This is a genomic window from Streptomyces sp. NPDC052107 (assembly GCF_040680215.1).
Classification (GTDB): Bacteria; Actinomycetota; Actinomycetes; order Streptomycetales; family Streptomycetaceae; genus Streptomyces.
Window position 1 is genome coordinate 57672 of record NZ_JBFAWG010000006.1, and the last position, 113946, is coordinate 171617.

General features: G+C 71.0%; 101 protein-coding genes, 3 tRNA genes, 1 other RNA gene and 3 pseudogenes (2 of these 108 running past the window's edge). 72 read left to right on the forward strand and 36 right to left on the reverse strand.

The window, feature by feature from the left end; translation table 11 throughout:
• Positions 1 to 2725 carry the 5' portion of an FHA domain-containing protein gene (locus AB0M27_RS08460; RefSeq protein WP_365719307.1) on the reverse strand. 806 nt of this gene lie to the left of the window's left edge, so 2725 of the gene's 3531 nt are visible here — the first part of the coding sequence; the start codon lies at positions 2723 to 2725; the stop codon falls past the left edge of the window.
• 337 nt (positions 2726 to 3062) lie between these two features.
• Here AB0M27_RS08460 and AB0M27_RS08465 point away from each other — a divergent pair, with 337 nt between their 5' ends.
• The 4 genes from AB0M27_RS08465 (at position 3063) to AB0M27_RS08480 (ending at position 9083) form a co-directional block, all read left to right on the forward strand.
• Positions 3063 to 4703, forward strand: a complete 1641-nt coding sequence (locus AB0M27_RS08465; RefSeq protein ID WP_365719309.1) for a protein kinase — start codon at positions 3063 to 3065, stop codon at positions 4701 to 4703.
• Between the two features lie 158 nt (positions 4704 to 4861).
• Positions 4862 to 6085 carry a serine/threonine-protein kinase gene (locus tag AB0M27_RS08470; protein ID WP_365719311.1) on the forward strand — a complete coding sequence of 408 codons (1224 nt, stop codon included), beginning with the start codon at positions 4862 to 4864 and terminating at the stop codon, positions 6083 to 6085.
• A 691-nt stretch (positions 6086 to 6776) separates the two neighbouring features.
• Positions 6777 to 7883, forward strand: coding sequence for a peptide chain release factor 2 (gene prfB, locus AB0M27_RS08475; RefSeq protein ID WP_365719313.1), 1107 nt, complete (start codon positions 6777 to 6779; stop codon positions 7881 to 7883).
• A 297-nt stretch (positions 7884 to 8180) separates the two neighbouring features.
• A complete protein-coding gene (locus AB0M27_RS08480; RefSeq protein WP_365719315.1) occupies positions 8181 to 9083 on the forward strand; it encodes a hypothetical protein in 903 nt (300 codons plus the stop codon).
• Between the two features lie 173 nt (positions 9084 to 9256).
• On the opposite strand, the gene AB0M27_RS08485 is transcribed toward AB0M27_RS08480, so the two are convergent.
• A complete protein-coding gene (locus AB0M27_RS08485) occupies positions 9257 to 9448 on the reverse strand; it encodes a hypothetical protein (protein ID WP_023550109.1) in 192 nt (63 codons plus the stop codon).
• A gap of 236 nt (positions 9449 to 9684) precedes the next feature.
• Between AB0M27_RS08485 and ftsE the strand changes: the two genes are divergently transcribed.
• The 6 genes from ftsE (at position 9685) to AB0M27_RS08515 (ending at position 14916) form a co-directional block, all read left to right on the forward strand.
• The gene (gene ftsE / locus AB0M27_RS08490) at positions 9685 to 10374 is read left to right on the forward strand and encodes a cell division ATP-binding protein FtsE (RefSeq protein ID WP_031159396.1); all 690 of its coding nucleotides are present in this window, start codon (positions 9685 to 9687) and stop codon (positions 10372 to 10374) included.
• A gap of 34 nt (positions 10375 to 10408) precedes the next feature.
• The gene (ftsX, locus tag AB0M27_RS08495; RefSeq protein ID WP_365719317.1) at positions 10409 to 11326 is read left to right on the forward strand and encodes a permease-like cell division protein FtsX; all 918 of its coding nucleotides are present in this window, start codon (positions 10409 to 10411) and stop codon (positions 11324 to 11326) included.
• 67 nt (positions 11327 to 11393) lie between these two features.
• Positions 11394 to 12569 carry a S41 family peptidase gene (locus AB0M27_RS08500; RefSeq protein ID WP_365719319.1) on the forward strand — a complete coding sequence of 392 codons (1176 nt, stop codon included), beginning with the start codon at positions 11394 to 11396 and terminating at the stop codon, positions 12567 to 12569.
• Between the two features lie 56 nt (positions 12570 to 12625).
• Positions 12626 to 13105 carry an SsrA-binding protein SmpB gene (smpB, locus tag AB0M27_RS08505; RefSeq protein WP_365719321.1) on the forward strand — a complete coding sequence of 160 codons (480 nt, stop codon included), beginning with the start codon at positions 12626 to 12628 and terminating at the stop codon, positions 13103 to 13105.
• Positions 13106 to 13264: 159 nt separating this feature from the next.
• Positions 13265 to 13633, forward strand: a transfer-messenger RNA (tmRNA) gene (gene ssrA / locus AB0M27_RS08510).
• A 188-nt stretch (positions 13634 to 13821) separates the two neighbouring features.
• Entirely contained in the window at positions 13822 to 14916 is a 1095-nt protein-coding gene (locus AB0M27_RS08515) for a hypothetical protein (protein WP_365719323.1), read from the forward strand.
• Here the strand turns inward: AB0M27_RS08515 and AB0M27_RS08520 are convergent.
• On the reverse strand, positions 14902 to 16194 hold the full coding sequence (locus AB0M27_RS08520; protein ID WP_365719325.1) for an MFS transporter: 1293 nt from the start codon (positions 16192 to 16194) through the stop codon (positions 14902 to 14904). The two genes, AB0M27_RS08515 and AB0M27_RS08520, sit on opposite strands and share 15 nt — an antisense overlap.
• A 75-nt stretch (positions 16195 to 16269) precedes the next feature.
• Here AB0M27_RS08520 and AB0M27_RS08525 point away from each other — a divergent pair, with 75 nt between their 5' ends.
• The 11 genes and pseudogenes from AB0M27_RS08525 to AB0M27_RS08575 all read left to right on the forward strand — a co-directional run bounded on the left by AB0M27_RS08525 (position 16270) and on the right by AB0M27_RS08575 (position 28551).
• Positions 16270 to 17244: a LysR family transcriptional regulator gene (locus tag AB0M27_RS08525; RefSeq protein WP_365719327.1), complete on the forward strand. Its 975-nt coding sequence runs from the start codon at positions 16270 to 16272 to the stop codon at positions 17242 to 17244.
• A gap of 194 nt (positions 17245 to 17438) precedes the next feature.
• A pseudogene (locus AB0M27_RS08530) lies at positions 17439 to 17633 on the forward strand (acyltransferase); the annotation flags it as partial.
• A 124-nt stretch (positions 17634 to 17757) separates the two neighbouring features.
• A complete protein-coding gene (locus tag AB0M27_RS08535) occupies positions 17758 to 19137 on the forward strand; it encodes a nitrate/nitrite transporter (RefSeq protein WP_365719329.1) in 1380 nt (459 codons plus the stop codon).
• 86 nt (positions 19138 to 19223) lie between these two features.
• A complete protein-coding gene (locus AB0M27_RS08540) occupies positions 19224 to 20384 on the forward strand; it encodes a uroporphyrinogen-III synthase (protein WP_365719331.1) in 1161 nt (386 codons plus the stop codon).
• Positions 20385 to 20432: 48 nt separating this feature from the next.
• Positions 20433 to 21175 (forward strand): annotated as a pseudogene (locus tag AB0M27_RS08545) (class I SAM-dependent methyltransferase).
• 105 nt (positions 21176 to 21280) lie between these two features.
• Positions 21281 to 21874 (forward strand): ABATE domain-containing protein, encoded by a 594-nt coding sequence (locus AB0M27_RS08550; protein WP_365719333.1) that lies wholly within the window; start codon positions 21281 to 21283, stop codon positions 21872 to 21874.
• Positions 21875 to 22091: 217 nt separating this feature from the next.
• Complete coding sequence (locus tag AB0M27_RS08555; RefSeq protein WP_030167252.1) at positions 22092 to 22676, forward strand: sigma-70 family RNA polymerase sigma factor; 585 nt, start codon at positions 22092 to 22094, stop codon at positions 22674 to 22676.
• A 62-nt stretch (positions 22677 to 22738) separates the two neighbouring features.
• Positions 22739 to 23506: a zf-HC2 domain-containing protein gene (locus tag AB0M27_RS08560; RefSeq protein WP_365719335.1), complete on the forward strand. Its 768-nt coding sequence runs from the start codon at positions 22739 to 22741 to the stop codon at positions 23504 to 23506.
• Between the two features lie 236 nt (positions 23507 to 23742).
• On the forward strand, positions 23743 to 26118 hold the full coding sequence (locus AB0M27_RS08565; protein WP_365719337.1) for a UvrD-helicase domain-containing protein: 2376 nt from the start codon (positions 23743 to 23745) through the stop codon (positions 26116 to 26118).
• Between the two features lie 389 nt (positions 26119 to 26507).
• Complete coding sequence (locus AB0M27_RS08570) at positions 26508 to 27923, forward strand: NAD-dependent malic enzyme (RefSeq protein ID WP_365719339.1); 1416 nt, start codon at positions 26508 to 26510, stop codon at positions 27921 to 27923.
• A 346-nt stretch (positions 27924 to 28269) separates the two neighbouring features.
• The gene (locus AB0M27_RS08575; RefSeq protein WP_023550134.1) at positions 28270 to 28551 is read left to right on the forward strand and encodes an HU family DNA-binding protein; all 282 of its coding nucleotides are present in this window, start codon (positions 28270 to 28272) and stop codon (positions 28549 to 28551) included.
• A gap of 135 nt (positions 28552 to 28686) precedes the next feature.
• Here the strand turns inward: AB0M27_RS08575 and murA are convergent, their stop codons facing one another.
• The gene (gene murA / locus AB0M27_RS08580; protein WP_365719341.1) at positions 28687 to 30027 is read right to left on the reverse strand and encodes a UDP-N-acetylglucosamine 1-carboxyvinyltransferase; all 1341 of its coding nucleotides are present in this window, start codon (positions 30025 to 30027) and stop codon (positions 28687 to 28689) included.
• Positions 30028 to 30358: 331 nt separating this feature from the next.
• On the opposite strand from murA, the gene AB0M27_RS08585 reads away from it, so the two are divergent.
• The 7 genes from AB0M27_RS08585 (at position 30359) to AB0M27_RS08615 (ending at position 39842) form a co-directional block, all read left to right on the forward strand.
• Positions 30359 to 30931: a YqgE/AlgH family protein gene (locus AB0M27_RS08585; protein ID WP_365719343.1), complete on the forward strand. Its 573-nt coding sequence runs from the start codon at positions 30359 to 30361 to the stop codon at positions 30929 to 30931.
• 29 nt (positions 30932 to 30960) lie between these two features.
• On the forward strand, positions 30961 to 31239 hold the full coding sequence (locus AB0M27_RS08590) for a DUF3039 domain-containing protein (protein ID WP_143638399.1): 279 nt from the start codon (positions 30961 to 30963) through the stop codon (positions 31237 to 31239).
• 171 nt (positions 31240 to 31410) lie between these two features.
• Positions 31411 to 33078, forward strand: a complete 1668-nt coding sequence (locus AB0M27_RS08595) for a beta-N-acetylhexosaminidase (RefSeq protein WP_365719345.1) — start codon at positions 31411 to 31413, stop codon at positions 33076 to 33078.
• A gap of 258 nt (positions 33079 to 33336) precedes the next feature.
• Positions 33337 to 34230, forward strand: a complete 894-nt coding sequence (locus AB0M27_RS08600; RefSeq protein ID WP_365719347.1) for an FAD binding domain-containing protein — start codon at positions 33337 to 33339, stop codon at positions 34228 to 34230.
• Positions 34227 to 36197: a 2Fe-2S iron-sulfur cluster-binding protein gene (locus AB0M27_RS08605; RefSeq protein ID WP_365719349.1), complete on the forward strand. Its 1971-nt coding sequence runs from the start codon at positions 34227 to 34229 to the stop codon at positions 36195 to 36197. Before AB0M27_RS08600 ends, AB0M27_RS08605 begins: the two co-directional genes overlap by 4 nt.
• The gene (locus tag AB0M27_RS08610) at positions 36194 to 38503 is read left to right on the forward strand and encodes a molybdopterin cofactor-binding domain-containing protein (protein WP_365719351.1); all 2310 of its coding nucleotides are present in this window, start codon (positions 36194 to 36196) and stop codon (positions 38501 to 38503) included. The genes AB0M27_RS08605 and AB0M27_RS08610 overlap by 4 nt, the downstream gene beginning before the upstream one ends.
• A 178-nt stretch (positions 38504 to 38681) precedes the next feature.
• Complete coding sequence (locus AB0M27_RS08615) at positions 38682 to 39842, forward strand: SUKH-4 family immunity protein (RefSeq protein WP_365719353.1); 1161 nt, start codon at positions 38682 to 38684, stop codon at positions 39840 to 39842.
• A gap of 25 nt (positions 39843 to 39867) precedes the next feature.
• On the opposite strand, the gene AB0M27_RS08620 is transcribed toward AB0M27_RS08615, so the two are convergent.
• From AB0M27_RS08620 to AB0M27_RS08630, 3 genes are all read right to left on the reverse strand, one after another.
• Positions 39868 to 41994, reverse strand: a complete 2127-nt coding sequence (locus AB0M27_RS08620; protein WP_365719355.1) for a VCBS repeat-containing protein — start codon at positions 41992 to 41994, stop codon at positions 39868 to 39870.
• 282 nt (positions 41995 to 42276) lie between these two features.
• Positions 42277 to 42348: transfer RNA gene (locus AB0M27_RS08625), tRNA-Cys, on the reverse strand.
• A 17-nt stretch (positions 42349 to 42365) separates the two neighbouring features.
• Positions 42366 to 42463 (reverse strand) — tRNA-OTHER (locus AB0M27_RS08630).
• 178 nt (positions 42464 to 42641) lie between these two features.
• On the opposite strand from AB0M27_RS08630, the gene AB0M27_RS08635 reads away from it, so the two are divergent.
• The 7 genes from AB0M27_RS08635 (at position 42642) to dapE (ending at position 50532) form a co-directional block, all read left to right on the forward strand.
• Entirely contained in the window at positions 42642 to 44075 is a 1434-nt protein-coding gene (locus tag AB0M27_RS08635) for an MFS transporter (protein ID WP_365719357.1), read from the forward strand.
• 74 nt (positions 44076 to 44149) lie between these two features.
• Entirely contained in the window at positions 44150 to 44350 is a 201-nt protein-coding gene (locus AB0M27_RS08640) for a hypothetical protein (protein WP_365719359.1), read from the forward strand.
• Positions 44347 to 44721 carry a type II toxin-antitoxin system death-on-curing family toxin gene (locus tag AB0M27_RS08645; protein ID WP_365719361.1) on the forward strand — a complete coding sequence of 125 codons (375 nt, stop codon included), beginning with the start codon at positions 44347 to 44349 and terminating at the stop codon, positions 44719 to 44721. The genes AB0M27_RS08640 and AB0M27_RS08645 overlap by 4 nt, the downstream gene beginning before the upstream one ends.
• Positions 44722 to 44953: 232 nt before the next feature.
• Positions 44954 to 46744, forward strand: a complete 1791-nt coding sequence (locus AB0M27_RS08650; RefSeq protein WP_365719680.1) for a DEAD/DEAH box helicase — start codon at positions 44954 to 44956, stop codon at positions 46742 to 46744.
• 419 nt (positions 46745 to 47163) lie between these two features.
• Positions 47164 to 47805 carry a helix-turn-helix domain-containing protein gene (locus AB0M27_RS08655; RefSeq protein WP_365719363.1) on the forward strand — a complete coding sequence of 214 codons (642 nt, stop codon included), beginning with the start codon at positions 47164 to 47166 and terminating at the stop codon, positions 47803 to 47805.
• Between the two features lie 217 nt (positions 47806 to 48022).
• Positions 48023 to 49480: an amino acid permease gene (locus AB0M27_RS08660; RefSeq protein WP_365719682.1), complete on the forward strand. Its 1458-nt coding sequence runs from the start codon at positions 48023 to 48025 to the stop codon at positions 49478 to 49480.
• On the forward strand, positions 49477 to 50532 hold the full coding sequence (dapE, locus tag AB0M27_RS08665) for a succinyl-diaminopimelate desuccinylase (protein WP_365719365.1): 1056 nt from the start codon (positions 49477 to 49479) through the stop codon (positions 50530 to 50532). The genes AB0M27_RS08660 and dapE overlap by 4 nt, the downstream gene beginning before the upstream one ends.
• On the opposite strand, the gene AB0M27_RS08670 is transcribed toward dapE, so the two are convergent.
• On the reverse strand, positions 50513 to 52063 hold the full coding sequence (locus AB0M27_RS08670; protein ID WP_365719367.1) for a helix-turn-helix domain-containing protein: 1551 nt from the start codon (positions 52061 to 52063) through the stop codon (positions 50513 to 50515). The genes dapE and AB0M27_RS08670 overlap by 20 nt on opposite strands.
• A gap of 101 nt (positions 52064 to 52164) precedes the next feature.
• On the opposite strand from AB0M27_RS08670, the gene AB0M27_RS08675 reads away from it, so the two are divergent.
• From AB0M27_RS08675 to AB0M27_RS08685, 3 genes are read left to right on the forward strand one after another with little or no spacing between them, the layout of a single operon-like run.
• Complete coding sequence (locus AB0M27_RS08675) at positions 52165 to 52914, forward strand: chorismate synthase (RefSeq protein ID WP_365719369.1); 750 nt, start codon at positions 52165 to 52167, stop codon at positions 52912 to 52914.
• Positions 52911 to 54086, forward strand: coding sequence for an o-succinylbenzoate synthase (gene menC / locus AB0M27_RS08680; RefSeq protein ID WP_365719371.1), 1176 nt, complete (start codon positions 52911 to 52913; stop codon positions 54084 to 54086). The genes AB0M27_RS08675 and menC overlap by 4 nt, the downstream gene beginning before the upstream one ends.
• Positions 54053 to 54844, forward strand: coding sequence for a S16 family serine protease (locus tag AB0M27_RS08685; protein WP_365719373.1), 792 nt, complete (start codon positions 54053 to 54055; stop codon positions 54842 to 54844). Before menC ends, AB0M27_RS08685 begins: the two co-directional genes overlap by 34 nt.
• Positions 54845 to 54847: 3 nt before the next feature.
• On the opposite strand, the gene AB0M27_RS08690 is transcribed toward AB0M27_RS08685, so the two are convergent.
• Entirely contained in the window at positions 54848 to 55321 is a 474-nt protein-coding gene (locus tag AB0M27_RS08690; protein ID WP_365719375.1) for an Lrp/AsnC family transcriptional regulator, read from the reverse strand.
• A gap of 122 nt (positions 55322 to 55443) precedes the next feature.
• Between AB0M27_RS08690 and hppD the strand changes: the two genes are divergently transcribed.
• Together hppD and AB0M27_RS08700 are read left to right on the forward strand one after the other, a co-directional pair.
• On the forward strand, positions 55444 to 56589 hold the full coding sequence (gene hppD, locus AB0M27_RS08695) for a 4-hydroxyphenylpyruvate dioxygenase (protein WP_365719377.1): 1146 nt from the start codon (positions 55444 to 55446) through the stop codon (positions 56587 to 56589).
• A gap of 275 nt (positions 56590 to 56864) precedes the next feature.
• Positions 56865 to 58274, forward strand: a complete 1410-nt coding sequence (locus tag AB0M27_RS08700; RefSeq protein WP_365719379.1) for an FAD-linked oxidase C-terminal domain-containing protein — start codon at positions 56865 to 56867, stop codon at positions 58272 to 58274.
• Positions 58275 to 58291: 17 nt separating this feature from the next.
• Here the strand turns inward: AB0M27_RS08700 and AB0M27_RS08705 are convergent, their stop codons facing one another.
• Positions 58292 to 58705, reverse strand: coding sequence for an SsgA family sporulation/cell division regulator (locus AB0M27_RS08705; protein WP_365719381.1), 414 nt, complete (start codon positions 58703 to 58705; stop codon positions 58292 to 58294).
• A 235-nt stretch (positions 58706 to 58940) separates the two neighbouring features.
• Between AB0M27_RS08705 and AB0M27_RS08710 the strand changes: the two genes are divergently transcribed.
• A complete protein-coding gene (locus tag AB0M27_RS08710; protein WP_365719383.1) occupies positions 58941 to 60599 on the forward strand; it encodes an RDD family protein in 1659 nt (552 codons plus the stop codon).
• 74 nt (positions 60600 to 60673) lie between these two features.
• Positions 60674 to 61456 carry an RDD family protein gene (locus tag AB0M27_RS08715; protein WP_365719385.1) on the forward strand — a complete coding sequence of 261 codons (783 nt, stop codon included), beginning with the start codon at positions 60674 to 60676 and terminating at the stop codon, positions 61454 to 61456.
• Positions 61457 to 61533: 77 nt separating this feature from the next.
• Here AB0M27_RS08715 and AB0M27_RS08720 read toward each other — a convergent pair whose 3' ends face one another.
• On the reverse strand, positions 61534 to 61791 hold the full coding sequence (locus AB0M27_RS08720) for a hypothetical protein (protein ID WP_365719387.1): 258 nt from the start codon (positions 61789 to 61791) through the stop codon (positions 61534 to 61536).
• Positions 61792 to 62096: 305 nt separating this feature from the next.
• Between AB0M27_RS08720 and AB0M27_RS08725 the strand changes: the two genes are divergently transcribed.
• Both AB0M27_RS08725 and AB0M27_RS08730 read left to right on the forward strand, forming a co-directional pair.
• Positions 62097 to 64457: an immune inhibitor A domain-containing protein gene (locus AB0M27_RS08725; protein WP_365719389.1), complete on the forward strand. Its 2361-nt coding sequence runs from the start codon at positions 62097 to 62099 to the stop codon at positions 64455 to 64457.
• Positions 64458 to 64578: 121 nt separating this feature from the next.
• Complete coding sequence (locus AB0M27_RS08730; protein WP_365719391.1) at positions 64579 to 64899, forward strand: hypothetical protein; 321 nt, start codon at positions 64579 to 64581, stop codon at positions 64897 to 64899.
• Positions 64900 to 65009: 110 nt separating this feature from the next.
• Here the strand turns inward: AB0M27_RS08730 and AB0M27_RS08735 are convergent, their stop codons facing one another.
• Entirely contained in the window at positions 65010 to 65603 is a 594-nt protein-coding gene (locus AB0M27_RS08735; protein WP_365719393.1) for a nicotinamidase, read from the reverse strand.
• 96 nt (positions 65604 to 65699) lie between these two features.
• On the reverse strand, positions 65700 to 67046 hold the full coding sequence (locus AB0M27_RS08740) for a nicotinate phosphoribosyltransferase (RefSeq protein WP_365719395.1): 1347 nt from the start codon (positions 67044 to 67046) through the stop codon (positions 65700 to 65702).
• Positions 67047 to 67102: 56 nt separating this feature from the next.
• Here AB0M27_RS08740 and clpS point away from each other — a divergent pair, with 56 nt between their 5' ends.
• The 9 genes from clpS (at position 67103) to AB0M27_RS08785 (ending at position 74860) form a co-directional block, all read left to right on the forward strand.
• Positions 67103 to 67420 carry an ATP-dependent Clp protease adapter ClpS gene (gene clpS, locus AB0M27_RS08745; protein ID WP_351809912.1) on the forward strand — a complete coding sequence of 106 codons (318 nt, stop codon included), beginning with the start codon at positions 67103 to 67105 and terminating at the stop codon, positions 67418 to 67420.
• A 13-nt stretch (positions 67421 to 67433) separates the two neighbouring features.
• Positions 67434 to 68039 carry a DUF2017 domain-containing protein gene (locus tag AB0M27_RS08750; RefSeq protein ID WP_365719397.1) on the forward strand — a complete coding sequence of 202 codons (606 nt, stop codon included), beginning with the start codon at positions 67434 to 67436 and terminating at the stop codon, positions 68037 to 68039.
• Between the two features lie 339 nt (positions 68040 to 68378).
• A complete protein-coding gene (locus AB0M27_RS08755; protein WP_365719399.1) occupies positions 68379 to 69812 on the forward strand; it encodes an amino acid permease in 1434 nt (477 codons plus the stop codon).
• A gap of 140 nt (positions 69813 to 69952) precedes the next feature.
• Positions 69953 to 70375, forward strand: coding sequence for a M67 family metallopeptidase (locus tag AB0M27_RS08760; RefSeq protein WP_365719401.1), 423 nt, complete (start codon positions 69953 to 69955; stop codon positions 70373 to 70375).
• Positions 70376 to 70464: 89 nt separating this feature from the next.
• Positions 70465 to 70572 (forward strand): putative leader peptide, encoded by a 108-nt coding sequence (locus AB0M27_RS08765; protein ID WP_365719403.1) that lies wholly within the window; start codon positions 70465 to 70467, stop codon positions 70570 to 70572.
• Positions 70573 to 70700: 128 nt separating this feature from the next.
• Positions 70701 to 70979, forward strand: coding sequence for a MoaD/ThiS family protein (locus AB0M27_RS08770; protein WP_055708394.1), 279 nt, complete (start codon positions 70701 to 70703; stop codon positions 70977 to 70979).
• Positions 70980 to 70996: 17 nt separating this feature from the next.
• Positions 70997 to 71947: a cysteine synthase gene (locus AB0M27_RS08775; protein WP_365719405.1), complete on the forward strand. Its 951-nt coding sequence runs from the start codon at positions 70997 to 70999 to the stop codon at positions 71945 to 71947.
• Positions 71948 to 72218: 271 nt separating this feature from the next.
• Positions 72219 to 74282, forward strand: a complete 2064-nt coding sequence (locus AB0M27_RS08780; protein WP_365719407.1) for a putative Ig domain-containing protein — start codon at positions 72219 to 72221, stop codon at positions 74280 to 74282.
• A 128-nt stretch (positions 74283 to 74410) separates the two neighbouring features.
• Complete coding sequence (locus AB0M27_RS08785) at positions 74411 to 74860, forward strand: hypothetical protein (protein ID WP_365719409.1); 450 nt, start codon at positions 74411 to 74413, stop codon at positions 74858 to 74860.
• Here the strand turns inward: AB0M27_RS08785 and AB0M27_RS08790 are convergent, their stop codons facing one another.
• Positions 74861 to 75319 carry a type II toxin-antitoxin system PemK/MazF family toxin gene (locus AB0M27_RS08790; RefSeq protein ID WP_365719411.1) on the reverse strand — a complete coding sequence of 153 codons (459 nt, stop codon included), beginning with the start codon at positions 75317 to 75319 and terminating at the stop codon, positions 74861 to 74863.
• A 214-nt stretch (positions 75320 to 75533) separates the two neighbouring features.
• On the opposite strand from AB0M27_RS08790, the gene AB0M27_RS08795 reads away from it, so the two are divergent.
• Complete coding sequence (locus AB0M27_RS08795; RefSeq protein WP_351809884.1) at positions 75534 to 76286, forward strand: MBL fold metallo-hydrolase; 753 nt, start codon at positions 75534 to 75536, stop codon at positions 76284 to 76286.
• 71 nt (positions 76287 to 76357) lie between these two features.
• Here the strand turns inward: AB0M27_RS08795 and AB0M27_RS08800 are convergent, their stop codons facing one another.
• Together AB0M27_RS08800 and AB0M27_RS08805 are read right to left on the reverse strand one after the other, a co-directional pair.
• Positions 76358 to 77605: a PTS transporter subunit EIIC gene (locus AB0M27_RS08800; RefSeq protein ID WP_365719413.1), complete on the reverse strand. Its 1248-nt coding sequence runs from the start codon at positions 77603 to 77605 to the stop codon at positions 76358 to 76360.
• A 147-nt stretch (positions 77606 to 77752) separates the two neighbouring features.
• The gene (locus AB0M27_RS08805; RefSeq protein WP_365719415.1) at positions 77753 to 79069 is read right to left on the reverse strand and encodes a PTS transporter subunit EIIC; all 1317 of its coding nucleotides are present in this window, start codon (positions 79067 to 79069) and stop codon (positions 77753 to 77755) included.
• 184 nt (positions 79070 to 79253) lie between these two features.
• Between AB0M27_RS08805 and AB0M27_RS08810 the strand changes: the two genes are divergently transcribed.
• From AB0M27_RS08810 to AB0M27_RS08820, 3 genes are all read left to right on the forward strand, one after another.
• On the forward strand, positions 79254 to 79487 hold the full coding sequence (locus AB0M27_RS08810; RefSeq protein WP_030782705.1) for a glucose PTS transporter subunit EIIB: 234 nt from the start codon (positions 79254 to 79256) through the stop codon (positions 79485 to 79487).
• Positions 79488 to 79566: 79 nt separating this feature from the next.
• Positions 79567 to 80304, forward strand: a complete 738-nt coding sequence (gene rph, locus AB0M27_RS08815) for a ribonuclease PH (protein WP_365719417.1) — start codon at positions 79567 to 79569, stop codon at positions 80302 to 80304.
• Between the two features lie 134 nt (positions 80305 to 80438).
• A complete protein-coding gene (locus AB0M27_RS08820) occupies positions 80439 to 80831 on the forward strand; it encodes a hypothetical protein (RefSeq protein ID WP_365719419.1) in 393 nt (130 codons plus the stop codon).
• A 21-nt stretch (positions 80832 to 80852) separates the two neighbouring features.
• Here the strand turns inward: AB0M27_RS08820 and AB0M27_RS08825 are convergent, their stop codons facing one another.
• Genes AB0M27_RS08825 through AB0M27_RS08840 form a run of 4 tightly spaced genes read right to left on the reverse strand, consistent with a single transcriptional unit; the run spans position 80853 to position 84145 of the window.
• The gene (locus tag AB0M27_RS08825) at positions 80853 to 81542 is read right to left on the reverse strand and encodes a DUF1707 domain-containing protein (RefSeq protein WP_365719421.1); all 690 of its coding nucleotides are present in this window, start codon (positions 81540 to 81542) and stop codon (positions 80853 to 80855) included.
• 9 nt (positions 81543 to 81551) lie between these two features.
• Positions 81552 to 82520, reverse strand: coding sequence for an ABC transporter ATP-binding protein (locus AB0M27_RS08830; RefSeq protein WP_365719423.1), 969 nt, complete (start codon positions 82518 to 82520; stop codon positions 81552 to 81554).
• Positions 82521 to 82524: 4 nt separating this feature from the next.
• The gene (locus tag AB0M27_RS08835) at positions 82525 to 83301 is read right to left on the reverse strand and encodes an ABC transporter permease (RefSeq protein ID WP_365719684.1); all 777 of its coding nucleotides are present in this window, start codon (positions 83299 to 83301) and stop codon (positions 82525 to 82527) included.
• Between the two features lie 43 nt (positions 83302 to 83344).
• Positions 83345 to 84145, reverse strand: coding sequence for an ABC-2 family transporter protein (locus AB0M27_RS08840; RefSeq protein ID WP_365719425.1), 801 nt, complete (start codon positions 84143 to 84145; stop codon positions 83345 to 83347).
• A 1254-nt stretch (positions 84146 to 85399) separates the two neighbouring features.
• On the opposite strand from AB0M27_RS08840, the gene AB0M27_RS08845 reads away from it, so the two are divergent.
• The gene (locus AB0M27_RS08845) at positions 85400 to 88237 is read left to right on the forward strand and encodes a transglycosylase domain-containing protein (RefSeq protein ID WP_365719427.1); all 2838 of its coding nucleotides are present in this window, start codon (positions 85400 to 85402) and stop codon (positions 88235 to 88237) included.
• Positions 88238 to 88263: 26 nt separating this feature from the next.
• Here the strand turns inward: AB0M27_RS08845 and AB0M27_RS08850 are convergent, their stop codons facing one another.
• From AB0M27_RS08850 to AB0M27_RS08860, 3 genes are all read right to left on the reverse strand, one after another.
• A complete protein-coding gene (locus AB0M27_RS08850) occupies positions 88264 to 88584 on the reverse strand; it encodes a multidrug efflux SMR transporter (RefSeq protein ID WP_365719429.1) in 321 nt (106 codons plus the stop codon).
• A gap of 180 nt (positions 88585 to 88764) precedes the next feature.
• Positions 88765 to 89124, reverse strand: coding sequence for a co-chaperone GroES (locus AB0M27_RS08855; RefSeq protein WP_031159553.1), 360 nt, complete (start codon positions 89122 to 89124; stop codon positions 88765 to 88767).
• Positions 89125 to 89167: 43 nt separating this feature from the next.
• Positions 89168 to 89497, reverse strand: coding sequence for a DUF3618 domain-containing protein (locus tag AB0M27_RS08860; RefSeq protein ID WP_365719431.1), 330 nt, complete (start codon positions 89495 to 89497; stop codon positions 89168 to 89170).
• Between the two features lie 92 nt (positions 89498 to 89589).
• Between AB0M27_RS08860 and bcp the strand changes: the two genes are divergently transcribed.
• From bcp to AB0M27_RS08875, 3 genes are all read left to right on the forward strand, one after another.
• Positions 89590 to 90057 carry a thioredoxin-dependent thiol peroxidase gene (bcp, locus tag AB0M27_RS08865; RefSeq protein ID WP_365719433.1) on the forward strand — a complete coding sequence of 156 codons (468 nt, stop codon included), beginning with the start codon at positions 89590 to 89592 and terminating at the stop codon, positions 90055 to 90057.
• Between the two features lie 139 nt (positions 90058 to 90196).
• On the forward strand, positions 90197 to 90853 hold the full coding sequence (locus AB0M27_RS08870) for an HNH endonuclease (protein ID WP_365719434.1): 657 nt from the start codon (positions 90197 to 90199) through the stop codon (positions 90851 to 90853).
• A gap of 14 nt (positions 90854 to 90867) precedes the next feature.
• Positions 90868 to 90952, forward strand: a tRNA-Leu gene (locus AB0M27_RS08875).
• A gap of 41 nt (positions 90953 to 90993) precedes the next feature.
• Here the strand turns inward: AB0M27_RS08875 and rdgB are convergent.
• Together rdgB and AB0M27_RS08885 are read right to left on the reverse strand one after the other, a co-directional pair.
• A complete protein-coding gene (gene rdgB, locus AB0M27_RS08880; RefSeq protein ID WP_365719436.1) occupies positions 90994 to 91596 on the reverse strand; it encodes an RdgB/HAM1 family non-canonical purine NTP pyrophosphatase in 603 nt (200 codons plus the stop codon).
• 37 nt (positions 91597 to 91633) lie between these two features.
• Complete coding sequence (locus AB0M27_RS08885; protein WP_365719438.1) at positions 91634 to 92968, reverse strand: SGNH/GDSL hydrolase family protein; 1335 nt, start codon at positions 92966 to 92968, stop codon at positions 91634 to 91636.
• A 209-nt stretch (positions 92969 to 93177) separates the two neighbouring features.
• Here AB0M27_RS08885 and AB0M27_RS08890 point away from each other — a divergent pair, with 209 nt between their 5' ends.
• Both AB0M27_RS08890 and AB0M27_RS08895 read left to right on the forward strand, forming a co-directional pair.
• On the forward strand, positions 93178 to 94494 hold the full coding sequence (locus AB0M27_RS08890; RefSeq protein WP_365719440.1) for a DUF445 domain-containing protein: 1317 nt from the start codon (positions 93178 to 93180) through the stop codon (positions 94492 to 94494).
• Between the two features lie 73 nt (positions 94495 to 94567).
• Positions 94568 to 96145: an MFS transporter gene (locus tag AB0M27_RS08895; RefSeq protein WP_365719442.1), complete on the forward strand. Its 1578-nt coding sequence runs from the start codon at positions 94568 to 94570 to the stop codon at positions 96143 to 96145.
• A 13-nt stretch (positions 96146 to 96158) separates the two neighbouring features.
• Here the strand turns inward: AB0M27_RS08895 and AB0M27_RS08900 are convergent, their stop codons facing one another.
• A complete protein-coding gene (locus AB0M27_RS08900) occupies positions 96159 to 96602 on the reverse strand; it encodes a hypothetical protein (protein ID WP_365719444.1) in 444 nt (147 codons plus the stop codon).
• A gap of 164 nt (positions 96603 to 96766) precedes the next feature.
• Here AB0M27_RS08900 and AB0M27_RS08905 point away from each other — a divergent pair, with 164 nt between their 5' ends.
• Positions 96767 to 97729: a helix-turn-helix domain-containing protein gene (locus AB0M27_RS08905; protein ID WP_365719446.1), complete on the forward strand. Its 963-nt coding sequence runs from the start codon at positions 96767 to 96769 to the stop codon at positions 97727 to 97729.
• Positions 97730 to 97918: 189 nt separating this feature from the next.
• Here AB0M27_RS08905 and AB0M27_RS08910 read toward each other — a convergent pair whose 3' ends face one another.
• Entirely contained in the window at positions 97919 to 98221 is a 303-nt protein-coding gene (locus AB0M27_RS08910) for a hypothetical protein (RefSeq protein ID WP_365719448.1), read from the reverse strand.
• 167 nt (positions 98222 to 98388) lie between these two features.
• On the opposite strand from AB0M27_RS08910, the gene AB0M27_RS08915 reads away from it, so the two are divergent.
• Positions 98389 to 98814: an Hsp20/alpha crystallin family protein gene (locus tag AB0M27_RS08915; protein ID WP_365719450.1), complete on the forward strand. Its 426-nt coding sequence runs from the start codon at positions 98389 to 98391 to the stop codon at positions 98812 to 98814.
• Between the two features lie 170 nt (positions 98815 to 98984).
• On the forward strand, positions 98985 to 99464 hold the full coding sequence (locus AB0M27_RS08920) for a DUF2267 domain-containing protein (RefSeq protein WP_365719452.1): 480 nt from the start codon (positions 98985 to 98987) through the stop codon (positions 99462 to 99464).
• Between the two features lie 163 nt (positions 99465 to 99627).
• On the opposite strand, the gene AB0M27_RS08925 is transcribed toward AB0M27_RS08920, so the two are convergent.
• Positions 99628 to 99825 carry a DUF397 domain-containing protein gene (locus tag AB0M27_RS08925; protein WP_365719454.1) on the reverse strand — a complete coding sequence of 66 codons (198 nt, stop codon included), beginning with the start codon at positions 99823 to 99825 and terminating at the stop codon, positions 99628 to 99630.
• Positions 99825 to 100670 carry a helix-turn-helix transcriptional regulator gene (locus tag AB0M27_RS08930; protein WP_365719456.1) on the reverse strand — a complete coding sequence of 282 codons (846 nt, stop codon included), beginning with the start codon at positions 100668 to 100670 and terminating at the stop codon, positions 99825 to 99827. Before AB0M27_RS08930 ends, AB0M27_RS08925 begins: the two co-directional genes overlap by 1 nt.
• 386 nt (positions 100671 to 101056) lie before the next feature.
• On the opposite strand from AB0M27_RS08930, the gene AB0M27_RS08935 reads away from it, so the two are divergent.
• Positions 101057 to 101530, forward strand: coding sequence for an ATP-binding protein (locus AB0M27_RS08935; protein WP_365719458.1), 474 nt, complete (start codon positions 101057 to 101059; stop codon positions 101528 to 101530).
• A gap of 13 nt (positions 101531 to 101543) precedes the next feature.
• Here the strand turns inward: AB0M27_RS08935 and AB0M27_RS08940 are convergent, their stop codons facing one another.
• The 3 genes and pseudogenes from AB0M27_RS08940 to AB0M27_RS08950 all read right to left on the reverse strand — a co-directional run.
• Positions 101544 to 104699: a DUF3427 domain-containing protein gene (locus AB0M27_RS08940; RefSeq protein ID WP_365719460.1), complete on the reverse strand. Its 3156-nt coding sequence runs from the start codon at positions 104697 to 104699 to the stop codon at positions 101544 to 101546.
• Between the two features lie 418 nt (positions 104700 to 105117).
• Positions 105118 to 106134: a hypothetical protein gene (locus AB0M27_RS08945; RefSeq protein ID WP_365719462.1), complete on the reverse strand. Its 1017-nt coding sequence runs from the start codon at positions 106132 to 106134 to the stop codon at positions 105118 to 105120.
• A gap of 69 nt (positions 106135 to 106203) precedes the next feature.
• A pseudogene (locus AB0M27_RS08950) lies at positions 106204 to 106515 on the reverse strand (beta-1,6-galactanase); the annotation flags it as partial.
• 122 nt (positions 106516 to 106637) lie between these two features.
• On the opposite strand from AB0M27_RS08950, the gene AB0M27_RS08955 reads away from it, so the two are divergent.
• The gene (locus AB0M27_RS08955) at positions 106638 to 107453 is read left to right on the forward strand and encodes a class E sortase (RefSeq protein WP_365719464.1); all 816 of its coding nucleotides are present in this window, start codon (positions 106638 to 106640) and stop codon (positions 107451 to 107453) included.
• Positions 107454 to 107460: 7 nt separating this feature from the next.
• On the opposite strand, the gene AB0M27_RS08960 is transcribed toward AB0M27_RS08955, so the two are convergent.
• Positions 107461 to 108858 carry an MFS transporter gene (locus AB0M27_RS08960; RefSeq protein ID WP_365719466.1) on the reverse strand — a complete coding sequence of 466 codons (1398 nt, stop codon included), beginning with the start codon at positions 108856 to 108858 and terminating at the stop codon, positions 107461 to 107463.
• A 155-nt stretch (positions 108859 to 109013) separates the two neighbouring features.
• Here AB0M27_RS08960 and AB0M27_RS08965 point away from each other — a divergent pair, with 155 nt between their 5' ends.
• Positions 109014 to 109541, forward strand: a complete 528-nt coding sequence (locus tag AB0M27_RS08965) for a helix-turn-helix domain-containing protein (RefSeq protein ID WP_365719468.1) — start codon at positions 109014 to 109016, stop codon at positions 109539 to 109541.
• Between the two features lie 24 nt (positions 109542 to 109565).
• Here AB0M27_RS08965 and AB0M27_RS08970 read toward each other — a convergent pair whose 3' ends face one another.
• Positions 109566 to 110402, reverse strand: a complete 837-nt coding sequence (locus tag AB0M27_RS08970; RefSeq protein WP_365719470.1) for a serine hydrolase domain-containing protein — start codon at positions 110400 to 110402, stop codon at positions 109566 to 109568.
• Positions 110403 to 110460: 58 nt separating this feature from the next.
• Here AB0M27_RS08970 and AB0M27_RS08975 point away from each other — a divergent pair, with 58 nt between their 5' ends.
• The 3 genes from AB0M27_RS08975 (at position 110461) to AB0M27_RS08985 (ending at position 112614) form a co-directional block, all read left to right on the forward strand.
• On the forward strand, positions 110461 to 110805 hold the full coding sequence (locus tag AB0M27_RS08975; protein ID WP_365719472.1) for a DUF6412 domain-containing protein: 345 nt from the start codon (positions 110461 to 110463) through the stop codon (positions 110803 to 110805).
• Positions 110806 to 110901: 96 nt separating this feature from the next.
• Positions 110902 to 111627 (forward strand): YidC/Oxa1 family membrane protein insertase, encoded by a 726-nt coding sequence (locus tag AB0M27_RS08980; RefSeq protein WP_365719473.1) that lies wholly within the window; start codon positions 110902 to 110904, stop codon positions 111625 to 111627.
• Positions 111628 to 111756: 129 nt separating this feature from the next.
• Complete coding sequence (locus tag AB0M27_RS08985) at positions 111757 to 112614, forward strand: fumarylacetoacetate hydrolase family protein (RefSeq protein ID WP_365719475.1); 858 nt, start codon at positions 111757 to 111759, stop codon at positions 112612 to 112614.
• Positions 112615 to 112715: 101 nt separating this feature from the next.
• Here AB0M27_RS08985 and AB0M27_RS08990 read toward each other — a convergent pair whose 3' ends face one another.
• Together AB0M27_RS08990 and AB0M27_RS08995 are read right to left on the reverse strand one after the other, a co-directional pair.
• Entirely contained in the window at positions 112716 to 113588 is an 873-nt protein-coding gene (locus AB0M27_RS08990) for an LLM class F420-dependent oxidoreductase (RefSeq protein WP_365719477.1), read from the reverse strand.
• Between the two features lie 86 nt (positions 113589 to 113674).
• On the reverse strand, positions 113675 to 113946 hold the 3' portion of the coding sequence (locus AB0M27_RS08995; protein WP_365719479.1) for a heme-degrading domain-containing protein. 241 nt of this gene lie beyond the right edge of the window; the window shows 272 of its 513 coding nt (coding positions 242-513); the start codon falls outside the window, past its right edge; it ends in the stop codon at positions 113675 to 113677.

Here is a 113946-nt window from a genome sequence, read left to right on the forward strand (position 1 = left end):
CGTGCGCGGCGCCGGCCCCGACCCCGTCCCGGCCGTCGATCAGCACGATGCCCAGCCGGTCCGGCCGCTCGGCGGCGGCCAGCGAGGCCACCACGGCCCGCAGCGACTCCGTACGACCGCTGCCGGCCGGTCCCTCGATCAGCAGATGAGGTCCGTCGGCCACCAGGTCGGCGGTGAGCGGCCCGCGCGGCCCGGCACCGAGCACCGCCCGCGCCCGGCCGCCCAGCGCTTGGGGGTCGTCGGCCGCGTCGGCCCAGCGCGCCATCAGCGACGCCGGGGTGGCCCGGGCCAGCCCCAACTCGTCCAGCAACCGCGCCGACTGCGGCAACGGCGCCGCCACGCGCGTGTCCCGCTCGCCGGCCGGGCCGTCCGGCCGCAGTGGCGCCAGCGCCCGGGCGAACCGCTCCGCCCAGGCGGGGGACACGGCGTCCACGGCGGCGAGCGTTCCCGGTCCGACGGGTCCGCCCGGCGCCACCCGCAGCAGATGCAGCGCCGTCGCGACATCCCCGCTGAGCATCGCCACGGCACCGCAGTGCCGGAACGTCGGCGTCACCGCGCACGCGGCCTCGTATGTCCGCGCCACGGGGGACGCGGGCGAGGCGGGCTCGGTCTCGGCGAGACAGACCACATGAATCCCGGCCCGCGGCCCGGCCACGGCCAGCCGTGCGACCGCCTCCCGCAGCGCGCCGCCACCGGGGTCTCCGTCCACGACGACGACGGTGTAGGGACCGGCGAAACCACTGCCCCCGCCGACCTCGACGTCATCCCTGGCCCAGGAGGGGCGGCGGGTGGGGGCCGAGAGGGCGGCCGACGGGTGGGTGCCGCTGCGGGCCGGGACGCCGGAGGCGTGTGCGGTGGTGCCGGACCCGGGTGCGGGGGTGCCGGGGTGGTTGGGAAAGTCCAGCGGGCTGGAGGTGCTGTCCGGGACCGCGCCTTGGGTTCGGGTGCCCTCGGCGGGCGTGCCCGTGGGGGAGCCGGGCGTGGCCGTCCCGGTCGGGTCGCCGTGCGCGGGGGCGCCCTTCGGGGTGCCGGGTGCCGGAACTCGGGCGGGGGCGGGGCGGGCCGCGGTTCGGCCGGTCGCCTCTTGGTCGTCGACCCGGCGCAGGAGTTCCTCCGTGCGGGCCGCCGCCTGCTCGCGGTCGTAGGCCAGCAGCAGCCGGCAGTCCTGGCCATGACCCGGCCGGACATGCGGGAGCCAGCCCAGCCAGGACCACTCGGCCGTGCGCTCCTCCACCGGGCGGGAGCGGTCGGCGCTGATCAGCACGATCTCCAGCAGGTCGGGGGAGTGCAGCGTGGCCAGCTGGGCCAGCACCGCGCGGGTCAGCCCGGACAGCCGGGGGCGCGGGCCGGCCAGTCCCAGCGCGCCCGCCTCGCGCAGCGCCGCCGTCACGGGCACCGCGGGCACCAGGCCGGAGCCGTCCGGCGTGCTCCGGTCCGCCGTACCGAGCCGCACGGTCAGCGTCTCCGGATGCCTGGCTCCGCGCTCCCACAGCCGGGGCCCGGGGCCGAGTGCCGTCAGCAGCAGTGCGGCGGGATCCGGCCAGGTCTCGGGCTGCTGCGGCGCGGTGGCCGCCGGGCCGGTGCCGACACGGGCGCCGGTGCCGCCGTACGTCTCGGGACCGGCGGACTGTTCGCCACGCCCACCGGCCAGCCGGCGCGCCCAGGCACCGAGCCCACGCCGCCGTGCGCCCTGCGGGGCGTCGATGCCCCGGACGGGAGTGTCCTTGCGGCCACTGCCCAGTGGCGCCTCGTCCGTCCCGCCGACCCCGAAGTGCTCCGCGTGCGTGTCCCCGCGGGAAGCGGCACCGGACGCGTTCTCGATCCGGGGCGCCCTGCCCTGTCCGGGCACCACGGCCGACCCCCGTTGATGCTCCTGCCCCCCACTGCCGGAGGTCCCCCAGCCATCGGAGCCGTAGCTGTGCTGCCCGATCTCGGAGGCGCCTTTGGCACCTACGGACGTCGGTCCGCTCGAACCGCTGTCACCCGCAGCCGCCGACGGCGATGGCTGTACGGGTGGTGCGGGTGGGAAACCGGACCCGGCCGAAGGCCGGTCCGTGGAGCCGCCCCCCAGGGCGACCCGAAGGCACCCCTCCCCGTCGGAGACGGTCCGCGCTCTCGGCCCCCCGGACGGAGCAACCCGAAGCGCCGATTCCCCGATCCGCAGCAAGCCCCCGGCACGGACCCGCACCGGGCGCTCGCCCACCCGGACCCCGTCCAGCGCCGTACCGTTCGTGGAGCCGAGGTCGGCGACGGACACCTGCCCGTCCGCCCCGACGGTGACCACGCAGTGCAGCCGGGACACGTCGGGGTCGTCCAGCGGCACGTCCGCGTCGGCCGAGCGGCCCACGGTGATCCGGCCGCCGTGCAGCAGATGGACCCCGCCCGCGTCCGGGCCCGCGACGACATGCAGCTGGGTCGGCGCGTCGTCCAGCTCGGGATGCGGCTCGGGGGCCGCCGGGGCGCCCAGGGACAGCACCGCGCCGTCGACCAGCGGAGGCTCGCCGAGGGCGCAGCGGCGTGCGTCCAGCCGCTCGGTGCCGGCGTAGAGCACGACGGGGGAGTTGGCGGCGTCGCGGCCCTCCCCGGTGACCGCCCCGGCCAGCGCCGACGCGACCGCGGCCAGGTCCGTGCCGGTGGGCGCCGTGACCAGCACGTCGCGGCTCGCGGCGCGGCCCCGCTGCGGGGACGGGCCCAGCGGGTCTACGACGGTCAGCCGGATCTGCATCCCCACCCCACACGAGCACGTCGGCAAGTACTGCAAGGCATCCTCGCACCTGCCACTGACAACGCGCCCGGGACCCGGCATCAAGTGATCTTGATTGGTCGGCTCTGCCCTCAAAAGTGCCTGACCAGTGCCCCACAAACGATCACTTGAGATCGGTCACGTCCGGCCTCCGGCAACCAGTGGACCTACGGGAGCGTCTTTCCGTCGAACACATCGAACATGCTCGGGAACGCTTACGTAGTGCCTTCGGGGGCGGCACTACAGTGGACCGGAACAACCGGGACGACAACCGGAATGCAGACAAGCAAGCATCAGCAAGCAGCAGGGAGCGCGTGACGTGCGGCCAGTCGGCAGCAAGTACCTGCTTGAGGAGCCGCTCGGACGCGGCGCCACAGGCACCGTCTGGCGTGCCCGCCAGCGCGAGACCGCGGGCGCCGAGGCGGCCGTACCCGGGCAGCCCGGCGAGACGGTCGCGATCAAGGTCCTCAAGGAGGAACTGGCGAGCGACCCGGACATCGTGATGCGCTTCCTGCGCGAGCGCTCCGTCCTGCTCCGCCTCACCCACCCGAACGTCGTCCGGGTCCGCGACCTGGTCGTCGAGGGCGATCTGCTGGCGCTGGTCATGGACCTCGTCGACGGCCCCGACCTGCACCGCTACCTGCGCGAGAGCGGCCCTCTCACGCCGGTCGCCGCCGCGCTGATGACCGCGCAGATCGCCGACGCGCTCGCCGCGAGCCACGCCGACGGCGTCGTCCACCGCGACCTGAAGCCCGCCAACGTGCTGCTCATGCAGGCCGACGGCCAGATGCACCCGATGCTGACCGACTTCGGCATCGCCCGCCTAGCCGACTCCCCGGGCCTGACCCGCACACAGGAGTTCGTCGGCACGCCCGCGTACGTGGCACCGGAGTCCGCCGAGGGCCGCCCGCAGACCTCCGCCGTGGACATCTACGGCGCCGGCATCCTGCTGTACGAACTGGTCACCGGCCGCCCGCCGTTCGCCGGCAGCACCGCGCTGGAGGTGCTGCACCAGCACCTGAGCGCCGAGCCGCGCCGCCCGTCCACCGTCCCGGACCCGCTGTGGACGGTCATAGAGCGCTGTCTGCGCAAGAACCCCGACGAACGGCCCAGCGCCGAGAACCTGGCGCGCGGCCTCCGGGTCGTCGCCGAGGGCATCGGGGTGCACGCGAACGCCGCGCAGATCGCCGCCGCCGAGGGCGTGGGCGCGCTGCTGGCCCCCGACCCGGCCCCGACCGCCGTCCCGGGCGTGCCCGGTGCCGCCGACCCCACCCAGGTCCTCCCGCAGGGCTCGGCGGGGTCGTACGACCCGAACGCCGCGACCAGCGTGCTGCCGCACACCGGCGGCCCCGTCGGCGCCGCCGACCCCACCGCCGTACTGCCGAACACGGGCGCGGCCGACCCGACGGCGGTACTGCCGAACACCGGTCCGCAGGGGCAGCAGCCCGAGCAGCCGCACCCCTGGCAGACCCAGCTGCGCGCCGCCCGCGACCGCAACGAGCAGACGCAGATCCAGTACCTGTCCCCGGAGGACGACCCGCTGCACCACCGGCCCCAGCGGCAGGTGGCCCGTCCGCAGCAGCCGCAGCCGCGCGGCCGGCAGCAGGCGTACCAGCAGGGGTACGGCTATGGGGCCCAGCAGCCCCAGCAGTACGCCCCGCAGCAGCAGCCGCAGCGGTACGCGCCGTCCGCGCCGGAGCCGCAGCGGCCCGCCCGCGAGCCCCGGGCACCTCGGCAGCGCAGCGCCAACCCGATGAAGATCCCGGGGCTCGGCTGCCTGAAGGGCTGCCTTTTCACGATCGTCATCCTGGTCGTGGCGAGCTGGCTGATCTACGAGCTGACCCCGGTGCACACCTGGATCGGGCAGGGCCGCAGCTACTGGCACGAGGTGAGCCACTGGGCCGGCCAGGTGAGCAAGTGGATGAAGCAACTGGGCGGCTCCTCCGGCAGCGGCAACTGAGCGCACGACCCCGGGTCACGCCGGGGCGCGAACTCGCGGTAACCGGCCGCGAGTTTGCTGATTTGTCGACACCTGGCGGGTGATTTCCGCCTCCACGGTGAAGGTTGGCTCGCCGGACGCGTAGTTTTATCGGCAACACGCGTCTGGTAGGAGCAGTCTTGGCACGGAAGATCGGCAGCCGGTACACCGCGAACCAGATCCTGGGGCGGGGCAGCGCCGGCACGGTGTGGCTGGGCGAGGGACCGGAGGGTCCCGTCGCCGTCAAGCTGCTGCGCGAGGACCTCGCCTCCGACCAGGAGCTCGTCGGGCGCTTCGTGCAGGAGCGCACCGCGCTGCTCGGCCTGGAGCATCCGCACATCGTCACCGTGCGCGACCTGGTGGTCGACGGCAACGACCTGGCCCTGGTCATGGACCTCGTACGCGGCACCGACCTGCGCACCCGGCTGGAGCGCGAGCGGCGGCTCGCCCCCGAGGCGGCCGTCGCGATCGTCGCCGACATCGCCGACGCGCTGGCCGCGGCCCACGCGGCCGGGGTCGTCCACCGGGACGTCAAGCCAGAGAACGTGCTCCTCGACATGCAGGGCCCGCTGGGACCCGGCGGCGCCCACCCCGCCCTGCTCACCGACTTCGGCGTGGCCAAGCTGATCGACACGCCGAAGCGGACACGGGCGACGAAGATCATCGGTACGCCGGACTACCTCGCCCCCGAGATCGTCGAGGGCCTGCCGCCGCGCGCGTCCGTGGACATCTACGCCCTGGCGACGGTCCTGTACGAGCTGCTGGCGGGCTTCACCCCGTTCGGCGGGGGGCACGCCGGTGCGGTCCTGCGCCGGCATGTCACCGAGACCGTCGTCCCCCTGCCCGGTATCCCGGAGGAGCTGTGGCAGCTGATCGTGCAGTGCCTGGCCAAGGCGCCCGCCTCCCGGCTGCGCGCCTCCGAGCTGGCGGCGCGGCTGCGGGAGCAGCTGCCGACGCTGGCCGGGATGCCGCCGCTGGACGTGGACGAGCCGGAGCTCTCCGAGGGCCCGGCGGAGGAGGAGCCGGGGGCGGCGGCTCCGCCGGGTGAGCCGGTACGACGGCGGGGCGCGGTGTCACTGGTGCCGGACGCCAAGCCGGACTCCAACCGGGACACACACACCTCGATGCGGGTGCCGGGGCCGGACGAGCTGGCGGGCGGCGCACACGGCACGGCCCGCGCTCCTCGCGCCACCGGTGCGCGCCGGCCGGGGTCGGCCCGGCACAAGGCCGCGGTGCGGCGGCGCCGGGTGACTCTGGGAGTGGCCGGGGTCGTCCTGGCCGCTGTCCTGGGCGTCGGCGCCTGGTTCGCCTCTTCCGGCGGAGACGACCACCCGACGCCGACCACCCACACCACGTCCCCCTGACCGACCCAGGGGGCCCTGCCCCCTGGACCCCCGCTTTCCACCCACCCACCCGACTCGGTCGGCTGGAAGGTGACCCAGCCCACCCCGACTCGGCCGACCGACGGGCGTTTCGTGGCTTTGGGGAGGGGTGGGGGTCTCGGCCGGCTGGGGGGTGGCCTGGTTCGTCGCGGTTTGGTTGGTCGGCGGGTTTTCTTCGGCTGCTGGGCAGGGGTGGGGGCCTCGGTCGGCTGAGGGGCGGCCTGGTTCGTCGTCGTTTGGGTGGTCGGCCGGCTTCGGTGGAAGGGGCTGGGTGGTCGCGGTCGGCTGGCGTCGGTTTGTTGCGGTTGGTCGGTTGGTGGGGCTCCTCCGGCTCCCGAGGGAAGTGGAGGGCGTCGTCCCGGTCGGCCGGGAGGCGCCCAGATCACCGCGGAGCCGGCAACCGGGAGGCGTTCACAGGCTCCCGGGCAGGGGAGGGGGTGCCTCGGTCGGCCGAGAGTTCCCCGGATCGCCGCGGGCCCGGTGGGCGGCAGGCTCCCCTCAGGCTGCCGGGCGAGGGGGGTACGGGCCCAGGTTCCTTCCGGGCGCGGGCGGCCGGGGCTCGTGACGCGGTACCCAGCCGACCGAGGCGGGTGGGGCGGTGGGTAAAGGCCAGGGTCGGGGGCCGGGGCCCCGGCAGGGTCTCGGTGCTCGGCGGAGCCGTTACGCTGGATGCGTGGCAGTCGTCGATGTATCCGAAGAGCTGAAGTCCCTCTCCTCGACCATGGAGTCGATCGAGGCCGTCCTGGACCTCGACAAGCTGAGGGCAGACGTCGCCGTGCTCGAGGAGCAGGCGGCCGCGCCGTCCCTCTGGGACAACCCGGACGAGGCGCAGAAGATCACCAGCAAGCTCTCCCACCTCCAGGCCGAGGTCAGGAAGGCGGAGGCGCTGCGCGGCCGGATCGACGATCTCGCCGTCCTCTTCGAGATGGCCGAGGAGGAGGACGACCCGGACACCCGTGCCGAGGCCGAGTCTGAGCTGGCCGCGGTGAGGAAGGCGCTGGACGAGATGGAGGTCCGGACGCTGCTCAGCGGTGAGTACGACTCCCGTGAGGCGCTCGTCAACATCCGTGCCGAGGCCGGTGGCGTCGACGCCGCCGACTTCGCCGAGCGGCTCCAGCGCATGTACCTGCGCTGGGCCGAGCAGCGCGGCTACAAGACCGAGCTCATCGAGACGTCGTACGCCGAAGAGGCCGGCATCAAGTCGACCACCTTCGCCGTCCAGGCGCCGTACGCCTACGGCACCCTCTCCGTCGAGCAGGGAACGCACCGCCTCGTGCGCATCTCGCCCTTCGACAACCAGGGCCGTCGGCAGACGTCCTTCGCCGGTGTGGAGGTGCTGCCCGTCGTCGAGCAGTCCGACCACGTCGAGATCGACGAGAGCGACCTGCGCATCGACGTCTACCGGTCCTCCGGGCCCGGTGGTCAGGGTGTCAACACGACCGACTCCGCGGTCCGCATCACCCACCTCCCCACCGGCATCGTCGTCTCCTGCCAGAACGAGCGGTCGCAGATCCAGAACAAGGCCACCGCGATGAACGTCCTCCAGGCCAAGCTGCTGGAGCGGCGCCGGCAGGAGGAGCAGGCCAAGATGGACGCCCTCAAGGGCGACGGCGGCAACTCCTGGGGCAACCAGATGCGTTCGTACGTGCTGCACCCGTACCAGATGGTCAAGGACCTGCGCACCGAGTACGAGGTCGGCAACCCCGAGGCCGTGTTCAACGGCGAGATCGACGGCTTCCTGGAGGCCGGCATTCGCTGGCGCAAGCAGCAGGAGAAGTAATTTTGTCGACATGACAACTGCCGCCCGAGAGGCGGCAGTTGTCTTTTGTCTGGGTTTTACATCACACTCACAGGCTTCAACTCGCCTCAAACGCCCCCCGATAGGACATTGCGCCCGCAACGGCCTTGACGTTGCTTTGAAAAATCGGAAGGGTGAAGTGCGGCATGCGTACTTCAGGGGCGCATGTGAACCGGGGGAATGAGTTGACGCGACTTCGTCACCGGCTGCCTCCCGTCGATCACGGCAACGCCCCATGCGCCGCCTCATTGACGATCAGCTACTGGGGGTAGCAACCATATGACGAAGAAGACGCGGATCCGGGTCGCGCGGATAGCCGCCGGCGCCGTGATCGCGGCCGGTGCGTCACTGACCGCGGCCGGCGCGGCCTCCGCCCTGGATCTCGGTGTCCAGGCGGGCCCGATCAGCCTGGGCGCGCACGCGAACGGCGAGGGCGACGACGGCGGCACCGACGGCGGTGACGGCGGCTGCGACCTCGGCATCTGCACCACCGGCGGGACCACGACCGGCGGTGACACCACGACCGGCGGTGACACCACGACCGGCGGTGACACCACGACCGGCGGCGACGCCACGACCGGCGGCGACGCCACGACCGGCGGCGACACCACGACCGGCGGCGACACCACGACCGGCGGTGACACCACCACTGGCGGTGACGTCACCATCGGCGGCGTCATCGGCGGCGGCGACACCACGACCGGTGGCGACAACGGCACGGGCGGTGACAACGGCACCGGCGGTGGCAACGGAAACGGCGGTGACAACGGCACCGGCGGCGGCAACGGCACGGGTGGCACCACCACCGGCGGCGGCAACGGCACGGGTGGCACCACCACCGGCGGCGGCAACGGCGCCGGAGGTTCCGACACCACGGGCGGCGGCAACTCCGGCGGCTCCTCCAGCACCGGTGGCAGCAGCACCGGTGGCTCCACCACCGGCGGCAACAACGACACCCCGCAGGGCGGCGGCAACGACAACGCCTCGCAGGAGGAGGGTTCCTCGACCCTCACCGACACCGGCTCCGACACCCAGGCCCAGGGCGGCGACAAGCAGCTTGCCGAGACCGGTGCCGGCCAGACCGCGTTCCTGCTCATCGGCGCCGCGACGATGATCGCCGGCGGCATCGGCTTCCGCGTCCTGCCGCGTCTGGTCAACGGCCGGGGCGGCGCGGCCGCGTAACCGTACGGCCATCGCATGACCATACGGCCATGGCGCAGCCGCACGGCTGTTGTGTAGTCATACGGTCACGCAGCGCGTCAACCGCGCATACGGAAGGGCCCGGAGCTCGACGCTCCGGGCCCTGACGGGTTTCCGGCACCTGTTTTTGCGACTTTTCTTACACGCGCCGGTTCTTACGCGGTCTGGTGCGCCAGCAGCGCCACAGCGGCGATCAGTACCGCCAGCAGGGCGATCAGCGCCATCGGGTTCACCCCGCCCAGGAAACCCTCTTGCTGCAGTCGCTCGCGGTTGGCACGGCACACCGGGCACCGGCCCTCACTCACGGGCGCCGCGCAGTTCGCGCACACCAACCGGTCGTACGTCATGCGCCCGCCCTCCTTGCACCGGCCATCACTCGTACAACGCTCACGGGAACGAGAACGTTCCCCCTCCACTGTGCCAGGTTCCCGCGGAGCTTGCGCGGGGCCTTGGAGAGCGGGAAGAGAACAGCGTTGGGTACAAAAACGTACAAGCCTTACCCAACCTCGACCTGCGACTGCACTTGCACACCCGGGTCGCGTATGGTCACGCTCATCTACCCCCGGCGACCCGTGGTGCATCCGTGATCCGATTCGACAACGTCTCCAAGGTCTACCCCAAGCAGACCCGCCCCGCACTCAGGGATGTCTCCCTGGAAGTGGAGAAGGGCGAGTTCGTGTTCCTCGTGGGGTCCTCCGGCTCCGGAAAGTCCACCTTCCTGCGGCTGGTCCTCCGCGAGGAGCGGTGCAGCCACGGCCAGGTGCACGTGCTGGGCAAGGACCTCGCACGCCTCTCCAACTGGAAGGTGCCGCAGATGCGCCGCCAGCTGGGGACGGTGTTCCAGGACTTCCGGCTCCTGCCGAACAAGACCGTCGCGGAGAACGTGGCCTTCGCCCAGGAGGTCATCGGCAAGTCCCGCGGCGAGATCCGCAAGTCCGTGCCGCAGGTGCTCGATCTCGTCGGGCTCGGCGGCAAGGAGGACCGGATGCCCGGTGAGCTCTCCGGTGGTGAACAGCAGCGCGTGGCCATCGCGCGGGCCTTCGTCAACCGGCCCAAGCTGCTGATCGCCGACGAGCCCACCGGCAACCTCGACCCGCAGACCTCCGTCGGCATCATGAAGCTGCTCGACCGCATCAACCGGACGGGCACCACGGTCATCATGGCGACTCACGATCAGAACATCGTGGACCAGATGCGCAAGCGCGTCATCGAGCTGGAGAAGGGCCGCCTCGTCCGCGACCAGGCCCGCGGCGTCTACGGCTACCAGCACTAAGCAAGTTCACGACGGAAAGGCTCGACAAGACGCCATGCGCGCCCAGTTCGTCCTGTCGGAGATCGGTGTCGGTCTCCGCCGCAATCTGACGATGACCTTCGCCGTCATCGTCTCCGTCGCCCTGTCCCTGGCGCTCTTCGGCGGCTCGCTGCTGATGAGCGACCAGGTGAGCACCATGAAGGGCTACTGGTACGACAAGGTCAACGTCTCGATCTTCCTGTGCAACAAGCACGACGCCGAATCGGACGTCAACTGCGCCAAGGGCGCGGTCACCGAGGACCAGAAGAAGCAGATCCTCTCGGACCTGCACAAGATGACGGTCGTCGAGAAGGTCACCTACGAGTCGCAGGACGAGGCGTACAAGCACTACAAGGAGCAGTTCGGCAACTCCCCGCTGGCCAGCTCGCTCACGCCGGACCAGATGCAGGAGTCGTACCGGATCAAGCTCAAGGACCCGCAGAAGTACCAGGTCATCGCGTCGGCCTTCAACGGGCGCGCCGGTGTGCAGTCCGTGCAGGACCAGAAGGGCATCCTGGACAACCTCTTCCAGCTGCTGAACCTGATGAACCGGGGCGCGCTCGGCGTGATGGCGATGATGCTGATCGTCGCGCTGCTGCTGATCGTCAACACCGTGCGTGTATCGGCGTTCAGCCGCCGGCGTGAAACCGGGATCATGCGCCTGGTCGGTGCCTCGGGCTTCTACATCCAGGCGCCGTTCATCGCCGAGGCCGCGGTCGCCGGACTCATCGGCGGCGGACTCGCGTGCGTGGGCCTGGTGGTCGGCCGGTACTTCACCATCGACCACGGCATGGACCTCTCCCACAAGCTCACGCTCATCAATTTCGTCGGCTGGGACGCGGTGTTGGCCAAGCTGCCGCTGATCCTCGCAACGAGCGTTCTGATGCCGTCACTTGCGGCGTTCTTCGCGCTGCGCAAGTACCTGAAGGTGTGACACATGCCAAGAGGGCCGTACGGGCATCCGCCCGTACGGCCCTTCGCGTTGTCCTAGACTCACCGCCATGTCAGGCCGCGACCTGTTCTGTCCGCCCCGCCGCTTCCGCCGCGGGGCCGCCCTGACATTGGTCTTCGCCGGCGTCCTGGTAACCGGCGCCGCCACCGGCTCCTTCCCGGAACCCGACGCACCCGTGTCCGCGCGGAAGGCCGTCGCCGGTCCGTCGCCCACGGCGAGCGGGCACGAGGACGTGCAGAAGGCCGCCGCCGAGGCGATGGCCGACGGCAAGTCCCCGATGGAGGCCGCCGAGCGGGCCGTCAGCCGCAGCGGGGACCGCTGGGGCGCGGTGTACTCGGAGGACGAGTACCAGGAGTTCCAGGAGGCCCTCGGCGGCCGCTACACCGGCGTCGGCCTGTGGGCGCGGCGCGAGCGGGACGGCCGGATCGTGGTGACCCGGGTGCAGCCGGGCTCGCCGGCCGCCGACGCCGGAATCCGCAAGGGCGACCGGCTGCTCAGCGTCGACGGCAGCAAGGTCGACGGGCGGCCGGTCACCGAGGTGGTCTCCTTACTGCGCGGCGACGCCGACGACGCGGCCGCGGGCACGCCCGTCACCCTGGGCCTTCAGCGCGGCGCGCGCGCGTGGACCGAGACATTGCACCGGGCCAGCCTGTCCACCGACTCCGTGACCGTGCGCCGGCTGCCGGGCGGGGTCACCGTCATCGGGATCGCCGCGTTCACCAAGGGCTCCGCAGCCGCCGTACGCGCCGCTCTGCGGCACGCCCCGGCCGACGACGGGATCGTCCTCGACCTGCGCGGCAACTCCGGCGGCCTGGTCACCGAGGCGGTGGACACCGCCTCCGCCTTCCTCGACGGCGGCCTGGTCGCCACCTACGACGTCAAGGGCGCCCAGCGCTCCCTGCACGCCGACCCCGGCGGCGACACCAGCCGGCCCCTGGTCACCCTGGTCGACGGCGGCACCATGAGCGCGGCCGAGATGCTCACTGGAGCCCTGCAGGACCGGGGCCGCGCGGTGGTGATCGGCTCGCGCACCTTCGGCAAGGGCTCCATCCAGATGCCGACCGAGCTGCCCGACGGCTCGGTGGCCGAGCTGACCGTCGGCCACTACCGCACCCCCTCGGGCCACGCGGTCGACGGCCGGGGCATCACCCCCGACCTGGAGGCGGGCCCGCAGGCCCTGACCCGGGCCGAGACGGTCCTCACCGGCCTGGGTGATCCCTCGTAGCCACGCGTAATCCGCTGTACTCGCACCCCCTGAGTGGTGCCAAAATGGGCGGCACTATGGCTAAGGAAAAAGGGCGCAAGCTGATCGCGCAGAACAAGAAGGCGCGGCACGACTACCACATCCTCGACACCTACGAGGCCGGTCTGGTCCTCATGGGCACCGAGGTGAAGTCGCTGCGCCAGGGCCGGGCCTCGCTGGTCGACGGCTTCGTGCAACTGGACGGTCACGAGGCTTGGCTGCACAACGTGCACGTCCCCGAGTACAGCCAGGGCACCTGGACCAACCACAGCGCGCGCCGCAAGCGCAAGCTGCTGCTGCACCGCGCGGAGATCGACAAGCTGGAGTCGAAGTCCCAGGAGACGGGGCACACTATCGTGCCCCTCGCCCTGTACTTCAAGGACGGCCGCGCCAAGATCGAGATCGCGCTGGCGAGGGGCAAGAAGGAGTACGACAAGCGCCAGACCCTGCGCGAGAAGCAGGACCGGCGCGAGACGGACCGGGCGATGGCGTCGGCGCGGCGCAGGCAGCGCGGCTAGCCGGGAATGTACCGACCCCCGGTCGCGTTGAACCGGATACGACGGCCGGGTGACCGGCGGGAATACGGTGGCATGGGCGGGCGTTGTTCCCGTACGATGGCATCTGCACCTCACAGCGGGTGCGTGTGACCCTCCTCGGAGGGTTTGAAAAATCAACATGGGGATGATCGGTTTCGACAGCGGCTGTCGAAGCAGGGGAAGCGTGTCGAGGAAGCGGCCATGATCTCGTAAACCACAGGCCGAAAAAAATAATCGCCAACACCAAGCGCGATTCCTTCGCCCTCGCTGCCTAAGTAGCGACTTGCGAAGTGTCAGCCCGGGGCTGTTCCCGACCCGGATCCTGGCATCAGCTAGGGAACTAAACCTTGATCCCGGTCACGGGGTGAAGAGGGAAACCAAACAGTGACTGAGCCCGTCGGCGACTTGTTCGCGTGATCGCCGGGGCCGAGAAAAGCGAAGCGAACTGCACACGGAGAAGCCCTGGTTCCGCACCGTTGGACGCGGGTTCGATTCCCGCCATCTCCACAACGCCCCTCCGGGGGCACCCCATGTGGGCAACGGCCCCGTCGCTTTCGAGCGGCGGGGCCTTCGTCATGCTCGGAAACGTCATGCCGGGAACCGCGCACGCCCGCCCCCTTGCAGGATTGGTCTGGACCTGCCACGCTGCCCGCGCCACCTCCCGCGTCCCCCAGGCCGCACCCCTCCCGGAGGTTCGTATGCGCACCCGGTTCCGCCGCAGACTGCTGCTCGCCCTCGTGCTGCTCGGCGCCCTGGCCGTCCCGCAGGCCCCTGCCGCCTCGGCCGCGGCCACCACCCCGGTGCAGATCTATGGCGCCTGGCACTGCTCGAACGACGCCTGCGTCTGGGGCACCGTTCGCACGGTGAGCGAGTTCGACAGCCAGAACCACTGGCTGATCGACCGCGGCGACGGCCGGCCCTCGGTCAACCTCGTCGTCCTCAGTTTCGTCGAACCCCTCAAACTGCTGCACGGCACCACCGACGCCACCACGCTGAACGGCGTGCCCCGCGGCATGACGAAGGACATCGTCCAGTACTTCACCGCCCACGGGATCCGGGTGATGCTCTCCATCGGCGGAATCACCTACACCGACTCCTGGGACAGCGCGCTCGCCGAGAACCCGGCCCTCCTCGGACAGCGGGCCGCCGCCCTGGCGAGCGACCTCGGCGTCGGCATCGAGATCGACTACGAGCAGAACACCGGCCCCGACCTCACGGGCCTGCAGTCCTTCATCGACGCCTACCGGTCCGTCCACCCGTACGACGCCTCCGGTGCCGACCCCGCAGCCCGCCTCACCATCGACCTGGCGGCCGGCGACCGCTGGCTGATCGACCTCGACCGCAAGGCGACCCGCGACTGGCTGCGCACCGACACGCCGGTCCTCGACTACGCCAACGCGATGGTGCCCGCCCGGCAGCCCTCCACCAGCTCGGCCATCGCCAACTGGCAGGAACATGTGGATGGCAAGCCGACCTACTCACCCCCGATCCCGCCGCTCGCACCCGCCAAGTTCACCGGCGCCGTCTACATCAGCGACCAGAACAAGTCCCTGCCCGAGTGCACGGACTTCGTGAACTCCCTGGAGAACTCGACCGGTTCGTTCGTCCAGTCGGTCGCCCCGAACGGCGCCGGCAGCACCTCCGGCATGCTCGGCCACATGTTCTGGGCCGCCGAACGTCCCTCCACCCGGGGCACCGGCACCACCCCGCCGAACACCTGTGAGGGCGGCGTGGGCGCGGGCGCGACCGCTTACGGCATCCCGCTGCCCATGCCCGCACTACGACAGAACTGACCCGCGCGCCACCTCTCGGCGGAGCGAACCGGCCGCCCGCGCGCCCGAGTCGACGAGCAGGGCGAGGGCGGCCGCGGCGGCCGGTACCGCGAAGGCCGCGACGGGGGAGAGGTGCTCGGTCGCCCAGCCGCCCGTCGCCGAGCCGCAGGCGATGCCGGTGAGCAGCCCGGTCACCACCAGGCTCATGCCCTCGTTGAGGCGGTCGGCGGGGGTACGCCGCTGCACCAGGCTCATCGCCGTCACCATGGTCGGCGCGGTCGCCATGCCCGCCACCAGCAGCGCACCCGCCAGCATCGGCAGGCCACCGGCGGTCGCCGCCGCCACCCACGGCAGGGTCATCAGCCCGGCCATCGCGCCCAGGCAACGGGAGAGCCCGCGCCCGGCGGACGGGGGCGCCCCACAGGAACCTCCCGGGTCCGTCGCCCCGTGGGCGTGGGCCGGTGTGTGCTTCGGCTCGAGCGTCCCGAAGACCAGGCCCGCCACGCACGAGCCCGCCGCCTGAAGGGCGAGGATGACACCCGCCGCCGCGCGATGTCCCTGGGCGTCGGCGTAGGCGATCGTCACGACCTCCATCGAGCCGAACACCGCCCCGGTCGCGATGAAACAGGCCAGCAGCGGCGGGACGCCCGGGCTGCGCAGTGGCGACGGGGCCCGTGACCGGGCCCGCGACGGTGGCTCGGTGGCGCGCTGGGATGTGAACAGCAGCATGCCGGCAAGCAGCAGCACCACACCCACGAGTGTGCCCGCCTCCGGGAAGAACGTGCCCGTCAAGAAGGACGCGAGGACCGGGCCGAGCATGAAACACAGCTCGTCGGCGGCCTGCTCGAAGGAGTTCGCGCTGTGCAGCGCGCCGGGGTCGTCGCGCAGCAGATGGGCCCAGCGGGCGCGGGACAGGCCGCCGATGTTGGGGGTGGCCGCGGTGAGGGCGTAGGCGGCGAACAGGGTCCAGTCCGGGGCGCCGTAGCGGACGCAGAGCAGCAGGGCCAGGCTGCCGAGGGCGGAGACGAGCGTGGCCGGTACGGCTGTCCGGGCCTGCCCGTGCCGGTCCACGAGCCGGGCGATCCACGGCCCGGCCAGCGCGGTCGCCGCGAGACCGGCCGCGGTGACGGCGCCGGCCAGGGCGTAGGAGCCCCGCGAGCCGGCGATCATCACGACGGCGCTCACGCTGAACATGCCCATGGGCAGGCGGGCGAGGAGGTTGCCGGTGGTGAAGGCACGGGTGCCGGGGAGGGAGAAGAGACGGCGGTAGGCGCGGGTCGCGGATATGAGCGGGGGCATGGATCCACCCTCGCCCGGAGTGGATCAAGGGGTCCAACACCTTCCCGGCGCCGATTCACGCACCCGTGTTGTAAGTTGCCTGCCGTGCCCGACCCTGTGGATCCCCGTCTCCTGCGTGCCTTCGTCGTCGTGGCCGAGGAACTGCACTTCACCCGGGCGGCCGCCCGTCTGTACGTCGCCCAGCAGGCCCTCAGCCGTGACGTACGGCGGCTGGAGCGGGAGTTGGGCGCCGAGCTGTTCGTACGGACCACCCGGCAGGTGACGCTGACCGCCGACGGCGTTCGGCTGCTGCCGTACGCGCGCCGGGTCCTGGCGGCGCAGGAGGAGTTGCTGGCGGCCTTCGGACAGGCCCGCCCGCTGCTGGTGGACCTCAACTCACCGGGCCTGGTCACCGGGCGTCGTGTGCTGCACAGGGCCCGTGAACTCGCCCCGGACTGCGAGCTGATGGCCCGCTACGAGAGCGGCCTGACCGGGGCCGCCGCCGAACTGCTGGCCGGCCGGCTGGACGCCTCCTTCGGCCGTTTCGCCGGCCTGGACCCGGCGCTGCGGTCCGGCCTCGAACAGCAGCCCGTCCGCTACGAGCCGATGGCCGTCGTCCTGCCCGAGGACCATCCGCTGGCCACCCTCGCCGAGGTGCCGCTGGCCGCGCTGACCGGCGAGACCATGTACGCCGGCGCCGGGAACCCACGCACCCTGGAGTGGACCGACCTGGCGAGCCGGCTCTTCGAGGAGCGCGGCATCCGGCTCGCCGCACCCCTGCCACTGGCCGTCGGGGACGAGGAGTTCGAGCGGATCATGGCCAAGAACCGGCATCCGGTCCTGGCCGTCGTGGACTTCCCGGCGCTGCCCCGCACGGTGCGCCGGCCGCTCGTCGATCCCGTTCCGCTGTCGCCGGTCTCCCTGGTGTGGTGGAAGGGGCTGGTCCATCCCGGACTGGACGCGCTGCGCCGGGCGACGGCCGAACTCGCGGCGGCGGAAGGGTGGCTGCGGCGGCCGGCCGAGGGATGGATTCCAGCCATCGACGCCGGTGTGATGGCTGCCCACAGGTGATCGACAGGTGATCCACAACTGATCCACGAGTGGTATCCGGCCACCACGAATTCTCCGAGTAAGGGGGCGTTCGGGCCAGGTGGGGGCCAGGTCCGGCCGACGCGGGCCCGGAGTCGTAGGCGCACGGCCTGCTGGGTCCTGGGCCTCGCCCGCCACGAGGGCCTGCTGGCCCGCATCCCCCGCCACCCGGCCGTCTCCAGAGCGACAGCGCGGTGGCGGCGCCGGACTCCCCCTACACGCCGTGGATGTTCCCGCTGGTGTGGCCGCTGATCGGGCTGACTTTCCCGGCCTTCGGCTGGATCGAGGACCTCGCGGCGAGGCGGGGTCCGCGGCTGTGGCCGAACGGGGCCGGGCGAGCGGCCCTCACCGGGCGGCCCCGTCGCGAGTGAGAGCAACGTTCCCTTCCGGTCACTCACAGCCACAGGCAGGAAACGCGCCCTCCCTACCTTCGGGCTGAGTCAGTCGATGGCAGGTCGACGGCAGACCGAGCAGCCGGAGCCCCGTGGAGGCGTGATGACAGCCCCAGCCCCAACAGCCCCAACCCGTCGCAGTGGCCGCTGGATCGAGCGCTGGGACCCGGAGGACGAGGGATTCTGGAAGGCGACCGGGGAGCGGATCGCCAACCGGAACCTCTGGTTCTCCGTCCTCTCGGAGCACATCGGCTTCTCGATCTGGACCCTGTGGTCCGTCCTCGTCCTGTTCATGGGCCCGGAATACGGACTCACGCCCGCCGACAAGTTCCTGCTGACCTCGATGGTCACCCTCGTCGGCGCGGTCGTGCGCGTCCCCTACACCTTCGCCGTGGCCGTCTTCGGCGGCCGCAACTGGACGATCATCTCGGCGAGCCTGCTGCTGATCCCGACCATCGCGGCCTTCGCGGTCATGGAACCGGGCACGTCCTTCACCACGTTCCTCGTCGTCGGCCTGCTGGCCGGCATCGGCGGCGGCAACTTCGCCTCCTCGATGACCAACATCAACGCCTTCTTCCCGATGAGGAAGAAGGGCTGGGCGCTCGGTCTGAACGCGGGCGGCGGCAACATCGGCGTGCCCGTCATCCAGCTCGTCGCCCTCGCGGTCATCGGCGCGAGCGGCGGCCCGCGCGTCCTGCTGGGCATCTACATCCCGCTGATCGTCGTGGCCGCGGTGCTGGCCGCCCTCTTCATGGACAACCTGGCTTCCGTGAAGAACGACACCGGCGCGGCCAAGGACGCCGCGAAGGACGCCCACACCTGGATCATGTCGTTCCTCTACGTCGGCACCTTCGGCTCCTTCATCGGCTACAGCTTCGCCTTCGGCCAGGTCCTGACGATCCAGTTCGGCCGCACCCCGCTCCAGGCGGCCTACCTCACCTTCATCGGCCCGCTGCTCGGTTCCCTGATTCGCCCGCTCGGCGGCCGGCTCGCCGACCGTTTCGGCGGCGCCCGCATCACCCTGTGGAACTACGTCGCCATGGCCGCCGCCACGGCCGTGCTGATCGCCGCGAGCCAGGCGAAGTCGTTGCCGCTGTTCGTGTCCGTCTTCGTCGTCCTGTTCGTGCTCAGCGGGCTCGGCAACGGCTCGACGTACAAGATGATCCCCGGCATCTTCCAGGCGAAGGCCCTGGCCAAGGGCCTGGAGGGGGAGGCCGCGGCGGCTTACGGCCGCCGGCTGTCCGGCGCCTCCATGGGCCTCATCGGCGCGGTCGGCGCGCTCGGCGGAGTCGGCATCAACCTCGCCTTCCGCCAGTCCTTCCTGTCCTACGGCAGCGGCACCGGAGCGTTCGTCGCCTTCCTCGGCTTCTACGGGCTCTGCTTCGCCGTGACGTGGGCCGTATACCTTCGCCGCCCGGCGCGACAGGCCGTGACAGTGGCAGCTTCGGGGGCAAAGGCACAGCTCAGCTACGCCGAAGTGTGACGTAACACCGGCGCAATCAAGCCGAACCGAGCCTGTCACGCACCGTTGACAGCCTCGATTCGCGCGCCGGCCAGCTAGGAGAGCCCATGTACGACGAAGAGCAGCAACGCGGAGCCGTCGAGCACGGTCCGCTCGCGGGATTCACCGTGGGCGTCACCGCCGCGCGCCGGGCCGACGAGCTGGGCGCCCTGCTCCAGCGGCGCGGTGCCGCCGTCCTGCACGCACCGGCCCTGCGCATCGTGCCGCTGGCCGACGACGGCGAGCTCCTCGCCGCGACGAAGGAGATCATCGACCAGGTGCCCGACGTGGTCGTGGCCACCACGGCGATCGGCTTCCGGGGGTGGGTGGAGGCCGCCGACGGCTGGGGCCTCGGCGAGCAGCTGCTCGGCCGGCTGCGCGGCGCCGAACTCCTGGCCAGGGGCCCGAAGGTCAAGGGCGCGATCCGCGCGGCAGGCCTGACGGAGGAGTGGTCCCCGTCCTCGGAATCCCTGGCCGAAGTCCTGGACCGCTTGCTGGAGGAGGGGGTCGACGGCCGGCGTATCGCCGTACAGCTGCACGGCGAACCGCTCCCGGGCTTCGTCGAAGCCCTGCGGGCCGGGGGAGCGGAGGTGGTCCCGGTCCCGGTGTACCGCTGGATGCCCCCGGAGGACATCACCCCGCTGGACCGCCTCCTGGACGCGACGGTCTCCCGCTCCCTGGACGCCCTCACCTTCACCAGCGCCCCCGCGGCCGCCTCACTGCTCTCCCGGGCGGAGGACCGGGGCCTGCTCACCGACCTGCTGTCAGCCCTCGCCCACGACGTCCTCCCGGCCTGCGTGGGCCCGGTCACGGCGCTCCCTCTCCAGGCCCAGGGCGTGGACACGATCCAGCCGGAACGCTTCCGCCTCGGCCCCCTGGTCCAACTCCTCTGCCAGGAACTCCCGGCCCGCGCCCGCGCGTTGCCGATCGCCGGCCACCGTGTGGAGATCCGCGGCCACGCGGTCCTCGTCGACGGCGCCCTCAAGCCGGTCCCCCCGGCCGGCATGTCCCTGCTCCGGGCCCTGTCCCGCCGCCCCGGCTGGGTCGTGCCCCGCGCCGACCTCCTCCGCGCCCTGCCGGGCGCGGGCCGCGACGAACACGCCGTGGAGACGGCGATGGCCAGACTCCGCACGGCCCTCGGCGCCCCCAAGCTGATCCAGACGGTGGTCAAGCGCGGCTACCGGCTGGCCCTGGACCCGGCGACGGACGCGAAGTACGCGGACGCGTAGGCGCCGTAAACGGGTGCGCGTCACCTCGGCCGTTGGCACGCTGCACCGGTGAACCGTGAACAGATGTCCCGGATCGCTCATCGCGGACACCCGATCAAGTCCCCGCTCGACGACGACTCGGTGCGGCGGCTGCTGGAGCGCGGCCTCCCCGGGGGCGACGAGCGGGTGCTCGACCTCGGCTGCGGCCCGGGGGAATGGCTTCTGCGGGCCCTGGCCCTGCGACCGGGTGTGCGTGCCGAGGGCGTGGACATCTCCGAGGACGCTCTGGCCCAGGCATCCGCCGCGGCGCGTGACCTCGGCGTCCGGGACCGTCTCGTCCTGCACCACCGAAAGGCCGAGGAGTTCGTGTCGGCGGAGCCGTTCGACGTGATCCTCAGCTTCGGGGCCGCGCACGCCTTCGGCGGTCTGCTCCCCACGCTGCCGCGGCCGGCAGCCACCTGGCTCCCGGCGGCCGCGTCCTGATCGGCGACGGGTTCTGGGAACGGCCCCCGTCGCGGGAGGTCATCGAGATGCTGGGGGACTTCACCGACCTGGCGACCACCGTGGACCGTGTCGTCGCCGACGGCTGGACTCCTGTCGACGGTCACATCGGTACGCGCCAGGAGCTGGACGACTACGAATGGGCCTGCTGGGGTTCGCTGGCCGGATGGGCCCTGGACCACCCGGACGATCCGGACGGCGCGCAGGCGCTCGCGACCGCCACGGCCCGCCGCACCGAGCGGCTGCGCGTCTACCGGGACTCCTTCGGCTTCCTGTCCCTGGTCCTGCGCCGGACCCCCGGCTCCTCCTGAACCAGCGGTACGAGGGGTTCCAGCCGGGCGTTCGGGCAGGCACTGTGAGGGAAGAGCCCCACAGAGAAGAGCCCCCACGCTTCCTGCCTAGGCGGTGACAGGCGCATGGTACTGGGTACGGTCACACCCCCCTACGAGCCGCGGTTCGACGCCGGACGGATCTGTCTCGATCTCCTCGCGACCACGCATCCGGCCGAACGGCTGGACGGAGTCGAGGCGTTGTGCGCGTGGATCGGTGGGGTGGGACTCGTGCCCGTGGGGACGGCGCTCGGTCATGCCGACGCCTCCTGGCTCGTGGGGTTCCGGGAACTGCGCGCCCACATCGGGACGTTGGTGCGCAACCCGCACGCGCCGGGCGCGCCGTCGTGCGAGAGCGCGCTCCGGCGAGTCAACGAGGTTGCCCAAGCCTCCACCCCCGCCCCGCGTGCCGTACGCGGTGAGGACGGCGTGCTCACAAGGGAGTTGGCCGATCCGCCGGCCTGCGCCGGACTGCTCGCGCTCGTCGCGCGGGACGCCGTGGAGCTGCTCACCGACCCCGTCGCACGGGCGGCCGTACGGGAGTGCGAGGGTGACAACTGCCCGCTCGTGTACCTGGACACCTCCCGGGGGCGGCGCCGGCGGTGGTGTTCCAGTGAGGTCTGCGGGAACCGGGAGCGGGTGGCCCGGCACCGGCGGCGGGCCGCGCTCGCGCGGGCGTGATTTCCGTAACACCGGGTTTGGTTGGGCCGTACACGGTGATCCCGCACCCCACCCTACGATGTGTCTGAAATGTGAAGATCAAATGGTGGGATTGTGGTCGCATGTCCCGCTCGTCACGTCACCCACGAGAAAACTGTCATCTCCGTTTGAACACCGCGCCACTTCCTTCCGTACGGGTGGGCGAGCGACCGACTGGGGGAACCCCCGGACACCGGAGGTGGGCGTGCGCAAGGATGCGGCCGTGGCCAATGAACGTGGATCGAGGGCCCGACATCGCATGTCCTCGCAGCCCTCGGAACCCGATGAGGAGCTGATGCGTGCGCTGTATCGAGAGCACGCCGGACCCCTGCTCGCGTATGTCCTGCGGCTGGTCGCCGGTGATCGGCAGCGCGCCGAGGACGTCGTACAGGAAACGCTCATCCGTGCCTGGAAGAACGCCGGTCAGCTCAATCGGGCGACCGGTTCGGTACGCCCCTGGCTGGTGACGGTCGCGCGCCGCATCGTCATCGACGGCCACCGCAGCCGGCAGGCCCGGCCGCAGGAGGTCGATCCGTCGCCGCTGGAGGTCATCCCCGCGGAGGACGAGATCGACAAGGCGCTGTGGCTGATGACGCTGTCGGACGCGCTCGACGACCTGACCCCGGCCCACCGGGAGGTGCTCGTCGAGACGTACTTCAAGGGGCGTACGGTCAATGAGGCGGCCGAGACGCTGGGGATACCCAGCGGCACGGTGCGGTCTCGGGTGTTCTACGCCCTGCGATCGATGAAGCTGGCACTGGAGGAGCGGGGGGTGACGGCGTGATGAGCAGTGGTTACGGGGGAATGCAGGGATTCGGTGCAGGTGGTCCGGGTATGTCTGGGCCCATGAGCCCCCAATCGGGATCTTCGGTGCCGAGCGAGCACGAGACCGTCGGCGCCTACGCCCTCGGGATTCTCGACGACGCCGAGGCAACCGCTTTCGAAGCGCACCTCGCCGGCTGCGAGTGGTGTGCCCAGCAGCTGGACGAGCTGGCCGGGATGGAGCCGATGCTGGCCGCGCTCGCGGACCTGCCGGGCTCCGGCAGCACCCCCGCGATCGGCGAGTCGCTGTCCGCCAAGCCCAGCCCGCGGATCGTGGAGAAGCTGGTCGACGAGGTCGCGGAGAAGCGCGCCCAGAAGCGCCGGCGCAGCTTCTACATGATCGCGGCGGCGGCCGCGCTGATCATCGCCGGGCCCCTGGCGGCGGTGGCGGTGAACGGCGGCTCGGACGGCGGCGGACAGGTCCAGGCGTCCAGCGCCCAGACCACCTTCGCCTCCCTGCCCGAGAAGAAGTCGGCCACGGACCCGTCGTCCCAGGTCAGCGCGACCGTCGGCATGGCACAGAAGGAGTGGGGCACCCAGGCGGTCCTGGAGCTGAAGAACGTCAAGGGCCCGCTGAAGTGCTCCCTGGTGCTCGTCGCGAAGAACGGGCAGCGCGTGACCATGTCCTCCTGGTCCGTGCCGGACTGGGGCTACGGCATCCCGAGCGGGACGACGCCGGAGTCCAAGAAACCGCTCTACATCGGCGGCGCGGCGGCCTTCAAGCCCAACGAGATCGACCACTTCGAGGTCGTGACCTTCCAGGGGAAGAAGCTGGTGCAAGTGGACGCGTAGCACCTGCGGCGGACCCGGCCGGGGGTGGGTGTGGTGCGCAAGGGATGCCGCCTTCTGGGGGGCTGCGCCTCCAGACCCCCGCGCCGGGTCCCGGCGTGTTCCGGTCGAGTGTCGGCTGCCCGCACCCGGTGGGCTCGTCGCGCAGTTCCCCGCGCCCCTGGGCTGCCGTCGCGTAGCTTTGATGGCCCCCCTTCGCGTACGGTTGACGGCTGCCCAGCACGTCAGAAGGGGGCCCGGTGGCCGCTCAGGTTCAGCAGTCCGCGGTCGGCTCGGTACACGACGCACACGACTCCGTCCGCGACCGAGAGATCAGCGTCGAACAGGAACACCTGGACCGGGTGTACCGGCGGCTCGAGGAGAAGATCCACGAGGCCGAGTTCCTGATGCACGACGCGGCCAAGCGCGGCCAGGTCGGCACCCCGGGCGCGCTGGCCGAGCGGGACGCCCAGGTCTTCCGTGCCGGCGTCCACCTGAACCGGCTGAACAACGAGTTCGAGGACTTCCTGTTCGGGCGGATCGACCTGCTGCTCGGCAAGGACGGGAAGAAGGGGCCCGACGGGGCCTACACGGCGGTCGAGCCCGCCGAGGGCGCCGTACGCGACGACAACACCGCCGACATCGCCGAGACCCTGCACATCGGGCGCATCGGCGTGCTCGACGAGGACTACGCCCCGCTGGTCATCGACTGGCGGGCGCCCGCCGCCGCGCCCTTCTACCGGGCCACTCCGGTGGATCCCGGGCGTGTCGTACGGCGCCGGGTGATCCGGTCCAAGGGCCGCCGGGTGCTGGGCGTCGAGGACGATCTGATGCGGCCCGAGCTGACCGCCCACCTCGACGGCCGCGAGCTGCCCGTGATCGGCGACGGCGCCCTCATGGCCGCCCTCGGCCAGGCCCGCAGCCACACCATGCGGGACATCGTCTCCTCCATCCAGGCCGAGCAGGACCTGGTCATCCGCGCCCCCGCCGCCTCGATCACGTACGTGGAGGGCGGCCCGGGCACCGGCAAGACCGCCGTCGCCCTGCACCGCGCCGCCTACCTGCTCTACCAGGACAGACGCCGGTACGCGGGCGGCATCCTGATCGTCTCCCCGACCCCGCTGCTCGTGGCCTACACCGAGGGTGTGCTGCCCTCGCTCGGCGAGGAGGGCCAGGTCGCGATCCGCGCGATCGGCTCACTCGCCGTGGACGCCGTCGGTGCGGAGGCCACGCTGTACGACTCCCCGTCCGTGGCCCGCGCCAAGGGCTCGTACCGGATGCTGAAGGTGCTGCGGAAGGCGGCCCGGGGCGTCCTGGAACTGGGACCGGCGGGCACCGGCGCGATGGGGCAGCTTGCCCTGGACGACGGCGAGCCGCGGTCCTTCGACGGTCCGCCCACCCGGCTCCGCGTGGTCGCCTTCGGGCGCCGCATCGAGCTGGAGGCGGCGGAGCTGGAACGCGTCCGCCGCACCGCCCTCGGCGGCACCGCGCCGGTCAACCTGCTCCGCCCGCGTGCCCGCAAGCTGCTGCTGGACGCCCTGTGGGCCAAGTCCGGGGCGGCCGCCCGGCACACCGACCCGGAGCTGGCCGCCGAGCTGCGTTCCTCCTTCGACGAGGACGTCACGTCCGAGGACTCCTTCCTCGCCTTCCTCGACGCCTGGTGGCCCGAGCTGACTCCGAGGGCCGTGCTCGCCGCCATGGCCGACGAGAGGCGGCTCGGCCGCTGGGCCCGCCGGATCCTCAACCCCGGCGAGGTCCGCAGGGTCGCCCGCTCGCTGAAGCGGGACGGGCACTCTGTGCACGACATCGCCATGCTGGACGAACTCCAGGCGATCCTCGGGGCCCCGGCCCGGCCGCGGAAGAAGCGCGACCTCGACCCGCTGGACCAGCTCACCGGGCTGGAGGAGCTGATGCCGGTGCGCGAGGAGTCGCAGCGGGAGCGGGCCGAGCGTCTCGCGCAGGAGCGCATCGAGTACGCGCACGTCATCGTGGACGAGGCGCAGGACCTCACGCCGATGCAGTGGCGCATGGTCGGCCGCCGTGGCCGGCACGCCACCTGGACGGTGGTCGGCGACCCGGCCCAGTCCTCCTGGTCCGACCCGGACGAGGCGGCCGAGGCCCGCGACGAGGCCCTCGGCACCCGGCCCCGGCGCCGCTTCCAGCTCACCGTGAACTACCGCAATCCGGCGGAGATCGCCGAGCTGGCCGCCAAGGTGCTCGCGCTGGCCATGCCCGGCTCCGAGGCGCCCAGCGCGGTCCGGTCCACGGGTGTCGAGCCGCGCTTCACGGTCGTCGGGAAGTCGTTGGCGGACACCGTGAGGTCCGAGGCGGAGCGGCTGCTGGACCAGGTGGACGGCACGGTCGGCGTGGTCGTCGCCATGAACCGGCGCGAGGAGGCCCGGCGCTGGCTGGCCGGGCTCGGCGACCGGGTCGTCGCGCTCGGCAGCCTGGAGGCCAAGGGCCTGGAGTACGACGCGACGGTGGTCGTCTCGCCCGCGGAGATCGCCGACGAGTCGCCGGCCGGCCTGCGTGTGCTCTACGTGGCGCTGACCCGGGCCACCCAGCAGCTGACGGTGGTGTCGGGGGAGCGGGACGAGCCGGACCCGGCCGGGGTGCCGGACCTGCTGCGGGACTGAGTTTCCTGTGAACATCCCGTACGGGAATGGCCCCGGGGCGTCGGTTTGTTAGCCTTGACGTGGCACCGGCCCGATCCAAGCCCCCGGGCCCAACCTTTGTCCCTGCGAGGGACCACTTGCCGCGAGGCGAGCATGGCGGGTCGGTGTCATGAGCGCGAGGGAGACCCACATCACGGACGTGATGTGGGTCTCTTTCCTTGGCCGGTACGCCCCTTTTCCCACCTGATTGTTTCTCGTATGGTGGAAGTGGTTTTCCGAAATCATGCATCAACCAGGCACCGCTCATGAACAAAACGTCCGCAATCCAGGGCGGCTACCACGTACTCCGCGGTAGGTGCGACGATCGGACGGCACAACTCGCGACACGGTGAAAGCAGAGGAAGTCGGCCATGGCAACGGCGCCCAGCGTCTCCTACTCGATGACCATCCGGCTGGAGGTGCCCGCGAGCGGAACCGCCGTCTCGCAGCTCACCACCGCGGTGGAGTCCTCCGGAGGCTCGGTGACCGGCCTCGACGTCACCGCGTCCGGCCACGAGAAGCTCCGCATCGACGTCACCATCGCGGCCACCTCCACCGCGCACGCCGAGGAGATCGTCGAGAAGCTGCGCGGCATCGAGGGCGTCACCCTCGGCAAGGTCTCGGACCGTACGTTCCTGATGCACCTCGGCGGCAAGATCGAGATGGCGTCGAAGCACCCCATCCGCAACCGTGACGACCTGTCCATGGTCTACACACCGGGTGTGGCCCGCGTCTGCATGGCGATCGCCGAGAACCCCGAGGACGCCCGCCGCCTCACGATCAAGCGCAACTCCGTTGCGGTCGTGACGGACGGCTCCGCCGTGCTGGGCCTCGGCAACATCGGCCCCAAGGCCGCGCTGCCCGTCATGGAGGGCAAGGCGGCTCTCTTCAAGCGCTTCGCCGGCATCGACGCCTGGCCGATCTGCCTGGACACCCAGGACACCGACGCGATCGTGGAGATCGTCAAGGCGATCGCCCCCGGGTTCGCCGGCATCAACCTGGAGGACATCTCCGCGCCGCGCTGCTTCGAGATCGAGGCCCGGCTGCGCGAGGCCCTCGACATCCCCGTCTTCCACGACGACCAGCACGGCACCGCGATCGTCGTTCTCGCCGCGCTGACCAACGCACTTCGCGTCACGGACAAGGCGATCGAGAACATCCGGGTCGTGATGTCCGGCGCCGGCGCCGCCGGTACGGCCATCCTCAAGCTGCTGCTCGCCGCGGGCGTGAAGAACGCCGTCGTCGCCGACATCCACGGCGTCGTCCACTCCGGTCGCGAGGACCTGGTGAACGCCCCGGCCGACTCGCCGCTGCGCTGGATCGCCGACAACACCAACCCCGAGGGCCTCACCGGCACCCTCAAGGAGGCCGTGCGCGGCGCCGACGTGTTCATCGGCGTCTCCGCCCCGAACGTGCTCGACGGCGACGACGTGGCCGCCATGGCCGACGGCGCGATCGTGTTCGCGCTCGCGAACCCCGACCCCGAGGTGGACCCGGCAATCGCCCGCCAGACGGCGGGCGTTGTGGCCACCGGCCGCTCCGACTTCCCGAACCAGATCAACAACGTGCTGGTCTTCCCGGGCGTCTTCCGCGGCCTGCTGGACGCCCAGTCCCGCACCGTCAACACCGAGATGATGCTGGCCGCCGCGAAGGCCCTCGCCGACGTGGTCAGCCAGGACGAGCTGAACCCGAACTACATCATTCCGAGCGTCTTCAACGACAAGGTCGCGGGCGCCGTCGCCGGCGCGGTCCGCGAGGCCGCGAAGGCGGCGGGCGCGACGGCCTAGCATTCTCCACGTCGCTCCGCCGGGTGACGGCGGAGCGGCGGCCGGGCGACGTCCCGGTGACGCCGTGCCGTACTGTGCAGGGGCTGTGAGGATCACCACGACGGCCCCCGCATCGGCGCGTCGTGGAACCAGCTGATGCCGGGCGCCCTCTAGGGTGACGCCGAGCGGGCGCTTTTCGTGTGACTCCCCAGGGTGTTCTCACGACTCCTACGGGTGCCGGATTGGCTTTACCGCCGCAGGTAGGGGCAGGATGCGTCCCTGGGCGCGAGCGCATCGGCATCGCAGTGCCTCGGGCGGATCCGCCGCGTGGCACACCCCAACGGCAAGAAAACACGGGAGTAACAACATGAACCGCAGTGAGCTGGTGGCCGCGCTGGCCGACCGCGCCGAGGTGACCCGCAAGGACGCCGACGCCGTGCTGGCCGCGTTCGCCGAGACCGTCGGCGAGATCGTCGCCAAGGGCGACGAGAAGGTCACCATCCCCGGCTTCCTGACCTTCGAGCGCACCCACCGTGCCGCTCGCACCGCGCGTAACCCGCAGACCGGCGAGCCGATCAACATCCCCGCCGGCTACAGCGTGAAGGTCACCGCGGGCAGCAAGCTCAAGGAAGCCGCCAAGGGCAAGTGACCTTGTCGTTCGTACGTCACGGGACGACGTACGGTGCGTTCTGACGCACGATGCCGTCAAGACGCACGATGACGCCAAAGGGGCGGCCCTCCTTCACCGGAGGGCCGCCCCTTCGTCGCACGACGCGGGAACCCGTCAGCCGAGCGCCTTGCCCGGCAGTTCCACCTTCGCGCCGAGCTCGACGAGCTTCTCCATGAAGTTCTCGTAGCCGCGGTTGATCAGCTCGATGCCGTGGACGCGGGACGTGCCCTCGGCCGCCAGGGCCGCGATGAGGTACGAGAAGCCGCCGCGCAGGTCGGGGATGACCAGGTCGGCGCCCTGGAGCTTGGTGGGGCCGGAGACGACCGCGGAGTGCAGGAAGTTGCGCTGGCCGAACCGGCAGTCGGAGCCGCCCAGGCACTCGCGGTAGAGCTGGATGTGCGCGCCCATCTGGTTCAGCGCGGACGTGAAGCCCAGCCGGGACTCGTAGACCGTCTCGTGGATGATGGACAGGCCCGTGGCCTGGGTCAGCGCCACCACCAGCGGCTGCTGCCAGTCGGTCTGGAAACCGGGATGTACGTCCGTCTCCAGCGCGATGGACTTCAACTGGCCACCGGGGTGCCAGAAACGGATGCCCTCGTCGTCGATCTCGAAGGCGCCGCCCACCTTCCGGTAGGTGTTCAGGAACGTCATCATCGAGCGCTGCTGGGCGCCGCGGACGTAGATGTTGCCGCTGGTCGCGAGCGCGGCGGAAGCCCAGGACGCGGCCTCCAGGCGGTCCGGGAGGGCGCGGTGGGTGTAGCCGCCGAGCTTGTCCACACCGGTGATGCGGATGGTGCGGTCGGTGTCCATCGCGATGATCGCGCCCATCTTCTGCAGCACGCAGATGAGGTCCTCGATCTCCGGCTCGACGGCCGCGTTGGACAACTCCGTCACGCCCTCGGCGAGTACGGCCGTCAGCAGCACCTGCTCGGTCGCGCCGACGGACGGGTACGGCAGTCGGATCTTCGTACCCCGCAGGCCCTTCGGAGCCTCCAGGTACTGCCCGTCCGCGCGCTTCTCGATGACCGCGCCGAACTGCCGCAGCACGTCGAAGTGGAAGTCGATGGGCCGGCCGCCGATGTCACAGCCGCCGAGGCCGGGGATGAACGCGTGGCCGATGCGGTGCAGCAGCGGGCCGCAGAAGAGGATCGGGATACGGCTGGAGCCCGCGTGGGCATCGATGTCAGCCACGTTGGCGCTCTCGACGTGCGTCGGGTCGAGCACCAGCTCCCCGGGTTCCTCGCCCGGCCGGACCGTCACGCCGTGCAGCTGCAGCAGGCCGCGGACGACCCGCACGTCACGGATGTCGGGAACGTTGCGCAGACGGCTCGGCGCGCTGCCCAGGAGGGCGGCGACCATGGCCTTCGGTACGAGGTTCTTCGCACCGCGGACACGGATCTCGCCCTCCAGCGGGGTTCCGCCGTGGACAAGCAGGACATCGTCGTTGACGGTCATGTATCTCGCGTTCCGATGAGTTGGGCAGGGGCCGGCCGATCACTGTGCGCGGGGGCCGGGAAGACAGGGTAATCGCCGATCACCCCCCGTCCGTAAGCCCAAGGACCGCCCAGTCGCGTCATAGCTGTGTCACAACACGAACCGTGCGCTATCGGGCACATGGGGTCACCGGCTCGGGCGTGCGCCCGGGGCGCTTCCGTGCGCCCAGCCGTCTCCCGCCACCACCCTCGAACGAGGCCCTGACGGGCCGCACCTCCTGATTCGAGCTGCGTTCACTCCCGCACCCGGATTGGCTCCCCACCGAAGGGGAAGATGCGGGATCATGTCTGGCATGACCGAGGTGTCCTCGCTCACAGGGCGGCTGCTCGTGGCCACTCCCGCCCTGGCGGACCCGAACTTCGACCGCGCTGTGGTGCTGCTTCTCGACCACGACGAGGAGGGCTCCCTCGGTGTCGTCCTCAACCGCCCCACCCCGGTGGACGTGAGCGACATCCTGGAAGGCTGGGCCGATCTCACCGGCGAGCCCGGTGTGGTCTTCCAGGGCGGGCCCGTCTCGCTGGACTCGGCGCTCGGCGTCGCGGTCATCCCGGGCGGTACGAACGGCGACCTCGCCCCGCTGGGCTGGCGCCGGGTGCACGGGGCGATCGGCCTGGTCGACCTGGAGGCCCCGCCGGAGCTGCTCGCCTCGGCCCTCGGGTCCCTGAGGATCTTCGCCGGATACGCCGGCTGGGGCCCCGGCCAACTGGAGGACGAGCTGGTCGAGGGTGCCTGGTACGTGGTCGAGTCGGAGCCCGGGGACGTCTCCTCACCGGCCCCGGAGCGACTGTGGCGCGAGGTGCTGCGCCGCCAGCGCAACGAGCTGGCGATGGTGGCCACGTATCCGGACGACCCTTCGCTCAACTGATACCTGTGCGCTTCAGTACCCTGGGCGGTATGAGCACTCTTGAGCCCGAGCGCGGGACTGGTACGGGGACCCTCGTAGAGCCGACGCCACAGGTGTCCCACGGCGACGGTGACCACGAGCGCTTCGCCCACTACGTCCAGAAGGACAAGATCATGGCGAGCGCCCTCGACGGCACCCCCGTCGTGGCGCTGTGCGGCAAGGTCTGGGTGCCGGGCCGCGACCCGAAGAAGTACCCCGTGTGCCCCATGTGCAAGGAGATCTACGAATCCATGGGCAGCGGCGGCGACGACAAGGGCGGCGACAAGTAGGCGTCCGTCCGGGTTCGTGAGGTCCCCCGGTGCGTGTGCGGTGCGCGCGTGCCGGGGGTTTTCGTGTTCTCTGGTCAGGAGTGGTCGAGACCTGTAGCCTCCGTCGGGGTTGTGCGTAGCGGAACGGTCGTTGCACTCAGTGCAACGCAGGCGCGGAGGTGCGACGGCGACATGAGCGACACACCCCTCTTCCCGGAACCTGATGTGGCGCTGATTCCCGCGCCCAGCGTTTCGGCCTCGCTGCCCGGTGGTGGCACCGGATTCGTCATCGACGCGGGCACCGAGATCGACGCCGGCGAGGGCACCGAGCGGGTCGCGCGCTGGCTGCGGGCGACCGTCGGCGCGGCGACCGGGCTGCCGCTGGCCCCGCACCGCGACGGCGGCTCCCGCGTCCTGTTGCGGATCGCCCCCTCGCTCGAGGACGAACTCGGCAGCCCCGAGGCCTACCAGCTGTCCGCCGACGGCTATCTGATCCGCATCGACGGCGCGAGCGAGGCCGGCCTTTTCTGGGGCGCGCAGACCTTCCGCCAGCTGCTCGGCCCGGAGGCCTTCCGACGCGCCCCCGTGACCGGCCGTACCGAGTGGGAGGTTCCGGCCGTCACCGTCCGCGACGCCCCCCGCTTCCACTGGCGCGGTCTTCTCCTGGACGTGGCACGGCACTTCATGCCCAAGGAAGGCGTGCTGCGGTATCTCGACCTGATGGCCGCGCACAAACTCAACGTCTTCCATTTCCATCTGACCGACGACCAGGGCTGGCGGATCGAGATCAAGCGGTATCCGAAGCTGATCGAAACCGCCTCCTGGCGGGCACGGTCGAAATTCGGTCACCGGGCCTCCCCGCTGTGGGAGGAGAAACCGCACGGGGGTTACTACACCCAGGACGACATCCGGGAGATCGTCGCCTATGCCGCCGAGCGGCATATCACCGTCGTCCCGGAAATCGACGTACCCGGCCATTCGCAGGCCGCGATCGCCGCGTACCCGGAACTCGGTAACACCGACGTCATCGACACCACCGCCCTCACCGTCTGGGACAACTGGGGGATCGCCGCCAACGTACTCGCCCCCACCGACACCACCCTGCGCTTCTACGAGGGGGTGTTCGAAGAGGTCCTGGAGCTGTTCCCCGCGCAGTTCATCCATGTCGGCGGCGACGAATGCCGCAAGGAGCAGTGGTCCGAGTCGGTGACCGCCAAGACCCGGATCGCGGACCTCTCCCTCGCCGACGAGGACGAGCTGCAGTCGTGGTTCATCGGCCATTTCGACGCCTGGCTCGCCGCGCGCGGACGCAGGCTCATCGGCTGGGACGAAATTTTGGAGGGCGGGCTCGCCAAGGGCGCGGCGGTGTCGTCCTGGCGCGGTTACGGCGGTGGGATCGCGGCCGCGCGGGCCGGCCATGACGTCGTCATGTGCCCGGAGCAGTACGTGTATCTGGACCACCGTCAGGCCCCGGGCGAGGACGAACCGGTGCCGATCGGATTCGTGCGGACCCTGGAGGACGTCTACCGGTTCGAACCCGTCCCGGACGGGCTCACCGAGGCGGAGGCCCGGCATGTGCTGGGCACTCAGGCCAACGTCTGGACCGAGGTGCTGGAGGACAGCGCGCGCGTGGACTACCAGACCTTCCCCCGGCTCGCGGCCTTCGCCGAGGTGGCCTGGAGCCGGCTGCCCGCCCCCGCGGAACGGGACTTCGCCGGCTTCGAACGCCGTATGACCGCCCATTACGCGCGACTTGACGCCCTCGGCGTGGCCTACCGGCCGCCCACCGGGCCCCGGCCGTGGCAGAAGCGCCCCGGTGTGTCCGGTCGCCCGATCGAGGGATCGCCGCCGAACAAGTGACCGCCCTGTTCAGGCGGCCGTCCCGAACAAGTGCTGGAAAACCGCGCCAAGGGTCACCGAAGAGTGTCAATCGACGCGCACCGGCAATGCCGTGCAAAAACGGACCATCTCCGCGATGAGGTGGGCGAATGCCTCCTAAGGGACCCCCGTCTTCGGCACTTGCGAAGATGTGCCAGAGTTGCCACGTCCGCCCTGTGAGCACGTACCGTACGGCCACACAGGTGGGACCAGGTGGGGCAGCGGGAAGGGGCAGCCGGTTTGACCACGCACGCACCGCAGGCGGAGCAGGCCGTCACGCTACCCACGACGCTGGACGAGGCCGTGGCGGCCCTCGCGGCCATGCCCGCCGCCGTGCCCGTCGCGGGCGGCACCGACCTGATGGCCGCCGTCAACTCGGGCCAGCTCAGGCCCGCCGCCCTGGTGGGTCTCGGGCGGATCAGCGAGATCCGCGGCTGGCAGTACCAGGACGGCCACGCGCTGCTCGGCGCGGGCCTCACGCACGCGCGCATGGGCCGCCCCGACTTCGCGGCCCTGATCCCGGCCCTCGCCGCCGCCGCGCGCGCCGCGGGCCCGCCGCACATCCGCAACGCGGGCACCCTGGGCGGCAACATCGCCTCGGCCGCCCCCACCGGGGACGCGCTGCCGGTGCTGGCCGCCCTGGAGGCGACGCTGATCATCGCGGGCCCGGGCGGAGCCCGCCGGGAGATCCCGGTGTCACACCTGCTGGCCGGCATGGAGATGCTGCGCGGCGGCGAACTCGTCGGCTACGTGCGCGTGCCGCTGCTGCACGCCCCGCAGGTCTTCCTCAAGGCGACCGGACGCACCGGCCCGGGTCGTGCGCTGGCCTCCGTGGCCCTGGTCCTCGACCCCGCCCGGCGCGGAGTGCGGTGCGCCGTCGGTGCCATAGCGCCGATGCCGCTCAGGCCCCTGGAGGCCGAGCAGTGGGTCGCGCAGCTGATCGACTGGGACAACGACCGCGCGCTCGTCCCGGAGGCCCTGAACGCCTTCGGCGAGTACGTCGCCGCGGCCTGCATCCCGGACCCGGCACCGGAGCCCGACGGCTCGGTGCCCGCACTTCCGCCCGCCGTACTGCACCTGCGGCGCACCGTCGCCGCACTGGCCCGACGAGCACTGGGGAGGGCGCTGTCGTGACCGACGACCAGCACGGACAGGGCACGCCCCAGGGCGGCGCACGCTGGGACCCGCTGCCCCAGGGCGACTACGACGACGGCGCCACCGCCTTCGTCAAGCTCCCCGAAGGCGGCATCGACGCCCTGCTGTCCGGCGACAGTCCGCTGGCCGCGCCGGGACACGGCTATGTGCCGCCGCGGATAGCGGTCGCCCCCGGCACCGGCGACCCCGCCGCGACCGGCACCTGGACCGCGCCCGCCGGCGGCGCCGAGTGGCCCGACCCGAACGCCACGCCCCGGACGCAGACCGCCGACGACCGGTTCACCTACAACCCCGGCGCGACCCAGCACTGGACCTTCGAGGAGCCCGCGGCGCCGGCCGCGCCCGGACACGACGTCACCGGGCAGTGGTCGATCCCGGTCGCCGGTGGTGATCTTCAGGACGAATCGGGCGAGTTCACCGCGTCCTCGCTGGTCGAGCAGTGGGGTGGCGGCACCCCGCCGGCCACCCTGCCCGGCGGCGCGCCCGCGCCCTGGGCGACGGAGGACGCGGCCCGCTCCTGGGACCGGCCCGCCGACACCGGCCACACCGGCCTGCCCGACCACACCGACGCACACCCGGCGGGCGGTCCGGGCGCGCCGGGGTACGCACCCGCACCGGACGGGCGGTACGGGCAGGGGCGGTCCGGCCATCCCACGGCCGCTCGGGACGAGTCGGGGGTCGGTGAAGCCGGTCACGGTGACGGCCGGCAGTCCGAGTCCGCTGAGGCGCACGTCGGGGCCGGCCGCTTCGAGGCCGACCACCCCGGCCGGTTCGGCGAGTCCGTCGAGCCTGCTGAGTTCGGCGATTTCGAAGAGTTCGGCGAGTCCGCGGAGCCGGCGCAGCGAGGCGTCCCGACCGGGTTCCCGGAGCAGCGGGCCGAGCCGACGGCGGGACGACGACCGGACACGGACGGCCACGGCCCCGCGGCGGCCCCTGAGCGCCCCGCTGGCGGCCCGGCAGACCACGAAGGTCCCGTGGCCCCCACCGGAGCCCCGCAGGCAGCCACAGCCCGCACGACGCCCACCAGCCCGGCCACGGCCGACCAAGCGGCACCGCGGACCCCGGCCTCAGCACCCGTACCGGAGCACGCCGCCGACGCGACCGAGGCCGCCGCAGCAGCCGCACCCGGGGCGGACGGCGAGGGCGCCACCGAGGACACCGCGCCCAGGCCTCAGGAAGCCGAGGGACCCGCGGAGCACACCGCGCCCCTCCCGCCGCACGACGACCACCCGTCGGCCTCCTACGTCCTGCGCGTCAACGGCGTCGACCGGCCCGTCACCGACGCCTGGATCGGCGAGTCGCTGCTGTACGTCCTGCGGGAGCGGCTCGGGCTCGCGGGCGCCAAGGACGGCTGCTCGCAGGGCGAGTGCGGGGCCTGCAACGTCCAGGTCGACGGCCGGCTGGTCGCCTCCTGCCTGGTCCCGGCGGTCACCGCGGCCGGCAGCGAGGTGCGTACGGTCGAGGGCCTGGCCGTGGACGGACAGCCCTCCGACGTGCAGCGCGCGCTCGCCCGGTGCGGTGCCGTGCAGTGCGGTTTCTGCGTGCCCGGCGTGGCGATGACCGTGCACGACCTGCTGGAGGGCAACCCCGCGCCGACCGAGCTGGAGACCCGGCAGGCGCTGTGCGGCAACCTGTGCCGCTGCTCCGGCTATCGGGGCGTTGTGGAGGCCGTCAAGGAGGTCGTCGCCGAACGCGAGGCGTCGCATGCCGCCGACGTCGAGACGGACGCGGACGAGGCCCGTATTCCGCACCAGGCGGGCCCCGGCTCCGGCGGGGTCAACCCGTCGGCGTTCGAGGCGCCCGGCGCGTTCGACACCCCGCGTGCCGCTCCCGGCGGCTACGGCGACACGCCGCCGTACGGCACGCCCGACCCGTACGGCACACCGCCGCACGGCACGCCGGGACCGCAGGACCCGCACTACGGCCAGGACGGAGGCCAGGCGTGAGCAACGAAGCCGCCACGGCGACCACCGCCGCGGAACCCGCCCCCGAGGCCGAGGCGTTGCCGCACGGTCTCGGCGCCTCCCTGCCGCACGCCGACGCCCGGGCCAAGACCGAGGGCACCTTCCCGTACGCGGCCGACCTGTGGGCCGAGGGCCTGCTGTGGGCGGCCGTGCTGCGCTCCCCGCACGCGCACGCGCGCATCGTGTCCATCGACACCAGCCACGCGCGCGAGATGCCCGGCGTACGGGCCGTCGTCACGCACGAGGACGTGCCCGGCACCCCGCGCCACGGCCGGGGCACCCCCGACCGGCCGGTGTTCGCCTCCGAGGTCGTACGGCACCACGGCGAGCCCATCGCGGCCGTCGCCGCCGACCATCCGGACACCGCGCGGATGGCCGCGGCGGCCGTCATCGTCGAGTACGAAGTACTCGACCCGGTCATCGACCCCGAACAGGCCTTCGAGGCCGAGCCGCTGCACCCCGACGGCAACCTGATCCGGCACATCCCGCTGCACCACGGCGACCCGTCGGCGGTCGGCGAGGTCGTCGTCGAGGGTCAGTACCGCATAGGGCGCCAGGACCCGGCCCCGATCGGCGCCGAGGCCGGCCTCGCCGTGCCGCGCCCCGACGGCGGCGTGGAGCTGTACCTGGCCTCCACCGACCCGCACACCGACCGCAACACCGCCGCGGCCTGCTACGGCCTGTCCCCGGATCGGGTGAAGATCGTCGTCACCGGGGTGCCGGGGGCCACCGCCGACCGCGAGGACCAGGGCTTCCAGCTCCCGCTCGGCCTGCTCGCCCTGAGGACCGGCTGCCCGGTGAAGCTCACGGCGACCCGCGAGGAGTCCTTCCTCGGTCACGCCCACCGTCATCCGACGCTTCTCCGGTACCGCCACCACGCCGACGCCGAGGGCAAGTTGGTTAAGGTGGAGGCGCAGATCCTGCTGGACGCGGGCGCGTACGCCGACACCTCCTCCGACGCGCTGGCCGCCGCCGTCTCCTTCGCATGCGGCCCGTACGTCGTCCCGAACGCCTTCATCGAGGGCTGGGCCGTCCGCACCAACAACCCCCCCTCCGGCCATGTGCGCGGCGAGGGCGCGATGCAGGTGTGCGCGGCCTACGAGGCGCAGATGGACAAGCTGGCGAAGAAACTGGGCCTGGACCCGGCCGAGCTGCGCCTGCGCAACGCCCTCGCGACCGGTGACGTCCTCCCGATCGGCCAGACGGTGACCTGCCCGGCGCCGGTCGCCGAACTCCTGCAGGCCGTGCAGGACTTCCCGCTGCCCGCCCTGCCCAAGGACACGCCCGAGGAGGAGTGGCTGCTGCCCGGCGGCCCCGAGGGCGCGGGCGAACCGGGCGCGGTACGCCGGGGCGTCGGCTACGGCCTGGGCATGGTGCACATGCTCGGCGCGGAGGGCGCCGACGAGGTGTCCACGGCGACGGTCAAGGTCCACGACGGAGTCGCGACCGTCCTGTGCGCCGCCGTGGAGACCGGCCAGGGCTTCACCACCCTGGCCCGGCAGATCGTCCAGGAGACCCTCGGCATCGAGGAAGTCCACGTGGCGCCGGTCGACACCGACCAGCCGTCGGCCGGCGCGGGCTGCCGGGGCCGGCACACGTGGGTGTCGGGCGGCGCGGTGGAGCGCGCGGCGAAGATGGTCCGCACCCAGCTCCTGCAGCCGCTCGCCCACAAGTTCGGCATGTCCACGGAGCTGCTCCAGATCACCGACGGCAAGATCACGTCGTACGACGGTGTGCTGTCGACCACCGTCACGGAGGCGATGGACGGCAAGGAGCTGTGGGCCACGGCCCAGTGCCGCCCGCACCCGACCGAGCCGCTGAACGCCTCCGGCCAGGGCGACGCCTTCGTGGGCCTGGCCTTCTGCGCGATCCGCGCGGTGGTGGACGTCGACATCGAGCTGGGCTCGGTGCGGGTGGTGGAGCTGGCGGTCGCCCAGGACGTGGGCCGGATCCTCAACCCCACCCAGCTGGCCGCCCGTATCGAGGCGGGCGTGACCCAGGGCGTAGGCATCGCGCTCACCGAGAACCTGCGCACCCCGCGTGGCCTGATCCGCCACCCCGACCTGACCGGATACGCCCTCCCGACCGCGCTGGACGCCCCGGACATCCGGATCGTCAAACTGGTCGAGGAACGGGACGTGGTCGCCCCCTTCGGCGCCAAGTCCGTCAGCGCGGTCCCGGTCGTGACGGCACCGGCCGCGATCGCCTCCGCGGTCCGCGCGGCCACCGGCCGCCCGGTCAACCGGCTCCCGATCCGGCCGCAGGCGGCGGTGGTGACGGGCCAGTGAGCACCCGGAGGCTCGCCCCACGGCGGTGACGATCCGCGTCGGTGCGCAACGCACCCGGCTCGGCCGACGTCCTTCCTGGTGAGGGCCGTTGTCAGTGGGGCGGCGTAGGCTGCGCAAGCAGTGGGGGCAGTCGCGCTCACGGACGCAGGTGGGGCACGGGGAAGATCGCGGGGGAGCGATGAGCACGACCGATGCCGGGGTTCCGGCGATCACACTGACCGAGGCGGACCTGGACCGTTATGTCACGCACGGGCCGACGCGCGGCCTGCTCGGCGGCAGCGGACTGCCCGCGGACACCGACCTGTTGACCTTCTCCCCGCTGCGCAGGCACGGTCTGCGCACGCTCGCCGACGCCGCGGACGGCCCGTTCCGGGTGGCGGACGAGCTGCGGGACCGGCTGGTGATAGGCGAACTGCTCAACCCGGCGAGCATGGAGCGCGAGTCGATCCTGCTCGACGGCGGCACCGGCGAGCTGACGACGGTGTACCTGTTCGCCCCGTCCGAGCCCCGCCCCTTCGCGCCCTCCCTGGCCACGCTGCTGCGCTTCGCCGCGGTCACCGAGGAACTGGCGGGCCTGCGCGGCCGTTTCGCGTCCCTCGCGGGTCAGTACGGCCCCAGGACGGTCGCCGAGGCGACCCGCCGCCTGCTCTCCCTCTTCGAGGAGGGCGCGGACGGCGAGGTTTCGCCGTACTGGAAGGTGGCGGCCCTGATCCGCCCGCTCGCCCTCGTCGCCGGCCCCGGCACCGCCTCCGGCCTCACCCTGGACGTCCCCGCGCGCGTCCTGGACCAGGAGTTCGGGCACGGCAGGGTGACCCGCTTCGAAGACGTCGACTTCCCCCCGCCCCTCACGCACGAGCCGACCCGGCGCTTCCTGCGCGAGACCGGCCTGCCGGAGGAGGCGGTCCTCTTCCACGCCGACACGGACGTCCCGCTGCCGACGCTCCGGGAGTACTTCACCGATGAGTACGCGGGCGACTACCCCCTCGACGAACTCCCCGCCCACGCCGACCACTTGATCCGCCTGGGTCACCTCATCGAGGACATCAGCCTGGTGGTCGACGGCAGAACGGGCGCGGTGCTGACCTTCAGCGAGCCGGAGGCCACGCTCTACCCCCTCAACACCGACGTCTCAACCCTCGCCTTCACACTCTGGCTCCTGCACCACGAACGCACCATCGACGAACACCTCGCCAACGAACTGACGACGGAGGCGTACGACCAGCTGGCCGCGGCGATGATCCACACCCTGTCGTCCGTCGACCCCACGGGCACGGCGCCCGGCACCGACTGGCACTACTGGACGGAACTGTTCCAGGACGAGGCGGGCGGGGTCCTGTGACCCGGCCCGCCCGCCCGCACCACGCTCAGCCGAGGGACGCCCAGCTCTTCCAGTAGGTCGCGTCACCGGCCTGGACGCGGCTCTTGAAGGTGCCGGTGCCGGTGCCCACGTTGAGCCACAGCCGGTTCGAGGTGTCGCGGGAGACCAGGTCGCCGCGGCCGTCGCCGTTGACGTCACCGGCGCCCACGGCGTCCTGGTAGGAGCCGCCCCAGTCCTTGAAGACCAGGACGCGGTCCTCGAGGGTGCCGCCGCGGACGCCGTTGTAGCGCCAGAGTTCACCCGACTTGTCGAGCGCGAGCACGTCGCCGATGCCGTCGCCGTTGAGATCGCCGGCACCGATGACCCGCTTGTAGCCGGTCCATGCGGAGCGGATCTTCTTGCGGGCCAGGAAGCCGTCCGTCCCGTTGTGCGCGTACAGGTACAGATCGCCGGTGCGGGCGTCTCGGGCCAGCAGGTCGGGGCGGCCGTCGCCGGTCTGGTCGCCGCTGGAGAGCAGCGTGTCGTAGCCGCTCCAGTCCCGGGCCAGGCGCCGGTACGCGGAGTCGGGCGTGGGCAGTCCGCCGCAGACCGGCGTGTAGAGCCGGGTCTCGCCGCCGGGCAGCCGTACGACGAGGTCGTTGCAGCGGTCGCCGTCGAAGTCCCCGAACGGCACGACGCGGGTCGTGTCCGCCCAGGGGCGCGTCTGATAGGTGACCAGCGGATTGGCGGAGTCCTGCGTGAGCAGGTTCATCGTGTCGCCCTTGCCGATGCCCACGAGGTCCGCGCGGGTGCCGTCGGAGTAGTCGTGCCACTTGGGCAGGGTCCGGCTCGCCGTGGTCGCGGTGTACGAGATGCGCGAGGAGCCGTCGTCGGCGGACTGCGTCCAGACCGCCACCGGGCGCCCCTTGTCATCGGTGGCCACCAGGCCCGCGCTGGTCGTGCCGTCCTTCTGGGAGCTGAGGGTGCGCGGCTTCGACACGCTGCCGCCCGCCACGGTCTGGGCGACGAAGTCCCGGCGGACCGTACGGCTGGAGACGAACCGCTTCTGCGTGTAGGTGACGACCACCGAGCCGTTCGCGGTCTGCGTGCTGCCGACCGGGCCGTCCTCGGCGTAACGGGTCAGCTGCTGCGCGGCACCCCAGCTGCCCCGGGACGCGAGACGGGTGGCGACGGCGGGGCCGCCGCCCTGCCAACCGACCGCGGTGACATCGCCGTTCGCGGCGGTCAGCAACGTGGCCGGGGCGGACGGGCCCGCCTCGATTCCGGTACTCTGGCCGGCACCCCAGTCCGCGGCACCGGCCGCCTTGCGGGCGTAGGTGCCACCGGCCAGCAACTGGAAGCCGCCCTGCGGATCGGCGGCCAGCGTGACCAGCCGAGGCTTGTCGCCCAGCTGCGCCAGGGCACGTGGCGCCGTCCAGGAACCGGCCCCCGCGGGCTTCTCCAGGAAGCGGTAGTGCCACTGGTAAGCCGTCGGATCCGGGTCCACCCCGTCACCCGTGTAGTAGCTGTCCCCGCCCCACACCAAGCCCACGGACCCGTCGGTGGCCACGGCGAGACGCAGGTCCCGCAGCGTGTAGTCGTAGGTGTGGTCGGGCCGGACGATCGGGTCCGGGAGCCGATCGAGGCCCGCCGGCGCGGACCAGGCGGACCGCAGGCCGGAACGCTCCACGACCGTCAGCCGACGGTCGGCGTCCATCCAGGCGACGACCTGCCTGCCCGCGGAGTTGGCGGCGATGGTGGTCACCGGCGTCCGCCGGTCGACCCCGACGCTCGCGGGCGTACCCGTCGCGACGTCCTCGGCCGGACCGAAGGCGGTGCCGTCGGGAGCCAGCCGGGACATCCGCAGCGTGCTGGGCCCGCCGCCCGTCCCCGGCACCCACCACAGCAGCGCGAGCGCCCCGTCGTCCGTCCGCCGCAGCGTGGCCCCCGGCGCCGCATCCGTCGATCCCCAGGCGGCGCTGCCCGCGGGCCTGACCGAGAGCACCGTCTTGCCCCCCTGCACGAAGAGCCCCGCCAGCGTCCCGTTCCGGGCCGACTCCAGTTCGACCACCCGGCTGACCCCGGCCAACTCCTTCGCCCCGGCCCACGGCCCGACCCCGACGGAAACGGCGGCACCGGTGACCGCCGCCGGCGTCGCGACCGCACCGGGCGCGCCGACCCCTACCAAGACCACGGAAAAGAGCGCGCTCCCCCAGAGCACGCGAGACCGCATCAGCATGTGTAAGCCCCCCCGGGCATGGCTGCGATGAAAGTAAAGGCAGCGTATATCAGCCAAGATCGGGGAGCTGGCAGAGCGAGGACCGGTCATCGCTCGCCGGCCGCGCCGGCAATCGAACCACGCGATTCGCCTTGTGAACGGGCAGTCGGCGGTGCACCGGCTCCAGCCACGCCACTCGGCCCGGCCGAGCCCTGCTCCCACAGCCGATCTTTTGGTTTTGCCTGGTCAAAGCACCAGAGGCCGTGGCGGGATTCGAACCCACGTAACTCGCTTTGCAGGCGAGCCCCTGAACCACTCGGGCACACGGCCGTGTTCTGTTGTCGTCTCGGCCGTGGTGGGAGTCGGACCCGCGTAACTCCCCGCGAGCGGAGCTCGCTGATGGATGCTGCGCGGGCGAGCCCCTGAACCACTCGGGCACACGGCCGTGTTCGTGGGAATGACGTTATGGCGAGGTGCTCCACGGGCTCAAGGCGAACGTCGGGGCTGCAATGCGACTGCCACACGGCGTTCATGAACGGCCCGGAGGCGTACGACCAAGGTCGCAGGGCGGGCGGGACCGAGGACAGGGGTCAAACCGTGCTGTGGGCCTTACTCTGTCGGCCATGAGTGCCCTTGAGTCGCGTGACGCCGATGTCGTGGAGCCCGTCGAGCAGGGCGACGGTGTGCTGGGCCGGGCCTACCGGGCGCTCAGCGTCGGGATCGTGTCCGTCGTGCTGCTGATCGCCTTCGAGGCGACCGCCGTCGGCACCGCGATGCCGGTCGCGGCGCGGGAGTTGGACGGCGTGGCCCTGTACGCGTTCGCCTTCTCCGGGTACTTCACGACCAGCCTGTTCGGCATGGTGCTGGCCGGGCAGTGGTCCGACCGGCGGGGGCCGCTCGGGGCGCTGACCACGGGGATCGGGGCCTTCGCCGCGGGGCTGGTCGTCGCCGGGACCGCGCAGGTCATGTGGGTGTTCATCCTCGGGCGGGCCGTGCAGGGGCTCGGCGGGGGACTGGTCATCGTCGCGCTGTACGTCGTCGTCGGCCGCGCCTACCCCGAGCGGCTGCGGCCCGCGATCATGGCGGCGTTCGCGGCGGGCTGGGTCGTACCGTCCATCGTCGGCCCGCTCGCCTCCGGCGCCGTCACCGAGCACCTCGGCTGGCGCTGGGTCTTCCTCGGCATCCCGGTCCTCGTCGTCTTCCCGCTCGCCCTCGCACTGCCGCAGATACGGCGGAGGGCGGCGGGCCCGGTGGACGAGGAGGCCGGCGCCCTCGCCTTCGACCGGCGGCGGATCCGGCTCGCCCTCGGCATCTCCCTCGGCGCCGGCCTGCTGCAGTACGCCGCCCAGGACCTGCGCCCCCTGTCCCTGCTCCCGGGGCTCGCCGGCGCCGCCCTGCTCGTTCCCGCCGTCCTCGGTCTCCTCCCGCGCGGCACCTACCGGGCGGCCCGCGGTCTGCCCTCCGTCGTGCTGCTGCGCGGTCTGTCCGCCGGTTCCTTCATCGCCGCCGAGTCCTTCGTGCCGCTGATGCTGGTCACCCAGCGCGGCCTGTCGCCGATGCTCGCCGGGCTCTCGCTGGCGGCGGGCGGCGGCAGTTGGGCGCTGGGCTCCTGGATGCAGTCCCGGCCACGCATGCAGCCGTACCGGGAGCGGCTGATGACCGGCGGCATGGTGCTCGTCGCCGCCGCGATCACGGCCGCGCCCAGCGTGCTCCTGCACTCCGTGCCTGTCTGGACAGTCGCCGTCGCCTGGGGCTTCGGCTGCTTCGGCATGGGCCTGGTGATCTCCTCCACCAGCGTGCTCCTGCTGAAGCTGTCCGCCCCGGAGGAGGCCGGCGCCAACTCCGCCGCCCTCCAGATCTCCGACGCCCTCTCCAACGTCGTCCTCCTCGCCGCGGCCGGCGCGGCCTTCGCGGCCCTGGGCGGCGGCAGCACGGCGGCCACCACGGCCACGGCCACCGACGGCACCCACCCCGCCGCCTTCGCCGCCGTCTTCCTGCCGATGACGGGGGTGGCGCTGGTGGGGGCCTGGGTGACGACACGGCTGAGGGCACGCTGACGTGGGCACGTGAGGGCGCGATGACCTGGCGAAAGTCGGTCGCCGAGCGGCCTCTCGCACCCTAGCCTTCCCCCATGCCCGAGCTGACCCTCTCCCTCGACGTCGCCACCCGGCAGGCCCTGGACGACCTCGCCGACGCCTCCGGCCGCCGGACCGACGAGGTCGTCCTGGCGGCCGTACACCGGTATCTGCACGAGGAGCAGGCGGTCGTCCGCACCCAGGCCGAGCGTCTCGCGCGCAGTCACGCCGAGCTGCTGCGGAGGCTGGGCGAATGAGCCGCCACCTCACCGTCGCCGAGGTCACCGCCATCGCCGAGATCGCCTTCGGCGGCCGGCCGCCCGAGGCACGCGAGCCGGGGCTGCTGGCCTCCGCCGTGCACCGGCCGCGGGCCCGGATGTTCGGTACGGCCGCCTACGAGGACCTGTACGAGCAGGCCGCCGCCCTGCTGCACGCCCTCGCCGCCAACCACCCCCTGGTCGACGGCAACAAGCGCACCGCGTGGCTCGCAACCGCCGCCTTCCTCGCCGTCAACGGTGTGGATCTCGCCGACGCCGACCAGGACACCGCGTACGACCTGGTCATCGATGTGGCCTCCGGGGACCTCGGTGATGTCGGCGTGATCGCGGGGCGGCTGCGGCAGTTGTGACGTGGCTCCCACCCACGGGCGACCCGGCCTCGTTCGCGCGTTGACACCGTCGGGGCGCCGGTAGGGTGGCCCGGTTGTCATACGTAGCCGATCCCGCCCGTCACCCACCACCGCCCTAACGGACGCGCTGCGCGCGGCCCCTGAATTCCAGCCCCAAAAAACGGAGACCGTGACTACCGCCCGCCCGTCACCCGCCACCACCCTCAACGGAGGGCCCTCCGGGCCCGCCCCCATGTCCGCTTCCTCCGCTCACTCCCACCACCTGTCGCCCGCCTTCCCGGGTCGCGCGCCCTGGGGTACCGCCAGCAAGCTGCGTGCCTGGCAGCAGGGAGCGATGGAGAAGTACATCCAGGAGCAGCCGCGTGACTTCCTCGCCGTCGCCACGCCCGGCGCCGGCAAGACGACCTTCGCGCTGACGCTGGCCTCCTGGCTGCTGCACCACCACGTCGTGCAGCAGGTGACCGTGGTCGCGCCGACCGAGCACCTGAAGAAGCAGTGGGCCGAGGCGGCCGGACGGATAGGGATCAAGCTCGATCCCGAGTACAGCGCGGGGCCCCTGGGCCGGGAGTACGACGGCGTCGCGGTCACCTACGCCGGCGTCGGCGTGCGGCCCATGCTGCACCGCAACCGGGTGGAGCAGCGCAAGACCCTGGTGATCCTGGACGAGATCCACCACGCCGGTGACTCCAAGTCCTGGGGCGAGGCCTGCCTGGAGGCGTTCGAGCCCGCCACGCGCCGGCTCGCCCTGACCGGTACGCCCTTCCGGTCCGACACCAACCCCATCCCTTTTGTTACGTACGAGGAGGACAACGCCGGCATCCGGCGGTCCGCCGCCGACTACACCTACGGGTACGGGTCCGCGCTCTCGGACGGCGTCGTCCGGCCGGTCATCTTCCTCTCCTACAGCGGCAACATGCGCTGGCGCACCAAGGCCGGTGACGAGGTCGCCGCCCGGCTCGGCGAGCCGATGACCAAGGACGCGATCAGCCAGGCCTGGCGTACGGCGCTCGATCCGCGCGGTGACTGGATGCCCAGCGTGCTGCGCGCCGCCGACCAGCGGCTGACCGAGGTCCGCAAGGCCATCCCGGACGCCGGTGCCCTCGTCATCGCCTCCGACCAGGACTCCGCCCGTGCCTACGCCAAGCTGATCCGCGAGATCACCGGTACGAAGGCCACCCTCGTCCTGTCCGACGACGCCGGCGCCTCGAAGAGGATCGACGAGTTCAGCGACAGCAACGACCGGTGGATGGTCGCGGTGCGCATGGTGTCCGAGGGCGTCGACGTGCCCCGGCTGGCGGTCGGCGTGTACGCGACGACGATCTCGACCCCGCTGTTCTTCGCGCAGGCCGTCGGGCGTTTCGTACGGTCCCGGCGGCGCGGCGAGACCGCGTCCGTGTTCCTGCCGACCGTGCCCGACCTGCTCACCTTCGCCAACGAGATGGAGAAGGAACGGGACCACGCCCTCGACAAGCCGAAGAAGGAGGGTGAGGAGGACCCGTACGCCGAATCCGAGAAGGAGATGGAGGAGGCGAACAAGCAGCAGGACGAGGACACCGGCGAGCAGGACATGCTGCCCTTCGAGGCGCTGGAGTCCGACGCCGTCTTCGACCGGGTGCTGTACGACGGCGCCGAGTTCGGCATGCAGGCGCACCCGGGGAGCGAGGAGGAGCAGGACTACCTCGGCATTCCGGGCCTGTTGGAGCCCGAGCAGGTGCAGCTGCTGCTGCAGAAGCGGCAGGCCCGGCAGATCGCGCACAGCCGCAAGAAGCCGGACAGCGAGGCCGACCTGCTGGAGCTGCCGGCCGAGCGGCGGCCGGTGGTCACGCACAAGGAGATGATGGAGCTGCGCAAGCAGCTCAACACGATGGTCAGCGCGTACGTCCACCAGAGCGGCAAGCCGCACGGGGTGATCCACACCGAGCTGCGCCGGGTCTGCGGCGGGCCGCCCAGCGCGGAGGCCACGGCGGGGCAGCTGCGGCAGCGGATCGCCAAGGTGCAGGAGTGGGCTACGCGGATGAGGTGACGCTCCGCCGGGTTGGCGGTCCTTCCGCCCACCCCGCCCACCCGTTTCGCTCGCTCTTGGTCATGAGGTGGCCGACTGGTCATGAGGTGACCGACGCGGGGCTCCGCCCCGGACCCCCAGGGATTGGCGCGTGTCAGTTCCTGGGGCGTGTGCGTATCCGGACGAATTCAGGCAGGCCGGATCTGGTCTTGCCCGGATTCTGGACGGAGACTTCCGCTCAGCGAACCTGCTTCGCTACTGTCCCGCTACGCACACGCCCCGTGGCAGCGCCGCCGCGGAGCGCAGCCGTGAAGCGACATGCCCGGAGCCGCCGGGCCATCCTGCCGATCGGCGGCCTCTGAAGCGCGTCGCCGACGGGACTCGGCGACGCATCCGCCGCTCAGGGGTCCGCCGACCTCACCGCCGAAGGAGTGGGCGTCGTGACCGCGGAGACCTCCCAGACGCTCGACCGGGGACTGCGTGTCCTCAAGCTGCTCGCCGACACCGACCACGGGCTGACCGTCACGGAGCTGTCCACGAAGCTGGGCGTGAACCGTACGGTGGTGTACCGATTGCTCGCCACGCTCGAACAACACGCGCTCGTACGGCGGGACTTGGGCGGGCGAGCCCGGGTCGGGCTCGGGGTGCTGCGGCTCGGCCGGCAGGTGCATCCGCTGGTGCGGGAGGCCGCGTTGCCCGCGCTGCGGGCGCTCGCCGAGGACATCGGGGCCACGGCGCATCTGACGCTGGTGGACGGGACGGAGGCGCTGGCCGTCGCCGTGGTCGAACCCACGTGGACCGACTATCACGTGGCGTATCGCGCCGGGTTCCGGCATCCGCTGGACCGGGGTGCGGCCGGCAGGGCGATCCTGGCCGCACGGCAGTCGCCGTCCACGGACCCCGGGTACACCCTCACCCACGGCGAACTGGAGGCCGGGGCGAGTGGGGCGGCGGCGCCTTTGGTGGGCGTCACGGGCGTCGAGGGCAGCGTGGGCGTCGTCATGCTGTCGGACTCCGTACCGGAGCGAGTGGGACCGAGGGTGGTGGAGGCGGCGAAGGAAGTCGCCGAGGCCCTGCGCTGATCAGCCGGCCTGTGCTGAAGCCGCCCTCAGGGGCGCGGGCAAGTGCGCGAGCCCACCACGCACCCGCACCCGGCACACAGCCCACACCACCCCTTTGCCCATCCGGCCAATCACCCACGCGCACCTTTGGCCGATGCGCACACCCCACCACGCCACCCCCTCCGCATCATCAAGGGCCATACACCCCGGAGGCGGAGGGAACAGCGCGGTGGACACAGTGGGTACACGGCCGGAGGCCACGGCACGAGAAGCAGGCAGCACACGTCGGCTCACCCGGCGCCAGCCGGTGCAACGGCTCGTAGGGGAGGCCGCCGGCAGCCCGCTCAGGCGGAGCATGGGCGTGGCCCAGCTGACGCTGCTCAGCGTGGGCGCCACCCTCGGCACAGGGATCTTCGTGGTGCTGGGGCAGGCCGTGCCGGAGGCGGGGCCCGCCATCGTCGTCTCCTTCGTCGTCGCCGGCGTCACCGCCCTGTTCTCGGCGCTGTCGTACGCGGAGCTGGCCGGCATGATCCCCGGCTCGGGATCCTCCTACAGCTACGCCTACGCCACCCTCGGCGAGCTGGTCGCCTGGGTGTGCGGCTGGTGTCTGATCCTGGAGTACGGGGTGTCGGTCGCCGCCGTCGCCGTGGGCTGGGGGCAGTACGTCAACGAGTTGCTCCAGCTCACCTTCGGCGTCACGCTGCCCGACTCGCTCAGTGCGCCCCCTGGGGCCGGCGGCACCCTCAACATCCCCGCCGCCCTCATCGTCGTACTCGCCATGGTCGTCCTGCTGCGCGGGGCCAAGGAGAGCGCCGTCGCCAACACCGTCATGGTCGGCGTCAAGATCGCCGCCCTCGTGCTGTTCTGCGCGGTCGCCTTCACCGCCTTCCGCGCCGGGAACTTCCACCCCCTCTTCCCGCTCGGTGCCGCCGGCATGAGCGCCGGAGCCGCCTCGCTCTTCTTCTCCTACATCGGGTTCGACGCCGCCTCCACCGCAGGTGAAGAGGCACGCAACCCGCAAAAGGACCTGCCGCGCGCCATCATCCTGTCCCTCCTCCTCGTCACCGCCCTGTACGTGCTCGTCGCCGTCGCCGCACTCGGTGCCATGCCGTGGCAGCGGTTCGCGGGGACCGAGGCCACGCTCAGCGAGGTGCTCGTACGGTCCGTCGGCGGCGGGAACCTGTGGCCGATCCTGCTGTCCGTCGGTGCGGTCGTCGCCACCACCAGCGTGGTGCTCACCGTGCAGTACGGGCAGATCCGCATCCTCTTCGCCATGGCCCGGGACGGGCTCGTGCCGCCCCTGTTCGCCAAGGTGCACCCGCGCACCGGTGTGCCGCGCGCCAACACCGTGATCGTGTCGTCGTTCATCGCCGTGCTCGCCGCCCTCGTCCCGCTCGGCAGCCTCGCCGACGCCACCAGCATCGGCACGCTCTTCGCGTTCATGCTGGTCAACGTGGCGGTGGTACTGCTGCGCCGACGCAACCCCGACACCCCGCGCTCCTTCCGGGTGCCGTTCTCGCCCGTCACGCCCCTGCTCGGCGTCGGCTTCTGCGTCTACATGCTGGGCAGCCTGGGCACCGACACCTGGATCGCCTTCGGGGCCTGGATGGCGGCCGGGCTCGTCATCTACGGCCTCTACGGCATCCGGCACTCCAAGCTCGATCTCGATCCGGCCCTCGGGGAAGACTCCGCATGACCCGCCTCGACATCACCGCCGACGTCGTCACCCTCACCCGTGCCCTCGTCGACCTGCCCTCCGAGAGCGGGCAGGAGGCACAGATCGCCGACGCCGTGCACACCGCCCTGCGCGCCCTGCCCCATCTCACCGTCGACCGGGTCGGCAACTCCCTCGTCGCCCGCACCCGCCTCGGACGCGGCGAACGCGCGCTGATCGCCGGTCACTTGGACACCGTCCCGGCCGCCGGGAACCTGCCCTCCCGGCTCGCCGGCGAGCGCGTGCACGGGCTCGGCTCCTGCGACATGAAGGGCGGCGTGGCCGTGGCTCTACGGCTGGCCGCCACCGTTTTGGAACCGGTCCGCGACGTCACGTACGTCTTCTACGAGTGCGAGGAGGTGGAAGGGGACCGGAACGGGCTCGCCCGGATCGGGGCCGAGCGGCCGGCCCTGCTGGCCGACGCCTCACTCGCCATCCTCATGGAACCCTCCGACGCGGGCGTGGAGGCCGGCTGCCAGGGCATCCTCACCGCCGACATCGTGGTCAAGGGCGCCCGCGCCCACACCGCCCGCGCCTGGCAGGGGGTCAACGCCGCCCACAAGGCCGGCCCGGTCCTGCAACGGCTCGACGCGCACCGGCCCGAGCGGGTCCTCGTCGACGGGCTGGAGTACCGGGAAGGGCTCAGCGCCGTCGCCGTACGGGCCGGGGTCGCCGGGAACGTCGTACCCGACGAGTGTGTCGTCACCGTCAACTGCCGCTTTGCGCCCAGCCGCTCACCGGAGGAGGCCGAGGCGTACGTGCGCGCGCTCTTCCCGGAGTACGAGGTGCGCGTCACCGAGGTCGTCGGCGGTGCCCTGCCGCATCTGGACCGGGTCGGCGGGCTCGTCGCCGCGCTCGGTGCCGAGCCTCGGCCCAAGCTGGGCTGGACGGACGTCGCCCGGTTCGCCGCGCTGGACGTGCCCGCGCTCAACTACGGCCCCGGGGACCCCTCCCTCGCCCACACGGCGGAGGAGTACGTGCCCGTGGCGCATCTGCGCACATGTGAGGAGCGGCTCAGGGCGTGGCTGGCCTGAGGCCCGCCAGCGCCCGCAACTGGAGCCAGAGCACCAGCCGTTCGTCGGGCTGGTCCAGGTCGACCCCGGCGTGCTGCTGGAGCTGCCGGAGGCGGTAGCGGCAGGTGTTGGGGTGCACGGCGAGGAGCTTCGCCGCGCCGGCCATGTCGCAGCCCGCGTCGAACCAGCAGACCAGCGTGCGGGCGTACTCCGTGCCGTGCGCGGCGTCGTACGCCAGCACCCGGCGCCAGGCGCCCGCGCTCAACTCCCGCCGCTCGCCCATCACTTCGGCCAGTCGCAGCAGGGTGACGCGGGCCCGCACCTCGTCCACGCAGGCCACCGGCAGCTCGGCGTCCAGCACCCGCAGCACCAGGTCGGCGTCCGCCCGGGAGTCCGCCAGCCCTGCACCGTCCGGCACCACCTCGCCGAGCGCCGCCCGCACCGGCACCCGCAGCGCCAGCCCGGCCCGCGCCACGATGTCCTCGGCCAGCTTCCTGTGCCGCTCGCCGGAGCCGGGCAGCACCGCGTACACCACCCCGTCCACCAGCACGCCCGCGTGCCGCCCGTAGCGCGCCTCGCACTGCAGCCGTACGACGTCCAGCAGGCGCAGCGCGGTGCGCTCGGTGTCCGGGACGCCGGCGGCGGAGTCCAGCACGAAGGCCGCCACCCGGGCGGGACCGGCCAGGCCCAGGCGCCCGGCGGCCGTCGCCGCATCCGCCGCCGTGCCGTCCAGCAGGCGGCGCAGCAGCTCGCTGCCCCGGTGCCGGGCCAGTTCCCGGGCCGCGCGCGACCGCAGCAGGAGCAGGGCGGCCGTGGAGGCGCCCTGGGCGAGGGTGTCCTCGGCGTCCGGGGCGAGCGAGCCGCCGTCGATCACCCACACCGAGCCGAGCGTCTCCCCGCCGGCCCGTACGGGCATCGCCAGGCGGGGCAGGTCGCCGTCGGACAGCGGGGGCAGCCTCAGCGGGCGGTCGGCGGCGAACAGCCGGCGGTACTGCTCGGTGTTCTCCGCGCTGGCCGGAACCTGCCGGCCGAGGATGCCCTGCCGGCGGTCCTCGTCCACCGGCTGCCCGGGGACGGTGGAGTAGGCGAGGATCCGCTGCCGGGGGTCCTCGACGGCCGTGGCCCCGCCGGTCGCCGTCGCGATCGCGTCGGCCAGCGCGAACAGGTCGCCGAGCCCGCTGTCGGAGGCGGCGGCGGGCCGGGCGGCGATGGCCGAGGCCAGCAGCAGATGGACGTGGTGCCAGGCGGCGTCCTCGGCGACCGACAGCAGGGCCACGCCGTGCTCCTCCGCCGCAGCGACCGGGCCGTCCGCGCCGCGCACCACCACCCCGGTCAGCCCGGCTTCCGCCGCCGCCCGCAGCAGCGGCCCGGACTCCGCCGCCGGGACACCGACCGCGAGCAGGAGTGCGCCGGGCTGCCGGGGGAGCGGGGTGCGGCCGTCGTGGAGCACCGCCTCGGTCACCGGGACGGCCTGCCCGGCGGGGGCCGTGTGCAGGCGCAGGGCGGGGCCGCCGACGACATCAAGGAGGTCACCGAGGGTGCAGGCGTCCATGAGGGTCCCCAGCGGGCTGTTGGCGGATGGTGCAACGAACGTACGCGTGTGTTGGCCGCTCACACAACACACACCGAGCCGGCTCCTCCGAGACTCGTGCCATGACAGCAGGAGTCAGCATCCGTACCGTCCACGACGTCGCCTCCATCGCGGCCGTGGCCGACCACTTCAGCGACGTCTGGCAGACGCCCCGCACCGCCCCGCCCTACCCGGCCGAGGTCCTGCACAGTCTGGTGCACGCCGGCGGCGCGGTGCACGCCGCGTACGACGGGCGGCGGCTCGCCGGCGCGTCCGTCGCCGTCCTCGGCGCCGACCGCGGCACGTACTCGCTGGTGGCCGCCGCCGACCGGGGGCTCGGACACGCCGTGAAGCTGGCCCAGCGCGACTGGGCCCTCGCCGTGGGCGCCCGCACCATGCGCTGGACCTTCGACCCGCTGGTCGGCCGCAACGCCCGCTTCAACCTGGTCAAGCTGGGCGCCACCGGCACGGAGTACCTGGTCGACTTCTACGGCCCGATGACCGACGGCGTGAACGACGGCGACGAGAGCGACCGGCTGACGGTGACCTGGGACCTGGGCGCGCCACCGGTGTCGTACGACGTCGAACCCCGTGGACCGGTCACCGTCACCGCCCCCGACGGCGACCCCCTCGCCCGCCGCGACGAGCGGCACATCTGGTGCCGGGTGCCGCAGGACGTCGTCAAGCTGCGCGCCGCCGACCCGGCGCTGGCGCTGCGCTGGCGGCACGCGGTCCGCGAGGTGCTGCTGACAGCGTTCGTGGAGGGGTTCCGGGCCACCGGGATGTCCCGCGACGGCTGGTACACGCTGACCCGGACGGAGGAGGCCGCGTGAAACTGGAGCGCGTCGAGATCGTGCACGTGGCGATCCCGCTGGTCACACCCTTCCGTACGTCCTTCGGGACGATGACGACGAAGGACACCTTCCTCCTCCACGTCGTCACCGACTCCGCCGAGGGCTGGTCGGAGTTCGCCGCCGACCCCGAGCCGCTGTACTGCTCGGAGTTCGTCGCCGGCGCCGAGATCGTGCTGCGCGACTTCCTGATCCCGCGCGTGGCGGCGCTGGGGGAGGTCACGGCCGCCGCCCTCGCCCCGGCCATGGCGAAGATCAAGGGCCACGAGCTGGCGAAGGCCGCCCTGGAGACGGCTCTGCTGGACGCCGAGCTGCGCACGTACGGCATGCCGCTGGCCGTGTATCTCGGCGCGGTACGGGACCGGGTGCCGGCCGGGGTGTCGGTCGGCATCAAGGACTCGGTGCCGGAGCTGCTGGACGAGGTCGAGCGCTACCTCGCCGAGGGATACGTCCGTATCAAGCTGAAGATCGAGCCGGGCTGGGACGTGGAGCCGGTGCGGGCGGTCCGCGACCGCTTCGGCGAGGCGCTGCCCCTCCAGGTGGACGCCAACACCGCGTACACCCTGGCGGACGCCGAGCAGCTGCGGCGCCTGGACGAGTTCGGGCTGCTGCTGATCGAGGAGCCGCTGCAGGAGAACAACCTGCACGCCCACGCCCAGCTGCAGCAGCGCCTGCGCACCCCCGTCTGCCTGGACGAGTCCCTGCACCACGCCTCCGACACCGCCGCCGCGATCGCGATGGACGCCTGCCGGGTGGTGAACGTCAAGCCCGCCCGCGTCGGCGGCTACCTGGAGGCCCGCCGGGTCCACGACGTGGCGCACGCGCACGGAGTCCCGGTGTGGTGCGGCGGCATGCTGGAGACGGGCATCGGACGCGCCCCCAACCTCGCCCTGGCCGCCCTCCCCGGCTGCACGCTCCCCGGGGACACCTCCGCGTCCTCCCGCTACTTCGCCGAGGACATCACCGAGCCCTTCGTACTCCAGGACGGCCACCTGCCGGTCCCGACCGCTCCCGGAATCGGCATCGAGCCCCTTCCGGAGGCCCTGCGCCGCTTCACCCGGGGCCGACGAGACCTGTACGCGGCACAAGGCACAGCTGGTGGTCACGTTAGATTGATCCCGTGCTCTCACGTCTCACGCGTTCCCAGGCCGTAGCCGTCTGCGCCGTGCCCGTCGCGGCCCTGCTGGCCACGGCGGCGTTCGCGCCGCTGCCGTTCTCGGTGGCTCAGCCCGGGTTGACGGCGAACGTGCTCGGCGAGAACAAGGGCAGCCAGGTGATCACGGTCTCCGGCGCGCCGGTCCGGCGGACCAGCGGGCAGCTGCGGATGGTCACGATCGAGGCGACCGGTCCGGACGCCACGGTGACCCTCGGTGACGTGATCGGCAACTGGTTTCGCACCGACCGGGCCGTGATGCCCCGCGACGCGGTCTACCCGAGCGGCGAGAACGTCAAGGAGATCGAGCAGCACAACGAGGCGCAGATGAAGCAGTCCCAGGACGCGGCGACCCAGGCGGCGCTGAAGTACCTGGGGCTGAGCGCCGACAAGGTCGAGGTCACGCTGAAGCTCGCCGACGTGGGCGGGCCCAGCGCGGGCCTGCTGTTCACCCTGGGGATCATCGACAAGCTGCACGGCGACGGCAGCGGCGGCGACCTCACGGGTGGCCGCACCATCGCCGGTACGGGCACGATCGACGCCTCCGGCAAGGTCGGCGCGGTCGGCGGGGTGGCCCTGAAGACCCAGGCCGCCCGACGCGACGGCGCCACGATCTTCCTAATCCCCAAGGCCGAGTGCACCGACGCCAAGGCGGAACTGCCGAAGGGGCTGCGCCTGATCCCGGTCACCACGCTGAAGGGCGCCGTGGACTCCCTGGAGGCGCTCGAGAACGGCAAGGGGTCCGTGCCGAGTTGCTGAGCATCACGCACTGTCCCCGGCCGCCTGTTCCACCAGCGGGATGATCCGCAGCGGAACGGGGTTCTCCATGACGATCGCCGTGGAGGCGCGGACGATACCGTCGAAACCGACGACCCGGTCGATCACCCGCTGAAGATCGGCGTTGGAGCGGGCCACCAGACGGCACAGCATGTCGCCGCTGCCGGTGGTGGTCAGCAGCTCCAGCACCTCCGGCACGGTCGCCAAGTGGGCCCGGACATCGGGGCCTTGGCCCTGCCGGATCTGCAGCGTGGCGAAGGCCGTCACCGGGTAGCCGAGGGCCGCCGGATCCACCTGCGGACCGAATCCCCGGATGACCCCGTTCGACTGCAGCCGGTCCAGGCGTGCCTGCACCGTGCCCCGCGCGACCCCGAGCCGCCGGGACATCTCCAGCACGCCGATGCGCGGCTCCCGGGCGAGGAGCACGATGATCCGCCCGTCCAGATGATCGATCGCCACGGCACCTCCACGGATGGGCATCCTGTACAGAAAGACCGCCGACACGGCCGTATCACTGAACAGAATGCCCAGTGAACACGGAAACTATTGCGCACCTTGCAGGGCGGGTCCACGCTTCCGCTATGACGCAGACCACTCACCACACTCCCGACACCGCCCGGCAGGCCGACCCCTTCCCGGTCAAGGGAATGGACGCGGTCGTCTTCGCCGTGGGCAACGCCAAGCAGGCGGCGCACTACTACTCCACCGCCTTCGGCATGAAGCTGGTCGCCTACTCCGGACCGGAGAACGGCAGCCGCGAGACCGCCAGTTACGTGCTCGAGAACGGCTCCGCCCGCTTCGTGTTCACCTCGGTGATCAAGCCGACCAGCGCCTGGGGCCACTTCCTCGCCCAGCACGTGGCCGAGCACGGCGACGGCGTCATCGACCTGGCCATCGAGGTCCCGGACGCCCGCGCCGCGCACGCCTACGCCGTCGAGCACGGCGCCCGCTCGGTCGTCGAGCCGTACGAGGTGAAGGACGAGCACGGCACCGTCGTCCTCGCCGCGATCGCCACCTACGGCGAGACCCGCCACACCCTGGTCGACCGCTCCGGCTACGACGGCCCCTACCTGCCCGGTTACGTCGCCGCGAAGCCGATGGTCGAGCCGCCCGCCCAGCGCACCTTCCAGGCCATCGACCACTGCGTCGGCAACGTCGAACTCGGCAGGATGAACGAGTGGGTCGGGTTCTACAACAAGGTCATGGGCTTCACGAACATGAAGGAGTTCGTGGGCGACGACATCGCCACCGAGTACAGCGCGCTGATGTCGAAGGTCGTCGCGGACGGCACCCTGAAGGTCAAGTTCCCGATCAACGAGCCCGCGATCGCCAAGAAGAAGTCCCAGATCGACGAGTACCTGGAGTTCTACGGCGGCGCCGGCGTCCAGCACATCGCCCTGAACACCAACGACATCGTGCAGACCGTCCGCACCATGCGCGCGGCCGGCGTCGAGTTCCTCGACACCCCCGACTCGTACTACGACACCCTCGGCGAGTGGGTCGGTGACACGCGGGTGCCGATCGAGACCCTGCGCGAACTGAAGATCCTCGCCGACCGCGACGAGGACGGCTACCTGCTGCAGATCTTCACCAAGCCGGTCCAGGACAAGCCGACGGTCTTCTTCGAGATCATCGAGCGGCACGGCTCGATGGGCTTCGGCAAGGGCAACTTCAAGGCCCTGTTCGAGGCGATCGAGCGGGAGCAGGCCAAGCGCGGCAACCTCTAGGCACAGAGGCGGCCTCTAGGTATAGAACTCGTGCGGCCGTTCCTCAGGCAGCAGCACCCCGCCCGCGACGGCACCGCAGGCCGGCGCGGTCACCAGCACCCGGCGCAGCCGCCGCCGGGCGCGGCGCCGGCGGCCCGGTGGGCGGGGACGGACCCGGCACGCACACCCGGCTGTCCATGGCGCTCACTGTGCGTCGGTACGACGAGGCGGTCCGGGCGGACCGAGCGGAGCACGGACGGGTTCACACCGATGGCCGTGAGTGCGAACCTAAGATCATGAGCCGTATCGAAGCGCCCCGCTCCGAAGACGCCGTGGCAACGAGCAACCTCACCGACCGGCTCCTGGCCGGCCTGCCCGCCGAGGCCGTCCTGACCGACCCCGATGTCACCGCCTCCTACGCCAACGACATGGCGAGCTTCTGCCCGGCCGGCACCCCGGCCGTGGTCGTCCTGCCGCGCACCGTCGAACAGGTCCAGCACGTCATGCGCACCGCCACCGAACTGCGCGTCCCGGTGGTCCCGCAGGGCGCCCGCAGCGGCCTGTCCGGCGCCGCCAACGCCACCGACGGCTGCATCGTGCTGTCCCTCACCAAGATGGACCGCATCCTGGAGATCAGCCCCGTCGACCGGATCGCCGTGGTCGAACCCGGCGTGATCAACGCGGCCCTGTCCCGCGCGGTCGAGGAACACGGCCTGTACTACCCGCCGGACCCCTCCAGCTGGGAGATGTGCACCATCGGCGGCAACATCGGCACCGGGTCCGGCGGCCTGTGCTGCGTGAAGTACGGGGTCACGGCCGAGTACGTCCTCGGCCTGGACGTGGTGCTGGCCGACGGCCGCCTGATGTCCACCGGCCGCCGCACCGCGAAGGGCGTCGCCGGCTACGACCTCACCCGCCTCTTCGTCGGCTCCGAGGGCTCGCTCGGCATCGTCGTACGGGCCGTGCTCGCGCTGAAGCCCAAGCCGCCGCAGCAGTTGGTGCTGGCCGCCGAGTTCCCCTCCGCGGCCGCCGCCTGCGACGCCGTCTGCCGGATCATGAAGGGCGGTCACGTCCCGTCCCTCCTCGAACTGATGGACCGTACGACCGTCAAGGCGGTCAACGACCTGGCCCACATGGGCCTCCCGGAGACCACCGAGGCGCTGCTGCTGGCCGCCTTCGACACCCCGGACCCGGCCGCCGACCTCGCCGCCGTCGGCGCGCTGTGCGAGGCCGCCGGTGCCACCGAGGTGGTCCCGGCCGAGGACGCGGCCGAGTCCGAGATGCTGCTCAAGGCCCGGCGGCTCTCGCTGACCGCGCTGGAGGCGGTCAAGGGCACGACGATGATCGACGACGTGTGCGTACCCCGCTCGCAGCTCGGTGCGATGCTGGAGGGCGTCGAGCGGATCGCCGCGAAGTACGGCCTGACCATCGGCGTCTGCGCCCACGCCGGCGACGGCAACACCCACCCCACCGTCTGCTTCGACGCCCAGGACGTGGACGAGTCCCGGCGGGCCCGCGAGTCCTTCGACGAGATCATGGCCCTCGGCCTGGAGCTCGGCGGCACGATCACCGGCGAACACGGCGTCGGTGTGCTGAAGAAGGAGTGGCTGGCCCGGGAGATCGGCCCGGTCGGGGTCGAGATGCAGCGGGCCGTGAAGCAGGCCTTCGACCCGCTGAACATCCTCAACCCGGGCAAGGTCCTCTGAGCCCTCGGTACGGCCCCTCACCGGGCGAGCAGCTGGTCGAGCGCGTCGTCGATGCCCAGCTGCCCACCCTCCGTCCCCGGGGGCACGGCCCGCAACGTCCGCTCCAGCCAGGCCGACACCTGCGGGACCGGCGCCTCCAGCAGCGCGTCCCCGTCCGGCGAGCTCAGCGCCATCAGCACGACGCTGCGCCCCTGCACCTTCGTCGGCCACACCCGCACGTCCCCCTGCCCGCACGGCCGGAACACGCCCTCCACCAGCAGCTCGCGGGCGAACGTCCAGTCGACCGGGGACTCGGAGTTGATGTGGAAGGTGATGTGGACGGCGTACGGATCGTCGGAGCGGTAGCTCAGCCGGGCCGGCACCGGGATGCCGCGCTCCGGCGACAGGATGAGCCTCAACTCCAGCTCCCGCTCCACCACGTTGTGATGCATGACCTGCGTGTCCTTTCTGTTCGGGGCCGCTCGGAACGGGCCCGCACCGGGGGAGAGGGAGCAGGGGTCGGGCCATTACGCGGGTTCGGGGAAATTTTTTTCACGGACGTGTGAGAGCGGGGTACGGCATTGCCCGGAAAGGGGTGGGTCCTGCGGGACTGGCGCTGCGGGCTGCCGCGGTCTGATAGATGTGGAGGCCCCCATCCCACCCCCGAGCAGATACGGGACGACGGACATGAGCGCCCCAACCCCGGCCCCAGGTGACGACAGGCCACGCGAGGGCTACTACCCGGACCCGTCCATCCCCGGATACGTCCGGTACTGGAACGGCGCCTCCTGGGTGCCCGGCACCAGCCGCCCGGCGCCGAAGGACGGCGAACCGCTCGTCCCGCCGCCCGGTGTCCGCGCCGCGCCCTCGGCAGTGGAGGAGACGGGCCCCCACTTCTTCGACGAGGACCCGCAGCCGGCGCCCGCCGGCCAGGACGGCCCCGGCACATGGGCGCCGGGCGGCCAGAGCGGGCCCAATGCCTGGGGCGCCGACGGCCGCAGCGGTGCGGGACACGCCGGGTACGGCGAACAGGGCACGGCGGGGCAGGCAGGCGCGGGCGGCCAGGGTGCCGGTCAGTCCGGTGCCGGTGGCCACGGCGCCGGCGACGGGCGGACCGCCTGGGGTGCCGACCCGAGGGTGCCCGCGGAGGGCCCGGCCCGGCCGGCGGGCCAGGCCGGCCGCCCCGACGGCGGGCCTGGGGAGGGCGACGACCAGAACCCGGGCGGCACCTTCCTCTTCCGCCGGCCGGTCCCGGGGCCCGCGGCCGTCCAGGACGACGGCACGATGACGTTCCGCCCGGTACCCGGGCAGGGCCGGCGGGGCGCGCAGCCCGCGTCCGGCTCTCAGACCTCCGGCGCGGAAGCCGGGGCGGGCTCCGGCTTCGGACCGCACGGCGCGGCCCAGGGCCCCGGCTTCGCCGCGCCCGCGTCCGGCTCGCCGGCGGCAGCCTCCGGTGAGCCCGGGGCGGGCGCGGGCGGCCATGACGCGGGTGCGCCCGGTGGCTTCGGGCCGCAGGGGCCCGTCGGCGCTCCCACCCCGCCCTCCGCCGCATCCCCCGCGAACCCCGCTGCCGCTTCCCCGGCCGCAGGCCCGGGCTTCGGTGCCGGCAAGGCCGCCGCCGCCCGCGCCGCCGCGCAGGCACCGCAGGCCCAGCCCGCACAGCCCGCCGAGGCGGCCGTGGCGTCCTCGGTGCCGGCGCAGGCCGGTGCCCCGGTCACCCCGGTGACCAGCGGGCCCGGTGGTGGTCAGGCGTCCTGGGCGCAGCAGGTGCACCAGCTGGCCGGTGGCGGGGACGAGCAGCCGGTGGCGCCGTGGAAGCCGCCGGTGGAGGACCCGTTCCAGGCGGCCGCGCGCCGCCAGGCCGCCGCCCGTCCCGCCGGACTCGGGAAGCGGTTCGCCGCCCGGCTGATCGACACCGTGGTCGTGGGCGCCGTGACGGCGGTCGCCGCCGTACCGCTCGGCACCAAGGCCGTCGACCACGTCCAGCAGAAGATCGACGCGGCCAGACTCTCCGGCCGCGAGGTCACCGTCTGGCTGCTCGACGGCACGACCGCCACCAGCCTCGGCATCGTGCTCGCCGTCCTGCTGGTCGCCGGCGTCGGGTACGAGGTGCTGCCGACCGCCAAATGGGGCCGCACCCTCGGCAAGAAGCTGCTCGGTCTGGAGGTCCGGGACATCGAGGCGCACGAGCCGCCGACCTTCGGCCCGGCGCTGCGCCGCTGGCTGGTCTACAGCGTGCCCGGCCTGCTCGGCATCGGGATCCTGGGCGTGCTGTGGTGCCTGTTCGACCGGCCCTGGCACCAGTGCTGGCACGACAAGGCGGCGCACACCTTCGTCGCGGGCTGAGCGCGGGGCACGGCCGTACCCCGTACGGCCGTCCGCCGGATGCGGAGCCGGGGCGTTCGCGGTCCACTCGGGCCATGAGCAGCGAACCGCCCCCCGGCTCCGGAGAGCAGCCCCCCGAGGACGACCCGTTCAGGAAGCGGCCCCCGTCGGACCAGGGGTCGGGCTCGCCGTACGACACTCCGTCCGGCGGCGCCGAGCAGCCCCCGCCGCCCGGTGGCGGGCAGCCCCCGGGCGGCGGTCAGCCACCCCCGTACGGGAGCGGCGAGCCACCGCCGCCGTACGGCAACCAGCCACCGCCCCCGTACGGCGGAGAACAGCCCCCTCCCTACGGCGGCGGACCCCATGGAGGCGGCCCCTACGACACCGGCCCCTACGGCGCCGGCGGTTATCCCGCCGACCCGCTCGCCGGTATGCCCCCGCTCGCCGACAGCGGCAGACGGACCCTCGCGCGGATCATCGACATGATCCTCGTCGGCATCGTCGTCTGGCTGCTCACCTGGGCGTTCGGAGTGCGCGAGTACCAGGTCAACGGCGATCACGCCGAGGTCGGCAAGTCCGTGGGCCAGTCCTTCATCGCGGCCGTGCTGTACGTCGCGTACGACACGTTCATGATGACCAAGTACGGCCAGACGCTCGGCAAGAAGTGGTTCAACATGCGGGTGGCGAACCTGGACGACGGCGCCACCCCCTCGGTGCAGACCAACCTGATCCGCGCCCTGGTGCTGTGGGTGCCGTTCGCCTTCTGCTGTGCCTGCATCTGGACGGCGATCTGCGGCGGCTGGAGCTACTTCGACAAGCCCTACAAGCAGGGGCTGCACGACAAGGCGGCCAAGACGGTGGTGGTCAGCACCGGTTGAGCCAAGCGGTAGGGGTGCCCATACGAAAGCGGCGGGTCCGTGGGATCACGGGCCCGCCGCTTGCGTGTGCGCACAGTTCACAGGGCCGTGGAGACCGGCTGCTCCTGAGGTGCGGGCGCGGCGGATCCGGCCGGTGTCTCGGCCGGTATCTCGGTCGTACGGACCTTCGGCAGCGGCACCGTCATCGCCACGAGCAGCCCGAGGGCCAGCGCCGCGAGGGCGATGACGGTGACCCCGAGGCCCGAGCTCGTCTGGGACAGCAGCAGCATGGCGAGCGTCGAGAAGATCACGGTGCACGAACCGTAAACGAGCTGTGCGGCAGTCGGACGAGGCATGGCAATCGTGTCCTCGGAAGTCTTCGGCGGATTCTTCGGGGTGTCGGGGGCGTGCCATTCGACTCTCTTCGCGTGCATGCCCGAGCCGGACACCTGGTAAGCGTGACCTAACCCACGGTACCGGTGCACGGGGGGCGCACGGAGTCATGGGGTGGAGTCATAGGACGCGAGCAGGTTCGCAAAGCGAACGTCAGCTGCACCTAGTGGATTTGGCCGCAACAAGTCAAGACCTGTTTTTTCTTCTAAACCTCTAGTCAAATGACGTCACTTGACATGCGCAGAACAGGCGCAGGGGAGGAACTCAAGTGACCAGCAGATCCTGGACGTTCAGAGCGGCCGCGATCGGTGTGAGCCTCGCGGCGGCCTCCGCGACGTTCGCCACCTTCGCCGTCGCGGAGGCGAGCACCCAGACCCGGTCGGCGGCCGTCAACCGGCACGACCCGGCCCCGGTGCGGCAGCGGGCACACGACCTCGACGGCCCGCTCAGCAAGACCCAGGAGGCCCGGCGCCGGGAGGCGCTGAACCAGCTCATATCGGGGAAGGCCAAGGCGCAGGAGCGGGGCGGCTCCAAGGTCGTGGCGCTCAAGAGCCGCAAGGGCAAGAGGAAGTACGTCGAGCTGAGCCGCGAGAAGACCGACAAGATCTTCACGATCCTGGTGGAGTTCGGGGACAAGACCGACCCCAAGTACGGCGGCACCGCGGGTCCGCTGCACAACTCCATCGCCGCGCCGGACCGCAAGAAGGACAACTCCACGGCGTGGCAGAAGGACTACGACCAGAAGCACTACCGGGACCTCTACTTCGGCACCGGCAAGAAGACCGAGTCGCTGAAGAAGTACTACGAGAAGCAGTCCTCGGGCCGCTACTCGGTCTCCGGTGAGGTCACGGACTGGGTCAAGGTCCCCTACAACGAGGCCCGTTACGGCAACAACGCCTGCGGCCAGACCAACTGCCCGAGCGTGTGGAACGTGGTCAGCGACGGCCTGAACGCCTGGGTCGCGCAAGCGAAGGCGGCCGGCCGGACCGACGCCGACATCAAGAAGGACCTCGCCCAGTACGACCAGTGGGACCGCTACGACCACGACGGCGACGGCAACTTCAACGAGCCCGACGGCTACGTCGACCACTTCCAGATCGTGCACGCCGGTGAGGACGAGTCCGCGGGCGGCGGCGCCCAGGGCACCGACGCGATCTGGGCCCACCGCTGGTACGCCTTCGGCACCGACGCGGGCGCGAGCGGCCCCGCCGGCAACAAGCTCGGCGGCGCCCAGGTCGGCAACACCGGCGTCTGGGTCGGCGACTACACCATCCAGCCGGAGAACGGCGGCCTCGGCGTCTTCGCCCACGAGTACGGCCACGACCTCGGCCTGCCCGACGAGTACGACACCGCCGGCGGCGACAACTCCACCGGTTTCTGGACCCTGATGTCCTCCGGCTCCTGGCTGGGCACCGGCAAGGAGTCCATCGGAGACCTGCCGGGCGACATGAACGCCTGGGACAAGCTGCAGCTCGGCTGGCTCAACTACGACACCGCCAAGGCCGGTGCGCAGTCCACGCACAAGCTGGGCGTCGCCGAGTACAACACCTGGGACAAGCAGGCCCTCGTGGTCACCCTGCCGGACAAGGCGGTCACCACCACGATCACCCAGCCCGCCGAGGGTTCGACCCAGTGGTGGAGCGGCAGCGGCAACGGCCTGAAGAACACGCTGACCCGGTCCGTGGACCTGACCGGCAGGTCCTCGGCGAAGCTGGACCTGGACGGCTGGTGGGCCGTCGAGGACGGCTACGACTACCTGTACGCCGAGGTGTCGACCGACGGCGGCGCCAACTGGACCGCGCTGGACGGCACGGCGGACGGCCGGGCCATCCCGCGTGACGGCAGCGGCAACCCGGCGCTCACCGGCTTCTCGCTCAGCCACAAGAAGCTGTCGTACTCGCTCGACGCCTACGCGGGCGAGAAGATCGGCCTGCGCTTCCGTTACGCCACCGACGGCGGTGTCGCGGAGAACGGCTTCACGGCCGACGCGATCACCGTGACCGCCGACGGCGCCGCGGTCTTCTCGGACAACGCGGAGTCCGTGGATGCCGGTTGGACCGCGAACGGCTTCTCGCGGATCGGCGCGTCCTTCACCAAGGACTACGAGCAGTACTACATCGCCGAGAACCGGCAGTACGTGTCGTACGACAAGACCCTCGAGGCCGGCCCGTACAACTTCGGCTTCTCGACGACCCGTCCGGACTGGGTGGAGCACTACCCGTACCAGAACGGCCTGTTGATCTGGAAGTGGGACACCTCCCAGGCGGACGACAACACCAACAGCACCAACGGCCACCCGGGTACCGGTCTGATCCTGCCGATCGACTCGCACCCGAAGGCGCTGAGGTGGACCGACGGCACGCTGATGCGCAACCGCATGCAGGCGTACGACTCCCCGTTCAGCCTGTACGGCACGGACGGCTTCACGCTGCACAAGGCGGACGTCGCGACGGTGATCAAGGCGTCGAAGGGGGTGCCGGTCTTCAACGACCACACCAGCACCTACTACGACCCGGCGAACCCCACCGGTGGCGTGAAGGTCACTGACACCAACACCAAGATCGCGATCGTCAAGGAGGGCAAGGGCGGCTCGACAATCTTGCTCAAGGTCGGTCCCGCGGTGAAGTAGCCCGCATCTTCGCAGGTCAGACGCGTATCGGCGGCAACCCCTTGGCGGGTTGCCGCCGATCGTGTTTAGGTGCGTCCTGTGGACCGCTTATTGACACCGACCGAAACGGGGATGTGACCGCATGGCCGCTGGAGGCTTCTGCAAGCTGCCGAACGGCACGGTCGTGGTGGCGCTGAACCTGCCCTACGGCTCCGCCGGGGTGCGGGTACTGGTGCACGCCCAGAACCGGGCCCGGGCCCTGACCAGGCTCCGCAACCTGGGGTTCCGCGCGATCTACCTCCGGGGGAACACGGCGCCTCCGACACCGGACGAGATCACGGCCGTGCTGCACCACCCGGACGGCCTGATATGGCGCACGGCCCCCACGGACAACGGTGTCATCGTGAACGAGCTGTGGCATCCCATCCGGGCGCTGCTTCGCAGGTCGGCGGTGGTGCAGTAGGTCCGGGACGGCGGGGGCGCGTGGTCGGGTGCGGGTCCGTTGCGGCTGGTCGCGCCCACGCGGCGAAGCCGCATATCGATACAGCCCCGCGCCCCTTTGGGCCGGCTGCTCTAACCGCTTACTACCGGCTTGCCGGTGAGTTCCACGCCCGCCTCCCGCAGCTCCTCCAACGCCCTCTCCGTCGTCTCCGGAGCCACCCCCGCCGTGAGGTCCAGCAGGACCTGCGTGCGGAAGCCCTCCCTCGCGGCGTCCAGGGCGGTGGCGCGTACGCAGTGGTCCGTGGCTATGCCGACCACGTCGACCTCGTCGATGTGGCGGGTGCGGAGCCAGTCGGCCAAAGACGTGCCGTTCTCCTCCTTGCCCTCGAAGCCGCTGTAGGCCGCCGAGTACTCCCCCTTGGAGAAGACCGCGTCGACCGCGCCGGAGGCGACGGCGGGGGCGAAGTTGGGGTGGAAGCCCACCCCCTCCGTGCCCGCGACACAGTGCGCGGGCCAGGAGTGGACGAAGTCGGGGTTGTCGGCGAAGTGGCCGCCGGGCGCGATGTGGTGGTCCCGGGTGGCGACCACATGGCGGTAGCCCGAGCCCGCCGCCTGGCCGATCAGCTCGGTGATCGCGGCGGCCACGTCCGCGCCGCCCGTCACCGCGAGGCTGCCCCCCTCGCAGAAGTCGTTCTGCACATCTACGACGATCAAGGCGCGGCGCATGGTGGGTGTCCTTCGACTGAGGGTTAAGTAACTGAGCCTAGAGACTTACGGGCGCGTAGGGGAGGGGGCGTGGGCGGGGCGGACGGCGGTCCCGCTTTAGCTACCCGAGCGCCCTTGGACGTACTCCGTCGGAAGGACGGGTTCCCCTCGGGAGAGCTGGGTCGCCGAGAGGGGGAGGTTCGCGCGCGCGGCGATGTGGCGCTCGCGCGGCACGTCCAGGGGTTCCCGGGCGACGACGGCACCGCCCTTGATCAGCTCCACCAGGAGCTGGCGGTCGGTGAGCTCCGCCGGCACCGTCCCGGTGCCCACGATCTCGGCCTCCGCCACCCCGTCCTCGTCCAGCCGGCGCGCCGCCCACTTGCGGCCCCCGAGGGAGGTCTTGCCGCCGCTGGACTTCTTCGCGACCGGCACCAGCGGCGCCTTCGGGTCGCCGGACTCGGCGCGGGCGACCAGCTTGTAGACCATGGAGCAGGTCGGGTGCCCGGAGCCGGTGACCAGCTGGGTGCCGACGCCGTACGCGTCCACCGGGGCGGCGGCCAGGGAGGCGATCGCGTACTCGTCCAGGTCGGACGTCACGACGATCTTGGTGTTCCGCGCTCCCAGCTCGTCCAGCTGCTGCCGCACCCGGTGCGCCACGAGCAGCAGGTCGCCGGAGTCGATGCGGACCGCGCCCAGCTCGGGGCCGGCCACCTCCACCGCCGTACGGACGGCCTCGGCGACGTCGTAGGTGTCCACGAGCAGCGTGGTGCTCCGGCCGAGGGTGGCGACCTGGGCCTGGAAGGCGTCCCGCTCGCGGTCGTGGAGCAGGGTGAAGGCGTGGGCCGAGGTGCCGACCGTCGGGATGCCGTAGCGGAAGCCGGCCGCGAGGTCGGAGGTGGTCGCGAAGCCGCCGACGTACGCGGCGCGCGCGGCGGCGACCGCCGCCAGCTCATGGGTGCGGCGGGCGCCCATCTCGATCAACGGGCGCTCCCCGGCGGCCGAGGCCATCCGGGAGGCCGCCGCGGCGATCGCGGAGTCGTGGTTGAGGATGGAGAGGATCACCGTCTCCAGCAGCACGCACTCGGCGAAGGTGCCCTCCACGCGCATGATCGGCGAGCCGGGGAAGTAGACCTCGCCCTCGGGGTAGCCCCAGATGTCCCCGCTGAAGCGGTAGTCGGCGAGCCACTTCAGGGTGTTCTCGTCGACGATCTTCCGCTCGCGCAGGAAGCCCAGGACATCCGGGTCGAAGCGGAAGTTCTCCACCGCGTCCAGGACACGCCCGGTGCCCGCCACCACGCCATAACGGCGCCCGTCCGGCAGCCGCCGGGTGAAGACCTCGAACACGCTCCGCCGTTCGGCCGTACCGGCCTTGAGGGCGGCCTGCAGCATCGTCAGCTCGTACTGGTCCGTGAAGAGCGCCGTCGAGGGGACATCCACCGGCAGCCCAAGGTCCGCTGTGTTCATGGCAACCGATCCTACTCCCTTCTCGTCGGTGTGACGATTTCCGGCCGCGTGGCAGCATGGGCAATGTGACGTCACCCGCGCCCCTAGAGATCGAACGCACAGAATCGGCGGAGGAGGTCTTCGCCGTACCCGAGCCCGACGTCCCCTGGGTCACGATCGTGCACAACGACCCGGTCAACCTCATGAGCTATGTGACGTACGTCTTCCAGTCGTACTTCGGGTACTCGAAGGACAAAGCCACCAAGCTCATGCTCGACGTCCACCACAAGGGCCGGGCGGTCGTCTCCAGCGGGACTCGCGAGGAGATGGAGCGCGACGTGCAGGCGATGCACGGCTACGGTCTGTGGGCCACCCTGCAGCAGGACCGGAAGTAGCGAACCCATTTACATGCCCGGACATTTCGAACCGCTCCCCGGCGGCGGCGCGGCCGTCGCGCTCGACGACGTCGAGATCTCCATCATCCGGTCGCTGGCCGTCCAGCTTCTGGAGCTCATCGGCCCCGGGCCGGGCGACGAGGCCCCGGCGGACCCGCTCGCCGAACTGTTCGCGGAGGGCCCGAGCGAGCCGCCCGCCGATCCGGTGCTCAGAAGGCTCTTCCCGGACGCCTACAGCGACCCGGAGCAGGCCCCGGACTCCCCCGCCGAGGCCGAGGAGCGGCAGGCCCACTCCGCCGAGTTCCGCCGCTACACCGAGAACGACCTGCGCGCCGGCAAGCGCGAGAACGCGCTCGCGGTGATCCGCGCCCTGGACGCGCTCGCCCCGGTGGACGAGGGCGGGGCGGTGCTGAAGCTCGCGCCGCAGGAGTCCCGGCAGTGGCTCGGCGCGCTCAACGACCTGCGGCTCGCGATCGGCACCCGGCTGGAGATCATCGACGAGGACGACACCGACCTGCTCTACCGGCTCCCGGACGAGGACCCGCGCAAGCCGATGGTGATGGCCTATCTGTGGCTCGGCGGGCTCCAGGAGACCCTGGTCAACACACTTATGGCGTAATCCGGGGCATTTACGGTGCGCGGACGGTGCACAAGTGTTCGCTCAGCGGACGCTCAAATCCGGATAACGATCCCGTCACCGTTGCGGCCTGGTTTGCCGCATTCGGGCGCTCTTTGTGCCCTTTTCCCTGTGCGATACGCCACATCGCGCCCCTGTGATCAATATTGCGGCCGTGATAAATCTTCACGACCGCCCGGCCGACACCACCCATGTCCGGTCGGGTGCGCCACCGAGCCGACGACCGTCGGCCAGGCAACAGCTCCAGCAATCCGGGGGGATCGAAACCCGATCCGAGGCCGACGAAAGGTCCGGATCGGCATGGAGAAAGGCGCACCACACATGACCTCAGCGCAGGTCGACCAGCATCGCGACGGCAAGGACGCCGCGCCGGCCGACGGCGAGAGCGGCGAGGGATACCAGCGCGGGCTCGGGTCCCGGCAGATCCAGATGATCGCCATCGGCGGTGCCATCGGCACCGGCCTGTTCCTCGGCGCGGGCAAGGGCATTTCCAAGGCCGGTCCCAGTCTCATCCTGGCCTACGCCGTCGCGGGCCTCGTCATCTTCCTGATCATGCGGGCACTCGGCGAGCTGCTGATGTACCGCCCGGTGTCGGGTTCGTTCTCGGAGTACGCGCGCGAGTTCATCGGCCCCTTCGCGGGCTTCGTCACCGGCTGGACGTACTGGCTGTTCTGGGTGGTCACCGGCATCACCGAGGTCACGGCGGCGGCCGCCTACATGACGTACTGGTTCGACATCCCGCAGTGGGTCTCGGCGCTGATCTTCACGATCGTGCTGTACGGCGCCAACCTGATCTCCGTGAAGCTCTTCGGTGAGCTGGAGTTCTGGTTCTCCATGGTCAAGGTCACCGCGATCATCGGCATGATCCTGATCTGCGCCGGCATCCTGACGATCGGCTTCTCCGACGCGGGCGACACCGCGTCCGTCAGCCACCTGTGGAACGACGGCGGCTTCTTCCCGCACGGTGTCGGCAACACGCTGATGACCCTGCAGATGGTCATGTTCGCCTTCCTCGCCGTCGAGCTGGTCGGTGTCACCGCGGGCGAGTCCAAGGACCCCAAGACGGTGCTGCCCAAGGCGATCAACACCGTGCCGTGGCGTATCGCCGTCTTCTACGTCGGCGCGCTGATCATGATCCTGTCGGTCGTGCCGTGGACCAACTTCCACCCGGGTGTGAGCCCGTTCGTGGCCGCCTTCCAGAAGATGGGCCTGGCCGCCGGCGCCGGCATCGTGAACTTCGTCGTCCTCACGGCCGCGCTGTCCTCCTGCAACTCCGGTATGTACTCCACCGGCCGCATGCTGCGTGACCTGGCGCTCAACAGCCAGGGCCCGAAGTTCTTCACCAAGCTGACGCGCAGCGGTACCCCGCTGGTCGGCACGACGTTCTCCGCCGCGCTGATGCTGGTCGGCGTCTGGATCAACTACCAGTGGCCGGGCAAGGCGTTCGACTACGTGGTGTCCTTCGCGACCATCTCCGGCATGTGGGCCTGGATCGTCATCCTGGTCTGCCAGATCCGCTACCGGGCGAAGGCGAACCGCGGGCTGCTGCCGCGGAGCGAGTTCCGCGCGCCGGGCGCGCCGTACACGTCCGTGTTCGCGCTGCTGTTCATCCTGATGGTGATCGTGCTCATGGGCATCGACAAGGACGCCCGGGTCTCGCTTTACTGTGCTCCGCTGTGGGCCGCGATCCTCGGCGTCTCCTACTGGGTGCTCAAGCGCCGCAACCCGGAGGCCGCGGCCTTCCGCAAGCGCTGACGACCATCCCCCGAAGGGACGTCCAGCCACACGGGGCTCTCGTGGTGCCCCGCTGCGGCTGCCGCTCAGGACGTCCGGCATATGGGCCGTTCCGTACCAGCCATCGGTACGGAACGGCCCTTCTGCTTATCCTGACGGACATGCTGACCATCACCCAGGCCCTCTACGACCAGATCGTCGCCCACGCCCGCAAGGACCACCCCGACGAGGCGTGCGGCGTCGTCGCGGGGCCGGCGGGCGTGGACCGCCCCGAGCGCTTCATCCCCATGCTGAACGCGGCGATGTCGCCCACCTTCTACGAGTTCGACTCGGGCGACCTGCTCAAGCTCTACCGCGAGCTGGACGACCGCGACGAGGACCCGGTGGTCATCTACCACTCCCACACCGCCACCGAGGCCTACCCCTCGCGCACCGACATCTCCTACGCCAACGAACCCGGCGCCCACTACGTCCTGGTCTCCACCGCCGACACCGACGGCCTCGGCGAGTTCCAGTTCCGCTCCTTCCGGATCGTGGACGGCGAGGTCACGGAGGAGGAGGTCGAGGTCGTAGAGGCCTACTGAGCTCCTCCGATCTCGCACTGCGGATGAAATCTGTCCGGCATACGGAATCACACTCCGGGACCCGGACCGGGAATCGATACGATGAGCCCATGGTTCTTCTCGACGTGAGCGACAAGGCGCAGGAGCCCTTTTGGGCGTTGCTGCTCGTGGCGCGGCTGCACGTCGACCTGTGCAGGCTGAACAGCGCCATCTGTTGATCCACCCCGCTGCCGACGTCCGGCCGTGAGGCCGTGGCGCTCCCCCAGTGCTGAACGCCTGGGGGGATCCCCAGCCGCCCCGCGCGCCTGACCGAACCGACGACACCTTCCGACAGGAGCCCTGAGCCATGGCCATCGAGGTCCGCATCCCGACCATCCTCCGCACGTACACGGACGGCCAGAAGGCGGTGGAGGGCAGCGGGAACACCCTCGCCGAGCTCTTCGCCGACCTCGAGACCCGGCACGCGGGCATCCAGGCCCGCATCGTGGACGAGGGCAAGCTGCGCCGCTTCGTCAACGTGTACCTGAACGACGAGGACGTCCGCTTCATCGACGGCATCGACACCAAGCTGTCCGACGGCGACACCGTGACGATCCTGCCGGCCGTCGCCGGCGGCATGCGCTGATCGGTCGCTGAGCAGCGATGCGCTACGACTCCCCGCTGGCTGCGGTGGGCAACACCCCTCTGGTGCGCCTGCCGCGGCTCTCGCCGTCCCCCGAGGTCCGCATCTGGGCCAAGCTGGAGGACCGCAACCCCACCGGCTCGGTCAAGGACCGTCCCGCGCTGCACATGATCGAGCAGGCGGAGAAGGACGGCCGGCTCACCCCGGGCTGCACCATCCTGGAGCCCACCTCCGGCAACACCGGCATCTCCCTCGCCATGGCGGCCAAGCTCAAGGGCTACCGCATGGTGTGCGTGATGCCGGAGAACACCTCGCAGGAGCGCCGGGACCTGCTCGGCATGTGGGGCGCCGAGATCATCTCCTCCCCGGCCGCGGGCGGCTCCAACACCGCCGTACGCGTGGCCAAGGAGCTGGCCGCCGAGCACCCCGACTGGGTGATGCTGTACCAGTACGGCAATCCGGACAACGCCGGCGCCCACTACGCCACCACCGGCCCGGAGATCCTGGCGGACCTGCCGTCGATCACCCACTTCGTGGCCGGCCTCGGTACCACCGGCACCCTGATGGGCGTCGGCCGCTATCTGCGCGAGCACAAGCCGGGCGTGCAGATCGTCGCCGCCGAACCGCGCTACGACGACCTGGTGTACGGCCTGCGCAACCTCGACGAGGGCTTCGTGCCCGAGCTGTACGACGCCTCGGTCCTCACCAGTCGCTTCTCGGTCGGCTCGGCCGACGCGGTCACCCGCACCCGCGAACTGCTGCAGCAGGAGGGCATCTTCGCGGGCGTCTCGACGGGCGCGGCCCTGCACGCGGCGATCGGTGTCGGGAAGAAGGCGGTCACGGCGGGGGAGTCCGCCGACATCGTCTTCATCGTGGCCGACGGCGGCTGGAAGTACCTGTCCACCGGCGTCTACACGGCGGCCACCACCGAGGAGGCCATCGAGACGCTGCAGGGCCAGCTCTGGGCGTAGTTTCTGCCGAGGTTCCTGCCAAGTGCGCCCCAGCCCCCTCCTATGAGGGGGCTAAGTCATTCCTATGGCGGGGCAAAGAATTCCTTTGAGTACTGCCGGTAGTCCTGGGGCCACGGCTAAGTTCCTGCCGCACCTGACATGTCACGCTCACTCGGCGGATGTCAGGTGTCTGTGAGTGTCATGCTCATGACTGCGCGGTCTGCCGCCGCTACGCGCGTCACGGGCCTGCCAATCCAGTGCGCATCCCCACGTCAACCGGAGGCAGTACCCTATGCGTGAGTCACGCCCGAGCCGGCGGAGACGGAGTCTGCGAAGACTCCTCGCCGTCGCCTTCCCCGCCCTCGCCCTCACCGTCGCCGGACTCGTCGCGGCGCCCACGGCCGGGGCGCAGACCGCCAGCGCGCACCCGCACACCTCCAAGGTCACGCAGAACGCCAAGGCGCTGACCGACCCCGAGCGGCAGACCTTCCACTCCACCGGCAAGGCCGGCCAGAAGGTGCCGACCGAGCACCTGTGCGCCAAGGCCGAGCCGGGCCACGCGTCCTGCTTCGCCCAGCGCCGCACGGACATCAAGCAGCGCCTCGCCGCCGCCCTCGCGGCCGCGCCCTCCGGCCTCTCCCCGGCCAACCTGCACAGCGCCTACAACCTGCCCACCACGGGCGGTTCCGGCATGACGGTCGCCATCGTCGACGCCTACAACGACCCCAACGCCGAGTCGGACCTGGCCACCTACCGCTCCACCTACGGCCTGTCCTCCTGCACCAAGGCCAACGGCTGCTTCAAGCAGGTCAGCCAGACCGGATCCACCACCTCGCTGCCCACCAACGACAGTGGCTGGGCCGGCGAAGAGGCGCTCGACATCGACATGGTCAGCGCGGTCTGCCCGAACTGCAGCATCATCCTGGTCGAGGCCAACTCCGCGAACGACACCGACCTCGGCATCGCCGAGAACGAGGCCGTCTCGCTCGGCGCCAAGTTCGTCTCCAACAGCTGGGGCGGCTCCGAGTCCTCCTCGCAGACCAGCGAGGACACCTCGTACTTCAAGCACCCGGGTGTCGCGATCACCGTCTCCTCGGGTGACTCCGCCTACGGCGCCGAGTACCCGGCCACCTCCCAGTACGTGACGGCCGTCGGCGGCACCGCGCTCACCACCGCCTCCAACTCCCGCGGCTGGAGCGAGTCGGTGTGGCACACCAACTCCACGGAAGGCACCGGCTCCGGCTGCTCGGCCTACGACCCGAAGCCGACCTGGCAGACCGACACCGGCTGCTCCAAGCGCATGGAGGCCGACGTCTCCGCGGTCGCCGACCCGGCCACCGGTGTGGCGGTCTACGACACCTACGGCGGCTCCGGCTGGGGTGTCGTCGGCGGCACCAGCGCCTCCTCGCCGATCATCGCGAGCGTCTACGCCCTCGCGGGCACCCCGGGCGCGAGCGACTACCCGGCGAAGTACCCGTACTCCCACACCTCCAACCTGTACGACGTGACCAGTGGCTCCAACGGCTCCTGCTCCACCTCGTACTTCTGCACCGCGCGCACCGGCTACGACGGCCCGACCGGCTGGGGCACCCCGAACGGCACCGCCGCCTTCACCTCGGGCTCCAGCACCGGCAACACGGTGACCGTCACCAACCCCGGCAGCCAGTCCACCACCACCGGCGGCTCGGCCAGCCTGCAGATCCAGGCCAGCGACAGCGCGGGCGCGGCCCTCACCTACAGCGCCTCCGGCCTGCCGACCGGGCTGTCCATCAACAGCTCCACCGGCCTGATCTCCGGTACGGCGTCCACCGCGGGCACCTACCAGGTCACGGTCACCGCGCAGGACTCCACCGGCGCCTCCGGCTCGACGTCCTTCACCTGGACGGTCGGCTCCTCCGGCGGCACCTGCTCCTCCTCCCAGCTGCTGGCCAACCCGGGCTTCGAGTCGGGCAGCACCGGCTGGAGCGCGTCCAGCGGCGTCATCACCAACGACACCGGTGAGGCGGCCCACGGCGGCTCGTACTACGCCTGGCTCGACGGCTACGGCTCCGCGCACACCGACACCCTGTCCCAGTCGGTGACGATCCCGGCCGGCTGCAAGGCCACGCTCACCTTCTACCTGCACGTCGACACCGCGGAGACCGGCAGCACCGCGTACGACAAGCTGACGGTGACCGCCGGTTCGACCACCCTGGCGACGTACTCGAACCTCAACGCGAACTCCGGGTACGCGCAGAAGACCTTCGACCTGTCCTCGCTGGCGGGCCAGACGGTCACCCTGAAGTTCAACGGGGTGGAGGACTCCTCCCTCCAGACCAGCTTCGTCGTGGACGACACCGCCCTGACGACCAGCTGATCCACACCCGGTGAGCACTGTTCCCGCACGCGGAAACCGTCCGCGTGCGGGATCCTTTTTGGCAGCCGGTACGTCACATCTGCACCAGGCGGCCGGCCCCGCACGGCCACGGCAGAAAGGCGAACCCCATGCGCCGTACGACCCTCTGCGCCCTCGCGGCCACAGCGCTGCTCCTCGCCGGCTGCGGCTCCCAGAGCGGCAAGGACACCGGCGGCAGTGACGGCAAGGTGTCACCGTCCGCGTCCCCGAGCGGCGCCGGCTGCGCCGCCCTCGTCCAGCTCAAGGCCTCCGACAGCGGCCGTACGGTCTGCGTGGCCAAGGGCGGCGAGGTCCGGGTCACCCTGGAGGGCACCAAGTCCCGCCCCTGGAGGCCGCTCATGGCCAGTGGCAGCGCACTGAAGGGCATCAACGCGGGCTTCGTCATCCTGCCGGGCCAGGCCACGGCCGCCTACCAGGCGGTGGCCACCGGCACCGAGAAACTGACGTCCTCCCGGCCGCTGTGCGCCGAGCCGACGGCGCCGGGCCAGGTGTCCTGCAAGGGCATTCAGGAGTGGACGGTCACGGTCAACGTGAAGTGATCAGCCGGCCAGGTGCCGTACCTGGTCCCACAGAACCGGGTCCACCACGCCCACCCGGCGCCGGAAGTCGCCGACCGGCACCTCGCGGAGCTCGTCGGTCTCCAGGAAGCTGGGTCGGCCCCGGGCGTCACCGACCGCGCCCGGCGGCAGGGGGATCACGCCCGCGCGCTCGTCGTGGTACTTGCTGGTGATCTTGGCGACGGTGGCCCGGTTCCCGCGCACGGCCAGCACCAGACACGGCCGGTCTTTCGCGTCGGCGCGGTCCTCGTGGGGGACGTCCGCCCACCAGATGTCCCCGGGGGCCGGCCGGGCGGCCTTGGCCGGGCGCGTTCCCGCGCGGCCGAGCGGCCTCAGACGCCGTCCGGCGTACCGGCGACCGCGTCCCCAGCCGTCGATGAGCGTGGCGACCAGCGCGAGCAGTACCACCGCCGCGAGTGCCAGCCACCAGGACGTGTCCATACGACGACGTTACCGGCGCGCGCCGATGATTGCGCGCCCTCTGCGGATCCTTACGCGCTCCTGGTCCAGCCGAACCGGTGACAGCACAGGTGAGTTCGCCCACAACGGCCCCTGGCGGAGGAGCGACCCGCGCTTTCGCGCCTTACGCTCAACAAACCGCACGACCCCCGTTTCCTGCCCTTTTGATCTTTCCGCCAACGGAGGTTTCTGCTTCATGAAGCTCACCGTCGTCGGCTGCTCGGGGTCGTTCCCGTCCGCGGAATCGGCCTGCTCGAGCTACCTCGTCGAGGCCGACGGCTTCCGGCTGCTCCTCGACATGGGCAACGGCGCCCTGGGCGAGTTGCAGCGCCACTGCGGTCTCTACGACCTTGACGCTGTCTTCCTGAGCCATCTGCACGCCGATCACTGCATCGACATGCTCGCGTACTTCGTCGCGCGCTACTACCGCCACGACGGCGGCCGCTGCGACCCCCTTCCGGTCTACGGCCCCGAGGGCACCGAGCACCGCCTGACCACCGCCTACGCCGACACCCCCTCCGCCTCGTCCATGAGCGAGGTGTTCGACTTCCACACCGTCAAGCCCTCCACGTTCGAGATCGGCCCGTTCACGGTGCACACCGAGCGGGTCCGCCACCCCGTGGAGGCGTACGCCATCCGCGTCGAGCACGGCGGGCGGTCGCTGACGTACTCCGGCGACACGGGGGTCACCGAGGCGCTGGACGAGCTGGCCCGGGACACCGACCTGTTCCTGTGCGAGGCCGCGTTCACGCACGGCAAGGAGAGCATCCCCGACCTGCATCTCAACGGCCGAGAGGCGGGGGAGACGGCGGCACGGGCGGGCGCGCGGCGCCTGGTGCTCACCCACATCCCGCCGTGGACCGATCCGGAGGTGAACGTCCGTGACGCGCGCGAGGTGTTCACCGGGCCGGTGGAGCTGGCCGCGCCGAGGGTCACGTACGAGATCTGACCCCGACGGACGTACCGAGGCCCCCCGGAGCAGTGGCTCCAGGGGGCCTCGGTCGTGCGGTGACCCGGCCGTCAGGCCTTGGTGAGGTCCTCGACCTCCTCCTCGGGCTCGCGGCCCGGGGTGGGGAGGTTGAACCTGACGATCGCGAAGCGGAAGACCGTGTAGTAGATCGCCGCGAAGACCAGGCCGATCGGGATGATGAGCCATGGCTTGGTCGCGAGGTTCCAGTTGAGCGCGTAGTCGATGAAGCCCGCCGAGAAGGTGAAGCCCGCGTGGACGCCGAGCGCCCAGGTGATCGCCATGGACAGGGCCGTCAGCACCGCGTGGATCGCGTACAGCAGCGGCGCGATGAACATGAACGAGAACTCGATCGGCTCGGTGACACCGGTGACGAAGGAGGTCAGCGCGAGGGAGATCATCATGCCGAGGACGGCCTTGCGGCGCTCGGGGCGCGCGGCGTGGGCGATGGCGATCGCGGCGGCCGGCAGACCGAACATCATGATCGGGAAGAAGCCGGACATGAACATACCGGCGTGCGGGTCACCGGCGAAGAAGCGGTTCAGGTCACCGTGCACGACCTGGCCGGCGGAGTTCTTGTAGTCGCCGATCTGGAACCAGGAGACGGTGTTGACGAACTGGTGCATGCCGACCGGGATCAGCGCACGGTTGACCAGACCGAACAGACCCGCGCCCAGCGCGCCGAGACCGGTGATCCACTCGCCGGCGTTGGAGATGCCCTCACCGATCGGCTTCCAGATCAGGCCGAAGAAGACACCCATGCCGGTGCCGACGAAGGCCATGATGATCGGCACCAGCCGGCGGCCGTTGAAGAAGCCGAGCCAGTCCACCAGCTTCTTGCGGTGGTAGCGCTGCCACAGCACGGCGGCCAGCAGACCCATCAGGATGCCGCCGAAAACACCGGGGTTGTTGTAGGTCGCGGCTATGTCCGCGCCCTTCTGGATCTTGGCCTCGGTGACCGGGAACGCTTTCAGCACGTTGCTGTAGACCAGGAAGCCGACCAGGGCGGCCAGCGCCGTCGAGCCGTCCGACTTCTTGGCGAAGCCGATCGCGACACCGATGCAGAACAGCATCGGAAGGTTGTCGAAGATCGCGCCACCCGCCGTGGCGAACACCGCAGTAACCTTGTCGGGCAGGTGCAGCTTGTCATGGACGTCCTGCTGGCCCAGACGCAACAGGATGCCCGCCGCCGGCAGTACGGCGATCGGGAGCTGCAGGCTGCGGCCGACCTTCTGCAGGCCCTGGAAGAGGCCTGATCCCCGCTTCTTCGCGGGAGCCGCCGTGGCAGTGGCGGTGCTCATGGAATGGTTCCTCCATCGGTGGTGGTCTACACCACTCAGTGGTGTAGACCTGTTGTAGCACGATGAGGGCGGGGAAGGAACCACGAAATCCGCTACCGGGACGCTACGCGGCGTGCCGATGTGCTAGGTGCCGGAGAAGCCCGGATATCAGACCTTGGTGACGTCCTCTACCTGGTCCTCCGGCTCACGGCCCGGTGTCTTCAGGTCGAACCGCGTGATCGCGAGACGGAAGACGACGTAATAGACCGCCGCGAAGCACAGGCCGATCGGGATGATCAGCCATGGTTTCGTCGCCAGGTGCCAGTTGATGACGTAGTCGATCAGGCCGGCCGAGAAGCTGAACCCGTCGTGCACCCCGAGCGCCCAGGTCACCGCCATCGAGACGCCGGTCAGCAGCGCGTGGACGGCGTACAGCAGCGGGGCGATGAACAGGAACGAATACTCGATCGGCTCGGTGATGCCGGTCACGAACGAGGTCAGCGCCACCGACAGCATCAGACCGCCGACCTCCTTGCGCCGGCCGGGCCGGGCGCAGTGCGTGATGGCCAGCGCGGCGGCCGGCAGCGCGAACATCATGATCGGGAAGAAGCCCGAGGTGAACTGGCCGGCGTGCGGGTCGCCCTGGAGGAACATGTTGATGTCGCCGTGCACCACCGTGCCGTCGGGCTTGGTGTAGCTGCCGAACTGGAACCAGATGGGCACGTTCAGGAACTGGTGCAGGCCGACGACGAGCAGCGCCCGGTTGGCGACGCCGAAGACGCCCGCGCCCCAGGAGCCGGCGTCCCGCAGCCACTTGCTGAAGCTCTCCAGACCGCCGCCGATCGGCGGCCAGATCCACAGGCACAGCGCCGCGAAGAAGATGGCGACGAAGGCCATGATGATCGGCACCAGCCGGCGGCCGTTGAAGAAGCCCAGCCAGTCCACCAGCCTGGTGCGGTGGAACCGGGCCCAGAGGAACGCGGCCAGCAGGCCCAGCACGATGCCGCCGAAGACGCCCGGGTTCTGGAAGGTGAAGGGCGTCACCGAACCCGTGCCCGCGCCGACGGTCACCTGACAGCCGACCTGGGGGATCGCCTTGGAGCCGCCCGGGCAGGACTCGGGGAACTGGTGCAGTACGCCGTAATAGACGAGGAAGCCCGCCACCGCGGCCAGTGCCGTCGAGCCGTCCGCCTTCTTCGCCATGCCGATCGCCACGCCCACGCAGAACAGCAGCGGAAGCCCGATCGAGCTGTCGAGCAGGGCGCCGCCCGCGCCCGCCATGACCTTGGAGACGTTCGTCCAGCCCAGGCCGTCCTTGCCGAACACGTCCGGCTGGCCCAGCCGGTTGATGATGCCCGCCGCCGGCAGTACCGCGATCGGCAGCTGCAGACTGCGCCCCATCTTCTGCAGGCCCTGGAACAGGCGGTTCCAGCGTTCCCGCGCCGGGCCGGCCGTGCTGTCGGCGGGCGCGCTCTCGGCACTCATGGCGTCCTCCCGGCCACGGGACTCGGAGGCGGTTTGGCGACCGCACCCCCTGTGGTGTAGACCAGTCGCCGGACGGTTCCGCTGTCGTGATCGCCATCATTCGGCACGCACGGCATGACCGCTCGCGAAGATGGGCCAACTGTGGGTTACTGCGACAAAGCGGTTCGGATCAGGGAGAAGGAACATGGCCAGCAAGGCTGAGAAGATCGTCGCCGGCCTCGGCGGTATCGACAACATCGAGGAGATCGAGGGCTGCATCACCCGGCTGCGCACCGAGGTGTCCGACCCCTCCCTGGTCGACGAGGCCGCCCTGAAGGCCGCCGGCGCCCACGGCGTCGTCAAGATGGGCACGGCCATCCAGGTCGTCATCGGCACCGACGCCGACCCGATCGCCGCGGAGATCGAAGACATGATGTGAGCCCCACCGGCTCACCCCGGAAGGGGCTCTTCCCGACGCGGGAGGAGCCCCTTCCACAGGTACGGCTAGGCTCCTTGCCATGTCTCGCATCGACGGCCGTACCCCCGAACAGCTCCGCCCGGTCACCATCGAACGCGGCTGGAGCAAGCACGCCGAGGGCTCCGTCCTCGTCTCCTTCGGCGACACCAAGGTGTTCTGCACCGCCTCCGTGACCGAGGGCGTCCCGCGCTGGCGCAAGGGCAGCGGCGAGGGCTGGGTCACCGCGGAGTACGCCATGCTGCCCCGCGCCACCAACACCCGCGGCGACCGCGAGTCCGTCAAGGGCAAGATCGGCGGCCGTACCCACGAGATCTCCCGGCTCATCGGCCGCTCGCTGCGTGCCGTCATCGACTACAAGGCGCTCGGCGAGAACACCGTCGTCCTCGACTGCGACGTCCTCCAGGCCGACGGCGGCACCCGCACCGCCGCGATCACCGGCGCCTACGTCGCCCTCGCCGACGCCGTCGCCTGGGCCCAGGGCAAGAAGCTGATCAAGGCCGGCCGGCAGCCGCTCACCGGCACCGTCAGTGCCGTCTCCGTCGGCATCGTCGGCGGCGTCCCGCTGCTCGACCTCTGCTACGAGGAGGACGTGCGCGCCGAGACCGACATGAACGTCGTCTGCACCGGCGACGGACGCTTCGTCGAGGTCCAGGGCACCGCCGAGGCCGAGCCCTTCGCCCGCGACGAGCTCAACGCCCTGCTCGATCTCGCCGTCACCGGATGCGCCGAACTCACCACCCACCAGCGCGCGGCCCTCGAAGCCACGCTCACGAAGTAGGGGCGGACCAAGGAGTAAAGGGCGGATCAAAAAGACGGGCGCGCGTGGGCAACCCGCGCGCCCGTCCCGGCGTCCTAGGGGTACGGCGGCCTTACCGGGCCGTACGGGCCCTACCAGGGGAGGGAAACACCACCATGGCCTTCAGCCGACGCCGTCTCACCGCCGTCGCCGGGGTGGCGCTCGCCGCGCTCACCATCGGCCTCACCACCGGCTGCGACGCCGTGAACAAGGCCCTGGACTGCGTGCAGACCGCCGACTCCATCGCCGACAGTGTCACCGATCTTCAGCAGGCGGTGGAGAACGCGGCGAACGATCCGACCCAGGCGGACGCCTCCCTCGACTCCATCGAGAAGAACCTGGAGAAGATCGGTGACAAGACGGACAACGCCGATGTCAACAAGGCGGTCGACGACTTGAACAAGGCCGTGGACAACGTGCGTACGGCCATCAAGAACGGGGACAGGACACCGGATGTGAGCCCGGTGACGGATGCGGCCGGTGAACTGACCAAGGTCTGCACGAAGTGACCCGAGGGGCGCGGGGCCGTATCAGTACTCCCCGTCCCGGCGCCGCTCCAGCTTCTCCTGGCGGCGCTGCTCCTTCAGACGGAGCCGCTCCGCCCGGGTGACCTTGCGGGTCACCGCCACCTCGCCCCAGAACGCAAGGCCCCCGACGATCACGCGAGGAGCCCCCGGCTCGGGCTCCTCGTGCCTCGGGTGCTCGAAGCTGCCCATGACGCCGGTGCCGCGGACGACGACCTCGATCCCCGGCGGCACGATGACCTGCACACCGCCCATGATCGCCACGCAGTTGATCACGACTTCGCGGTCCGCGAAGTCCGCCTCCCGCAGGTCGATCTCGCCGCCGCCCCAGAACGCGAAGCAGTTGAACTGCCTCGGCACCGTCCAGCGGCCCTTGCGCTGGAACCCGGACATGATGGCGACCGCACCCGCCGAGGACCCCTCGCCCCCGACGATCCGGCCCGCCCAACTCCCGCTCTGAGCCGGTTCCTTGGTGAAGGAGACGGGAGCGGGCGGCGGCACGGTACCGGCCGCCGGCAGATCACGGGTGAGCGGCGCCAGCTCGCCGTAGGTACGCGCCTTGTACGTCGCCTCCAACCGCTCCTCGAACTCCGCCATGTCGAGCCGGCCCTCGGCCAGGGCGTCCCGCAGGACCTCGGCGACCCGTTCACGGTCGCTGTCGGACGCCCGGAGGTCCGGACTTGCGTCGTCGGTCATGACAGAAGCCTACGAGACCGCCTTCTCCGCGTACATCTTGGCGATGACCGCCTCGATGTCCGGCTCCCGCACCGACAGGTCCACCAGCGGATACTCCGCCGCGAGATACGCGACGAGCGGTGCCGCCGACTGCCCCGCCGGGAACGCCAGCCACTGCCGCGGCCCCTCCACCCGCACCACCCGCGCCGACGGCACCTCCACCGGCGGCAGTTCCCGCTCCAGGTCCACCACCAGCGTCCGCTCGCTCTCCCCGGCCTCGTGCAGCCCCGCGAGCGGACCGTCGTACATCAGCCGGCCGTGGTCGATCACCATCACCCGTGAGCACAACTGCTCGATGTCCTGCAGGTCGTGCGTCGTCAGCAGCACGGTAGTGCCCCGCTCGGCGTTCAACTCCCTCAGAAAACCACGGACTTTCGCCTTCGACACGACATCCAGGCCGATCGTCGGCTCGTCCAGGTACAGCACCTCCGGGTCGTGCAGCAGGGCCGCCGCGATGTCCCCGCGCATCCGCTGCCCGAGCGAGAGCTGCCGTACCGGCACGTCCAACAGGGCGCCCAGCTCCAGGAGTTCGACGCACCGGTCCAGGTTCTCGCGGTAACGGGCCTGAGGGATCCGGTACATGCGGTGCGCCAGCCGGTAGGAGTCGATCAGCGGCAGGTCCCACCACAGCGTCGTACGCTGCCCGAACACCACCCCGATCCGGTGCGCGAGCCGCCGCCGCTCCCGCGACGGATCGATGCCCGCCACCCGCAGCCTGCCCGCACTCGGCGTCAGAATCCCGGTCAGCATCTTGATCGTGGTCGACTTCCCGGCGCCGTTCGGCCCGATGTACCCGACCATCTCCCCGCGCGCCACCGTGAACGAGATCGAGTCCACCGCCCGCACCTCGCGCCGCTCCCGTTTCAGGAACCCGGTCTTCCTGCGCACCTCGAAGACCTTCTCGACCTGCTCCAGTGAGATGAAATCGCTGTCCGCCACCGCGCTAGCTCCCTGTACTCCGATACGAACGAAGTCCCGCCCGCCAGGCCAGCCCCGCCAGCGCACAGCACCCCACCGCCACCAGCGGCGGTGCGAACGCCAGCCACTCGGGCAGCCCCAGCGGATACGGCCGCCCCAGCACATAGGTCGCGGGCAGCCAGTTGACGAAGGCCAGCGGCAGCACGAACGTCACCCCGCGCACCAGCTCCTTCGCGAACACCGTCGGCGGATACTGCAGCAGCGTCGTACCGCCGTAGGTGAAGGCGTTCTGCACCTCCGAGGCGTCCGACGCCAGGAACTGGAAGGCCGCCCCCGCCACGAACACCGCGCAGAAGATCCCGCAGCCGCTCACCAGGGCCACCGGCACCAGCAGCAGCTTCAGCGGCGTCCAGTCGATGTCCAGCCGCGCCACCGCCCAGGTGAGCACCAGCAGGCCCTGCACCACCCGGCCCAGCCTGCGCAGGGCGAACTGGTCGGCCGCCACCTGGGCCAGCACCGGCGCCGGACGCACCAGCAGCGTGTCCAGCGTGCCGTCGCGCACCCGCCGCCCCAGCCGCTCCATCGACCCGATCACCAGATCGGCAAGACCGAAGGCCACCCCGGACAGGCCGTACAGGAAAGCCACCTCGGGCAACGACCAGCCGCCCAGGGCGTCCACCCGCGAGAACATCAGCATGATCCCGACGAAGTCGAGGAGGGTCGCCGAGAAGTTGCCGAACGTGGTCATCAGGAACGAGGCGCGGTAGGCCATGGTGGACCTGATCCACATCCCGGCGATCATCAGATACGCCCGCACGCCCTCCCGCACCCGGCCTGTGTCGATCTCAGCCACCCTGGACCACCACCCTGCGCGTCGCCGCCGACTGCACCAGCCGCCCCGCGCCCAGCAGCGCCACCGCCCACGCCCCCTGGAACACATACGTGCCCAGCGGGTCCGCATGCCCCAGCAGGACCTGGGCCGGCGCCTGGAGCAGCGATGACCACGGCAGCGCCCGTACGACCTCGCCGAGCGCCCCCGGGAAGAGGTTCAGCGGCAGCAGCATGCCCGAGCAGAAATAACTGATCAGCCATGACATCTGCGTCACACCCGTACCGTCCAGGAACCAGAACGTGCTGAGCGCCACCAGGTACCGGATGCCGAACCCGACGATCATCGCCAGCAGCACGGCGACGAAGAAGGCGACCCAGGTGCCCACGTCCGTCGGCAGGTACACCGGGAAGCACAGGGCACCGAACACGAACGGAAGGATCCCCCGCCCCGCCAACTGAAAGAACGCCCGGCCCAGATCCGTCGCCAGCCACCACATCTGCAGATCGGCGGGCCGGTACAGGTCGATCGCCACGTCCCCCGTACGGATGCGTTCCATCAACTCGTTCTCGACGCCCCCGCCGCCGATCGCGAGCGTCGACAGCAACGCCTGCCCCAGCCACACATACGTCACGACCTGCGCCTGATCCCACCCGCCCAGCTGCGGCCGCTCGTCCCACAGGGCGCGATACGTATAGACGAGGATCAGCCCGAAGACCGTGTTCGTGAACACCCCTGCCGCAGTGGCAGCCCGATACGTCGCGTACCGTCTGAATCCCCCCGCCGCGACGGCCACGTACAACCGTCCCGCGCCCACGCCAGTCCACCTCCCGGGACCGCTCGACACCGAAGCGCAGGAGCCTAGTCCCCGGGCCCGGCGGCCGGCCACGCAATTTCGTGCCGAAGCGTGCTCGAATCCGGGAACGGAACGCCAGGTGCGGGAGTCTTCAAACGGGGGGCGCAGAAGCGTACGAGGCGTACAGGAACGTACGACGCGAAACAGGAGTCCGTGCACGACATGAGCGACGAGCCGCAGCCGCAGCAGCCGAACGAAGGCGTGCCGCCGAAAAAGCCGCTGGCTGCTGAAGGGCCCGGCGCCCCCGGCACCCACCCCGAACGGGGACCGGGCCGGGTCGGGGCAACCGACAATACGACCGGGTCTGAGGGGGCTGGTGCTCCGGCGCGATCCGAGGACGCCGGCCGGCGGGAAGGGTCCCGGGAGACGGCGGGTACGGAGGGCACGGCGGAGACCGCGCGGGCCGAGCGGGGCGGTACGGCTTCGCAGGGCGCGCAGGCCCGGGAGACCGGGCTCGGCCGAGTGGGTGACCGTGCGGCGTCCCAGGACCGCTCGACTCCGGCCGGCCCGCCGACCGCGGCGGGCTCGTCGGCTCCGGAGGACCGCTCGGCCCTGGACCGTACGGCCTCCATGGCCCGGGCTCGTCAGGCGGCCCGAGGCGGCCGGACGGAACAGCAGGGGGCGACCGCGTCCAGCGGGGAGGCGGCTTCCGGCGCGCGTTCGGCGTCCGGTGGGGCTTCGGGCTCCGGTGGGGCTTCGGGCTCCGGTGGGGCTTCGGCGGCACGCGATGTGTCGGCGCCTGGTGAGGTCTCGGGCTCCGCTGGGGCGGCGGCTCGTGGTGCGTCGGCTTCCGGCGGGACTTCTGGTGAGGCTGCTGGTGCAGCGCCGGTGGCTCGCGGGAGCTCGGCGTCCGGTGAGGTCTCGGGCTCCGGTCGGAGCCCGGCGGACCGTGGTGCGTCGGAGACTCGTGGGGACTCCGTGTCCGGCGCGGTGTCCGGTGGCGCCGCCGGTGATGGCTCGGCTCGCTCCGGTGGGGGCCCGGCGGACCGGGGCGCTTCGGTGTCCGGCAGCGGTTCGGGGGCTCGCGAGGACGTGCCTTCGGGCGGTGCCGCAACCGGTGCGGCTTCGGCGCCCGGTGCATCCACCGGGTCCCAGTCCTCCGGTGCGTCCACCGCGTCTCAGTCCTCCGGTCGGTCCCGTACTGACTCCGGGAAGCCGCAAGTCCCGGCGGCCCGGGCCGGCTCCGAGCAGGCGCAGTCGGCCGAGAGCACGCAGGTGCTCCGGCGTGTCACGGCACCCCGGGCGGCCCAGGAGGACCGGTACGGCAAGGCGGCCCAGGGCTCCGGTGAGGCGCCCGCGCCCGAGACCACCCAGGTTCTCCGGCGGGTCGACGCACCCCGCGCGGCCGAGCCGGGCGACCCCGCCAGGACGGCGGCCGCCTCTCCGGCCGGCGAGCCGAACGCCGGCGGCCGTATCCCCCGGGCGACCGGACCGGACGCCGCCGGGCGCACCCCTCGTACGGCCGCCCCCGACACCGCCCGCCCGGGCGGCGGTGCGAACCGCGCTGCCCGGACGGCCGGAGCGGTCGGCGCCGCCGGCCTCGCCGCCGGCGCCGCTGCCCAGGCCTCCCAGGCCGCCCCCGCAGGCGCGGCCGGGGCTGCCACCCGCAGCCCCGGCACCCGTCCCCGCACCACCAACACCCAGAACTCCCCCCAACCCGCCGACGAGAAGACCACCCTCCTCGCCGCCACCCCCGCCGACGGTCAGCCCGCCGGAGGCAACGGCAAGAAGCCGAAGCGGCCCAAGCGGACCGGGTGGCGGCGGATCATTCCGACCTGGCGCATGGTGCTCGGCTCCTTCGTCATCGGGATCCTGCTGGTCGTCGGCCTCTTCTTCCTCGGCTACTCCCTGGTCCAGATCCCGCCGGCCAACGCCCTCGCCACCAAGCAGGCCAACGTCTACCTCTACGCCGACGGCTCCCAGCTGGCCCGCGACGGCCAGATCAACCGGGAGAACGTCAGCCTCGCCCAGGTCTCCAAGGACGCCCAGCACGCCGTACTGGCCGCCGAGGACCGCGACTTCTACACCGAGTCGGCGATCGACCCCAAGGCGATGCTCCGCGCCGCCTGGAACACGGCGACCGGCAAGGGCAAGCAGTCCGGCTCGACGATCACCCAGCAGTACGTGAAGAACTACTACCTGGGCCAGGAGCAGACGGTCACCCGCAAGGCCAAGGAGTTCTTCATCTCGATCAAGCTGGACCGCACCAAGTCCAAGGACGAGATCCTCGAGGGCTACCTCAACACCAGCTACTTCGGCCGCAATGCCTACGGCATCCAGTCCGCCGCCCAGGCCTACTACGGCGTCGACGCCCAGAACCTCGACCCGGCCCGCGCCGCCTACCTCGCCGCGCTCGTCAACGCGCCCAGCGAGTACGACGTCGTGGCCCACCCCGAGAACAAGGCCGCGGCCGTCGCCCGCTGGAACTACGTCCTGGACGGCATGGTCAAGAAGGGCTGGCTCAGCGAGTCCGAGCGCGCCGGGATGAAGTTCCCGATGCCGAAGGAGCAGACGGTCTCGACGGGCATGTCCGGCCAGCGCGGCTACCTCGTCGAGGCGGTCAAGCACTACCTGACCACCAACAACATCCTCACCGACGACCAGCTCGCGACCGGCGGCTACCGCATCACCACCACCATCCAGAAGAACCGGCAGAACGCCTTCGTCAAGGCGGTCAACGACCAGCTGGTCTCCAAGCTGGACAAGAAGAACAACAAGGTCGACAAGTACGTCCGCGCCGGCGGCGCCTCCGTCGACCCGAAGACCGGCAAGGTCGTCGCCATGTACGGCGGGATCGACTACGTCAAGCAGTACACCAACGGCGCCACCCGCGGTGACTTCCAGGTCGGCTCCACCTTCAAGCCCTTCGTGTTCACCTCAGCGGTGCAGAACGGCTCGACCACCCAGGACGGCCGCCCCATCACCCCGAACGCCCTGTACGACGGCACCAACGAACGCCCCGTACAGGGCTGGAGCGGCGGCGCCTACGCTCCGCAGAACGAGGACCAGAAGTCGTACGGCCAGATCAACGTCACCAAGGCGACCGACCTGTCCGTGAACGCCGTCTACGCGCAGATGGCCGTCGACGTCGGCCCGTCCAAGGTCAAGCAGACCGCGATCGACCTCGGCGTCCCCTCCGGCACCCCGGACCTCCAGCCGTACCCCTCGATCGCCCTCGGCACCGCCACCGCCAGCGTGCTGGACATGGCGGAGTCCTACGCCACGCTCGCCAACCACGGCAAGCACGGCATGTACACCCTGATCGAGAAGATCACCAAGGACGGCACGGACGAGGTCAAGCTGCCCGACCAGCCGGTCAAGCAGGCCGTCAGCCGGGAGGCCGCCGACACCACCACGTCCGTCCTGCAGAGCGTGGTCGACAACGGCACCGCCACCGCCGCGCAGGCCGCGGGCCGCCCGGCGGCCGGCAAGACCGGTACCGCCGAGAACGACACGGCAGCCTGGTTCGCCGGTTACACCCCCGACCTGGCCACGGTGGTCTCGGTCATGGGCCAGGACCCGGTGACGGCCAAGCACATGCCGCTGTACGGCGCCCTCGGCCAGGCCCGTATGAACGGTGGCGGCCCGCCGACCCAGATCTGGGCCCAGTACACGGCGGACGCGCTGAAGAACAAGCCGGCCTCCGGCTTCGACCTCCAGCTGCAGCAGGGCGCCGACCAGCCGCAGCCGCCCGTCGCCACCGGCTCGGCCCAGCCAGGCACGACCGGCGACCAGAGCAACGGCGGCCCCACCGGCACCCCGACCGACGGCGGTGCGACCGCCAGCCCGACCGACGGCGGCACCATCGGCACCCCGACCGACGGCGGCACGACCACCACCGGCGGTACCGGCACCACCACGGGCGGCGGCACCAACACCACCGGCGGAGACACCACCGGCGGCGGCACGACCAACGGCGGCGACACAACGGGCGGCGGCACGACCGACGGAGGGACCACGGCGGGCGACACGACCACAGGAGGCGGAACCGACGGCGGGGGCGGTCCGGCTGGCACGGCCGCCGGACCGTCAGGCGGCGACCCCGCCGCCTGACGCCCCCTTGCCGCCTGCGTGACGTCTCAGTGACTGCTGGTCGCCTTCAGCCCCACCATGGCGACCAGCAGCAGACACACGAAGAAGATCCGGGCGGCGGTGACCGGCTGACCCAGCACCACCATGCCGAGCACCGCCGCACCGGCCGCCCCGATGCCCACCCACACGCCGTACGCGGTACCGATGGGCAGGGACTTCGCGGCATACGACAGCAGAACCATGCCGGCGGCGATCCCGGCGCCGGTGAACACACTGGGCACCAGCCGGGTGAAGCCCTCGCTGTACTTCATCCCGATCGACCTGCCCACCTCCAGCAGACCGGCGACGACAAGCAGAACCCGGGCCATGACAGGCACCTCCGGAGGAAATCTCTGAACGGGGGTGCGTCGTCTTCGCCCGAGGGTCGGGGATCCCGGTACGGCGCGTCTCGTCGGGCTGACGCCTTCGAACATAGCGAAGGCAGCGCAAAAGGGGCCGGTGGCGACGGTCACCGGCCCCTTTTGCGCTGCGGGACTCAGGCTGTGGGACTACAGATACAGCCCCGTGGAGTCCTCCGACCCCTCGAAACGGTCCGCGGCCACGGCGTGCAGATCCCGCTCGCGCATGAGCACGTACGCCACACCCCGCACCTCGACCTCGGCCCGGTCCTCCGGATCGAACAGGACCCGGTCACCCGGCTCCACGGTCCGTACGTTCTGCCCGACCGCGACGACCTCGGCCCAGGCCAGCCGCCGCCCGACCGCCGCGGTGGCGGGAATCAGAATGCCGCCCCCCGACCGCCGCTCACCCTCACCGGTCTCCTGCTTGACCAGAACCCGGTCGTGCAGCATCCGGATGGGAAGCTTGTCGTGATGGGGGGTGCTGTGCTGGTTTCTGTTGGCGCTCACGCCTCGAACCTACCTGCCTTCGCCACGCTCGTCCGCGTCCGGGTCAGCGCCTGCGCCGCCTGCGGCCCACGGCGAGCAGCCCCACCACACCGACGGCGAGCAGCGCGACGGGCACGACCCGCTCCACCCGCAGCCCGCCCTCCGCATCGACGAACTGCGCCCGCACCTCACTGACCGCCCGGTTGACCTGCACATACGCTCGCCCGACGGTGTGATCGATATTGGCGACGACCTTGGCCTTGGCATCCCCGATGATCGTCTGCGGATGCACCCGCACCCCGATCTCGTCGAGCGTCTCCGCCAGCACTTCGCGGCGGCGCTTGATGTCCGCCTCGATCTGCGCCGGGGTTCTGGTGTCCGACGTGTCCGCCACCGTACGGCCTCCGAAGTCTGTGATGCTGTCCCGGACAGTCTGTCAGCTTCTCCTCCCGGCGCGCCGCAAGGCCCCCCGGTTACCCTGGCCCGATGAGCGAGCGACTCCAGCCGGGGGACGTGGCCCCCGCCTTCACCCTCCCCGATGCCGACGGCAACGAGGTCTCCCTGTCCTCCCACAAGGGCCGCAAGGTCATCGTCTACTTCTACCCCGCCGCCCTGACCCCCGGCTGCACCAAGCAGGCCTGCGACTTCACCGACAACCTCTCCCTCCTGGCCGACGCCGGCTACGACGTGCTCGGCATCAGCCCTGACGCCCCGGAGAAACTGGCGAAGTTCCGCGAGAAGGAATCCCTGAAGGTCACATTGCTGGCCGACCCGGAGAAGAAGGTCACCGAGGCCTACGGCGCCTACGGCGAGAAGAAGAACTACGGCAAGACCTACATGGGCGTCATCCGCTCCACGATCGTCGTCGACGAGCAGGGCAAGGTCGAACGAGCCCTCTACAACGTCCGCGCCACGGGCCACGTGGCCAAGATCATCAAGGATCTGGGTATCTGAGGGCGCCTGTCTCCACTGCTGGCGGCTCGCACCGGGAGGACCGGGTGCGGGCCGCTTCCTCTTTCCGTGCGTGACTGTCCGACAACCGGTTCGTTACTCCGTACGGGCAGCGAACGCACGCCCGAACGGAGGGGATTCGATGGGGGCCGGCGCATACACGAGGGAGCGGCCGGAGGGGGCGGCTCGCGGAGCGCGGACGTTGTCGCAGGCACTGGAGAGGTTGGGGGTGGATCCGAGGAGTTCGACGCGGCGGTATGTCCGGGAGCGAATGAAGAAGCTCGGGGTGGATGTCGCGCACTTCGAGCGGGAGGGGGTGAAGTGGACGAGGGAGGTGCTTGAGGGGGCCGTGGCTGCCTCCACGAACATGCGCGAGGTGCTGCGCCATCTCGGCCTGGAGGTCGTCGGGGGTCATCACACGCACATCAGCCGCAGGATCAAGGCGTACGGGACGCACCAACGAGGCAAGACCTGCACAGGCCGCGCCAAGCGCCCCGAGGGTGTGCTGGTCAAGCATGACGGTCGGCGTCGGACGCGAACCCGTCTGCTGCGCCGCGCGCTCCGCGAGGTGGGCGTACCGGAGCAATGCGCCGAGTGTGGCGTTGGCCCCGAGTGGCTCGGATGGCCCATGACACTCGAAGTCGATCACATCAACGGCGACTGGAGCGACGACCGACGCGAGAATCTCCGGTTGCTGTGCCCCAACTGCCACGCGACCACAGGCGCCTGGTGCAGAGGGGGCGGACGGCGAAACGCGCAGCCCCGTACACTGGGCGAGGCAAAACGGGCCGCAGGTTAATTATCCGTTTTGGGGCGGTCGTGGCGAAATAGGCGATACGCGCGGGTTTTAGGTGCCCGTGGGAGAAATCCCGTGTGGGTTCGAGTCCCACCGGCCGCACACGTGAGGGGCCGCCCGTCCGGGCGGCCCCTCTTCCGCTCTCAGCCCAACAGCTCCCGGACCACCGGCACCAACGCCCGGAACGCCTTCCCCCGATGGCTGATCGCGTTCTTCTCCTCGGGGCTCAGCTCGGCGCAGGTTCGGGTCTCGTCCTCGGGCTGGAGGATCGGGTCGTAGCCGAAGCCGTTCGCGCCGGCGGGCGCATGCCGGAGCACGCCCCGCAGCTGGCCCTCCACCACCCGCTCACGCCCGTCCGGCAGGGCAAGCGCCGCCGCGCACGCGAAGTGTGCTCCCCGGTGTTCGTCCGCGATGTCGGCGAGCTGGGCCAGCAGGAGGTCCAGGTTGGCCTTGTCGTCGCCGTGGCGGCCGGACCAGCGGGCGGAGAAGATGCCGGGGGCGCCGTTCAGGACGTCGACGCAGAGGCCGGAGTCGTCGGCGACCGCGGGGAGCCCGGTGGCCTGGGCGAGGGCGTGGGCCTTGAGCAGGGCGTTCTCGGCGAAGGTGACGCCGGTTTCCTTGACGTCGGGGACGTCGGGGTAGGCGTCGGCGCCCACCAGCTCGTGGGGGAGTCCGGCCTCGGCGAGGATCGCCCTCAGCTCGGTGATCTTTCCGGCGTTGCGGGTGGCGAGGATCAAGCGGGTCATGCCAGCCAGTATCCCGTCAGTGTTCCTCGCCCCGTACCTACAGTTCCGCCTGCCCCGCGCCCTTGAGCGTGTTCAGGTCGAAGACCTTGGCCATCCTGCTGAAGCCCAGGTCGCTGGGGTGGAGATGGTCGCCGGAGTCGTAGTCGGGGCGGAGACGGCGGGGGGCGTACGGGTCGCGGAGCGCCTTGTCGAAGTCGACCACCGCGTCGTACACGCGGCCGGACCGGATCTCGGCGTTGACCTGCTGTCGTACCGCCTCGCGGGCCGGCGTCCAGCCGCGGTGGCCCTGGAAGGGCATCAGTGTGGCGCCGACGACCTTCAGGCCGCGGGCGTGGGCCTCGCGGACCAGGGTGCGCAGGCCGGTGATGATCTTGTTCGGGTCGGCGAGTTGCGGGTTGCGGAGGATGTCGTTGACGCCGAGGTCGATGACGACGACCTTGACGTCCGGGTGGGAGAGGGCGTCGAGGCCGAAGCGGCCGAGGCCGCTCTGGTTCTCGGCGGGCCGGCCGAGTCCGTCGGCGAGGACCTGGTTGCCGCTGATGCCCTCGTTCACGACGCTGTAGCGGGGCACCTGCCGCCCGCCTTCGAGCGCGGTGTGCAGCCGGCCGGCGAGGATGTCGGGCCAGCGGTGGTTGGCGCCGATGGTGGAGGTGATGCCGTCGGTGATGGAGTCGCCGAAGACGACGACGGTGCCGTCGGCCTCGTTGCTGAGGACGTCCAGGGCCGTCAAGTAGCGCCAGTACGGCGTCTGTTCGGTGTACGGGGTGCCGGTCGCGTCCTCGGTGCGGTCGCCGTCGGCGACGTAGGAGATCTGCCGGGCGTGCGGGTGGTAGGTGACCGGGCCGGACGGGGTGGGGGAGTAGGTGGTGACCAGGACGTCGCTGTCGTGCGGGACGGCGAGGCGTACGGCGTCGCTGACGATCTGTTCGCCGGCGGGTACGACCACGCTGGTGGCGCCGTTGAAGGTGAGGCGGCGCATCGAGTCCGGGTCGGCGGCGGCGGTGCCGTCGCCGGCGGAGAGTGCGATGGAGGCGTTGGTGATGGTCAGCGGCTCGTGGCCGTAGAGGTTGGAGAGCGTGATCCGGACGCTCGTACCGCCCGTGCTCGCGTGGACGACGTTGCGCACGGAGCGGCCCGCGAGGCCTCCCGTCTCGGTGCCGGGCTCGCCGCCCACCGGGGAGGCGGACCAGGCGCCGACCCAGGTGCCTGTGGAGGCGGGGGCGACGGAGGCGCCGTGGTGGGGGCGGTCGTCGGTGAGGGTGCCGCGCGGGGTGCCGTCGTCGACCGCGACGGTGAGGTAGATGGCGGCGGACACGGCTACGACCAGCGCGACCAGCGCACTCAGTACGGCATAACCACGACGTCTGGTCACGCTTGTGTTGTTCTCCTCGGGGATGGGAGCCCGAGGCTCCGATCTTGCTGAGCCCATGATGCGTCATGGGCCGGGGAGAGCTGTCAGGGCCCTGCCCAAACCCCCTTTCTGACAGACGCCGGGAACTCTTGTTCCGTTCCGGGAGTCGGTCAGGAAGGGACAATTGTGTGCGGGATCACCGAGCGGGTGGAACTGAACGGGTGGAGCTGATGGAAACGACCGAGACGGAAGCGGCGTCGGCGCGGGGTGTGTCGTACAAGTCCATGACGGCCTTCACCCCGGCCGACGAGGAGCGCCGGCGCGGGGTGCGGCGCATGAAGCTCACGGCGACGAGCATGCTGCTGTTCGTGGCGTTGGTCTACGTCCTGGCCAAGCTCGTCTCGCACGAGGGCGCCGGGCCCTGGGCCGACTACGTCGCGGCGGCTGCCGAGGCCGGCATGGTGGGCGCGCTGGCGGACTGGTTCGCCGTGACCGCGCTCTTCCGGCATCCGCTGGGGCTGCCGATCCCGCACACCGCGATCATCCCCACCAAGAAGGATCAGCTGGGCATCTCGCTGGGGGAGTTCGTCGGCGAGAACTTCCTCTCCCAGGACGTCGTACGGCAGCGGCTGCGCGCGGTCGGCATCGGCAGCCGGCTCGGGGTGTGGCTGGCCGAGCCGGCGCACGCGGACCGGGTGACGGCGGAGCTGGCCACGGCGCTGCGCGGTGCTCTCACCGTGCTGCGGGACAGGGATGTGCAGGTGGTCGTGAGTGAGGCGATCACCCGGCGGGCCAACACCAAGGAGATCGCGCCGGGCATCGGCAAGATGCTGGAGGGGATCGTCGCCGACGGCGGGCACCGGCGGGCGGTGGACCTGGTGGTGGCCCGGGCGCACGACTGGCTGGTGCTGCACCGGGACGACGTGATGGTGGCCGTGGAGGGTGGTGCGCCCGGCTGGACCCCGCGGTTCGTGGACCGGAAGGTCGGCGAGCGGGTCTACAAGGAGCTGCTGCGGTTCGTCACCGAGATGCGGGACATGCCCTCCCATCCGGCGCGTGGCGCGCTGGACCGTTTCCTCACCGACTTCGCCTCCGATCTGCAGTCCGACACGGACACCCGGGCGCGGGTGGAGCGGCTCAAGGGCGAGGTGCTGGGCCGGGGCGAGGTGCAGGATCTGATCGTGTCCGCCTGGACGGCCGTACGGGCCATGGTGGTGGCGGCGGCCGAGGACGAGCGGAGCGAGCTGCGGATGCGGGTGCGGGCGGGGCTGCTGTCGTTGGGCACGCGGATGGCGACCGAGCCGAAGGTGCAGGAGAAGGTCGACAGCTGGCTGGAGGGTGCGGCGGTGCACGTGGTGACGACGTACCGCAGGGAGATCACCTCGCTGATCACGGACACCGTGGCGAGCTGGGACGCCGAGCACACCACCCGGAAGATCGAGGCGCACATCGGCCGCGACCTGCAGTTCATCCGGATCAATGGCACGGTGGTGGGGTCACTGGCGGGGCTGTTGATCTATGCCGTGACGCGGACGCTGGGCGCCTGAAACCGCGGGACACGGGCACCCGTTCTGCCGTCCCCCTCGCGTCGGGGGGCGTCCTTCGACGAGGAGGGAGCCCATGGCCGCAGCGCGGACGCCGTCACCGGACACCGGCAGGCCCGGGGAGACCGGCCGGACCGTCACCACCGACATCCCCGCCCGGCTGGACCGTCTGCCCTGGTCCCGTTGGCACTGGACGATCGTGATCGGCCTGGGGACGGTCTGGGTCCTCGACGGCCTGGAGGTCACGGTCGTCGGCAACATCGCCGGCCGTCTGGCCGAGCCGGGCAGCGGGGTGTCGATCACCTCGGGCCAGATCACCGGCACGGCCGCCGCGCTGTATGTGGCCGGGGCCTGCTCGGGCGCCCTCTTCTGGGGCCGGCTGACCGACCGCTTCGGCCGCAAGAAGCTCTTCATGATCACCCTGGCGGTGTACCTGGCGGCGACGGCGCTGACCGCCGTCTCCTGGGAGGCCTGGTGGTTCTTCCTGTTCCGCTTTCTGACCGGCTTCGGCATCGGCGGTGAGTACGCGGCGATCAACTCCGCGATCGACGAGCTGATCCCGGCCGCCCACCGCGGCCGGGTCGACCTGATCATCAACGGCAGCTTCTGGCTGGGCGCGGTGGGCGGTTCGCTGCTGTCGATCGTGGCGCTCGACACGGACCTGCTGGCCAGGAACGTCGGCTGGCGGCTGACGTTCGCCCTCGGAGCCGTACTGGCCCTGGTCATCCTGCTGGTCCGCAGGCACGTCCCGGAGAGCCCGCGCTGGCTGCTGATCCACGGCAGGGACCGGGAGGCGGAGGAGATCGTCTTTGGCATCGAGCGTCAGGTGGAGCGGGAGAAGGGCGTGACGCTGCCCGAGCCGCGGGGCGAGCTGGAGATCCACCAGCGCAAGAGTGTGACGTTCAGGGAGATCGCCCGCACGGTCTTCGCCCATTACCGCAGGCGCGCGGTCCTCGGCTTCTCCCTCTTCATCGGCCAGGCGTTCCTGTACAACGCGATCACCTTCGGCTTCGGCGCGATCCTGACCAGGTTCTTCGACGTGCCCTCCGGTCACACCGGTTACTACTTCGCGGTGATCGCGGTCGGCAACTTCTGCGGCCCGCTGCTGCTGGGCAGGCTGTTCGACACGGTGGGCCGCCGGGTGATGATCTCCTCGACGTACCTGCTGTCGGGCCTGCTCCTGTTCGGCACGGCGTGGCTGTTCGACCGGGGCGCGCTGAGCGCGGGCACGCTGACGGCCTGCTGGTGCGCGGTGCTGTTCTTCGCCTCGGCGGGTGCCTCCAGCGCGTATCTGACGGTCTCCGAGGTCTTCCCGATGGAGACACGGGCGATGTCCATCGCCTTCTTCTACGCCCTCGGCACGGCGGCCGGCGGCATCAGCGGTCCCCTGCTGTTCGCCGACCTCACCGGCACGGGCAGGGTCGGCGACACGGTCCTGGCCTTCTCCATCGGCGCGGCCCTGATGTGCGCGGCGGGCCTGGTCGCGGCCTTCCTGGCCGTACGGGCGGAGCGCCGTTCCCTGGAGGACATCGCCCGCCCGCTGACCGCGGTGGCGACCCGGGCCGGGGCGGCGACGCGGGGTGCGTCTGGTACCGGAGGTACGAGGGGTACGCAGGGGCCGTCGGCACCGCCGGCGACACCGCGCACGCCGTAAGTCCCTTGTGCCGTCAGGCCCCTGTCGTGGAGCCGGGCCGCACGATCATCAGGACGGTCACAGTGGCCCACAGCAGGTTGAACATCCCGGTGAACATGGCGAGCCGCGCGGGGTTCGTGCCCCGGCCCTCCACCACCGCGTTCTGTGCGGGGAGCACCAGCGCGGCCAGGACGGCGGCGGCGAGAGCGGTCAGCACGATGGACACGATCAGCCAGGCGCTGCCGAGCACGCCCATCTCGCTCGCGGTGGCGAATCCGAAGACCGGGACGACGACGCCGACGAGGGCGTAGATCCGGCAGATGCGGTGGAGCAGGTGCAGCGTGCCGGTGGCACCGGGATCGCCGGGCACGGCGAGGGCCCGGCGTGCGGCGGGCGGGAACATGCTGGCGGCGATGGTCACGGGGCCCACGGCGACGATGGCGGCGAGGACGTGGACGGCGAGGAGGAACTTGGTCACGCGGTGACGGTAGGCGGCGGGCGGATCTTGCAGAAGTGGCGGGAGTGCCAGTCTTCGACGGATTCCCGCCAGAGAGTGGTGCTCGGTGTCCGTGGTCGGTGTCTGCGGTTACGGCGCTGATGGGCGCCGTTGGCCGCAATCCGTCGTAGGTCTAGGATCCCGCCATGCACACCGTTGCCGTACTGGCACTGGACGGAGTCATCCCCTTCGACCTCTCCGCCCCCATCGACACCTTCGGCTGGGCGCGGCTGCCCGACGGCCGGGTGCCCTACCGGGTGCGGGTGTGCTCGGTGCGGGGGGAGGTGAGCGCCGGGGCCTTCACGGTGCGGGCGCCGTACGGCGTGGAGGCGCTGGCGGAGGCGGACACAATCATCCTGCCGGGCGTGGCGGAGCCCCCGGAGGAACTCCCGGCGGGAGTGGCGCAGGCGCTTCGCGCGGCGGCGGCGAACGGCACGCGGATCGCCTCGATCTGCGTGGGCGCGTTCGTATTCGCGGCGACGGGCCTGCTGGACGGCCTGCGCGCGACGACCCACTGGTGCGCGGCGGGGGACCTGGCGGCCCGGCACCCGAGGGTGACGGTGGACCCGAACGTCCTGTACGTCGACAACGGCCAGTTCCTGACGTCGGCGGGCGCCGCGGCCGCCCTGGACATGTGCCTGCACATGATCCGCAAGGACTTCGGCTCGGCGGTCGCCGCGCACGCGGCACGCATGTCGGTGATGCCGCTGGAACGGGAGGGCGGCCAGTCCCAGTTCATCGTCCACGACCTGCCCCCGGCACCGTCGGGCGCCACCCTGGAGCCCCTGCTGCACTGGCTGGAGGACCACTGCGAGCGCGATCTGACGGTGGACGAGATCGCGACCCAGGCGGGCATGAGCACCCGCACCCTCAACCGCCGCTTCCGTGAACAGACCGGCACGACGCCACTGCAGTGGCTGCACCGGGCCCGGGTACGCCGCGCCCAGCACCTGTTGGAGACGACGCCGTACCCGGTGGAGCGCATCGCCACCCAGACCGGCTTCGGCTCACCGACGGCTTTCCGGGAGCGCTTCCGAAGGGTGGTGGGGACGAGCCCGCAGGCGTATCGGAGGGCGTTCCGGCGGGGCGACGGCTTTCCGGCGGCGTGACCAAGGGTTTCGAGGTTGGCTGGAGTATTGGCCGGTGCCGTGGGGCACACGGCCGGCGGCCCGGACGTCGCGGCCCCGCCCGTGCTCATGGGGACGGGCGGCGGGGTCTCGCGGAGCCGGCCGAAGCGCTGATGCCGGGGGCCGGCGCCGGCGGTCGGCGGCGGCCGGAGTGCCGGCGTCCTGGGTCGGTCAGCCCCGGCGGTCGGCGACGGCCCAGGAGGCGAGGGCGACGACGCCGGCGACACCGAGGACGGACGGCCAGGCGCCGACCTTCTTGGCCAGCGGATGGGACCCGGCGAACGCGGCCACGTAGGCGGCCGTGAGGGCGCCCGCGGCCTTCCCGCCGGCCTGCGCCCGCCACTGCTGGGCGGCAGCGACCCCGGCTACGGCCAGCACGGCCCCACCCAGCTGCCGCTTCTTGGTCCAACGGGCCACGCCGTATCCACCGACGAGCCCGGTGGCGGCGACGACTGCACTGGGAACCCTGGCCACGACTGCGTCCTCTTTCTCCACTTTTGCGTTGTCTCTGCGCCGAGGCTAACGCGCAGGTCAGCCGACTCGACCAACCTGAGTCGAGGCTTGTCAACTTTCCGTCCTGGAGTTATATAAGAAGCCGTAGGGCATCGCATCCCAGTCCCTGTAGAGAGGAGTGACCCGTGATGCTCATGCGCACGGACCCCTTCCGTGAATTCGATCGCCTCACACAGCAGCTCTTCGGAGACGCCACGCGCCCGGCCGCGATGCCGATGGACGCCTACCGTTCCGGGGACGACTTCCTGGTCCACTTCGATCTGCCCGGCATCGATCCCGAGTCGATCGAGCTGGACGTCGAGCGCAACGTCCTCAACGTCCGCGCCGAGCGCCGCAACCCGGCCCCCGAGGACGCGGAGATGCTTGTCGCCGAACGCCCCTCGGGCACCTTCAACCGCCAGCTGTTCCTCGGCGACACCCTCGACACGGACCGCATCGACGCGTCGTACGAGGCCGGCGTCCTGACCCTGCGCATCCCGGTGGCCGAAGCGGCCAAGCCACGCCGCATCCAGATCACGGGCGGCGACGCCGGCCGCAAGCAGATCAGCGGCTGACCGCCCGCACGGCGGACAGGCGACGGCTGACGGCTGACGACTGACGGCACAGAGCGTCCCGGGTCACGAGCGGAACCCGGGACGCGCCGATCCACCCACTCAAGTCCCCTGCATCACGGGGCACCGGCTCTGCCCGTGCCCCGACGTGTCCCGGAGGAGGAGCCAGCACGATGACCGTGACGACCCCGCAACCGAGAACAACGATACCCACCCCGTCCACCCTGGCGGCCCGTGACGGCGATGCCGACACCAGGCGCTGGCACGAACTGACGGAGCGGGTGCGCGAGGCGGGTCAGTACACCACGAGGGCGGAGGCGGAACGCGTGACCCGGATAGTCCTCTCAGCCCTCGGCGGCCACGTGACCGGCGACGAACGCGTCGCCCTGGCCCAGTCCCTCCCCCGAGAAGCGGCCCGAGTGATCGCCTCCCAGATCCCCGCGACCCACCCCCTGACGGCCAGGGAGTTCGTGGAGCAGGTGGCGACGCGCATCGAGGGCTCAACCCCCGCGACGGCCCGCTGGGACGTCAGCTCGGTCCTCAGCACCCTGGCGAACTGGGTGGGCGACCCTCTGACCACCCGCGTCCTGGCCCAACTCCCCGCGGGTTACGCCCTGCTCTTCGGCCGGGCGGACCTGGCCCCGACGGCGTAACGCAACAGGCACCGGGCGCCGCAGTGGTGTGCGGCGCCCGCGCGCCCTCCACCGACGCCGCGAAGACAACACCCCAAGGGCCCAACCCCACCAAGCCGCCCACTTTCCCGGGCGGCTTCCTACGGCAACTGCCTCCAACGCCAAGCCTCGAAGGGTGCGGGTCCTATCTGAGCGCATCCTGGGCTATGGCATGTGTGAATACACGCCATGTACCAAGTCGGAGTCTGACCACAGGCCCGCCTGTCACCTTTGAATCACGTATGAGCGTGTCGTCACCGGTGTGGGTGCATTCCACGCACTCGGTCCCGCTGCCACCACTGTAGGAGGACTTGAACCAGTGCAGTTCTGAGGACGCTGCCATTAAGGCTCCTTGCTGATCCGTTCGATGAGCTCGGCTGACGACTCGAAGTCGAGTGCTTGAGCGCTGAGGTACTCGAACGCCAACTTATAACGGTCCAGTTCCTGCGGTTTCTCCATGAAGAGGCCACCGCCGATGAGGTCTACGTACACCACGTCAAGTTCTCGCGCCTGCCCCCGCAAGACAGCGAAGCTGCCTACCGCTGCAGCGTGGGCGCCACGTGCGAACGGTAGTACCTGGACTGTGATGTGGGGCCGTTGCGATTGGGCGAGCAAGTGCTCCAACTGCTGTCGCATGACCTCTCGACCGCCGACCAATCGGCGGATGGCCGCCTCGTCGATCACACACCAGATGTGCGGTGGATCACTGCGGTCCAGCAACTCCTGACGTTTGATGCGGATATCAACCATGTGCTGGACCTCGCGCTCCGGGCACTGCACCTCCGATGCCCGGTGTACGGCTTCGGCGTACGCCCGCGTCTGAAGTAGGCCGGGGATGTACATGCAGGCGTAGTGGTCCTCGCGTACGACCTCGTCTTCGAGGGTCAGCATGAGATTCATGGACTCTGGGATGGGATCAGCGAGTGAACGCCACCACCCCTGGATCTTGGCGCCCTTGGCTAGCTCGACCAGCGCCAGGCGCTCCTCGTCTGTGGCGCCGTACTCACGACAGAGGGCGTCGACGGCCAGCCACTTGACCGTGCCTTCCTTCGTCTCGTACCGGCTGAGTGTCGCCTTGGAGATGCCGACGCGCGCCCCTGCCTCCTCCAGTGTCAGCCCTTTCAACTCCCGGAGTCGACGTAGGTCGGCTCCCAGTTGGCGCCTACGAGTGGTGGGTCCAACTGCCATGCCCACGGCCCTTTCTGTTTATGCGGTAGATCGTCCTCGACCCCTGCGAGGACTGCAAGGTGGTGCGCGCGGGGGCGCGTTGCGTTGCCTCACGCTCCTCTTCGCAATAAATGAGAGTTCCATTCTGGAAGTCTCAATGCAACTCTTGGTTGTCGTGAGGTTACTTGGCGCATTGAGCGTCATCCGCCGTGTGAGCGAGAGAGCGGAGTACGTCATGGACTGCATGGGTTGTATGCCTCGAAGGGCGTGGAAGCTGCCGTTTCTGGCTGAGGCGGAGGAAGTTGCCGCACTACGGCGGATCCTGCGGCTTCACCTTGAACGCTGGGGGCTGCAGGAGCTCAGCGCAACTGTGCGTCAGTGAGCTCGTCGCCAACGTCATCAAGCACGTGGGCCCTGGCACCCCGACTACGCTCGCGGTCTCCATGAGCGGGACCCGCTTGCGTATTGAAGTCCACGACCCCGACCCCCGGGCCCTTCCGACGCTGACGGACGTAGACGCGGATGCCGAGTCGGGACGTGGCATGGCCCTCATCGAGGCCATCGCCGACCGTTGGGGCGTCGACCTTGCCCCCGGGCATAAGGCGACCTGGTGCGAGTTCCGCACGGGCCTCAAGACGGCTGACGGGCACACCACGGGCCCTCGGGTGGACCGGGCCGCGAATGTTCTTGGGTTCTACGTCGACGTTTCGAAGCTGTTGCCATGGTCGCAGCGTGGCTGGCTGGGGACGGCAGTGGCGGAGGAGGCGGCGATCAACGTGATCGCCGACCTCCTGCACTGGCTCGGGGCACACGGCCGGGACTCCGACGAGGTACTGGAGCGAGCCCAGACCCATTTCCTGGCCGACGTTGAGGCCCTGTGATCGTCAGTGCCGGTCAGCTCGCAGTGATAGCCGAGTACGTCCACACGTCGGCCGGTACTTCGTGCTTCAGGCGCCAGGTGATCGCCATCGGCTTGCTGCCGGTGTGTCCTTCGTAGGTGGCGGGGCCGAGCAGCATCCACGGCTGGGAATTGCCTATGTCGGTGTTCTTGTAACGCCGCATGAACAGCAGGACGTGGCTGCCGTGTTTCTTGTGTTGCTGGTAGCGCAGGCCGGTGGGGGAGTTGGCGGCCGTTGAGTTCTGGGACTCCCAGTGGAAGAGCGTGGGGCTCAGTGCGTAGTCCTTGTACCGGATGGTGGGCGAGAAGTCCTTCTCGTTCTTCTCCAGCGTGATGAGGAGTGCGTCGGTTTTGAGCTCCTCGACCCATTGCACACCCTGTGCGAAGGAGCGGGGCATCTGGCCGCCGAAGCGGGCCACGCCGAGGGCGGCGAGGATCTCGGAGCGGTTGTAGGCGCTGTGCACCTTCAGTGGGACATGACTGAGGGGGCCGGAGAGTGGGACGGGGACATGGTCGGCCTGTTCGATGACGTGTGAGATCACCTGCCGCAGTTCGTCTCGGAATACCCCCTGGTCCCGCAGCGATTCCAGACCCTCCTGGAAGCTGGTGAAGCCACCTGCGTTGTCCCAGAGGTTGAAGAACAGCATGCGGGCGAACGGCTTGTCGGTGGGGCTGAGCTCCTCGTACGCCGGAGCGTCGTCCTGGAGAAGGCGGAGGTAGACCTCCGCGCGCTCCGGGTCGTCTACGTGCAGGAAGGCGTGGACCCGTTTGAGGAGTGCGGTCTCTCCAGAGGGCGTGGGTTCGTCGATCAGGCCGGCGCGGCGCAGCACTGTCGTCCAGGAACTGCCGCTCTTGTACAGCTCCTTGATCTCCCGACGGCTCTCCCGTAGGTAACTGGCAAGGCGGGGCGTGCCGTAGGCCCTGACCTCCTTCACCAGTGTCTTCACCGTGGCACCCAACTGGGTCCGGATGTTGTCGATGACGAGGTCTTTCGACTTGCCCACCAGGATGATCTGGCAGCCGGACGGCAGCTGGGGGAAGTCGTGCTCGATGTGATCAAGGAGTCGGTTCCGCGACAGGTTGGTCAGTGCTCGGAACTGTTCCTCGAAGCGGAACTCGGCCCGGTGCTGACCGATGAAGTCAAGGACGGTGAGGACGGGCTTCGATTCGGTGCGGCGCAGGCCCCGGCCCAGCTGCTGGAGGAAGACGGTGGCGCTGTTGGTAGGGCGGAGGAGGAGCAGCGTGTCGACGTCGGGGATGTCGAGACCCTCGTTGAACAGGTCGACAGAAAAGATCACTTGGAGTTTTCCGTCACGAAGGTCGGACAAGGCCTGGGAGCGCACTTCAGCGGGCGAGTCGCTGCCGAGCGCCACTGCCTCGAAGCCGGCCTTTCGGAAGAAGTCCGCCATGAAGTGGGCGTGCGCTCTGGTCACGCAGAAGCCCAGAGCCCGCATGGCGCCAGGGTTGGAGACCTTGTCCTGGATCTGCTTCACCACGATCCTGGCGCGCGCGTGGTTGCCTGTGTAGAGGTTGCCGAGCTCCTGGTCGGCGTACGAACCCCTCTGCCAGCCAAGATTCGTCAGATCCGTGCCGTCGGGGATACCGAAATAGTGGAAGGGGCAGAGCAGGTCGTTCTCCAGGGCTTCCCAGAGCCGCATCTCGGCCGCGATGCGGCCCTCGAAGAACTCGTCTTGGACGTTGAGCCCATCCATCCGTTCGGGGGTGGCTGTCAGGCCCAGCAGTTCCTTCGGCGTGAAGTGGTTGATGACGCGCCGATACGTGGCGGCGGTGGCGTGGTGGAACTCATCGATGACGATGACGTCGAAGTGATCCGGCGCCAGTTGCTCAAGACGCTGAACGTTGAGCGATTGGACGCTGGCGAAGACGTGGTTCCAGTCGCGTGGATCCTGCCCTGCGTGTAGCAGCTCTCCGAAGGAAGCATCGTCCAGTACCTCCTGGTAAGTACGCAGGGACTGCTTAAGGATCTCCTTGCGGTGGGCCACGAACAGCAGCCTTGGTCGGTCACCCTCCGACTTGCTGCACAGACTGCGGTAGTCGAGGGCGGCCATCACTGTCTTCCCGGTGCCGGTCGCCGCGACCAGAAGGTTCCGATGCTGCCCGCGCAGCTCCCGCTCGACAGTGAGCCGCTCCAGCATGTCCCGCTGGTGGGGATAGGGGCGCACTTCGAGACCAGAAAGGCTGATCTTCAGGTCCGCCCCCGTGTTGGCCTTGGTGCCACTCGCCTGGGCCAGCGCTTCATCGAGGCGCTCGCTGTGGAGGTCGGGGTCGTATGTCTCGAAGGCGATGTCGTTCCAGTATGCGTCGAAGGTCGCCTCGAACTTGTTCAGTACGGCAGGTGTCGCGACGGACGACAGCCGTACGTTCCACTCCAGACCATCGAGCAGCGCCGCCTTCGAGAGGTTGGAGCTGCCGACGTACGCCGTGTCGAAGCCTGTCTTGCGCCTGAACAGCCAGGCCTTGGCATGCAGTCGAGTGGAACGGGTTTCGTAGTTGACCTTGACCGTGGCACCGAAGTCCCGGACCAGACGGTCGAGCGCGTGGCGGTCGGTGGCGCCGATGTAGGTGGTTGTTATGACGCGTATCGGCACGCCGCGTTCCCTCGCGGCGCGCAGTGAGTCCTCCAGGACGCGAATGCCATACCACTTCACGAACGCGCAAAGCAGGTCGATACGGTCTGCCGTGGCCAGCTCCGCCCTGAGTTCGGCACCGAGGCTGAGGTCCTCTGGGGAGTTGGTGATGAGCGACGTCTCGGACAGAGGGGTCAAGGGGCGCAAGGTGTAGACGCCCGCAGCCTCCTGCCGTGCGAGAGTCAGAAGCTGTCGCGGACCCTCGATAATGGAGCTGACGGTTTCGGCATCGCTCCGTTCTGGAGCGTTTGTAGCGGCCAGTGCCTCGAGGACGCGGTTCGCGACGCTGACACGATCCTCGGCCGGAACTTGAGCCAGCCTTTGGCCGACAGCTTCACCGATGTAGCGAGCCAGGACATGGGGTGCGGACTCCGAGCTGACCTCGGCGTCAATGGCTTTCCAGCCAGCCGCCTCGAATCGCTCCAGCTCGTCGCGTACGTCATGCGTGATCAGCTTCTCGTAGACGCCAGCGATCGGCTCCGATCGGCCCACCGGGTTTGCCACGGCTGCTCCCCCTCTGATCCCTCGTGTGCTCGTGCGCGACCTTGCGCGCCGATGTGGATCAGTTCTAACAGCAGCCACTGACAAGTGGAGGTTGTGTGCCCAAATCAGGGCACCGGGGTCCTTCAGTGGCTGTGGGGCCGCCCGCTTCTCGGCATTGTCGTGTTTCCGCGGCCCGCCTCAAGGGCGCGTCCGTTCCGCTGCGCTCCACTCCCGCGTCGGCTGGCGCCGATGGCCCTTCGGGCCACCTTTGACCCGGGCCGCTCCAGCACGGGGAAGAAGCGAGCGGGCGGCCCGGGGGAGGGTGGATGGCCTTTCGGTGGGCTGGATGGGCAGCCGGGAACCAGGGGTGTGCGTCAGCTGGGTGGCGGTACGCCGGGCCCGGGCGGCGGCTTGCGGTCGTGGGCGGATCGGGGCGCTCCTACGCTCCGTGGCAGGCGTCATATACCTGGGGAGAGCCACACCAGCACCCCGCCCCCCTCACCGGCGGCCAGGCAACCGCCCGCCCCCGTGCCGCGAGCGTCGTCGCGTACTGCGGCAGCAGTGTCACGTCCTCCGGTGACGAGCCCTCCGACGCCGCGAAGGCCTCGTACGACGGGACCGTGCCCGTGACGATGCCCAGGTTGGGTGTGCCCGACGAGGACAGCTCGCGCAGGGACGACTCTATGGTCGCGAGGTGGGTCTCGTGGGTCGGGTACTCCACGGTCAGGGTCGGGTAGGCCGACAGGAGTTCCGCCAGCTCCGGTGCCGGCCAGTGGAGGACCGCCACCGGGAAGGGGCGGGAGAGGGCCTCCCGGTAGGCGCCCAGTTCGGCTTGGAGGCGGGTGATCTCCGCCTGGAGTTCCGCCGGGTTCTCCGAGCCCAGGGACCAGACGCGTTTCGGGTCGTGGAGTTCGTCCAGGGACACGGGGGACGTGTGGAGCGTGTCCGCCAGGGTGTCCCAGGTGTCGTGGGGCAGGCCCAGCATGCGGCGGACTCGGTGGCGGCCGTAGAGGAGGGGGTGGGTGGCGAGTGCGGGTTCCGTGTCGTCCCCCTCCGGCAGGAGCAGGCTCGCCCCCTCCGTGAAGGTCTCCGCCGCTGCCTCCAGCTCGTCGTGTGACTCCAGGGACTCCGCGATGATCACCCAGGGGGCCGGATCGCGGGGAGCGGATGTGCGCAGCCCGTCGATGATCGCCCTTGCCTCCGCCTCGTGGCCGTACTCCCAGAGGTTCGACGCCTTCAGGGCGCGGACCAGGGGAGGGTTTTCCAGGCCGTCGTCAGCAGACAGCAGGCGGTCGTAGAGCGCGGTGGCCGCGGGGCGGTCGCCGGACAGTTCGAGGTGGGCCGCCGCCCGCAGAAGCAGGGCCTCGGCGTCCTCGGGGTACAGTCCGGCGGTTCGCTCCAGGCGTGCCGCTTCGGCGGTGTGGTCGACGTTCTCGGCAGGCGTGTCGGGGCGCATGGGGGACACCGTACTGCCGAGGGGTGACAGGGCGGGGTAAGGACTGGTCAGGCTCCTGCCAGATCTCTCCTACACCGTCACCCCGTCCAGCTGAAGCGTCTGGATCGACTTCGGCGCGAAGGGGACGGACACGGATTTACCCGACAGGTATGTGTCCGAGTGCGGGGTGTAGAGGTCCGATCCGCCCGTCGTCACCGTGTTCCAGCGGGGGACCAGGCCTCCCGGGCCGCCGGTCACCGAGGAGAAGCGGGACAGGTCGAAGGTCAGGGTCGTCGCCGCCGACGACGTGTTCGCCGCGACTATCACCAGGCGTTTCGCCTGCCTGTCCAGGGCCGCCGCCGCGTAGCTCGCTCCCGTGTCCAGGATCGTCGTTCCGGGGCGGGGACCGGTGGGGCCTCGAGGGTTCATCCCTGAGAACTCGATTCGCTTGCGACTATGGCCAGTTGTGCCCGTTGCGCCTACCCTGCGGGCGGCTCCCGTGGGGCCCGGGGAGGTGGGTGCGGATGCCGGCATGGTCGGGTGTGCGGGTCGTACGGCACAGCGATCGGCGGCGGCGTGCCCGGCGGCGGCGCGTGCTGTGGGGTGGGGCCGAGGCGCTCGTCACCGTCGGTGTGCTGCTCATGCTGCTGGTCGTGCACCAGCTGTGGTGGACCAACCGGGAGGCCCGGCGCGGCGCCGAGCGGCAGGTGGAGGCGCTGGAGCGGGAGTGGGGCCATGGGGGTCTCGGCGCCGGTGACGCGGACCCGGCGCCTGCCGGTTCCGGCTCGCCCACCGGCTCCGGTCCGACCGCCGCCCCCGCATCGACCCCGGACCCCTCCGAGTCCCGTGCGCCGCGGCGGTCGTACACGCCCGTCAGCCTCCCTGGGCGGTCCCAGGCGTACGCCGTCCTCACCATCCCCCGGCTCGGGCTGCGCGTTCCCGTCGCCGAGGGTGTGAGCAAGGCCGACGTCCTCAACAAGGGGTACGTCGGCCATTACCGGGGGACCGGGCAGCCGGGGCAGGCGGGCAACTTCGCGCTCGCCGGGCACCGGAACACGCACGGCGAGCCCTTCCGGTACCTGCCCCGGCTGCGGCGCGGGGACGACATCGAGGTGGAGACGCGGACGGCGACGTACACGTACGACGTCGACCAGATCCTGCCGCAGACCTCCGCGACGGACTCGGGGGTCGTCCGGCCCGTCCCGCGCTCCCTCGTCCGGCCGTCCTACGGCTACGACTCACCCGGTTACTACATCACCCTGACCACCTGCACCCCCGAGTTCACCTCGCGCTACCGGATGGTGGTGTGGGGCAAGCTGGTATCCATGCGGCCCCGCTAGCGCGCCGCTACGCCCGCTCCCGCAGCACCATCACACTCACCGCCCCGACCGCCGCCAGCACCGCCGACACCAGCAGGGCGGTGTTCGCGCCGTGGGACAGGTTTCCGGACGAGGTGGCGAGGGCGATGGTCAGGGCCACGCCGGCGCAGGAGCCGATGTAGCGGAAGGTCTGCTGGGCGCCGGAGCCCATCGCGGCGCGTTCGCGGGGGACCGATTCGACGGCCAGCAACGGCAGGGCGCCGTTGAGCAGGCCGCTGCCGACACCGCTGATGATCAGGCCGGGGAGCAGGCGGGTCCAGGAGCCGGAGGCCAGGGCGCCGAGCATGGTCAGGACGGCGACCGTGTGCAGGGCGAAGCCGATGGTCAGCTGGGCGCGCGGGGCGATACGGCCGGCCAGGTGCTTGACCTGGAGGGCCACCGCGAAGCTCAGGCCGGACCAGAGCAGGAGCAGCCAGGCCGTGCCCATCGGGGACAGGCGGAGGGTCTGCTGGAGCAGGGCCGGCAGGAAGCTGAACATGCCGATCACCGCGAGGCCCGTGAACAGGCCGCCGGCGGCCGAGGCCAGGAAGCGGGCGTGGCGCAGCAGGCCGAGGTCGATCATCGGCGTGCCGGTCCGGTGTTCCACGGCGGCGAAGAGCGCGATGAGGAGCACGGCGGCGGCCAGCAGCAGTCCCACCGGTGCGCGGAGCCAGCCGTCGCGGCCCAGGGTCAGGGCCGCCACCAGGGCGACCAGGGCCAGGCCGAAGGTCAGGGCGCCGAGGACGTCGGGGCGGCCGCCGCGCGGGGCGCGGGACTCGGCCAGCGTGCGGGTGCCCAGCGCGGCCACGACGACGGCGGCGGCGCCCAGGACGCCGTACGCCACCCGCCAGGTCGGCAGCGCGCCCGCGACCAGCGGGCCCACCGCGATGCCGCCGCTGACGAAGGCGCCCCACACGCCGGTCGCGTGCAGCCGGCCGCGCGGTGAGGGGAAGGCGGTCACCAGCAGGCCGAGGCTGCTCGCCAGGATCGCCGCGCTCGCCGCGCCCTGGGCGATACGGGCCAGGGTGAACTGCCAGGTCGAGGTGGTGAAGGCGCCGAGTGCGGTGGTGATGCCGAGGGCCAGGGTGCCGCCGAGGAAGATGCGGCGGCGGCCGTAGTCGTCGGCGAGGCTGCCGGCCACCAGCAGCAGGGCGGCGAGGCCCAGCGGGGTGCCGTTCAGCAGCCAGGCCTGGCCGGAGAGCGGGGTGTGCAGGGCGGCCGCCGTGCCCGGGAGCGTGACCATCGGGGCCGTGTACGTCATCAGCGCCACGGCGGTGGCCGCGCTGGTCAGGGCGAGGGTGGCCCGGGGGCGTGCGGGGGCGTCGCGGGCGCTCGGGCCGCGTACGGCGGTGGCGGCGGGGGTGGTGGCGGAGTCGAGCCCGGTCATGGCGTGGTCCTGTCCTTCCGGGGCCTGCGGTGACGTGTGGATCACTCGGCGAACCAACTGTCAGTTCGTTCATTGAACTGACCTGACTCCACCACCGTAACACCGTGGGTTCGGTCACCGAACCAACCTGTCGGAAAGTGGCTACAGTGGACGGCATGGCACTGGGCAAGGACTACGCGACACAGGAGTGCTCGATCGCCCGCGCGCTCGAGATCGTCGGCGAGCGCTGGACGCTTCTCGTCGTCCGGGACGCGCTCTACGGCGTGCGGCGCTACAACGACTTCCTGGTCCACCTCGGCATCCCGCGCGCCGTCCTGGCCGCCCGCCTGCAGACCCTGACCGCCGAGGGCATCCTCGAAAAACGCCGGTACCAGCAGTCGCCGCCGCGGGACGAGTACGTCCTCACCGAGCGCGGCATCGCCCTGTGGCCCACCCTGCGCGCCCTCGGCCTGTGGGGCCGCGAGCACTTCACCGGGACACTGCTGCGGTACTTCCGGCACGCGGACTGCGGCACGGACCTCGGGCCGTACGGCGAATGCCGCGCCTGCGGGGTCGTCGTACCGGTCGAGGACGTGGTCATGGAGCCCGGCCCGGGCCTCGACCCCGACCCGGCGGACCCGGTCAGCCGGGCGCTGCTGAAGCCGAAGCGGTTGCTGGAGCCGCTTCAGACGGAACCCGCCTGACCCCCGGGGGGCGTCGCTCGCCGGTCAGGAGGAGCCCGGGCCGGCGTCCCTGAGGAGGTCGATGCCGGCCTGGTCGGTCGCCTCCGGCCTGCCCCCCAACCGGTGGACGACCACCCACCGGCCGTCCGCCATGGCGCCGGCGAAGACCGAGGCGTGGCGGGTCGCGCCGTTGTGCCAGAGCAGGGGGCCGGCCGTCTGCCAGGAGGGAGCGGGATCTCCCAGCCGGCGCTCGATCACCAGCCGGACGAGCAGCTCGGCGACCGCACGCGGGGTCGCCCACAGGCCGCCCGCCGGAAGGATCGCCCCGTCCATGGTCCAGGGCCTGCGGCCCCTGCCGAGGAACCCGGGAGCCAGCAGTCGCCGGCCCGGCTCGGGACGTGCGCTCACCCCATGGACGTCCAGCGGCCGCAGGACGTGCTCGGCGAGCAGTTCCTCGTACGGCGCACCGGCCGCGCCCACCAGTGCCGCGCCCAGGACGGCGTACCCGAGGTTGGAGTACTCCTCCCGCTGTCCCGGCGGCCGGACCACGACCCCGTCCAGCCGCCCGAGCAGCCGGCGCAGGGCGTCAGCGTCGAACGCGGCGTACGGATCGCGGCGCCCGGTGCCGGGCGGGAGACGCGGCAGCCCGGACGTGTGCTCGGCCAGGTGCCGCAGCGTGATGCCGGTGCGCGGGGCGGCGGGGAGCCGGCGCTCGACGGGCTCGTCGGCGTCGAGCAGGCCCGCGGCGGCCATGCGCATGAGCGCCGTACCGGTGAGCACCTTGGTGAAGGAGCCGATCTCGACGAACCGGTCCACGGCGTGACCGTCGTCGACCTGTGCGGGTGACGTGTCGGTCAGGACGCAGGTGGGAGTGCGGGGCATGCGGGGGTCCTTCAGGTATCTGGTCAGGTCTACCTGTATAAAGGGCAAACAGGCATGGATGGTTGAGGCCGTGGGGAGGGGGAGCCGAGTGGTCCGCAGTCTGACGCGGTCGCGTGCGCTCGCCTCGCTGTTGCTGCTTGTGCTGCTGCCGGTCGTGCTGCTCGACGCCGGCAATCTCTCCGCGACCGTGGCGCTCGCCGCGACCACGGCGGCCGGGGCCGCGTTCGCCGCCTGCTCGCTGATCGCCGCACGCTCCGCGCCCGTCGTCCCGCCCACCCGGGTCCGTACGGCGATCCGCGACCGGGCCCGGCGTACGGCCTTCCTGCCACAGCGCGATCCCGACGCGCCCGGCCGGCGCCGGCCGAGGGCACCCGGGTACGCCCTTCCGGCGACCGCCGCGTAGGGCACGTCACTCCTACTGTCTGCGTGACCCCGCGCGGGTCGTCATGCCGTCGATTCACTCCGTTCCGGCACGACGAGACCCCCGGAGGGCTCACGCATGTCCGTCTTCTCCCTCTTCGCCCGCCTGGTCGAGCAGCTCGCCGACCTGCTCCAGCCGCTCTTCCACGCTTCCGCGGCCGCCGCCGCGATCGTCCTGTTCACCGCGCTCGTACGACTCCTCGTCCATCCGCTGTCCCGCGCCGCCGCCCGCGGCCAGCGCGCCCGCACCGCACTGCAGCCGCGCATCGCCGAGCTGCGCGAGAAGCACGCCAAGGACCCGAAGCGGCTGCAGCAGGCGGTGCTCGAACTGCACGCCGAGGAAAAGGTGTCACCGCTGTCCGGGTGCCTGCCCAGCCTGCTCCAGCTGCCCGCCTTCTTCCTGCTCTACCACCTCTTCTCCAGCTCCACGATCGGCGGCGACAGCAACGGGCTGCTCGGCCACCGGCTGTTCGCGGCGCCGCTGGGCGGGCGCTGGGCCGACGCCCTCGCCGGCGGCGGGCTGTTCGGCCCGGCCGGGCTGGTCTATCTCGGGCTCTTCGTGATCGTCGCGGCCGTCGCCGCCTTCAACTACCGGCGCACCAAGCGGATGATGGCCGCCAACCCGGTCGCGGTGGGCGCCGGGGACGGCGAGCAGGTGCCGGGGCTCGGCGCGGTCAACAAGGTCATGCCGTTCATGTCCTTCTTCACGCTCGTCACCGTGGCCGTCGTACCGCTCGCCGCCGCGCTGTACGTCGTCACCAGCACTGCCTGGACCGCGGTGGAGCGAGCCGCGCTGTACCGGTAGCAGGGGGCGGTTACGGTCCAGTAGGTGAACAGGGTCTTGCGGAGTGGACGGCTCGATTGGAGGATCGACCAGTCCTCCGATGGCTGCACACATCGGTCCGGGCGTCCGCGATCGAGGGAGATTGTGACCATGAAGCTGCTGCGAGTCGGTACGGCAGGGGCCGAGCGGCCCGCGCTGCTCGACGCCGAGGGGACCCTCCGCGACCTGTCGGGCCTCGTGGACGACATCGACGGCGCGCTCCTCGCCGACGAGGCCGCGCTCGACCGGGTACGGGCGGCGGCCGAGTCCGGCGAGCTGCCCGCGCTGGACGCGACGGGACTGCGGATCGGGCCGCCGCTCGGCCGCATCGGCAAGATCGTGTGCATCGGGCTCAACTACCACGACCACGCCCGCGAGACCGGCGCCGAACCGCCCGCCGAGCCGGTGGTCTTCTTCAAGGCGCCGGACACGGTGGTCGGGCCGAACGACACCGTGCTCGTCCCGAGGGGATCGGCCAAGACCGACTGGGAGGTGGAGCTGGCGGTCGTCATCGGGCGTACGGCCCGCTACCTGTCGTCGGCCGAGGAGGGGCTTGCGCATGTCGCCGGGTACGCGGTGGCACACGACGTGTCCGAGCGGGAGTTCCAGATCGAGCGCGGCGGCACCTGGGACAAGGGCAAGAACTGCGAGACGTTCAACCCGCTGGGGCCGTGGCTGGTGACGGCCGACGAGGTCGCCGACCCGCAGAACCTGTCGCTGAAGCTGTGGGTCAACGGGCAGCTGAAGCAGGACGGTACGACGGCCCAGCAGATCTTTCCCGTGGGCGAGGTCGTGCGGTACGTCAGCCAGTTCATGACGCTGTACCCCGGGGACGTCATCAACACCGGGACACCGGCGGGGGTGGCCATGGGGCAGCCCGAGCCGAAGCCGTATCTGCGGGCCGGGGACGTGGTCGAGCTGGAGGTTCCTGGACTCGGTCGGCAGCGGCAGGAGCTCAAGGACGCGTAGACGCTCCGCCGGGGAGCGCCGGGGAACTGCGTTGCGTCGCCGGCTGCGGATGGCCGGTGGCTGGTCGCGCAGTTCCCCGCGCCCCTGTGGGGCGCCCGAGCTCACCCCAGCAGAGAAGCGAGGCGGCGCCATTCCTCCCTCGGGAGGGTGTCCCTGTCGCCGCCTGCCACCACCTGGAGAGCCACGTGGTCCGCGCCCGCCTCGTGGAAGGCGTTGACCCGCTCCCGGATGCGGCTGTCGTCGCCCCAGGCGAAGACCGCGTCGACCAGGCGGTCGCTGCCGCCGTCGGCCAGGTCGTCCTCGGTGAAGCCGTGCCGCAGGAAGTTGTTGGTGTAGTTCGGCAGGGCGAGGTACATCGCCAGGGTGTCGCGGGCGAGGGAGCGGGCGCGGGACGGGCCGGTCTCCAGGACCACCTTCAGCTCCGGGGCCAGCAGCGGGCCGGCGCCGAGGATCTCGCGGGCCTGCGCGGTGTGCTCGGGCGTGACCAGGTACGGCACCGCGCCCGCCGCCCGGTCGCGGGACAGCTCCAGGGTCTTCGGGCCAAGGGCGGCCAGCACCCGGCGGTCCGCGGGCACCCCGGCCTTGTCCAGGGCGTCCAGATAGGAGACCAGGGCCGAGTACGGCCGGCGGTACTGGTCGGCGAGCTTGGCGTGGCTCACGCCGAGGCCGAGCACGAAACGGCCGGGGTGGGCCGCGTCCACCTCGGCGAAGGCCGCCGCGCTCGTCTCGGCGTCGTACTGCCAGATGCTCTGGATGCTGGTGCCGACGACGAGGCGGTCGGTCCCCTCCAGAAGGGGTACGGCGTGCCGGGCGGCGCTGCTGCCGCCGAGCCAGGCGGCGCCGTAGCCGAGTTCCTCCAACTCGGCCGCCGCTTCCGTCAGTTCACCGCGCCGGGAGGGATCCTCCGCGCGCAGGCCGACGCTCCAGATGCCGTACCGGCCGATCCTGTCCTTCAAGGTGCTCACGGTGCTCATGGGGCTGTCCCTCCAGGTGGGGCCGTGATCATCACGTCTGCAGCCATTCCCAACCGGAGGGATCCGTCACGTAATCCCCGCGAGTGTCACACCTTCAGGAACTGCTCCAACGCCTCTACGACGAACCGGTGGTCCTGGAGCTGGGGCAGGCCGGAGACCGTCACCGCGCCGATGACGCCCACGTTCTCGACGGTGACCGGGAACGAGCCGCCGTGGGCCGCGTGGGTGCCGGGGTCGAGGCGGGAGGAGTCCTCGAACGTCGTGCCCTTGGCGCGGAAGCGGGCGCCGACCAGGTAGGAGGAGGCACCGTAGCGCTCGACGACCCGGCGCTTGCGGGCGATCCAGGCGTCGTTGTCGG

Coding starts and splice junctions, on each gene's coding strand:
- AB0M27_RS08735 (WP_365719393.1), bottom strand. CDS start 65,603: ATGCGCCGCGCCTTGATCGTCGTAGATGTGCAGAACGACTTCTGCGAG.
- AB0M27_RS08520 (WP_365719325.1), bottom strand. CDS start 16,194: ATGCCCCCGCTCATATCCGCGACCCGCGCCTACCGCCGTCTCTTCTCC.
- AB0M27_RS08820 (WP_365719419.1), top strand. CDS start 80,439: ATGGCCTTCAGCCGACGCCGTCTCACCGCCGTCGCCGGGGTGGCGCTC.
- AB0M27_RS08730 (WP_365719391.1), top strand. CDS start 64,579: ATGGCCGCTGGAGGCTTCTGCAAGCTGCCGAACGGCACGGTCGTGGTG.
- AB0M27_RS08870 (WP_365719434.1), top strand. CDS start 90,197: ATGGGGGCCGGCGCATACACGAGGGAGCGGCCGGAGGGGGCGGCTCGC.
- AB0M27_RS08960 (WP_365719466.1), bottom strand. CDS start 108,858: ATGACCGGGCTCGACTCCGCCACCACCCCCGCCGCCACCGCCGTACGC.
- AB0M27_RS08795 (WP_351809884.1), top strand. CDS start 75,534: ATGAAGCTCACCGTCGTCGGCTGCTCGGGGTCGTTCCCGTCCGCGGAA.
- AB0M27_RS08570 (WP_365719339.1), top strand. CDS start 26,508: ATGGCAACGGCGCCCAGCGTCTCCTACTCGATGACCATCCGGCTGGAG.
- AB0M27_RS08770 (WP_055708394.1), top strand. CDS start 70,701: ATGGCCATCGAGGTCCGCATCCCGACCATCCTCCGCACGTACACGGAC.
- AB0M27_RS08790 (WP_365719411.1), bottom strand. CDS start 75,319: ATGGACACGTCCTGGTGGCTGGCACTCGCGGCGGTGGTACTGCTCGCG.
- AB0M27_RS08810 (WP_030782705.1), top strand. CDS start 79,254: ATGGCCAGCAAGGCTGAGAAGATCGTCGCCGGCCTCGGCGGTATCGAC.
- AB0M27_RS08560 (WP_365719335.1), top strand. CDS start 22,739: ATGAGCCCCCAATCGGGATCTTCGGTGCCGAGCGAGCACGAGACCGTC.
- ftsX (WP_365719317.1), top strand. CDS start 10,409: ATGCGCGCCCAGTTCGTCCTGTCGGAGATCGGTGTCGGTCTCCGCCGC.
- AB0M27_RS08585 (WP_365719343.1), top strand. CDS start 30,359: ATGACCGAGGTGTCCTCGCTCACAGGGCGGCTGCTCGTGGCCACTCCC.
- AB0M27_RS08980 (WP_365719473.1), top strand. CDS start 110,902: ATGTCCGTCTTCTCCCTCTTCGCCCGCCTGGTCGAGCAGCTCGCCGAC.
- AB0M27_RS08965 (WP_365719468.1), top strand. CDS start 109,014: ATGGCACTGGGCAAGGACTACGCGACACAGGAGTGCTCGATCGCCCGC.
- AB0M27_RS08835 (WP_365719684.1), bottom strand. CDS start 83,301: ATGATCGCCGGGATGTGGATCAGGTCCACCATGGCCTACCGCGCCTCG.
- AB0M27_RS08800 (WP_365719413.1), bottom strand. CDS start 77,605: ATGAGCACCGCCACTGCCACGGCGGCTCCCGCGAAGAAGCGGGGATCA.
- AB0M27_RS08535 (WP_365719329.1), top strand. CDS start 17,758: ATGACAGCCCCAGCCCCAACAGCCCCAACCCGTCGCAGTGGCCGCTGG.
- AB0M27_RS08930 (WP_365719456.1), bottom strand. CDS start 100,670: ATGGCAGTTGGACCCACCACTCGTAGGCGCCAACTGGGAGCCGACCTA.
- AB0M27_RS08760 (WP_365719401.1), top strand. CDS start 69,953: ATGCTGACCATCACCCAGGCCCTCTACGACCAGATCGTCGCCCACGCC.
- rph (WP_365719417.1), top strand. CDS start 79,567: ATGTCTCGCATCGACGGCCGTACCCCCGAACAGCTCCGCCCGGTCACC.
- AB0M27_RS08480 (WP_365719315.1), top strand. CDS start 8,181: ATGACGAAGAAGACGCGGATCCGGGTCGCGCGGATAGCCGCCGGCGCC.
- AB0M27_RS08895 (WP_365719442.1), top strand. CDS start 94,568: ATGGCCGCAGCGCGGACGCCGTCACCGGACACCGGCAGGCCCGGGGAG.
- clpS (WP_351809912.1), top strand. CDS start 67,103: ATGGGCAATGTGACGTCACCCGCGCCCCTAGAGATCGAACGCACAGAA.
- AB0M27_RS08720 (WP_365719387.1), bottom strand. CDS start 61,791: ATGCCTCGTCCGACTGCCGCACAGCTCGTTTACGGTTCGTGCACCGTG.
- AB0M27_RS08905 (WP_365719446.1), top strand. CDS start 96,767: ATGCACACCGTTGCCGTACTGGCACTGGACGGAGTCATCCCCTTCGAC.
- AB0M27_RS08590 (WP_143638399.1), top strand. CDS start 30,961: ATGAGCACTCTTGAGCCCGAGCGCGGGACTGGTACGGGGACCCTCGTA.
- AB0M27_RS08970 (WP_365719470.1), bottom strand. CDS start 110,402: ATGCCCCGCACTCCCACCTGCGTCCTGACCGACACGTCACCCGCACAG.
- murA (WP_365719341.1), bottom strand. CDS start 30,027: ATGACCGTCAACGACGATGTCCTGCTTGTCCACGGCGGAACCCCGCTG.
- smpB (WP_365719321.1), top strand. CDS start 12,626: ATGGCTAAGGAAAAAGGGCGCAAGCTGATCGCGCAGAACAAGAAGGCG.
- AB0M27_RS08945 (WP_365719462.1), bottom strand. CDS start 106,134: ATGCGCCCCGACACGCCTGCCGAGAACGTCGACCACACCGCCGAAGCG.
- AB0M27_RS08890 (WP_365719440.1), top strand. CDS start 93,178: ATGGAAACGACCGAGACGGAAGCGGCGTCGGCGCGGGGTGTGTCGTAC.
- AB0M27_RS08985 (WP_365719475.1), top strand. CDS start 111,757: ATGAAGCTGCTGCGAGTCGGTACGGCAGGGGCCGAGCGGCCCGCGCTG.
- AB0M27_RS08675 (WP_365719369.1), top strand. CDS start 52,165: ATGACAGCAGGAGTCAGCATCCGTACCGTCCACGACGTCGCCTCCATC.
- AB0M27_RS08955 (WP_365719464.1), top strand. CDS start 106,638: ATGCCGGCATGGTCGGGTGTGCGGGTCGTACGGCACAGCGATCGGCGG.
- AB0M27_RS08700 (WP_365719379.1), top strand. CDS start 56,865: ATGAGCCGTATCGAAGCGCCCCGCTCCGAAGACGCCGTGGCAACGAGC.
- AB0M27_RS08750 (WP_365719397.1), top strand. CDS start 67,434: ATGCCCGGACATTTCGAACCGCTCCCCGGCGGCGGCGCGGCCGTCGCG.
- AB0M27_RS08705 (WP_365719381.1), bottom strand. CDS start 58,705: ATGCATCACAACGTGGTGGAGCGGGAGCTGGAGTTGAGGCTCATCCTG.
- AB0M27_RS08715 (WP_365719385.1), top strand. CDS start 60,674: ATGAGCAGCGAACCGCCCCCCGGCTCCGGAGAGCAGCCCCCCGAGGAC.
- AB0M27_RS08785 (WP_365719409.1), top strand. CDS start 74,411: ATGCGCCGTACGACCCTCTGCGCCCTCGCGGCCACAGCGCTGCTCCTC.
- AB0M27_RS08825 (WP_365719421.1), bottom strand. CDS start 81,542: ATGACCGACGACGCAAGTCCGGACCTCCGGGCGTCCGACAGCGACCGT.
- AB0M27_RS08670 (WP_365719367.1), bottom strand. CDS start 52,063: ATGGACGCCTGCACCCTCGGTGACCTCCTTGATGTCGTCGGCGGCCCC.
- AB0M27_RS08645 (WP_365719361.1), top strand. CDS start 44,347: ATGAGCCGCCACCTCACCGTCGCCGAGGTCACCGCCATCGCCGAGATC.
- AB0M27_RS08500 (WP_365719319.1), top strand. CDS start 11,394: ATGTCAGGCCGCGACCTGTTCTGTCCGCCCCGCCGCTTCCGCCGCGGG.
- AB0M27_RS08575 (WP_023550134.1), top strand. CDS start 28,270: ATGAACCGCAGTGAGCTGGTGGCCGCGCTGGCCGACCGCGCCGAGGTG.
- AB0M27_RS08755 (WP_365719399.1), top strand. CDS start 68,379: ATGACCTCAGCGCAGGTCGACCAGCATCGCGACGGCAAGGACGCCGCG.
- AB0M27_RS08485 (WP_023550109.1), bottom strand. CDS start 9,448: ATGACGTACGACCGGTTGGTGTGCGCGAACTGCGCGGCGCCCGTGAGT.
- AB0M27_RS08615 (WP_365719353.1), top strand. CDS start 38,682: ATGAGCACGACCGATGCCGGGGTTCCGGCGATCACACTGACCGAGGCG.
- AB0M27_RS08765 (WP_365719403.1), top strand. CDS start 70,465: ATGGTTCTTCTCGACGTGAGCGACAAGGCGCAGGAGCCCTTTTGGGCG.
- AB0M27_RS08780 (WP_365719407.1), top strand. CDS start 72,219: ATGCGTGAGTCACGCCCGAGCCGGCGGAGACGGAGTCTGCGAAGACTC.
- bcp (WP_365719433.1), top strand. CDS start 89,590: ATGAGCGAGCGACTCCAGCCGGGGGACGTGGCCCCCGCCTTCACCCTC.
- AB0M27_RS08975 (WP_365719472.1), top strand. CDS start 110,461: ATGGTTGAGGCCGTGGGGAGGGGGAGCCGAGTGGTCCGCAGTCTGACG.
- AB0M27_RS08635 (WP_365719357.1), top strand. CDS start 42,642: ATGAGTGCCCTTGAGTCGCGTGACGCCGATGTCGTGGAGCCCGTCGAG.
- hppD (WP_365719377.1), top strand. CDS start 55,444: ATGACGCAGACCACTCACCACACTCCCGACACCGCCCGGCAGGCCGAC.
- AB0M27_RS08925 (WP_365719454.1), bottom strand. CDS start 99,825: ATGGCAGCGTCCTCAGAACTGCACTGGTTCAAGTCCTCCTACAGTGGT.
- AB0M27_RS08710 (WP_365719383.1), top strand. CDS start 58,941: ATGAGCGCCCCAACCCCGGCCCCAGGTGACGACAGGCCACGCGAGGGC.
- AB0M27_RS08540 (WP_365719331.1), top strand. CDS start 19,224: ATGTACGACGAAGAGCAGCAACGCGGAGCCGTCGAGCACGGTCCGCTC.
- AB0M27_RS08550 (WP_365719333.1), top strand. CDS start 21,281: ATGGTACTGGGTACGGTCACACCCCCCTACGAGCCGCGGTTCGACGCC.
- AB0M27_RS08915 (WP_365719450.1), top strand. CDS start 98,389: ATGCTCATGCGCACGGACCCCTTCCGTGAATTCGATCGCCTCACACAG.
- AB0M27_RS08920 (WP_365719452.1), top strand. CDS start 98,985: ATGACCGTGACGACCCCGCAACCGAGAACAACGATACCCACCCCGTCC.
- AB0M27_RS08595 (WP_365719345.1), top strand. CDS start 31,411: ATGAGCGACACACCCCTCTTCCCGGAACCTGATGTGGCGCTGATTCCC.
- AB0M27_RS08775 (WP_365719405.1), top strand. CDS start 70,997: ATGCGCTACGACTCCCCGCTGGCTGCGGTGGGCAACACCCCTCTGGTG.
- dapE (WP_365719365.1), top strand. CDS start 49,477: ATGACCCGCCTCGACATCACCGCCGACGTCGTCACCCTCACCCGTGCC.
- AB0M27_RS08650 (WP_365719680.1), top strand. CDS start 44,954: ATGTCCGCTTCCTCCGCTCACTCCCACCACCTGTCGCCCGCCTTCCCG.
- AB0M27_RS08990 (WP_365719477.1), bottom strand. CDS start 113,588: ATGAGCACCGTGAGCACCTTGAAGGACAGGATCGGCCGGTACGGCATC.
- AB0M27_RS08850 (WP_365719429.1), bottom strand. CDS start 88,584: ATGGCCCGGGTTCTGCTTGTCGTCGCCGGTCTGCTGGAGGTGGGCAGG.
- AB0M27_RS08805 (WP_365719415.1), bottom strand. CDS start 79,069: ATGAGTGCCGAGAGCGCGCCCGCCGACAGCACGGCCGGCCCGGCGCGG.
- AB0M27_RS08515 (WP_365719323.1), top strand. CDS start 13,822: ATGCGCACCCGGTTCCGCCGCAGACTGCTGCTCGCCCTCGTGCTGCTC.
- AB0M27_RS08640 (WP_365719359.1), top strand. CDS start 44,150: ATGCCCGAGCTGACCCTCTCCCTCGACGTCGCCACCCGGCAGGCCCTG.
- rdgB (WP_365719436.1), bottom strand. CDS start 91,596: ATGACCCGCTTGATCCTCGCCACCCGCAACGCCGGAAAGATCACCGAG.
- AB0M27_RS08740 (WP_365719395.1), bottom strand. CDS start 67,046: ATGAACACAGCGGACCTTGGGCTGCCGGTGGATGTCCCCTCGACGGCG.